Annotated in this window: 93 protein-coding genes, 9 tRNA genes, 6 rRNA genes, 1 pseudogene and 1 riboswitch (2 of these 110 only partly in view); of the genes and pseudogenes, 61 read left to right on the top strand and 48 right to left on the bottom strand. The window is 42.0% G+C overall.

What is annotated here, in order from left to right; translation table 11 throughout:
- The 6 genes from FD716_RS14620 to rrf (FD716_RS14595) form a co-directional block, all read left to right on the top strand.
- On the top strand, window positions 1-867 hold the 3' portion of the coding sequence (locus tag FD716_RS14620) for a DUF6670 family protein (RefSeq protein WP_139853005.1). 204 nt of this gene lie to the left of the window's left edge; the window shows 867 of its 1,071 coding nt (coding positions 205-1,071); the start codon falls outside the window, past its left edge; the stop codon is at window positions 865-867.
- A 500-nt stretch (window positions 868-1,367) separates the two neighbouring features.
- Window positions 1,368-2,907 (top strand): 16S ribosomal RNA (locus FD716_RS14615).
- Window positions 2,908-3,003: 96 nt separating this feature from the next.
- A tRNA-Ile gene (locus FD716_RS14610) sits at window positions 3,004-3,080 on the top strand.
- 80 nt (window positions 3,081-3,160) lie between these two features.
- A tRNA-Ala gene (locus tag FD716_RS14605) sits at window positions 3,161-3,236 on the top strand.
- 365 nt (window positions 3,237-3,601) lie between these two features.
- A 23S ribosomal RNA gene (locus FD716_RS14600) occupies window positions 3,602-6,493 on the top strand.
- A gap of 182 nt (window positions 6,494-6,675) precedes the next feature.
- A 5S ribosomal RNA gene (gene rrf, locus FD716_RS14595) occupies window positions 6,676-6,790 on the top strand.
- Together the 16S, 23S and 5S rRNA genes with 2 tRNA genes alongside form the textbook arrangement of a ribosomal RNA operon.
- Before the next feature lie 120 nt (window positions 6,791-6,910).
- Here the strand turns inward: rrf (FD716_RS14595) and FD716_RS14590 are convergent.
- From FD716_RS14590 to FD716_RS14570, 5 genes are all read right to left on the bottom strand, one after another.
- Entirely contained in the window at window positions 6,911-8,341 is a 1,431-nt protein-coding gene (locus FD716_RS14590; RefSeq protein ID WP_139853004.1) for an aldehyde dehydrogenase family protein, read from the bottom strand.
- A gap of 60 nt (window positions 8,342-8,401) precedes the next feature.
- Window positions 8,402-9,991: a GMC family oxidoreductase gene (locus tag FD716_RS14585; RefSeq protein WP_139853003.1), complete on the bottom strand. Its 1,590-nt coding sequence runs from the start codon at window positions 9,989-9,991 to the stop codon at window positions 8,402-8,404.
- A 380-nt stretch (window positions 9,992-10,371) separates the two neighbouring features.
- On the bottom strand, window positions 10,372-11,028 hold the full coding sequence (locus FD716_RS14580) for a hypothetical protein (RefSeq protein ID WP_139853002.1): 657 nt from the start codon (window positions 11,026-11,028) through the stop codon (window positions 10,372-10,374).
- Between the two features lie 17 nt (window positions 11,029-11,045).
- On the bottom strand, window positions 11,046-11,480 hold the full coding sequence (locus tag FD716_RS14575) for a ClpXP protease specificity-enhancing factor (RefSeq protein WP_139853001.1): 435 nt from the start codon (window positions 11,478-11,480) through the stop codon (window positions 11,046-11,048).
- An 11-nt stretch (window positions 11,481-11,491) separates the two neighbouring features.
- Window positions 11,492-12,145 carry a glutathione S-transferase N-terminal domain-containing protein gene (locus FD716_RS14570; RefSeq protein ID WP_139853000.1) on the bottom strand — a complete coding sequence of 218 codons (654 nt, stop codon included), beginning with the start codon at window positions 12,143-12,145 and terminating at the stop codon, window positions 11,492-11,494.
- 313 nt (window positions 12,146-12,458) lie between these two features.
- Here FD716_RS14570 and FD716_RS19450 point away from each other — a divergent pair.
- A pseudogene (locus FD716_RS19450) lies at window positions 12,459-12,605 on the top strand (hypothetical protein); the annotation flags it as partial.
- A gap of 217 nt (window positions 12,606-12,822) precedes the next feature.
- Here the strand turns inward: FD716_RS19450 and rpsI are convergent.
- Complete coding sequence (gene rpsI / locus FD716_RS14560) at window positions 12,823-13,209, bottom strand: 30S ribosomal protein S9 (RefSeq protein ID WP_139852998.1); 387 nt, start codon at window positions 13,207-13,209, stop codon at window positions 12,823-12,825.
- 12 nt (window positions 13,210-13,221) lie between these two features.
- A complete protein-coding gene (gene rplM, locus FD716_RS14555; protein WP_139852997.1) occupies window positions 13,222-13,650 on the bottom strand; it encodes a 50S ribosomal protein L13 in 429 nt (142 codons plus the stop codon).
- Window positions 13,651-13,981: 331 nt separating this feature from the next.
- On the opposite strand from rplM, the gene pdxA reads away from it, so the two are divergent.
- The 3 genes from pdxA (at window position 13,982) to FD716_RS14540 (ending at window position 16,710) form a co-directional block, all read left to right on the top strand.
- Entirely contained in the window at window positions 13,982-14,950 is a 969-nt protein-coding gene (gene pdxA / locus FD716_RS14550) for a 4-hydroxythreonine-4-phosphate dehydrogenase PdxA (RefSeq protein WP_139852996.1), read from the top strand.
- Between the two features lie 107 nt (window positions 14,951-15,057).
- Complete coding sequence (rsmA, locus tag FD716_RS14545) at window positions 15,058-15,870, top strand: 16S rRNA (adenine(1518)-N(6)/adenine(1519)-N(6))-dimethyltransferase RsmA (protein WP_139852995.1); 813 nt, start codon at window positions 15,058-15,060, stop codon at window positions 15,868-15,870.
- The gene (locus tag FD716_RS14540) at window positions 15,871-16,710 is read left to right on the top strand and encodes a symmetrical bis(5'-nucleosyl)-tetraphosphatase (protein ID WP_139852994.1); all 840 of its coding nucleotides are present in this window, start codon (window positions 15,871-15,873) and stop codon (window positions 16,708-16,710) included. It begins immediately after the preceding gene.
- A gap of 125 nt (window positions 16,711-16,835) precedes the next feature.
- On the opposite strand, the gene FD716_RS14535 is transcribed toward FD716_RS14540, so the two are convergent.
- Genes FD716_RS14535 through hflX form a run of 3 tightly spaced genes read right to left on the bottom strand, consistent with a single transcriptional unit; the run spans window position 16,836 to window position 19,260 of the window.
- Window positions 16,836-17,504, bottom strand: coding sequence for an LrgB family protein (locus FD716_RS14535; protein WP_139852993.1), 669 nt, complete (start codon window positions 17,502-17,504; stop codon window positions 16,836-16,838).
- 10 nt (window positions 17,505-17,514) lie between these two features.
- Window positions 17,515-17,886 carry a hypothetical protein gene (locus tag FD716_RS14530; protein WP_139852992.1) on the bottom strand — a complete coding sequence of 124 codons (372 nt, stop codon included), beginning with the start codon at window positions 17,884-17,886 and terminating at the stop codon, window positions 17,515-17,517.
- A gap of 33 nt (window positions 17,887-17,919) precedes the next feature.
- Window positions 17,920-19,260, bottom strand: coding sequence for a ribosome rescue GTPase HflX (gene hflX, locus FD716_RS14525; protein ID WP_139852991.1), 1,341 nt, complete (start codon window positions 19,258-19,260; stop codon window positions 17,920-17,922).
- A gap of 380 nt (window positions 19,261-19,640) precedes the next feature.
- On the opposite strand from hflX, the gene FD716_RS14520 reads away from it, so the two are divergent.
- Window positions 19,641-20,483, top strand: coding sequence for a lysophospholipid acyltransferase family protein (locus FD716_RS14520; protein WP_139852990.1), 843 nt, complete (start codon window positions 19,641-19,643; stop codon window positions 20,481-20,483).
- 65 nt (window positions 20,484-20,548) lie between these two features.
- On the opposite strand, the gene FD716_RS14515 is transcribed toward FD716_RS14520, so the two are convergent.
- Window positions 20,549-22,195: a phospholipase D family protein gene (locus FD716_RS14515; protein WP_139852989.1), complete on the bottom strand. Its 1,647-nt coding sequence runs from the start codon at window positions 22,193-22,195 to the stop codon at window positions 20,549-20,551.
- Between the two features lie 100 nt (window positions 22,196-22,295).
- Between FD716_RS14515 and FD716_RS14510 the strand changes: the two genes are divergently transcribed.
- Window positions 22,296-23,309: a metallophosphoesterase gene (locus tag FD716_RS14510; RefSeq protein WP_139852988.1), complete on the top strand. Its 1,014-nt coding sequence runs from the start codon at window positions 22,296-22,298 to the stop codon at window positions 23,307-23,309.
- An 80-nt stretch (window positions 23,310-23,389) separates the two neighbouring features.
- Here the strand turns inward: FD716_RS14510 and FD716_RS14505 are convergent, their stop codons facing one another.
- The 3 genes from FD716_RS14505 to trhA all read right to left on the bottom strand — a co-directional run bounded on the left by FD716_RS14505 (window position 23,390) and on the right by trhA (window position 26,173).
- Window positions 23,390-23,953 carry a hypothetical protein gene (locus tag FD716_RS14505; RefSeq protein ID WP_139852987.1) on the bottom strand — a complete coding sequence of 188 codons (564 nt, stop codon included), beginning with the start codon at window positions 23,951-23,953 and terminating at the stop codon, window positions 23,390-23,392.
- 128 nt (window positions 23,954-24,081) lie between these two features.
- Window positions 24,082-25,395, bottom strand: a complete 1,314-nt coding sequence (locus FD716_RS14500) for an MFS transporter (RefSeq protein ID WP_139852986.1) — start codon at window positions 25,393-25,395, stop codon at window positions 24,082-24,084.
- A gap of 136 nt (window positions 25,396-25,531) precedes the next feature.
- Complete coding sequence (gene trhA, locus FD716_RS14495) at window positions 25,532-26,173, bottom strand: PAQR family membrane homeostasis protein TrhA (RefSeq protein WP_139852985.1); 642 nt, start codon at window positions 26,171-26,173, stop codon at window positions 25,532-25,534.
- Window positions 26,174-26,284: 111 nt separating this feature from the next.
- Here trhA and FD716_RS14490 point away from each other — a divergent pair, with 111 nt between their 5' ends.
- Window positions 26,285-27,502, top strand: coding sequence for a class I SAM-dependent methyltransferase (locus FD716_RS14490; protein ID WP_139852984.1), 1,218 nt, complete (start codon window positions 26,285-26,287; stop codon window positions 27,500-27,502).
- Window positions 27,503-27,609: 107 nt separating this feature from the next.
- Window positions 27,610-28,032: a GNAT family N-acetyltransferase gene (locus tag FD716_RS14485; RefSeq protein ID WP_139852983.1), complete on the top strand. Its 423-nt coding sequence runs from the start codon at window positions 27,610-27,612 to the stop codon at window positions 28,030-28,032.
- A gap of 401 nt (window positions 28,033-28,433) precedes the next feature.
- Here FD716_RS14485 and FD716_RS14480 read toward each other — a convergent pair whose 3' ends face one another.
- The 4 genes from FD716_RS14480 to FD716_RS14465 all read right to left on the bottom strand — a co-directional run bounded on the left by FD716_RS14480 (window position 28,434) and on the right by FD716_RS14465 (window position 33,737).
- Window positions 28,434-28,733 carry a hypothetical protein gene (locus FD716_RS14480; RefSeq protein WP_139852982.1) on the bottom strand — a complete coding sequence of 100 codons (300 nt, stop codon included), beginning with the start codon at window positions 28,731-28,733 and terminating at the stop codon, window positions 28,434-28,436.
- Between the two features lie 275 nt (window positions 28,734-29,008).
- Window positions 29,009-31,165, bottom strand: coding sequence for a 3-hydroxyacyl-CoA dehydrogenase NAD-binding domain-containing protein (locus tag FD716_RS19445; RefSeq protein ID WP_139852981.1), 2,157 nt, complete (start codon window positions 31,163-31,165; stop codon window positions 29,009-29,011).
- The gene (locus tag FD716_RS14470; protein WP_139852980.1) at window positions 31,162-32,382 is read right to left on the bottom strand and encodes an acetyl-CoA C-acetyltransferase; all 1,221 of its coding nucleotides are present in this window, start codon (window positions 32,380-32,382) and stop codon (window positions 31,162-31,164) included. Before FD716_RS14470 ends, FD716_RS19445 begins: the two co-directional genes overlap by 4 nt.
- A 344-nt stretch (window positions 32,383-32,726) precedes the next feature.
- Window positions 32,727-33,737 carry an AraC family transcriptional regulator gene (locus tag FD716_RS14465; RefSeq protein WP_139852979.1) on the bottom strand — a complete coding sequence of 337 codons (1,011 nt, stop codon included), beginning with the start codon at window positions 33,735-33,737 and terminating at the stop codon, window positions 32,727-32,729.
- 209 nt (window positions 33,738-33,946) lie between these two features.
- Here FD716_RS14465 and FD716_RS14460 point away from each other — a divergent pair, with 209 nt between their 5' ends.
- Entirely contained in the window at window positions 33,947-35,071 is a 1,125-nt protein-coding gene (locus tag FD716_RS14460) for a CaiB/BaiF CoA transferase family protein (RefSeq protein WP_139852978.1), read from the top strand.
- Between the two features lie 298 nt (window positions 35,072-35,369).
- A complete protein-coding gene (locus FD716_RS14455) occupies window positions 35,370-36,368 on the top strand; it encodes a DUF2804 domain-containing protein (protein WP_139852977.1) in 999 nt (332 codons plus the stop codon).
- Between the two features lie 83 nt (window positions 36,369-36,451).
- Here FD716_RS14455 and FD716_RS14450 read toward each other — a convergent pair whose 3' ends face one another.
- Both FD716_RS14450 and FD716_RS14445 read right to left on the bottom strand, forming a co-directional pair.
- A complete protein-coding gene (locus FD716_RS14450) occupies window positions 36,452-37,330 on the bottom strand; it encodes a metal-dependent hydrolase (RefSeq protein ID WP_139852976.1) in 879 nt (292 codons plus the stop codon).
- Window positions 37,331-37,505: 175 nt separating this feature from the next.
- Entirely contained in the window at window positions 37,506-38,843 is a 1,338-nt protein-coding gene (locus FD716_RS14445) for a Na+/H+ antiporter NhaC family protein (protein WP_139852975.1), read from the bottom strand.
- Between the two features lie 356 nt (window positions 38,844-39,199).
- Here FD716_RS14445 and trpA point away from each other — a divergent pair, with 356 nt between their 5' ends.
- The 5 genes from trpA to FD716_RS14420 are packed head-to-tail and all read left to right on the top strand — an operon-like array spanning window position 39,200 to window position 43,641.
- On the top strand, window positions 39,200-40,003 hold the full coding sequence (gene trpA / locus FD716_RS14440; RefSeq protein WP_139852974.1) for a tryptophan synthase subunit alpha: 804 nt from the start codon (window positions 39,200-39,202) through the stop codon (window positions 40,001-40,003).
- Window positions 40,000-40,896: an acetyl-CoA carboxylase, carboxyltransferase subunit beta gene (accD, locus tag FD716_RS14435; RefSeq protein WP_139852973.1), complete on the top strand. Its 897-nt coding sequence runs from the start codon at window positions 40,000-40,002 to the stop codon at window positions 40,894-40,896. The genes trpA and accD overlap by 4 nt, the downstream gene beginning before the upstream one ends.
- Window positions 40,896-42,179: a bifunctional tetrahydrofolate synthase/dihydrofolate synthase gene (gene folC / locus FD716_RS14430; protein ID WP_139852972.1), complete on the top strand. Its 1,284-nt coding sequence runs from the start codon at window positions 40,896-40,898 to the stop codon at window positions 42,177-42,179. The genes accD and folC overlap by 1 nt, the downstream gene beginning before the upstream one ends.
- Entirely contained in the window at window positions 42,170-43,195 is a 1,026-nt protein-coding gene (locus tag FD716_RS14425) for an SPOR domain-containing protein (RefSeq protein ID WP_171477054.1), read from the top strand. Before folC ends, FD716_RS14425 begins: the two co-directional genes overlap by 10 nt.
- Window positions 43,195-43,641, top strand: a complete 447-nt coding sequence (locus FD716_RS14420; protein WP_139852971.1) for a GNAT family N-acetyltransferase — start codon at window positions 43,195-43,197, stop codon at window positions 43,639-43,641. The genes FD716_RS14425 and FD716_RS14420 overlap by 1 nt, the downstream gene beginning before the upstream one ends.
- Before the next feature lie 64 nt (window positions 43,642-43,705).
- Here FD716_RS14420 and FD716_RS14415 read toward each other — a convergent pair whose 3' ends face one another.
- The 3 genes from FD716_RS14415 to FD716_RS14405 all read right to left on the bottom strand — a co-directional run bounded on the left by FD716_RS14415 (window position 43,706) and on the right by FD716_RS14405 (window position 45,892).
- On the bottom strand, window positions 43,706-44,302 hold the full coding sequence (locus tag FD716_RS14415) for a dual specificity protein phosphatase family protein (protein WP_139852970.1): 597 nt from the start codon (window positions 44,300-44,302) through the stop codon (window positions 43,706-43,708).
- Window positions 44,299-45,111 (bottom strand): MBL fold metallo-hydrolase, encoded by an 813-nt coding sequence (locus FD716_RS14410; protein WP_139853706.1) that lies wholly within the window; start codon window positions 45,109-45,111, stop codon window positions 44,299-44,301. Before FD716_RS14410 ends, FD716_RS14415 begins: the two co-directional genes overlap by 4 nt.
- Window positions 45,112-45,250: 139 nt before the next feature.
- A complete protein-coding gene (locus tag FD716_RS14405) occupies window positions 45,251-45,892 on the bottom strand; it encodes a peroxiredoxin (RefSeq protein WP_139852969.1) in 642 nt (213 codons plus the stop codon).
- Between the two features lie 331 nt (window positions 45,893-46,223).
- Between FD716_RS14405 and secA the strand changes: the two genes are divergently transcribed.
- The 8 genes from secA (at window position 46,224) to FD716_RS14365 (ending at window position 52,578) form a co-directional block, all read left to right on the top strand.
- Window positions 46,224-48,929, top strand: coding sequence for a preprotein translocase subunit SecA (secA, locus tag FD716_RS14400; RefSeq protein WP_139852968.1), 2,706 nt, complete (start codon window positions 46,224-46,226; stop codon window positions 48,927-48,929).
- Between the two features lie 123 nt (window positions 48,930-49,052).
- Complete coding sequence (locus tag FD716_RS14395; protein WP_139852967.1) at window positions 49,053-49,409, top strand: hypothetical protein; 357 nt, start codon at window positions 49,053-49,055, stop codon at window positions 49,407-49,409.
- 161 nt (window positions 49,410-49,570) lie between these two features.
- On the top strand, window positions 49,571-50,791 hold the full coding sequence (gene argJ / locus FD716_RS14390) for a bifunctional glutamate N-acetyltransferase/amino-acid acetyltransferase ArgJ (RefSeq protein ID WP_139852966.1): 1,221 nt from the start codon (window positions 49,571-49,573) through the stop codon (window positions 50,789-50,791).
- A 160-nt stretch (window positions 50,792-50,951) separates the two neighbouring features.
- On the top strand, window positions 50,952-52,019 hold the full coding sequence (gene nadA / locus FD716_RS14385; RefSeq protein ID WP_139852965.1) for a quinolinate synthase NadA: 1,068 nt from the start codon (window positions 50,952-50,954) through the stop codon (window positions 52,017-52,019).
- 141 nt (window positions 52,020-52,160) lie between these two features.
- Window positions 52,161-52,237: transfer RNA gene (locus FD716_RS14380), tRNA-Pro, on the top strand.
- Between the two features lie 44 nt (window positions 52,238-52,281).
- Window positions 52,282-52,358, top strand: a tRNA-Arg gene (locus FD716_RS14375).
- 42 nt (window positions 52,359-52,400) lie between these two features.
- Window positions 52,401-52,476 (top strand) — tRNA-His (locus tag FD716_RS14370).
- Between the two features lie 25 nt (window positions 52,477-52,501).
- Window positions 52,502-52,578, top strand: a tRNA-Pro gene (locus FD716_RS14365).
- A gap of 620 nt (window positions 52,579-53,198) precedes the next feature.
- Here the strand turns inward: FD716_RS14365 and FD716_RS14360 are convergent.
- Genes FD716_RS14360 through FD716_RS14350 form a run of 3 tightly spaced genes read right to left on the bottom strand, consistent with a single transcriptional unit; the run spans window position 53,199 to window position 55,391 of the window.
- Window positions 53,199-53,684 carry an OmpA family protein gene (locus FD716_RS14360; protein WP_139852964.1) on the bottom strand — a complete coding sequence of 162 codons (486 nt, stop codon included), beginning with the start codon at window positions 53,682-53,684 and terminating at the stop codon, window positions 53,199-53,201.
- Window positions 53,668-54,912 carry a sensor domain-containing diguanylate cyclase gene (locus FD716_RS19330; protein WP_171477053.1) on the bottom strand — a complete coding sequence of 415 codons (1,245 nt, stop codon included), beginning with the start codon at window positions 54,910-54,912 and terminating at the stop codon, window positions 53,668-53,670. The genes FD716_RS14360 and FD716_RS19330 overlap by 17 nt, the downstream gene beginning before the upstream one ends.
- Entirely contained in the window at window positions 54,912-55,391 is a 480-nt protein-coding gene (locus FD716_RS14350; RefSeq protein ID WP_228714956.1) for a YfiR family protein, read from the bottom strand. The genes FD716_RS19330 and FD716_RS14350 overlap by 1 nt, the downstream gene beginning before the upstream one ends.
- Before the next feature lie 943 nt (window positions 55,392-56,334).
- Between FD716_RS14350 and FD716_RS14345 the strand changes: the two genes are divergently transcribed.
- From FD716_RS14345 to rrf (FD716_RS14325), 5 genes are all read left to right on the top strand, one after another.
- A 16S ribosomal RNA gene (locus tag FD716_RS14345) occupies window positions 56,335-57,874 on the top strand.
- Window positions 57,875-57,970: 96 nt separating this feature from the next.
- A tRNA-Ile gene (locus tag FD716_RS14340) sits at window positions 57,971-58,047 on the top strand.
- An 80-nt stretch (window positions 58,048-58,127) separates the two neighbouring features.
- Window positions 58,128-58,203: transfer RNA gene (locus tag FD716_RS14335), tRNA-Ala, on the top strand.
- A 365-nt stretch (window positions 58,204-58,568) separates the two neighbouring features.
- A 23S ribosomal RNA gene (locus FD716_RS14330) occupies window positions 58,569-61,460 on the top strand.
- Window positions 61,461-61,642: 182 nt separating this feature from the next.
- Window positions 61,643-61,757, top strand: a 5S ribosomal RNA gene (gene rrf / locus FD716_RS14325).
- Window positions 61,758-61,915: 158 nt separating this feature from the next.
- On the opposite strand, the gene FD716_RS14320 is transcribed toward rrf (FD716_RS14325), so the two are convergent.
- The 3 genes from FD716_RS14320 to FD716_RS14315 all read right to left on the bottom strand — a co-directional run bounded on the left by FD716_RS14320 (window position 61,916) and on the right by FD716_RS14315 (window position 64,091).
- Complete coding sequence (locus tag FD716_RS14320) at window positions 61,916-63,292, bottom strand: dihydrolipoyl dehydrogenase (RefSeq protein WP_139852962.1); 1,377 nt, start codon at window positions 63,290-63,292, stop codon at window positions 61,916-61,918.
- Window positions 63,293-63,426: 134 nt separating this feature from the next.
- A complete protein-coding gene (locus FD716_RS19440; RefSeq protein WP_407641901.1) occupies window positions 63,427-63,531 on the bottom strand; it encodes a lipoprotein in 105 nt (34 codons plus the stop codon).
- 224 nt (window positions 63,532-63,755) lie between these two features.
- Complete coding sequence (locus FD716_RS14315) at window positions 63,756-64,091, bottom strand: TIGR01244 family sulfur transferase (protein WP_139852961.1); 336 nt, start codon at window positions 64,089-64,091, stop codon at window positions 63,756-63,758.
- 135 nt (window positions 64,092-64,226) lie between these two features.
- Here FD716_RS14315 and FD716_RS14310 point away from each other — a divergent pair, with 135 nt between their 5' ends.
- Genes FD716_RS14310 through FD716_RS14300 form a run of 3 tightly spaced genes read left to right on the top strand, consistent with a single transcriptional unit; the run spans window position 64,227 to window position 65,994 of the window.
- Window positions 64,227-65,123 (top strand): alpha/beta hydrolase, encoded by an 897-nt coding sequence (locus tag FD716_RS14310; protein WP_139852960.1) that lies wholly within the window; start codon window positions 64,227-64,229, stop codon window positions 65,121-65,123.
- On the top strand, window positions 65,124-65,561 hold the full coding sequence (gene trxC / locus FD716_RS14305) for a thioredoxin TrxC (protein ID WP_139852959.1): 438 nt from the start codon (window positions 65,124-65,126) through the stop codon (window positions 65,559-65,561).
- Between the two features lie 55 nt (window positions 65,562-65,616).
- Window positions 65,617-65,994: an acyl-CoA thioesterase gene (locus FD716_RS14300; protein WP_407641935.1), complete on the top strand. Its 378-nt coding sequence runs from the start codon at window positions 65,617-65,619 to the stop codon at window positions 65,992-65,994.
- Between the two features lie 79 nt (window positions 65,995-66,073).
- Here FD716_RS14300 and FD716_RS14295 read toward each other — a convergent pair whose 3' ends face one another.
- The 3 genes from FD716_RS14295 to FD716_RS14285 form a co-directional block, all read right to left on the bottom strand.
- Window positions 66,074-66,592, bottom strand: a complete 519-nt coding sequence (locus FD716_RS14295; protein ID WP_139852957.1) for a nuclear transport factor 2 family protein — start codon at window positions 66,590-66,592, stop codon at window positions 66,074-66,076.
- A 73-nt stretch (window positions 66,593-66,665) separates the two neighbouring features.
- Window positions 66,666-67,160: a DUF4442 domain-containing protein gene (locus FD716_RS14290; protein ID WP_139852956.1), complete on the bottom strand. Its 495-nt coding sequence runs from the start codon at window positions 67,158-67,160 to the stop codon at window positions 66,666-66,668.
- Window positions 67,161-67,192: 32 nt separating this feature from the next.
- Window positions 67,193-67,681 carry a YajQ family cyclic di-GMP-binding protein gene (locus FD716_RS14285; protein WP_139852955.1) on the bottom strand — a complete coding sequence of 163 codons (489 nt, stop codon included), beginning with the start codon at window positions 67,679-67,681 and terminating at the stop codon, window positions 67,193-67,195.
- Window positions 67,682-67,772: 91 nt separating this feature from the next.
- On the opposite strand from FD716_RS14285, the gene FD716_RS14280 reads away from it, so the two are divergent.
- Window positions 67,773-68,087 (top strand): rhodanese-like domain-containing protein, encoded by a 315-nt coding sequence (locus tag FD716_RS14280; protein WP_139852954.1) that lies wholly within the window; start codon window positions 67,773-67,775, stop codon window positions 68,085-68,087.
- Window positions 68,088-68,352: 265 nt separating this feature from the next.
- On the opposite strand, the gene queA is transcribed toward FD716_RS14280, so the two are convergent.
- Window positions 68,353-69,393: a tRNA preQ1(34) S-adenosylmethionine ribosyltransferase-isomerase QueA gene (queA, locus tag FD716_RS14275; protein WP_139853704.1), complete on the bottom strand. Its 1,041-nt coding sequence runs from the start codon at window positions 69,391-69,393 to the stop codon at window positions 68,353-68,355.
- A 181-nt stretch (window positions 69,394-69,574) separates the two neighbouring features.
- On the opposite strand from queA, the gene FD716_RS14270 reads away from it, so the two are divergent.
- A tRNA-Leu gene (locus tag FD716_RS14270) sits at window positions 69,575-69,661 on the top strand.
- Between the two features lie 174 nt (window positions 69,662-69,835).
- Here the strand turns inward: FD716_RS14270 and FD716_RS14265 are convergent.
- Entirely contained in the window at window positions 69,836-72,073 is a 2,238-nt protein-coding gene (locus tag FD716_RS14265; RefSeq protein WP_139852953.1) for an NADP-dependent isocitrate dehydrogenase, read from the bottom strand.
- Between the two features lie 708 nt (window positions 72,074-72,781).
- Between FD716_RS14265 and FD716_RS14260 the strand changes: the two genes are divergently transcribed.
- The 14 genes from FD716_RS14260 (at window position 72,782) to FD716_RS14195 (ending at window position 89,866) form a co-directional block, all read left to right on the top strand.
- Complete coding sequence (locus tag FD716_RS14260) at window positions 72,782-73,327, top strand: DUF2939 domain-containing protein (protein WP_139852952.1); 546 nt, start codon at window positions 72,782-72,784, stop codon at window positions 73,325-73,327.
- A gap of 1,117 nt (window positions 73,328-74,444) precedes the next feature.
- Complete coding sequence (locus tag FD716_RS14255; RefSeq protein ID WP_139852951.1) at window positions 74,445-75,701, top strand: sensor histidine kinase; 1,257 nt, start codon at window positions 74,445-74,447, stop codon at window positions 75,699-75,701.
- A 126-nt stretch (window positions 75,702-75,827) separates the two neighbouring features.
- Window positions 75,828-78,578 (top strand): bifunctional [glutamate--ammonia ligase]-adenylyl-L-tyrosine phosphorylase/[glutamate--ammonia-ligase] adenylyltransferase, encoded by a 2,751-nt coding sequence (gene glnE / locus FD716_RS14250; protein WP_139852950.1) that lies wholly within the window; start codon window positions 75,828-75,830, stop codon window positions 78,576-78,578.
- A gap of 26 nt (window positions 78,579-78,604) precedes the next feature.
- Window positions 78,605-79,531: a branched-chain amino acid transaminase gene (locus FD716_RS14245; RefSeq protein WP_139852949.1), complete on the top strand. Its 927-nt coding sequence runs from the start codon at window positions 78,605-78,607 to the stop codon at window positions 79,529-79,531.
- Between the two features lie 101 nt (window positions 79,532-79,632).
- Window positions 79,633-80,544: a mitochondrial fission ELM1 family protein gene (locus FD716_RS14240; RefSeq protein WP_139852948.1), complete on the top strand. Its 912-nt coding sequence runs from the start codon at window positions 79,633-79,635 to the stop codon at window positions 80,542-80,544.
- A gap of 34 nt (window positions 80,545-80,578) precedes the next feature.
- Complete coding sequence (locus tag FD716_RS14235; RefSeq protein WP_228714955.1) at window positions 80,579-82,165, top strand: phosphoethanolamine transferase; 1,587 nt, start codon at window positions 80,579-80,581, stop codon at window positions 82,163-82,165.
- Between the two features lie 94 nt (window positions 82,166-82,259).
- On the top strand, window positions 82,260-83,279 hold the full coding sequence (locus tag FD716_RS14230; protein WP_139852947.1) for a glycosyltransferase family protein: 1,020 nt from the start codon (window positions 82,260-82,262) through the stop codon (window positions 83,277-83,279).
- The gene (locus FD716_RS14225; RefSeq protein ID WP_215895482.1) at window positions 83,276-84,031 is read left to right on the top strand and encodes a polysaccharide deacetylase family protein; all 756 of its coding nucleotides are present in this window, start codon (window positions 83,276-83,278) and stop codon (window positions 84,029-84,031) included. The genes FD716_RS14230 and FD716_RS14225 overlap by 4 nt, the downstream gene beginning before the upstream one ends.
- Window positions 84,025-84,780, top strand: a complete 756-nt coding sequence (locus tag FD716_RS14220) for a glycosyltransferase family 2 protein (protein WP_139852946.1) — start codon at window positions 84,025-84,027, stop codon at window positions 84,778-84,780. The genes FD716_RS14225 and FD716_RS14220 overlap by 7 nt, the downstream gene beginning before the upstream one ends.
- Window positions 84,781-84,794: 14 nt before the next feature.
- Window positions 84,795-85,889 (top strand): glycosyltransferase family 4 protein, encoded by a 1,095-nt coding sequence (locus FD716_RS14215; RefSeq protein ID WP_139852945.1) that lies wholly within the window; start codon window positions 84,795-84,797, stop codon window positions 85,887-85,889.
- A gap of 7 nt (window positions 85,890-85,896) precedes the next feature.
- Window positions 85,897-87,036, top strand: a complete 1,140-nt coding sequence (gene wecB, locus FD716_RS14210; RefSeq protein ID WP_215895467.1) for a non-hydrolyzing UDP-N-acetylglucosamine 2-epimerase — start codon at window positions 85,897-85,899, stop codon at window positions 87,034-87,036.
- The gene (locus FD716_RS14205; RefSeq protein WP_323808192.1) at window positions 87,037-87,789 is read left to right on the top strand and encodes a glycosyltransferase family 25 protein; all 753 of its coding nucleotides are present in this window, start codon (window positions 87,037-87,039) and stop codon (window positions 87,787-87,789) included.
- A gap of 66 nt (window positions 87,790-87,855) precedes the next feature.
- Window positions 87,856-88,641 (top strand): glycosyltransferase family 32 protein, encoded by a 786-nt coding sequence (locus FD716_RS14200; RefSeq protein WP_139852944.1) that lies wholly within the window; start codon window positions 87,856-87,858, stop codon window positions 88,639-88,641.
- A gap of 73 nt (window positions 88,642-88,714) precedes the next feature.
- Window positions 88,715-89,866, top strand: a complete 1,152-nt coding sequence (locus tag FD716_RS14195) for a glycosyltransferase family 4 protein (RefSeq protein ID WP_139852943.1) — start codon at window positions 88,715-88,717, stop codon at window positions 89,864-89,866.
- A gap of 32 nt (window positions 89,867-89,898) precedes the next feature.
- Here FD716_RS14195 and FD716_RS14190 read toward each other — a convergent pair whose 3' ends face one another.
- The 3 genes from FD716_RS14190 to FD716_RS14180 all read right to left on the bottom strand — a co-directional run bounded on the left by FD716_RS14190 (window position 89,899) and on the right by FD716_RS14180 (window position 92,956).
- Window positions 89,899-90,120 carry a hypothetical protein gene (locus FD716_RS14190; protein WP_139852942.1) on the bottom strand — a complete coding sequence of 74 codons (222 nt, stop codon included), beginning with the start codon at window positions 90,118-90,120 and terminating at the stop codon, window positions 89,899-89,901.
- Between the two features lie 101 nt (window positions 90,121-90,221).
- On the bottom strand, window positions 90,222-92,003 hold the full coding sequence (gene aspS, locus FD716_RS14185; RefSeq protein ID WP_139852941.1) for an aspartate--tRNA ligase: 1,782 nt from the start codon (window positions 92,001-92,003) through the stop codon (window positions 90,222-90,224).
- A gap of 182 nt (window positions 92,004-92,185) precedes the next feature.
- Window positions 92,186-92,956 (bottom strand): DUF4184 family protein, encoded by a 771-nt coding sequence (locus FD716_RS14180; protein ID WP_139852940.1) that lies wholly within the window; start codon window positions 92,954-92,956, stop codon window positions 92,186-92,188.
- 127 nt (window positions 92,957-93,083) lie between these two features.
- Here FD716_RS14180 and znuD point away from each other — a divergent pair, with 127 nt between their 5' ends.
- Together znuD and FD716_RS14170 are read left to right on the top strand one after the other, a co-directional pair.
- On the top strand, window positions 93,084-95,159 hold the full coding sequence (znuD, locus tag FD716_RS14175) for a zinc piracy TonB-dependent receptor ZnuD (protein ID WP_139852939.1): 2,076 nt from the start codon (window positions 93,084-93,086) through the stop codon (window positions 95,157-95,159).
- Between the two features lie 80 nt (window positions 95,160-95,239).
- Window positions 95,240-96,703 (top strand): phospholipase D-like domain-containing protein, encoded by a 1,464-nt coding sequence (locus tag FD716_RS14170; RefSeq protein ID WP_139852938.1) that lies wholly within the window; start codon window positions 95,240-95,242, stop codon window positions 96,701-96,703.
- Between the two features lie 102 nt (window positions 96,704-96,805).
- On the opposite strand, the gene FD716_RS14165 is transcribed toward FD716_RS14170, so the two are convergent.
- Window positions 96,806-97,252: a hypothetical protein gene (locus FD716_RS14165; protein WP_139852937.1), complete on the bottom strand. Its 447-nt coding sequence runs from the start codon at window positions 97,250-97,252 to the stop codon at window positions 96,806-96,808.
- Window positions 97,253-97,429: 177 nt separating this feature from the next.
- Between FD716_RS14165 and FD716_RS14160 the strand changes: the two genes are divergently transcribed.
- Together FD716_RS14160 and FD716_RS14155 are read left to right on the top strand one after the other, a co-directional pair.
- Entirely contained in the window at window positions 97,430-97,819 is a 390-nt protein-coding gene (locus tag FD716_RS14160; RefSeq protein ID WP_139852936.1) for an RcnB family protein, read from the top strand.
- A 232-nt stretch (window positions 97,820-98,051) separates the two neighbouring features.
- The gene (locus FD716_RS14155; RefSeq protein ID WP_139852935.1) at window positions 98,052-98,411 is read left to right on the top strand and encodes an RcnB family protein; all 360 of its coding nucleotides are present in this window, start codon (window positions 98,052-98,054) and stop codon (window positions 98,409-98,411) included.
- Window positions 98,412-98,534: 123 nt separating this feature from the next.
- On the opposite strand, the gene FD716_RS14150 is transcribed toward FD716_RS14155, so the two are convergent.
- The 4 genes from FD716_RS14150 to FD716_RS14135 all read right to left on the bottom strand — a co-directional run bounded on the left by FD716_RS14150 (window position 98,535) and on the right by FD716_RS14135 (window position 104,085).
- Entirely contained in the window at window positions 98,535-99,032 is a 498-nt protein-coding gene (locus FD716_RS14150) for a phosphate-starvation-inducible protein PsiE (RefSeq protein WP_139852934.1), read from the bottom strand.
- Between the two features lie 162 nt (window positions 99,033-99,194).
- Window positions 99,195-100,976, bottom strand: a complete 1,782-nt coding sequence (locus FD716_RS14145; protein WP_139852933.1) for an acyl-CoA dehydrogenase C-terminal domain-containing protein — start codon at window positions 100,974-100,976, stop codon at window positions 99,195-99,197.
- Between the two features lie 301 nt (window positions 100,977-101,277).
- Window positions 101,278-103,080 carry an acyl-CoA dehydrogenase C-terminal domain-containing protein gene (locus FD716_RS14140; RefSeq protein ID WP_139852932.1) on the bottom strand — a complete coding sequence of 601 codons (1,803 nt, stop codon included), beginning with the start codon at window positions 103,078-103,080 and terminating at the stop codon, window positions 101,278-101,280.
- A 399-nt stretch (window positions 103,081-103,479) separates the two neighbouring features.
- Complete coding sequence (locus FD716_RS14135) at window positions 103,480-104,085, bottom strand: hypothetical protein (protein ID WP_139852931.1); 606 nt, start codon at window positions 104,083-104,085, stop codon at window positions 103,480-103,482.
- A gap of 134 nt (window positions 104,086-104,219) precedes the next feature.
- Here FD716_RS14135 and baeS point away from each other — a divergent pair, with 134 nt between their 5' ends.
- Together baeS and FD716_RS14125 are read left to right on the top strand one after the other, a co-directional pair.
- A complete protein-coding gene (gene baeS / locus FD716_RS14130; protein ID WP_139852930.1) occupies window positions 104,220-105,887 on the top strand; it encodes a sensor histidine kinase efflux regulator BaeS in 1,668 nt (555 codons plus the stop codon).
- Between the two features lie 15 nt (window positions 105,888-105,902).
- Window positions 105,903-106,592: a response regulator gene (locus tag FD716_RS14125; RefSeq protein WP_139852929.1), complete on the top strand. Its 690-nt coding sequence runs from the start codon at window positions 105,903-105,905 to the stop codon at window positions 106,590-106,592.
- Between the two features lie 74 nt (window positions 106,593-106,666).
- Here the strand turns inward: FD716_RS14125 and FD716_RS14120 are convergent, their stop codons facing one another.
- From FD716_RS14120 to FD716_RS14095, 6 genes are all read right to left on the bottom strand, one after another.
- Window positions 106,667-107,260, bottom strand: coding sequence for a L,D-transpeptidase family protein (locus FD716_RS14120; protein ID WP_139852928.1), 594 nt, complete (start codon window positions 107,258-107,260; stop codon window positions 106,667-106,669).
- A gap of 227 nt (window positions 107,261-107,487) precedes the next feature.
- Window positions 107,488-108,930, bottom strand: a complete 1,443-nt coding sequence (locus tag FD716_RS14115; RefSeq protein ID WP_139852927.1) for a protein adenylyltransferase SelO — start codon at window positions 108,928-108,930, stop codon at window positions 107,488-107,490.
- Window positions 108,931-109,057: 127 nt separating this feature from the next.
- Entirely contained in the window at window positions 109,058-110,224 is a 1,167-nt protein-coding gene (locus FD716_RS14110) for an acyl-CoA desaturase (RefSeq protein ID WP_139852926.1), read from the bottom strand.
- 423 nt (window positions 110,225-110,647) lie between these two features.
- Window positions 110,648-111,361, bottom strand: a complete 714-nt coding sequence (locus FD716_RS14105) for a glycerophosphodiester phosphodiesterase (protein ID WP_139852925.1) — start codon at window positions 111,359-111,361, stop codon at window positions 110,648-110,650.
- Window positions 111,362-111,425: 64 nt separating this feature from the next.
- Window positions 111,426-112,004, bottom strand: a complete 579-nt coding sequence (locus FD716_RS14100) for a cob(I)yrinic acid a,c-diamide adenosyltransferase (RefSeq protein ID WP_139852924.1) — start codon at window positions 112,002-112,004, stop codon at window positions 111,426-111,428.
- Between the two features lie 114 nt (window positions 112,005-112,118).
- Complete coding sequence (locus FD716_RS14095) at window positions 112,119-113,984, bottom strand: TonB-dependent receptor plug domain-containing protein (protein WP_139852923.1); 1,866 nt, start codon at window positions 113,982-113,984, stop codon at window positions 112,119-112,121.
- 36 nt (window positions 113,985-114,020) lie between these two features.
- Window positions 114,021-114,232, bottom strand: a riboswitch (cobalamin riboswitch).
- Window positions 114,233-114,383: 151 nt separating this feature from the next.
- On the opposite strand from FD716_RS14095, the gene FD716_RS14090 reads away from it, so the two are divergent.
- Both FD716_RS14090 and trpB read left to right on the top strand, forming a co-directional pair.
- Window positions 114,384-115,025 (top strand): phosphoribosylanthranilate isomerase, encoded by a 642-nt coding sequence (locus FD716_RS14090; RefSeq protein WP_139852922.1) that lies wholly within the window; start codon window positions 114,384-114,386, stop codon window positions 115,023-115,025.
- Window positions 115,009-115,343 carry the beginning of a tryptophan synthase subunit beta gene (trpB, locus tag FD716_RS14085; RefSeq protein ID WP_139852921.1) on the top strand. 895 nt of this gene lie beyond the right edge of the window, so the window shows 335 of its 1,230 coding nt (coding positions 1-335); it begins with the start codon at window positions 115,009-115,011; the stop codon falls past the right edge of the window. The genes FD716_RS14090 and trpB overlap by 17 nt, the downstream gene beginning before the upstream one ends.

The raw sequence follows: 115,343 nt of genomic DNA, 5'->3' as shown, positions 1-115,343 counted from the left end.
ATCGCGATTAAAACCTCTGCCTTAGACACAGCTACATTGATGTGTAGCGTCAGTCCGCATATGGTTGCTCAATTTACGCATTACTCAATGCGACATGACTGCATTTTAAAAGATGATTATTATCAATTTGGTGAATCTAACCGACTTTCAGGGAAACTGCCTGAATTTCATTTAACTCGTGATGATTCTGAGTTAAGTGTCGATTTAAAAATTAGTACCTTTCCAATATTATCAAGCTTCTTAAAATTAAAACTGGGTTTGTATGAGCACTGGTCTCTACTTTGTCATTGTAAGGGGCAGATCAAATATAAAGGCAAGGTTTTTAATGTTGATCAACAGGGAAGCTTTGAATATACCCGAGCAATTAATGTACCTTATTTACCTTTATGCTTTTACACCTATCAAATAATTGATTTAAAAGACCAGCGTCAATTACAACTCATTCATTTGCGCAATCAATTTAATCAAATTTTGCAGTCTAAAATATTTTTAAAAGATTTCACTCAAAACAAGACAGAATGCTTTGAAACTGGTGTGCATTTTATGGTGCATCGAGTTTATCCAAAAGTATCGACACCAAATCACCAATCCATGTACCTCGCACGAGAATTTGAATGGCAGTGGAGTAATGGGGCACAGCACATTCGGGTTTATGCACAAAGCCGTGGTGATTTTAAATTTGGTATTGGTGTGGGGTATGCCGGTAGTTTTAATTACCAAGTTGAAATAAATGAATACCTCGAAGAGGGGAGTGCTGGCTATTGTGAATATATCGACTGTAGACCATTGAAGTGGCAGGAGCGCAATAGCCATGAAAAATTACTCGAAAAGCTAGAGCACCCTTTTCCAGTGGTATTAAAGAAGTAATGTAGAAATAGGTTGTTTTGAATAAAAAATCAGAAAACTATCATTTTTAGACTAGGAAGACATTAATATTGCCTATTTTGTATATTAATTAGTCATGCAGTTGAAATTAGTTAAAATAATTGGAAATAGGGGTTGCGCACGATTTTTTTTCGCCTATAATGCACATCCATCGGCGGTGATGTTAATAAGAACTTGTTGAATAACAAGCACTTAGCTTTAAGTTAGGGTGTTTGGATTGTAGATAAGGGCTTTAAATTAAATAACATTACTTGTTGACTTTCTAAATAAAGAGAGTAACATGGCCGACCTAGCTTGCTGCTGACGAAGCAGTAAGTAAATCATTAAGAGATTATGAAGAACAACTTGTGTGGATTTTTACTGGTTGATTGATCAAATATTATCATTGATTGATTGGTAGAAATTACTCGAAGTTTATTTGAGAAATATTTGTCAGTTATTTGATGAGCCAAGATTTGTAGCCATAAGCTACTAATGATTTTTAACTGAAGAGTTTGATCATGGCTCAGATTGAACGCTGGCGGCAGGCTTAACACATGCAAGTCGAGCGGGGAAAGGTAGCTTGCTACCTGACCTAGCGGCGGACGGGTGAGTAATACTTAGGAATCTGCCTATTAGTGGGGGACAACGTTTCGAAAGGGACGCTAATACCGCATACGCCCTACGGGGGAAAGCAGGGGATCACTTGTGACCTTGCGCTAATAGATGAGCCTAAGTCGGATTAGCTAGTTGGTGGGGTAAAGGCCTACCAAGGCGACGATCTGTAGCGGGTCTGAGAGGATGATCCGCCACACTGGGACTGAGACACGGCCCAGACTCCTACGGGAGGCAGCAGTGGGGAATATTGGACAATGGGGGGAACCCTGATCCAGCCATGCCGCGTGTGTGAAGAAGGCCTTATGGTTGTAAAGCACTTTAAGCGAGGAGGAGGCTCCTATAGATAATACCTATAGTGAGTGGACGTTACTCGCAGAATAAGCACCGGCTAACTCTGTGCCAGCAGCCGCGGTAATACAGAGGGTGCAAGCGTTAATCGGATTTACTGGGCGTAAAGCGTACGTAGGCGGCTAATTAAGTCGGATGTGAAATCCCCGAGCTCAACTTGGGAATTGCATTCGATACTGGTTAGCTAGAGTATGGGAGAGGATGGTAGAATTCCAGGTGTAGCGGTGAAATGCGTAGAGATCTGGAGGAATACCGATGGCGAAGGCAGCCATCTGGCCTAATACTGACGCTGAGGTACGAAAGCATGGGGAGCAAACAGGATTAGATACCCTGGTAGTCCATGCCGTAAACGATGTCTACTAGCCGTTGGGGCCTTTGAGGCTTTAGTGGCGCAGCTAACGCGATAAGTAGACCGCCTGGGGAGTACGGTCGCAAGACTAAAACTCAAATGAATTGACGGGGGCCCGCACAAGCGGTGGAGCATGTGGTTTAATTCGATGCAACGCGAAGAACCTTACCTGGTCTTGACATAGTAAGAACTTTCCAGAGATGGATTGGTGCCTTCGGGAACTTACATACAGGTGCTGCATGGCTGTCGTCAGCTCGTGTCGTGAGATGTTGGGTTAAGTCCCGCAACGAGCGCAACCCTTTTCCTTATTTGCCAGCGGGTTAAGCCGGGAACTTTAAGGATACTGCCAGTGACAAACTGGAGGAAGGCGGGGACGACGTCAAGTCATCATGGCCCTTACGACCAGGGCTACACACGTGCTACAATGGTCGGTACAAAGGGTTGCTACCTAGCGATAGGATGCTAATCTCAAAAAGCCGATCGTAGTCCGGATTGGAGTCTGCAACTCGACTCCATGAAGTCGGAATCGCTAGTAATCGCGGATCAGAATGCCGCGGTGAATACGTTCCCGGGCCTTGTACACACCGCCCGTCACACCATGGGAGTTTGTTGCACCAGAAGTAGGTAGGGTAACCGTAAGGAGCCCGCTTACCACGGTGTGGCCAACGACTGGGGTGAAGTCGTAACAAGGTAGCCGTAGGGGAACCTGCGGCTGGATCACCTCCTTAACGAAAGATTGACGATCGGTAAGAATCCACAACAAGTTGTTCTTCAACTGTGTCTTGCAAAAGATTTAAAGCGATTCGTTGCTTTAGGTTTTCTCAGGGTCTGTAGCTCAGTTGGTTAGAGCACACGCTTGATAAGCGTGGGGTCACAAGTTCAAGTCTCGTCAGACCCACCATTCACTTTTTAAGTGTGGTGATAAAACGATGTTTTAGAACTTATGAGAAGCAAAGATAGAGTATCTCGAATAGATTATCTGGGGACTTAGCTTAGTTGGTAGAGCGCTTGCCTTGCACGCAGGAGGTCAACGGTTCGACTCCGTTAGTCTCCACCATATAAAGTTAGGTTTCTGGAATCAGAAACAAAGAATTTAACTGCAAAGTTAGATTATAGAATTTAGTAAAAGTTGTTCTTCATATCTTGGTGATCAATTTTATTAAGTTCTGTGATTTATCACAGTTTGCTACGACCTGACGAAGGCGTAGTTAATCATTAACAGATTGGCAAATTTGAGTTGAAATTAATTGTTTTAGCTCATTGTTTCGAAAGGAACGATGAGTACTAGCGAAGAAATTAACTGAATCAAGCGTTTTGGAAAACGAAAATAGATTGAAGCTGTACAGTGTTTAAATACACAGTACTTCAAACTGTAATGTTGCTAACCCTCCTTGTAGGGGTTACGACTGTTTGGGGTTGTATAGTCAAGTAATTAAGTGCATGTGGTGGATGCCTTGGCAGTCAGAGGCGATGAAAGACGTAATAGCCTGCGATAAGCTCCGGGGAGGCGGCAAATATCCTTTGATCCGGAGATTTCTGAATGGGGAAACCCACCTACTATAAGGTAGGTATCGTATGATGAATACATAGTCATACGAGGCGAACGAGGGGAAGTGAAACATCTCAGTACCCTTAGGAAAAGAAATCAATTGAGATTCCGTCAGTAGCGGCGAGCGAACGCGGATCAGCCCATTAAGTTATGTGTGTTTTAGTGGAATGCTCTGGGAAGTGCAACCATAGTGGGTGATAGTCCTGTACACGAAAGGGCACACATAATGATGACGAGTAGGGCGAGGCACGTGAAACCTTGTCTGAATATGGGGGGACCATCCTCCAAGGCTAAATACTCCTGACTGACCGATAGTGAACCAGTACCGTGAGGGAAAGGCGAAAAGAACCCCTGTGAGGGGAGTGAAATAGATCCTGAAACCGCATGCATACAAGCAGTGGGAGCCGACTTGTTCGGTGACTGCGTACCTTTTGTATAATGGGTCAGCGACTTATATTCAGTAGCAAGGTTAACCGTATAGGGGAGCCGTAGAGAAATCGAGTCTTAATAGGGCGTTTAGTTGCTGGGTATAGACCCGAAACCAGGTGATCTATCCATGAGCAGGTTGAAGGTTGGGTAACACTAACTGGAGGACCGAACCCACCGTCGTTGAAAAGCCGGGGGATGACTTGTGGATAGGGGTGAAAGGCTAATCAAACTTGGTGATAGCTGGTTCTCCCCGAAAGCTATTTAGGTAGCGCCTCGGACGAATACCATTGGGGGTAGAGCACTGTTTCGGCTAGGGGGTCATCCCGACTTACCAAACCGATGCAAACTCCGAATACCAATGAGTACTATCCGGGAGACAGACTGCGGGTGCTAACGTCCGTAGTCAAGAGGAAAACAATCCAGACCGCCAGCTAAGGCCCCAAAATTATAGTTAAGTGGGAAACGATGTGGGAAGGCATAGACAGCTAGGAGGTTGGCTTAGAAGCAGCCACCCTTTAAAGAAAGCGTAATAGCTCACTAGTCGAGTCGGCCTGCGCGGAAGATGTAACGGGGCTAAAACTATATGCCGAAGCTGCGGATGCATAATTTATTATGCGTGGTAGGGGAGCGTTCTGTAAGCCGATGAAGGTGTATTGAGAAGTATGCTGGAGGTATCAGAAGTGCGAATGCTGACGTGAGTAACGACAATGCGAGTGAAAAACTCGCACGCTGAAAGACCAAGGGTTCCAGTCCAACGTTAATCGGGGCTGGGTGAGTCGACCCCTAAGGCGAGGCCGAGAGGCGTAGTCGATGGGAAATTGGTTAATATTCCAATACTTCTGTGTAATGCGATGAGAGGACGGAGAAGGTTAAGTCAGCCTGGCGTTGGTTGTCCAGGTGAAAGGTTGTAGGCATGTATCTTAGGCAAATCCGGGGTACTCTATGCTGAGAACTGATACCAAGCTAGTTTACTAGCGAAGTGGCTGATACCCTGCTTCCAGGAAAAGTCTCTAAGCTTCAGTTACACAGGAATCGTACCCGAAACCGACACAGGTGGTCAGGTCGAGTAGACCAAAGCGCTTGAGAGAACTCTGCTGAAGGAACTAGGCAAAATGGTACCGTAACTTCGGGAGAAGGTACGCTGTTGACGGTGATAGGATTTACTCCTTGAGCGGTTGACAGCCTCAGAAACCAGGCCCCTGCAACTGTTTATTAAAAACATAGCACTCTGCAAACACGAAAGTGGACGTATAGGGTGTGATGCCTGCCCGGTGCTGGAAGGTTAATTGATGGGGTTAGCGTAAGCGAAGCTCTTGATCGAAGCCCCAGTAAACGGCGGCCGTAACTATAACGGTCCTAAGGTAGCGAAATTCCTTGTCGGGTAAGTTCCGACCTGCACGAATGGCATAATGATGGGGGCGCTGTCTCCAGCAGAGACTCAGTGAAATCGAAATCGCCGTGAAGATGCGGTGTACCCGCGGCTAGACGGAAAGACCCCGTGAACCTTTACTGCAGCTTGACATTGAACTTTGATCTTACTTGTGTAGGATAGGTGGGAGGCTTTGAAGTAGCGACGCTAGTTGCTATGGAGCCATCCTTGAAATACCACCCTGGTAATATTGAGGTTCTAACTCTGTCCCGTTATCCGGGACGAGGACCATGTCTGGTGGGTAGTTTGACTGGGGCGGTCTCCTCCTAAAGAGTAACGGAGGAGTACGAAGGTGCGCTCAGCGTGGTCGGAAATCACGCGTAGAGTATAAAGGCAAAAGCGCGCTTAACTGCGAGACCAACAAGTCGAGCAGGTACGAAAGTAGGTCTTAGTGATCCGGTGGTTCTGTATGGAAGGGCCATCGCTCAACGGATAAAAGGTACTCTGGGGATAACAGGCTGATACCGCCCAAGAGTTCATATCGACGGCGGTGTTTGGCACCTCGATGTCGGCTCATCTCATCCTGGGGCTGAAGCAGGTCCCAAGGGTATGGCTGTTCGCCATTTAAAGAGGTACGCGAGCTGGGTTTAGAACGTCGTGAGACAGTTCGGTCCCTATCTACCGTGGGCGCTGGAAATTTGAGAGGATCTGCTCCTAGTACGAGAGGACCAGAGTGGACGAACCTCTGGTGTACCGGTTGTGACGCCAGTCGCATCGCCGGGTAGCTATGTTCGGAAGGGATAACCGCTGAAAGCATCTAAGCGGGAAGCCTACCTCAAGATAAGATTTCCCAAGGACTTTATGTCCTCTAAAGAGCCGTTGAAGACTACGACGTTGATAGGTTGGATGTGGAAGCATAGCGATATGTGAAGCTGACCAATACTAATTGCTCGTGAGGCTTGACTATACAACACCCAAGCAGTTGTATGCGCAATCTATTCTTTGACAAATCGCTTGATTTAGTTAATCAAACCGCTAAAATAAACAAAAAATTTCAACTCAATCAGCCCTTCTGTTAATAACTCTTTTGGTTAAGATAGTACGGATGTCGAATACGACGTAAAACCCGAAATCACCATAAACAGTTGTGCTGGCGACAATAGCAAGAGTGAACCACCTGATCCCTTCCCGAACTCAGAAGTGAAACCTCTTTGCGCTGATGGTAGTGTGGGGTTACCCATGTGAGAGTAAGTCATCGCCAGCTCATTATTCCTAAAAACACCCCAGTCAACGACTGGGGTGTTTTTTTATGCGCGGGAAAAATGAAAAGAAAAACGAAAATTGAATACAATAAAAAGCCCCTAAATAAGGGGCGTTCATGAGGCTAAACCATCTTCATAAAAAAGTTAATTAGCTTACGGGTAAAGCTGCGATACGGTGGAAAAAACATTTTCGCCAGCATGATGCTATTACGTACCACGGCTCTAGAGTGAGAAAAAGCCAGAAAGCCATAATAACCGTGTGAATTACCAAGACCCGAATTGTTTACCCCGCCAAAGGGCAGGTTGCCGTGTAAAAATTGCACCACAGAGTGATTAATACAAGCACCACCAGAACTGGTCTGTTGCATGACTTTATCGATATTGGTGGAATTACGTCCCCAGATATACAGTGCCAAAGGTTTGGGCGCAGCATTAATCCGCTGAATCACTTCATTGATTGAGTTAAAACTAATAATCGGTAATAAAGGTCCGAAAATTTCTTCCTGCATAATCGCGGCATCATCTGGGAGATTATCCAATAAGGTCGGTGCAATATAACGCAGCTCAGGTTTAATCTGGCCACCTGTAACAACTGTTGCACCACGCTGAATCGCATCATCCAGCAAAAACTCTAATCGATCTAAATGCCGAGCATTACAAATACGGGCTAGATCAGGACTCTTTATTTGATTTTCTTCAGTACCATAAGTCCGAACTAAAATCTTTTTACACTCTTCTAGAAATGCTGCCTTCACATTTTGATGTACATAAATATGATCTGGTGCAATACAGGTTTGACCATTGTTGGTGAACTTGGCCCATAACGTGGTTTGTGCTGCTAAAGTCAGGTCTGCGCTTTCATCAATAATGGTCGGTGATTTGCCACCAAGTTCTAAGGTCACACTGCTTAAGTGTTTGGCTGCCGCAGCCATCACCACTTTGCCAATATTGGGAGAACCTGTAAAGAAAATATGGTCAAAGGGCAGTGCCAGCAAGGCTTGTGAGATATCAGCTTGACCTTGGAACAGAGCAACCTCATCTTCATGAAAGCATTGCTCAATAATTTTTGCCATTAACGCAGCGGCACAGGGGGTCATTTCTGAAGGCTTGATCATCGCAGTGTTCCCCGCGGCAATTGCAGAGATCAATGGGCCAAAAGTGAGGTTAAATGGATAATTCCAAGGAGAAATAATCAGGCTACGACCTTTGGGTTCAAACTGAATATAGCCACGTGTGCCTAGCATCATGCGTGATGGCCATACCCGTTGTTTTTTCATCCAACCTTTTAAGTGACGAATCGCCTCGTTGGCTTCAGCAATAATTGGCAGAATTTCAGTCAGTTCGACTTCAGTTGCAGGTTTAGAAAAATCATCAAATCCAGCCTGAATAATTTCTGCTTTATGCGCCAAGATAGCTGATTTTATACGTTTAATTTTTTCAATGCGTTGTTTAGCAGTCGATTGACGTAACTGCAGTGCTGTACTGGCCTGCGCCTGAAACAGCTGGTTGATTTGATTGATGACATCATTCGGGTCGGTATCAAGTGGATTCATGATGAAATGCTCTTCAGTATTTTGAATTATTTTTTCTAAATAATAAGGTACTAGGGGTGATTACCATGTTGCTTTGATCATATCTGCTGCTTTCTCAGCAATCATAATGGTTGGGGCATTGGTATTACCAGCAATTAAGTTTGGCATAATCGAGGCATCAATCACGCGAATACCTTGAAGTCCATGTACTTTAAGTTCTGGATCAACCACAGCCATTGAATCAATTCCCATTTTACAGGTGCCAATGGGATGGTAAACCGTATCGACACGCTGTCTGAGTGCTTGGCGGATATCATCATCAGTACGAACCTCTGGTGTAAACATATCTCTGCTGATGAACTGAGATAAAGCAGGGGCTTGCATGAGGCGTTCTGTCATTTTATAGCCTTCGACTAATTCTTCAATATCATCAGGATGATTTAAAAAATTAGGGTCGATTACAGGGGGACTATCTGGATTATTGTTGCGCAATGTCACGGAACCGATACTTTTAGGCCGTAATAAGCAGACATGACAGGAGAAGCCATAACCCGTATGCAAACTGCGGGCATGATTATCAACCAGTGCAATTACGAAGTGCAATTGGATGTTCGGTGTTGCAAGTTGAGGATCTGTTTTTAGAAATGCGCCACCCTCAGCAAAATTTGAGCTAAGCAGGCCATGCCGATTTTTACGGTATTGGGCAATATCTTTAATCAACTTAAGCGTTGCACTTGGAGAAATGCCAAGTAGGGCAGTATGTTTAGATTTATAGCCAAAGATAAAATCGGGATGATCTTGTAGATTTTTTCCGACCCCAGCCAAGTGATGTACGACAGGAATATTATGTTTTTCTAAGTCACTCGCATCGCCAACACCTGATAGCATTAAAATCTGAGGGGATTGTAATGCACCTGCACTGAGGAGGATTTCCCGCGTGGCATTTACGCGATACACTTGATTGCCTTTTTTATATTCGACCCCAATGGCTTTTTTTCCCTCGAAAATAATCCGCTGTACATGGGCTTTACTTTCAATTTTTAAATTGGGCCGGGTTAAATGTGGCTTTAAATAAGCACGGAATGCGCTGCAGCGTTCGCCATTGACTTGAGTGGTCTGATAGATGCCCACACCCTCTTGTTCTGCAGCATTGAAATCTGGGTTAATTGGATAGCCAACTTGTTTTGCTGCATCAATAAAATATTGCTGAAATGGATTGTCACTTTGTAAATTACTCACATGCAATGGACCCTCCTGACCATGCCATTCATTGTTAATATGATGGTTACGTTCTGACTTAATAAAATAGGGCAGCACATCTTGATATGACCAGCCTGTATTTCCAAGCGCAGCCCAATCATTATAATCCTGTTGATGACCACGGGTGTAGATCATGGCATTAATGGCAGAACTCCCACCAAGGGTTTTGCCGCGCGGCTGATAACCCTGACGTCCATTTAATCCGGTTTGTGGAGTGGTTTTAAAGGCCCAGTTATTTAGTTTATTGGGGACCATTAAAACCACTGCTGCTGGAGTGTTAATGACCCAATGATCGCCATTTCCACCAGCTTCGAGCAGTAATACAGAAATGTGGGCGGATTCGGTCAGTCGACTTGCCAGTACACAACCTGCAGATCCACCCCCAATAATAATATAGTCAGCATCATGCATTATTTTTTCCTTTTTATATGAATGATTGGGTGTTCAAGTTTTGGGCATCATTGATGAGGCGATAGGGCCTTTTTCATCACAGTTGCTAGGTAATTAATATTCTTTATTACACCGTTTTTCATGGATTTAAAAGCAGATTGTTGACGATCCAGAAAGAGAGGTTGGCCATTGTGCCATTTAAGCTAAATTTCATCATAGGTGAATTGGATGCCAGATAAAAATTTAGAAGTGACCATCGCGTTCAGTGTGCGAGCGTGTTTATTAATCGGAGTATTGGGAGGGGAGTATGCTGGGTCTTAAGTTAATGCATAAAAAAAATCAGTGCTGTAATGCACTGATTTCAATTTTATCTAAGTCCAGATGGTGTGATCTATCTAAACCTATACAAACACATACTTCATTAAAGCATCAAGCAGTACCCAAAGTACAACCAGTGCAACAACAGGCTCTAATACTTTGGCCCAAGTTGGGTTCTGGACTATCGCGACTTCTTCAGTCTCTGCAACGGCATGGGTATTTTGATTGTGGACCATTTGATTAAACTCCTTCATGGTGTCGTCTAATGATAAGCTTTCTTCTTCAATAGGTTGAGAGCCAATCAGCTCATTTAGGTTGTTTACCGACCAAACCCAATCTTTGGCTTGCCCAGAGAGGTGCTCGATTTGTCCCAAGAGCAATTCACGCATACCGTTTTGGCCATAGTTGCCAGTATTATCAAGCTGTTTGAGCTCTTGAAACTGGAAAGCCAAAACTTCACTGCTACTTTGCTCAAATTCAGTTCGACTAAGTTCAGATTCGTTGTTTAATGAAGTGGTCAAATGTCTTGCAATTTCTTGAATATAAAGCTGATCTTGTGATTGAATTTCACGGTAAATTTGATCAGGTTCTGTACGCCATAGACTAATAATTTTACCGAGTACCAGCACATTAATTTCAAATAAGTGGGCTTGGCGTTTTTCGGTGGCATGCTGTTGCAAGATTTGAGGTTTTTGAATCTCAATCTGCTCAGCAAAATAATGTACAAGATCAAAGGCCATTTTCGAGTTTCCTTGGATTAATCTAAAATTCTTAACGTCGGTTTTTTCTTTACTGTTTCTTGTTCTGAAGTTTCGGTTGTATCTGTTGCTAAAGGCGCTTGAGGGTCTTGTTGGTTGGTATATTCCTCTGGATCAAAGAATAAACCTTGACCATTTTCACGTGCATAGATACCCAGCAGCGCAGCCACTGGAATATAAATATCTCTCGAAACCCCACCGAATCGAGCCGAAAAACTAATCGCATCATTGCCCATGGTAAAGCGATGCACGGCATGTGGTGCGGCATTGAGAACAATCTGACCATCTTGAATAAATTGTGTTGGCACATCGGTATACGGGCGTGTTGCATCGACCAATAAGTAGGGGGTGAGATTGTGGTCGCAAATCCACTCATAAATTGCACGTGCAAGATAAGGACGAGTAGGATTCAAATTTAATTCAGGTTCAGACATTAGAAAGTACTCTATTGATTTACTAAAAATTCACGATATCGATTTTTTTCTTGAGAAGTCAGTGATTTTAAAAAGGTTGGCCGACTAAATACACGTTTGCAATATAAGAAAATCGGGCGGCATTGCTGCACTGGTAACTGAATCCCCATCTGCTTTAAACGTATGAAAATTGGGGCTAACATGCAATCTAAAATTGTAAAGTTCTCAGACATAAAATAAGGATAATGCTGAAATAAAGGTGTTAAAGACACCAACGTATCACGTAATTGTTGCTGAGCTTTTATTTTGGCTTGCGCGTCTAGACTGTCTGGATGGCGCAGCATAATATCAGCAAGATGAAACCAATCTTGTTCAAAGCGCCAGATGTATTGGCGTTGTTCTGCTCGCGCTGCTGGTGCATCAGCATACAGTTTATTTTGACGATAACGATCATCAATATATTCAGAAATAATAGCGCAATTAAATAATTTTAAATCATTTTCAACTAACATAGGCAGTTGATTATACGGATTTAAGCTGGCTAAATCTTCATCCTCGTCATCGACTAAAATAAGATTATATTTAATCTGTTTCTCAGCAAGCATGAAGCGTAGCCAATGTGAGCGAAAATCATCTGCATGACTATAAAGGGTAATACCTTGGAGTGGTGCGGGTTCGACAGACATATTCCAAAACTAAGCAGATGAATTAGACAGGATACTAAATATAGCCGTTAAAATCACGGATACTTTGGATTGTTAAGATCAGATCATGAGAAAACCGACGATTAAGTCAAAAGGATAGGAAATGAATCGTATGAAACTTAAATTGAGTTGCCATTTGTTATTGGTGTTGGCATGTACAACTACTTTGTCTATTGCTCAAGCGAAGTCAATCGCGTCTCAGGATGTGACTGCCTACGCTGCTGCAGATGCAGCAATCAGTACAGCGGCATTGGTGTGTAGCGGTAACTGTGATGCTGATGCAGACTTAGACACCGATACCATGTATGGGGGAATCAAACAAGAATATGTGGTCAAGGGCTGTAAGGTCACGATTTATAACGATGGACCTGTGAAAATGGTTGATGAAAACACTGATGAGCCATGTGACGGTCCGATCCCGGCAGATCATGTTTTTGCTAAAGTGTCACGAAGCTATAAACAAAATGGCTGTACTGTAACTGAATATGAAAGCGGTGATGCAGTTAAGGATTGTGATCAGCCAAAGAAACCTAAGAAATAATTGTTATTAGAAGTAGGTATGACGGTAAGGCGGGAATAACCGATTGAGAACTTAAATTTAAGCATAAAAAAAACCTTGGAAAATCCAAGGTTTTTTTCTGTCCGATTCGGTAAACGAATTAACGTTTAGAGAACTGTGGACGTTTACGTGCTTTACGTAAACCAAGTTTCTTACGTTCAACTTCACGAGCATCACGAGTAACGAAACCAGCTTGACGTAGTGCAGACTTAAGTGTCTCATCAGATGCGATTAGTGCACGAGTAATACCGTGACGAATTGCGCCTGCTTGACCACCAATACCACCACCTTTAACAGTGATGTATAAGTCATATTTAGTCGTAGATTCTAAAAGCTCTAACGGTTGACGAACAACCATTTGTGCAGTTTCACGACCAAAATATTGCTCTAGTGAACGGTTGTTAATAACAAGTTTTCCAGTACCAGCAGATAGGAAAACACGTGCAGTTGCGGTCTTACGGCGACCTGTACCATAATTAGTAGCCATGTGCAGTATCCCTTAGATGTCCAAAACTTGTGGCTGTTGAGCTGTGTGCGGATGCTCAGTACCAGCGTACACTTTCATTTTTTTGATCATTGCATAACCAAGTGGACCTTTTGGCAACATACCTTTAACAGCACGTTGGAAAATTTCTTCTGGCTTATGAGCAACTAACTTTTCGAAGTTAGTTTCACGGATACCGCCAGGAAAACCTGTGTGGCGATAGTACTTTTTGTCGTGTGCTTTTTTACCAGTCACTTGAACTTGCTCAGCATTGATAACAACGATGTAATCACCAGTGTCAACGTGAGGAGTATAAGATGTCTTGTGTTTGCCGCGTAAACGACGAGCGATTTCAGTCGCAAGGCGACCTAAAGTTTTGCCAGAAGCATCAACAACGAACCAGTCGTGTTGAACTTCAGCTGGCTTAGCGCTGAGAGTTTTCATGAACCACTACCTATTATAGTTGGTTTGGACGTTAAAGCCTGTCCAAACAAAATGGAGACGAGATTTTAAACCAAACTAGAAAAAATCACAATGGGGAAGAGTGGGTTAAAATGGATTCTTTCCAAGAAAAGTGACGTAAATCGAGGTTTATTAGAGCGAAATAAGTGGACTGTCTTTTTGTTATACAAGAAATGTATATTTCTCACTGACTGAGATTTGTGGATGCATGGTTGAAGTGAATCCTCTTAATCTGAGATTGATGCTTGAAAGTGCTGTGATTTAAGTGGATAAAACTTATAATCAATCCAATTGTTTGATGGGCAGAGACAGCATGCTTCCTTTATATGTCACCAGTGGCGAACCAGCCGGTATCGGTCCTGATATTTGCTTGAGTTTGGCTGATCGTGTCGATGAACGACCGATTGTGGTTTTGGCCGATCAAGCACTGTTAAAAAAACGTGCTGAACAGCTTGGCGTTAACGTCGAACTGATTGAATATACTGGGCAAAAAGTATCAACAGCGGTTGGGCAATTGTATGTTGAGCATGTGGCATTGGCTGAAGAAGTCGTCCTTGGTCAACTCAATGCAGCCAATGCCAGTTATGTCTTAGAACAATTACGTTGTGCTGCTGACTATGCCATGCGCGATTTAAGCGTTGGTGTGGCAACTGCGCCCGTGCAAAAATCGATTATAAATGATGCCGGTATCGCATTTAGTGGGCACACCGAATATTTTCAAGAATTCGCTGGTGTTGCGCGCGTGGTGATGATGTTGGCCACCAAAACATTGCGTGTTGCATTGGCAACCACGCATTTACCTTTGCGCGAGGTTGCCGATGCGATTACGACCGAACGTTTGCATCAAGTCATTGATATCTTGCTACATGATCTACAAAGCAAATTTAAAATTTCGCAGCCACGCGTGTTGGTCTGTGGTTTAAATCCGCATGCTGGCGAAGATGGTTATTTGGGCCGTGAAGAAATTGATGTGATTAATCCAGTGCTTGAAAGTTACCGCAAGCAAGGGGTCGACATGAGCTTAAGCCTCCCTGCCGATACTTTATTTACACCTGAGCATTTAAAAGATGCAGATGCCGTTTTAGCGATGTATCACGATCAAGGCTTACCTGTGTTAAAATCGCAGGGCTTTGGCGAAGCCATCAATATTACTTTAGGCTTACCTTTTATCCGCACGTCGGTTGATCATGGCACAGCACTTTCACTGGCAGGCACTGGACTGGCAAAGCATTCAAGCTTGCAGGTTGCTGTCGATTTGGCGCTGGATTTAGCCCGTCAGTAACAGTTGTTCGAGCCAATGTTGGATCAACACCCTTGCTCATTGATGTGTTTGCTGAGTTTAATTCTCTAAACCCATGCTTTTAAATTATTTTATGTTGGACATACTTTATGTATCAAATTAATGCCCTAAACCCCAAAGATGAAGGGCATCAAGCTCGTAAACGTTTTGGCCAAAATTTCTTGCATGATCAAGGGGTCATCGCCAAGATTGTGCGTGCTGTTAATCCACGTGATGGCGAAAATATTGTTGAGATTGGACCAGGACTTGCTGCACTGACTTCGCCATTAATTGGTGAATGTGATGCTTTAACCGTAATTGAGCTTGACCGTGATTTGGCAGCGGGTTTGCCGCGTCGGGTACCGCATCCTGAACGCTTGACCATCATTGAAGCGGATGCACTGAAATATGACTTTAATGCATTGTTTAAAGAAGACAAACCACTTCGAGTCGTGGGTAACCTGCCTTATAATATTTCGACCCCATTATTGTTTCATCTTTTGACCTTTGGTGGTCAAATCAAAGACATGCATTTTATGCTGCAAAAAGAAGTGGTTGATCGTATTACGGCTGTGCCTAAAACCAAAGAATATGGTCGCTTGTCGGTGATGATTCAGTATTACTGTAAACCGACGTTTTTATTTGAAGTGGCACCGGGATCGTTTAATCCACCACCGAAAGTCACCAGTGCAATTTTCCGTTTAGAGCCTTATCAAGACAAGCCAATTGTCGCTAAAAATGAAAAGGCTTTGGCGCGTTTAGTCGGACATGTGTTTACTCAGCGTCGTAAGACTTTGCGCAACAGTTTGAAAAATATGCTGAGTGAAGGTGCGTTTGAACGTGCAGGCATTGATCCAATGGCACGTCCTGAAACGTTGGATTTGGCACAGTTTGTTGCATTGTCCGATCAAATGGTGGACTAAATGGCTGGTTATAACTATGTGATTGGTGATGTACAAGGCTGTTTTGAAGCGTTAAAAGCGCTGCTCAAAGAAATTTCCTTTGATTCCAATCAAGATTTTCTTTGGTTTGCAGGCGATTTGGTTGCACGTGGCGAAAACTCATTGGGTGCCTTGCGCTTTATCAAGAAAATGGTTGATCAAGGTTGTGCTGCAACCGTACTGGGCAATCATGACTTGAACCTGTTGGCATGCGCACGCGGTATCAAAACTGCAAAAGCCAAAGATCAAACCCAAGACATCATTGATGCGATTGATAGTGATGTGCTGATTGATTGGTTACGTCGCCAACCGCTGTGTTTAATGCCAAATGCGCAGACCATTTTAACCCATGCGGGTATTCCCTCAATTTGGAATGCAGCACAGACGCTAGCATTGGCCAAAGAAGTCGAAGCAGCTTTGGCGGATGATGACTTTGAGGTAATGGATGCGTTTCTAAAGACCATGTATGGTGCAGAGCCTGCGCTTTGGTCTGAGGACTTAACTGGCAATATTCGTTTACGAGTGATCACCAACTATTTGACTCGTATGCGTTTAAGCGATGCAGATGGCGGTTTAGAGTTTAGTTTTAAAGATGCTTTAGATGAGCCAATGCCAGAAGGCTTTAAACCGTGGTTTGAATATGAATCACAGGCCAGTCAAACCCATCAAATTGTATTCGGTCATTGGGCGGCCTTGGCTGGACGTCGCGTTTCAGCGCAGATTCAAAATGTCGATGGTGGCTGTGTCTGGGGTGAGCAACTGCTTGCTTATCGCTTAGAAGATCAACAGTGTTTTGCTGTTGATAATCCTATGTTTGGCTAAGTGATATAGCAAAAAAAGCTTTGACTGATCATCGATTTGAGCAGTCAAAGCTTTTTTTTGCGTGTAAATCTTCAGATTGAGCAGAAGCCAGTAGGATCACCTGTGGTGAGCAGACTGACTTAGATTTACTTTAAAAATAAAATAAAAGCAGGGAGCCAAACGGCAGTAAACACCGCATTGACCGCCATTCCAAAGGCCGCATAACGACCGGCAACTTCACCGCGTTGCCAAGCTTGTGCTGTACCAATCGCATGTGCCGCGAGACCGAGTGCTAATCCAGAAGCACGTTCATCATGAATGTTTCTTAACACCAGCGGTGAGAGTGCTGCGCCAATCACCCCAGATAAAATCACAATTAAAATTGCCAGACTGACTGGTGCATTGAGTAAGGTCGCAATATTAATCGCAATTGGAGTGGTGACTGCACGTGTTGCAAATGCCATCACGGTTGGTTCAGACATGTGTAACAGATAGGCGAGTCCCATCGGAAGGGCAACCGCACTGATACTGGCAAAGATCAAAATTCCAATCATCGACTTTAAGGGTAAATCATCATAACGCATGGCGGCCAAAGGAATCGCGAGCGCAACAGTGACATAGCCCAATAGATTGCTAAATAGTCCATTGACTTGTTTTGCATATTTTTCATATGGAATATCGAGCAAAGCCAGTAAAGCAATCACGAAGCACATACTAATGACGATCAATGGAATTTGTGGAAATTTTCTATTGACAGATTTCGCCAATATATAGGCCACCAAGGTCAGCAAAAAGCCCGTTAAAACACTGAACATTGCTTCTCTCCTAAAGCCATTTCTTGGCCATTTTGGCGTAAATCCAAAGTGGAATCAGGGTGCTAACAGCCATGATCAGAACCAAGGCGCTCATTTCTTTGCCCATATGTAGCAAGATCATCAGTGAACCTGCACAAGTGGGTAGAAATGCAAAAGAGCTTTCTCGCATCAGGGTGCTGTTGGTGTCGATGAGGCGTGGCGGAATACGTTTAAACCGTCGCCAAATCACAAGGCAAAGCAAGAAGCTGAGTAGACCGACCAAATTGCCAAGCACAGCAAAATCAAGTTGAGTCATGACCCAGACTGAACCCTCACGAAAAATAACAATCAATGAGAGGGTGATGCCCCAAGCCAACCAATCGGTATGTCTTAAAAATTTCATTACGGTTCTGTATCTTGTATGGCTGATCAGGTTTTAACTAATTTCATCTTTAATTTCAAATGCCTCTAAAGGACGTTGAAATTTTTTCGCAGCATCGCCTAAGATTTCATCCATGGGTAAATGTGCTTGGCGAATCAGTTGCTCAAGTTTATGCGGTGCAATGCGAATGCTTAAGTGAAGTTCGCCTTGCTCACCGTAGTGCTCAGATTGGATCACATTCAGCTGATAGAGTTGCGTACGTAACTTACCATAGGCAGGCTGTAACACCAGCTCAAACTGTTGAATATGCCCCATTAAACTCTCTTGCACTGCTTGACGCAAGAGCGCTAAGCCTTGACCTGAGTGGGCAGAAACATAAACGCGGTCAGGTTGATGGGGTGCGGCATAAATAATCTTGGCTTCCTCACCACTTTGATCGATTTTGTTATAGACCTTTAAAATCGGGACGTCCGCACCAATTTCTTTGAGCACGGCTTCAACGGCATCAATTTGTTCCATCAAATCGGGACTACTACTATCAATCACATGCAGCAATAATGTCGCTTCAAGGGTTTCTTCTAAGGTTGCCTTAAATGATTCAACCAAGGCATGCGGTAAATTACGCACAAAGCCCACCGTATCGGCCAGTACCAAAGCACCAATGCCATCCCAGTCTAAGCGTCTAAGGGTTGGATCGAGGGTTGCAAACAGTTGATCGGCTGCATAAACCTCAGAATCGGCCAGCATATTAAATAATGTTGATTTTCCGGCATTGGTATAGCCGACCAAAGATACGGTGGGTATCGCCGCTTTTTGTCGTGCAGCACGACCTTGGATACGGGTTTGTTTTACTTTCTCTAATTTGTCTTTGAGTTGTTCCATGCGGATCCGCAATAAGCGTCGATCCGTTTCAAGCTGTGATTCACCAGGACCACGTAAGCCAATACCACCTTTTTGACGTTCTAGATGTGTCCAACCTCGCACTAGGCGTGTTGATAAATGACCCAGCTGTGCAAGTTCAACTTGTAATTTACCTTCGTGGGTACGTGCGCGCTGCGCAAAAATATCCAGAATCAGGCCTGTCCGGTCGATGACACGGCATTGCACGATTCTTTCAATATTTCGTTCTTGTGCCGGTGAAAGGGCGTGGTCAAAAATAACCAGTTCAGCTTCAAGGGTTTTGACGAGTTCGGCTAATTCTTCTGCTTTACCAGAACCAATGAAGAGTTTCGGGTCGGGTCTGTTACGCTGTGCTGTGACATGCTCTAAAATTTCAGCCCCTGCAGATTGGGCCAGTAATCGAAGCTCTTCAGCGTCTAAGTCTTCTAAAAGTTGTACATTTACGCTGACCAAAATGGCACGTTCACCACCTTGGTGTCGATCAAAGTATTCCACAGATATAGGCACTCAGGCATTGTAATGAACTGTCATTCTAAAGTAATTTTGATCGCTGTGCGTAAATTGAACTAAAGAATTGCGATAAAAATTTTGGACAGAGAAACGAGGCTGCCGCAATACAAAATGATATAGCCTAAGAGCTTGGATACACTGTAACGGTAAGGTTCGCGATGCAGTAATGGCACATCTTTTTGAATGGACATGATTGGCCTTCCTATAGAAATGCAGATTACTTTCGGTTTTACCGTAAATTCGGTGTAGAGAGAAAGCGCAATAGGTTACCAAATTGTTGTATTTTTTAATCTTTGCAACAGAATGTATATGTGTATACTCTTTAATGTAATTTACAGATACATGCTCATATTTAGTGAAATTTTATGACTCAAATAGCCAAAGAACCTGAAAAAAAAAGAAGCCCACTCTCTAAGTTGTTTTTATACAGTAAGAAATTTGCCACAGGTAGCCGAGTGCTTTCTGAGGGCTTCTATTTGGTCTATCGTCATCAGCTTTATAAAGATCCGAATAATCCAGTGAATACCCGTTATGTGCAGTATTTCTGTCGCCGTTTATGCGATGTATTCAATGTTGATGTTCAATTACATGGTGAGATCCCAAGACAGCCTGCCTTATGGGTCAGTAATCATATTTCATGGCTCGACGTGGCAGTGCTTGGTTCAGGGGCACGGGTATTTTTCTTGGCCAAAGCCGAAATTGAAAAATGGCCATTGTTGGGCAATATCGCCAAAGGTGGGGGAACGTTATTTATTCAACGTGGCTCAGGCGATTCTGTGAGAATACGCAATCAAATCACTGACTTTCTCAAACAAAATATTCCTGTTTTATTTTTCCCAGAAGCCACCACCACAGACGGCACACATGTGAAAAAAGTGCATGGGCGGATCTTGGGTGCTGCAATTGAAGCCAAAAAACCGATTCAGATTTGTTTGATTTGTTATGTAAATCAAGCCGGTGAACTTGATACCATTGCGCCGTATATTGGCGAGGATACATTTGCGACGCATGTCCTTTCGGTATTGCAAATGCCAAAAGTGACAGCACATTTAAAAACCCTTCCAGCTGTTGATGTAGAAGGACATACGGTTGAAAGCTTAACGGCAAAAGTGCAGTTGTTAATGCGACAGGGTTTGGCCGAGTTACAGCAAAAAGTCTTGCAAACAGAGATTCAGCCGCAAGCAGAAACCGCTTCTAAGCGGGCTTAAACCGCAATGTGAAAATTGGATGCACCCCCGTGCAATCAGGCGAGCAGTAATCAATGCTCGCTTTTTTACATATAACCTTCGATTGGCAGCCATGAAATGACTTTAATGCCAATACTTTGCCACCATTTCATTTTTGGTTCTTTGGTGTAGGTTTTCATACCAGTCGGGGTTTGACGTTGCCAGTTGATTTTATTGTTGGCATCTAGTACTAGCTTATACGCGTATTTTTCTAAGTTGGCATCCATGGTGACGTTGACTGCTGTCGCAAGTTCTGGGCTATTTAGAATCACCCCAATTTCGCTGTTGAGGTTGGCAGAACGTGGATCAAAATTAAAAGAACCAATGAAAACTTGTTTATCATCCACCGCCATCAATTTCGCATGCAAGCTAGAGCGGCTTAGACCTTTGAGGCTAATTTTGGCTGTTTTGGAAAGTTCTTTGGTATCTAAATTGAGATACTCATCGGGCAGGGCGGGTAAAAACTCATATAGCTCCACGCCTTTTTTAAGCAGGTCGACACGGTATTTGGCATAAAAGGCATGTACCAAGGCCACATCATTGGCTTTAAATGAATTGGTGAGAATACGAAATTTCACCCCCTTTTCAGCCAGTTCGGTTATTTTTTCTTCGCCATCTTGCTGGGGAACAAAATAAGCAGAAATCAGATCAACATGCTTTTCTGGGGTGTCTAAGCTATTGACCATTTGAAAGTTAATATGTTGTTCTTTTTTAGCTTTGTCTTTTATTTTTTCAGGAGAGTCCTTGACCACTTCGGCTTTGACCCATTCCCAACTTGAATTGTGTTCCAACCATTGTTCAAAGTCATTGGAACGGTTACTGAAATCAAGATAGTTCTGTACGGTGGCCAACTCATAATGGTCGGTCAACTGTTGTTTAAGACCTTCATAGCGTAAATAGTACTGTTTGGCATTGACAATCTGTTGGACTGGAAAGGCATAGTTGTCGTTCCAATATTCGTCGAATGAGTGATTAATATCTTCGACTGCTTGACCGACCAACATCACATCAACATCAGAAAACTGATAGTTATCACTGACATTATAGTAATGATTACTCATATTCCGTCCACCAATCAGCGCAATTTGATTGTCGGCGGTAAAAGTTTTGTTGTGCATGCGACGATTAATACGTTTTAAATCAATGATCATCTCGATTGGACGGAGCTGTCTAAACCGATAAGGGTTAAATAGCTTTACCTCAATATTGGCATGTTGATCTAAGGCCAGATAAATCGCTTCCATAGATTTGGCATTGTTGTCATCAATCAGGAGACGGATTTTAACCCCGCGATCGGCAGCTTGAATCATTTTATAGAGCGCAAGAGAACCAATGCGGTCATTGTCCCAAATGTAATACTGTAGATCTAAGGTTTTTTCAGCTTGATCAATTAAGTGAATACGTGCTGCCAGGGCATCGAGTGGTTCATAGAGCACATGGTAACCGGTTAATTCGGGGTGCATGTGTTTAAGTGGGGTGATGACTTGGGCTAAATGGGTCTGGCTGGTATCAATATCGTGCGCATAGACCGGTTTAATCGGATATTGTTTGGGAAGGGTGTTGCATCCTGACAAGATGAGTAGCAGGAGCATACTGAAGATGAAACCGTACTGTTGCTTAAGCCTCACCTTAATTTTTAAGGTGATCGAATTGCTTTTTGCTATTTGAATTGCAGTTTTGATGGTACGAGGCATAATATCTTCAGGGAGTACAGTGCGCAGAGTATAATTCCCCGCGGTTAAAAGATAAACATTTAAACCGAAGGTCAATTTTTCAAAAAAAATGAGTGAGTGTATGTGGACGACGAATTCCGTAATTTTGTGCTTTTATATCAGTTTTGCAGTACTTGCAATATGGGGGATTGCACAAGCGTGGATCAGTCAATCACGAACTGAAACCATACATCCTTTTAAGTCTTTCGTACATCTGTTGGCATTTTATCTCTCTTACTTATTGTTTCCAATGGTCTTATTTAGTGCTTATTCCGGCTGGTATGGCTATTACTCTCTGCATCAAAGTATTTTTATTTGTGTTTTAAGCACTGTTTTGATTTATGCACGCTTTATTGAGCCACATTTTATTAAAATTCATCAGATGAAATACAAATTAAGTGTGACTGATACAGGCTTTAAAAAACCCGTTCGTGTGGCATTAATTGCGGATCTACATGTCGGTTTATTCTCTGGTCATGAGCGTCAACTCAAACATGTGGTGGAGAAGATTAATCAGCAACAACCTGATTTTGTTGTAGTTGCTGGAGATTGGACCTATGAGCCGGAAAACCACCTAGAACAAGAATTGGCAATCCTTAAAAAAATTCAAGCGCCTATTTATTCGGTCAATGGTAATCATGATGAACAATATCCAGGTCCACCGATCCAAGAACTATTACAACGTGCATTAAGCAATAATAATGTGATTGATATTGAAGGGAAAATTGTAGACTTTGATGAGTTTAGATTAATTGGCGTTGGCGATTTATGGGCGGGGAAATCGGATATGCGTGATATGCCAGAACTTCCGCAAGACAAGCCATGGTTAATCTTATCGCATAACCCAGACACGGTGGATATGGTACCAAATCTGCCAACACGACCGTTGATGCTATCGGGGCATACCCATGGTGGGCAGGTTGAATTGCCATGGTTGACCAACTATGTGATGAAAAAGGTATCGATTTTAGGCCATAAGCGTGGGTTATATAGCCATGAAAATGCAGATGTTTTTGTGACACTTGGGATTGGAATGGTTGGTGTGCCTTTACGTTTTCGTGCACCACCAACCATTGATATTATTGAATTGAGTTAATTGGGGATTGCATTACATCCTCTAAAGTGGGTATTGATGCAGTCAGAGCTAAAAAGCTGATTGCACTGTCACGATTTTTCCTAATGGCCAACCATCAGATACATTGTGCAAATCGTGAGAATCGTCACAGTAGATATAGCGATGATTAAATTGTTTTTGCGGTCTTGAATTTGCAGTGCTTGAAGCAGATTTTTGTAATACATCGAAGCATTTCGGATTTGTTGATCTTGATGTTGTTGCTGTATTGAGGCGAGATCCTCGGCATTGCGTTTGAGTCGCATCGCATTGATATAATCTTGTTTAGTCGAAAATTCCCGTGCATTAAAATGCAGCATAACCGCACGCCATTCGGGATGCTGCTCATCAATAAGCAGTATTTCGCCGTTATTGCGGGTTAGAAAAAGCTCGAGGGTATTTTCGTTGTGTTCGAGGTTTTGATAGAGCGCATCGGATGGTTGATCGGATTGTTGCTCCTTAATTTGGGGTTCAAAGTCTGGATTAATCATCAGTTGTTCGACATCATGTTTGGCTTCTGATACGCCATAATTGAATAAATGACGTATATATTTGATGGCTAATATTTTTTGACTTTGTTGAATAAAAGTCAGAACTTGCTCACGTTCAGTACTACTGAGTTGGCGCATTTTGAATTCCTTTTTTTAATTTAAATCTTATTTTTTTCGCGTGTTTATTATTTGTGGTGCGTATTCTAGATTTTTGTCTAATAAAAAAGCCAGTATAAATACTGGCTTTCTGAACAATACGCTTAGCATTAAATCTGATTGTTGACATCATCATGTTTTGTTTCACGAATCGCCAAGAAGGCCAAAAGTGAAAGAATAGATGCCGCACTCAAATAATAACCAACAGCATAAAGACCATATTCAGTGGCCAGCTTAGTCGCAATGAGTGGTGCAAATGAAGCACCAAAAATTCCAGCTAAGTTAAAGGTTAAGGCTGAACCGGTATAACGTACAGAAGTTGGAAAAATCTCTGAAAGTACGGTACCAATTGGTCCATAGGTCATGCCCATAAGCGCAAGGCCACAACACAAAAATAAGAATACAATAAACGTGCTTCCCGATGCCAGCATCGAAGAGAAAAACAGACCAAAGACAGCGGCTGCTAGACATACGGCGATTGACGTGGTTTTACGGCCAAATTTTTCAGCACAAACAGCAGACAAAGGAATGAATGCTGCAAAGCATAAGGTGGCTAAGAGTTGTAATTTTAAGAATTCACCACGGCTATAACCCAGTTGTGTGGTTCCCCAGTTTAATGCAAAAACAGTGGTTAAGTAGAACACTACAAAAGTACAGATCGCAGCGACTGTGCCCAATATCAGCATTGGAAAATGTTTGGTGAAGACTTCTTTAAATGGAACATTCACTTCTTTTTGAGTGTCTAATACTTTTTGGAATGCAGGTGTTTCATGCAATTTCAAGCGGATATACAGACCAATAATCACCAGTACGGCACTTGAAATGAAGGGAATACGCCAGCCCCAAGCCATAAAGGCTTCATCTGACATTAATGCACCAAGCAGTAGAAAAGAACCGGTTGCAAGAATAAAGCCTAATGGTGCACCCAATTGTGGGAACATGCCGTACCATGCACGTTTGCCTTCTGGTGCATTTTCAGTGGCCAATAAGACAGCACCACTCCATTCTCCACCCAGACCTAAACCTTGACCTAAACGACACAAGGCAAGGAGCAGCGGTGCTGCAATACCAATTTGTGCATAGGTAGGTAATAAACCAATAAAAACAGTGGAGATCCCCATGGTGAGCAGGGCTGCGACCAGCGTCGCTTTACGACCGATACGGTCGCCCATATGACCAAAGATTGCCGCACCAATTGGCCGCGCAATAAAGGCCAAGGCGAAAGTGGCCAGCGATTGAATCGTTGCAGTGGTTGGATCGGTACTGGTTGGAAAAAACAGATGTGGAAAAATCAGTACCGCAGCTGTTGCATAGATATAGAAATCAAAGAATTCGATGGTGGTGCCGACCAAGCTTGCAAATAACACGCGGGCTTTGGAGTTGGTGGGTATTTCTGTAGTTATGCTTGGAGTTGATGACGCCATGTTGCACCCTATACGTTGTAAAATTAGAATTCGTTTTAAAGCGTAATTTTTTAAAAAAGGCGTAATTTCTTAAAAAAGCAGCGGTCTAGTCCATTAGTTGCCGTCTCAGGGTCACTGAATATCGAACCCCACAGGATTATAGAATGTAAAGATAAATCGCCAAGAAATGTGATCCCGCCCCTATCAAAACAAAAATATGCCAGATGGCATGAGTGTATCTTACTCTTTTTAATGCATAAAACAATGCACCTACGGTATAAGCAAGACCACCTATAATCAACCAAGTCAGGCAATCACGACTTAAGTAATGGTGCATATCATCCATCACTAAAACCGCTAACCAGCCCATCAATAAATAGGCGATCAGCGAAATTTTTTCGAAGCGGTGGATAAATACCAACTTGAACAATGTGCCAATTGCAGCAATCACCCACAGTGCAATTAACAAATAATGCGCTTTGGTGGTTGGAATGCCGATACTGAGAAAGGGGGTATAGGTACCTGCAATTAAATAATAAATCGCGGTGTGATCGAGTTTTTTATACCAACGGCGCTTTACGGGATCTTGTGACCAATGGTAAATGGTTGAACTTAAAAAGAGTAATACCATACTGGCGGCATAGACAATCAAGCCAAAAAATTGCCAAGGACTCAGATACTGGCCTTTGATGAGCAGTAGAATACCAGCGACCAGCGCTAAAAAAGTACCAATAGCATGACTAATTGCATTTATTTTTTCTTCCCGTGGATCATAGGCAGCTGCTAGAGATACGGTCATTTGGGCTTCTTTATGATTAAAAATACACTTGTATAGTAAAGTAGTTTTGCCTTTTTGGTAAGACCCTCTAAAATAAGCCGTCTATTGCTATTCATTGCCAAGAGTTAACTTATGTGCGCAGCGGCGTCAACTACAGATCAAGAACAACAATTTTTAACTGCTGTTCAGCAAGCCATTGCCACAAATCAGTTTGAGCGCTTGGTTTTGAGCCAATATCAAGGTGAGCGTGTCGATTTAGAAAAAATCAGTATGCGACGGATTGAATTGCAGAATCGTCCTATTATTCAGTGTGTGTTTAAGTATAAAACCCAAGATGTCACACAAAATTTTGAGCCTGATCAGGCGATTATCGAAATTGAGTTACTGTTGAGTCAGTCCAAGCAAGCCAATTTATTCAGCACACTCCACGAAGTGCAGCTTAAGAAAACCAAAAAGAAAGTTCTGCTGACACAGCACAAAATCCAGTCAAGTTCAGTGCAAGCCAGCAAAACCAGTCATGATCGGGAGAAAAATCGTCTGCTCGATCAGAACAGTCCCTATTTACAGCATTTGGGGATTTGTGATGCTCAGGCTCAACTGATTCCAAGCATGGCGCGTAAATGGAAGCAGATTAATAAATTTGTGGAAATTTTCTCGAATGCACTGAGCCAAATTCCAAGCTCGGACCACGCTTTGAAGGTGGTGGATTTTGGCTCGGGCAAAGGCTATTTAACCTTTGCCCTGTATGATTATTTATTGAAACAGCAGCAGACGCCATCGGTGACTGGAGTGGAGCTGAATGATCAGATGGTGCAGTTCTGTCAAAAAGTCGCAGAAAAGAGCGAATTTAGCCAATTGGAATTTTTCCAAGGCGATGTCAGAAGTTATCAACCCGAACATTTAGATGTGATGATTGCATTGCATGCCTGTGATATTGCGACTGATTTTGCCATACATACCGGTATCCGTTTGAATGCTTCTGTGATTATGTGTGCGCCGTGCTGTCATAAAGAGTTACGCCCACAAATGCAAAGCCCAGTATTACTGCAACCGATGCTACAATTTGGGATTCATGCAGGACAGCAAGCCGAAATGCTCACCGATACCATTCGCGCGTTATTGCTCAAAGCTTATGGTTATGAATCTAAAGTATTTGAATTTGTAGCACTTGAACATACCAGTAAAAATAAAATGATTTTGGCGACCAAACGTCGAGAGTTCACTGAACCAGATCCACTTGTTTTAGAACAAATTAAAGCCCTTAAACAGCATTATGGGATTAAAAAGCATTCTTTGGAGTTGCTGTTGAGTGATCAATGGGAACAACATGATTTAGGTAAAAAGTGTTAGGCAGGCAAAGTGTTTTTTAGCAAACTCAACTACACTGACTTGAATCAAGCAAAGCAACTATTTTAGATCAACGCATCATCAAAGCTAGGTTAATTTGGAGAAAGAAAATGTCTGAATTCACTGTCGTTGTCGGGGATTGGCACAGCCTGCAACAGCATGCACAACACATCCGTGAACTGGTATTTATTTTAGAGCAGGATATCGCCCCCGAAGATGAATGGGATGATCAAGATCCGATTTCAACTCATTTTGTGGTCTATGATGCAGATCAGCCAATTGCCACAGCGCGGCTGCTGAGCAATGATCATGTTGGGCGTGTGGCAGTGCTTAAAGAGTATCGCAGTAAGGGGATTGGTAAGCTTGTCATGCAAGAGATTATTGCTTTGGCAAAACAGCAACAGCGCAAAGAACTGATCCTCTCATCACAAGTACATGCGACACAATTTTATAGTGGGCTTGGCTTTGCGGTGCAAGGCGAGTCCTATTTAGACTGTGGGATTCCGCATGTCGATATGGTGATGACATTATAAGAGTTTAACCGTTGTTGTGGTTGCACTCAGCAGGATTCAACCATTGCTGATGTCATTTCCCTCACAGTGGAAAGGGCAATCAACAGCACAAGGAATGTGATTACCTATGAAACCTATGAAATAGTCCAAGCGATCAGCCACGTGCACATTGGAAGGTTATTCAGTCCCAAATTTTTTAGCATAGTGATGCAAGATACAGTAGCAGTCGTAATGATCGACAAGAGAACGGGCCAATCAATCACTACCTCGCGATTCGGGAACTTGGGGATAGCGGATTTGGTGGACGGAGTCGGTATATTGGACTGTGCCAGTCAGCAACATTGAGGTGTAAAATAATCAAGATCCGAAGATCTTGATTATTTTACAGTTTCATTTCAATTGTCTTTTAATCGCGATATCGATTAGTGACCGTGTGCGGATTCAGCAGGCGCAGCGTTATGATTTTCGGCTGCTTTATTTGTTGCAGCAGCTTCACGCGCAAGTTTTTGCTGTTGTGCTTCAGCCATCGCTTCAGCGGACATGCTTGGTGCATTTTTGAATGCATGTTGTTGCGTCGGCTTATTTTGTTGGCTTGGCATGTAGTCCGGCTCATTGCTCATGGCTAAATAAAAAATAGCCAAGAATAATACACTGAGTACCGCAGCAATGATGGCGCCTTTCCAGCCCCAAGCATTTTTTTCAGGTGTAACGATGTCATTCATGCGTTAGATTCCGAAGTGAAATATTCAAAATGGCGCTCATGATAGCACAGCCATTCTGTGAAAAACTGATCCAAATCATCAAAACACGGCGATTGGAATTTAAAGTTTGATGGCACGTTCGCTGAAATGAAAATCATCTGAATCGATGGTCACATCTACACTTGCTGTTATCGGTTGGCGATGTTTGGAGTGGTTTTTGCGAGAAAATCAGTGCAGATGGAATGTACCAGCTGGTCTAAACCCGCTGGTACACAATGTATTGCGTATAAAGTGACTTAGCTGATCGGATCTGCTGATTGGGCATGTTCGATCAATAATGCAGGTGCTTTAAAGCGTGCACCATACTGTATTTCAAGTGCTTGAGATCGGCTCAAGGCACGTACCAGTCCATATTGGTTTATAAATTGAATTGCACCGCCTGTCCACGGGGCAAAGCCAATCCCAAAAATCGAGCCGACATTGCCATCTACTACCGAAGTTAATACTCCTTCTTCAAGGCAGCGTAAAGTGTCTAGCGCTTGTACAAACAAAAAGCGGTCAATCATCTCTTGTTCTGAAATAACGACATCGGCTTGGTACCAATGATCTAAGCCAGACCAGAGTTGTTTTTTTGCATTTTCAGGATAGTCATAAAACCCTGCACCAGCCGCTTTGCCTTTGCGTCCAAATTGGTGAATCATGCATGCAAGTAGCTCATCCGCGCTTGAATAGGCTACGGTTTTTCCTTCAGCTGTTAAGGCGTTGCGTGCCTCTGTGGCAATATGTTCAGACAAGGTGAGGGATACTTCATCTTGAATCGCCAAGGGGCCGACGGGCATACCAGCCTTTAAGGCGGCCATCTCGATTTTGGCGGGATGTACACCTTCGGCTAAGAGGCGTAGACCTTCTTGGACAAAGGTACCAAAGACCCGGCTGGTGAAAAAGCCACGACTGTCATTGACCACAATTGGGGTTTTACCAATCTGTTGTACAAAGTCATAGGCTTTGGCCACGGTCGCGGCAGAGGTATTCTGACCCTTAATAATTTCAACCAATTGCATTTTGTCGACGGGGCTAAAGAAATGTAGTCCAATAAACTGGCTGGCATCTGCACTGGCCTGTGCCAATTGGCTAATCGGAAGGGTTGAGGTGTTGGAGGCCATCACACCATCCGCGGCGAGGAATGGTTCCGCTTCTTGGGTAACGCTAGCTTTCAGTGCTGGATTTTCAAACACCGCTTCAATGATGAGATCACAGCCAGCCAAGTCGGTTGCTGTCACGGTCGGTTGGATGAGGGCGAGGATTTGATCACGCTTTTCCGCAGAGAGGCGGCCTTGGCTAACTCGTTTATCAAGTAATTTCTGGCTATATGCTTTGCCTTTTTCAGCCGCTTCGATACTGACATCTTTAAGCACCACTGCAATGCCTTTACTGGCGGTGGCGTAGGCAATGCCTGCGCCCATCATGCCTGCGCCAAGTATGCCGACTTTGCTGGCTTGCCATTTCGGTTGATCTTTGGGACGACTGGCACCGGATTTGATTGCATTTAGACCATGCCAAAAAGTGCCGATCATATTTTTAGAGACTTGCCCAATTGCCAATTCGGTAAAGGCACGTGATTCAATCCGGAGTGCGGTATCAATATCAACCTGAGCGCCTTCAACTGCGGCCGCCATAATCGCTTCAGGTGCTGGGTAACAGCCCTTGGTTTTGTCACGTAAAATGGCAGGGGCAATCGCGAGCATTTGTGCCACAGCCGGAGTTTTAGGATCACCGCCCGGAATTTTATAGCCTTTGACATCGAAGACTTGTTGCGATTTTGGATTGGCTTTAATCCAGGCAATAGCTTTATCTAGCAGTGCTTGTGTGCTCTCGGCAGTATCGTGAATTAACCCCAAACTTCGCGCTTGGGCAATGCCAAACTGCTTGCCCTCAAGCAACAGTGGCAGTGCAGTTTGCAACCCAAGTAAACGCACCATGCGTACAATGCCACCACCACCGGGCAATAAGCCTAAAGTGACTTCGGGTAAACCAAATGTGCTTTTCGGGTCATTTAAGGCAATTCGATAATGGCAACCCAATGCAATTTCCCAACCACCGCCAAGCGCCGTGCCATTTAAGGCTGCCACCACAGGCAGGCCCAGTGTTTCGATACAACGGAAGGCCGCTTTTAATTGTTCCACCATCTGAAAAAATGCAGTGGCGTCTGCGGGGCGAGTTTGAATCAACTCATCTAAATCGCCCCCTGCGAAAAAGGTTTTTTTGGCAGAACGGAAAATAATGCCGCTGATTGGCGGATTTGAGGGCGTGGCAATTTCAGTTTTAAGCTGCTCAACCGTGCGTTCGAGTGCTGCACGAAAATCGGCATTCATGGTATTGGCAGATTGATTGGGTGAATCTAAAGTTAGAATGACAATGCCATCTGCATTTTTTTCAAATTGAATCGCACTCATTGTTCTGCTCCTGATACCAACTCAATGATGGTCGCAATGCCCATACCACCACCCACACACAAGGTTGCCAATCCACGTTTTTTGCCTTGACGTTCTAGTTCATCAAGTAAGGTGCCTAATATCATTGCACCGGTTGCGCCTAAGGGATGGCCCATGGCAATCGCGCCACCATTGACGTTGACTTTGTCGGCAGGTACATCTAGTTCTTGGATAAAGCGCAGCACCACCGCAGCAAAGGCTTCATTGACTTCAAACAGGTCGATATCAGCAACACTTAAGCCGGCTTTGGCAAGTGCTTTCTGTGCAGCAGGCGCAGGACCGGTCAGCATAATGGTGGGGTCGGTACCCACCAATGCTGTGGCCAGCACTTTGGCACGTGGTTTTAGACCGAGGGTTTTTACCGCATGTTCCGAGGCCAACAGTACCAGAGCAGCACCATCGACAATACCCGATGCATTGCCAGCATGGTGGACATGGTCGATTTGAATGGCTTCAGGATAGTGCTGTAATGCGACTGCATCAAAGCCCATTTGTCCCATCATGGCAAAGCTTGGATTGAGTTTTGCCAAACCGTCAACGCTGGTATTGGCTTTAATAAATTCATCTTTGGCTAAAATACAGACCCCAGCTTTATCTTTTACTGGCACAACGGAGCGATCAAAATACCCCTGTGCTTGGGCAGCAGCTGCTTTTTGTTGGGATTGCACGGCAAAACGATCGACATCAGTTCGACTAAAACCGCCAAGTGTAGCGATTAGATCTGCGCCAATGCCTTGTGGGACAAAGCCAGCAGCCACATTGGTTTCAGGATCAAGTGCCCAAGGTCCGCCATCGGAGCCCATCGTGACCCGTGACATCGATTCAACCCCACCTGCCACAACCAAGTCTTCCCAACCCGAACGGACTTTTTGTGCCGCGAGATTGACTGCTTCAAGACCAGAGGCACAAAAGCGATTGATTTGTACACCGGCAACATCATGATCCCAACCTGCTGCAATTGCGGCAGTTTTGGCAATATTTGCACCTTGATCTGCGATTGGGGTGACACAGCCCACCACAATGTCATCGACCAGGGCACTGTCAAATTGATGCCGTATTTGTAATTCTTTGAGTAAGTTGCTTAGTAAAGTAATCGGTTTGACTTCGTAGAGTGATCCATCTTTTTTCCCTTTTCCGCGTGGTGTGCGGATGGCATCAATGATGTAGGCTTCGCTCATAATGCTTCCTTGTGTGTTGTCATGGTTTTTGAGGGGGCTTTCTCAACTTGTTTTAATCAACTTGTTTTAATCCGACTGCATTTGAGTGTAGCGTATCGATTTTGAAGTGCAAGAACGAGAACGGGCCAGATCAAGAGCTATTTTGCCAATATGGAAAATAGCGCAGGAACTGCCACAGAAGCAGTCCAATTTTTAAGCAGAAAAAAGCCCAAGCACAGCAGCGTGGGCTTGGGCGACATTTGCATTGGATACTTGAACTGACTACAAGCACTTAAAACCAGCATATAAAAACCGCCTGAAAGCCAGTGCTTTAAGGCGGTTTTAGACGATTTAAAAATGGGGGGTTAGTGATAGCCATGCAACTGACGGTAGAGGCCTGGTGTCACACCGGTCCACTTTTTAAAGGCGCGGTGGAAGGTACTGGTTTCACTAAAGCCAACTTGTTGGGCCACATCTTCAAGGGTGAGATGTTGATTAAGCAATAAGTGAATTGCAGCATCACGACGCAGCGCATCTTTCACGCCTTGGTAACTTTTTCCTTCAGCAGCCAGACGACGTCTAAGCGTTTGCGGAGAAAGATACAGCATCGAAGCCACATCGTTAAGGGTTGGCATTTCCTCACCAATTTGGCTTTTCAGGACGTCACGAATACGTGAGGTGAGCGAGTTATTGTTTTTAAACTTCACCAGCAATTGTGCTGGTGCGGCTTTTAAAAATTCTTCAAGTGTATTGGCATCTTGGCGTATCGGCAGATCTAAATAATCGGCTGCAAAGGTAATCTCTGTGCGCAGTGAATCAAATTGCATCACAGGTGCAAAGAATAAGGCATCATATTCGTCAGCGTGACTTGGGCGTTCATAGTTGAAATGTACGCGTTCTAAGGGAATACGACGATCGATCAACCAAGAGGCTAAACCGTGCCAAATCATCAGGATACTTTCAGTAATATAATGATCAGGGTCTGCATTTTTGGGAATGAGTGGTACCAAACGCGCTTCGTGCTTGTCACGTTCGACCGAAACAGACCATTCATCACCAAACAATTTATAGAATTGTGAGGAAAGCTCTAGCGCTTCGCCTAATGTTTTGGCATGAATGATGAGCTGACACATAATCGCAAAGCTACCCAAGCGACGCGGTTGGGTGTCGAAGCCGACGTGTTCATCTTGGGTGACCATCCACAGCATTTTCACAAAACGCGTATATTGCTCAGGTGAAATACGCGCTTTCGGTTGACGCAGTAGCTCTGCTTCAATGCCGACGTGAGATAACAAAGTTTCGACATCCATGCCCAAACGTTTGACGCCGGTTAATGCTGCATTAACGAAATGGATACTAATGGTATCCCGGCTCATATTAAATCCTTCACTTTCTTTGATATTCACGAATATTTGACCTAAATGACGCTAAAAATAGTTAAACTGGCGATTTACAACAGCGCAAATCCATTTTTTACATGTTAAATTGCCGAAATGATCAAGGTAAATGGCTGAATGTGACATTGTCCTGATTATTTTGTGTTTTTAGACTGGATGCAAATCAAGAATAAATTGGAAGGAAAACCATGACAAGTGCTTTACACGGATTGAAAGTTCTCGATTTTTCAACATTACTCCCAGGGCCATTTGCAACGTTATATCTTGCAGATTTGGGCGCAGAAGTGATTCATATTGAATCACCAACACGACCTGATTTAATTCGAGTTTTACCACCCTATGCCCACGGGCAAGCCACGGCACACCGTTATTTGAACCGTAACAAACAGTCAATTGCGCTGGATTTAAAAGATCCTAAAAACATTGAACTGATTCATGAGAAAATAAAATCGTTTGATATTGTGGTTGAGCAGTTTCGCCCCGGTGTTATGCAACGGCTTGGGCTTGACTACGCCACATTGGCCGCGATTCATCCGAAACTCATCTATTGTTCAATTACCGGCTATGGTCAAACAGGCAGTTACAAAGACAAGGCTGGGCATGACATTAACTATCTCGCCTTGTCTGGTATTGCTGGACATAGTGGCCGCCAAGACAGTGGACCACCTCCGATGGGCGTGCAGATGGCTGATGTTGCAGGTGGTTCGATGCATGCGGTGATTGGGATTTTAAGCGCCGTGATTGAGCGGCAGCAAAGTGGTCTGGGGCAGTATATTGATATCTCGATGACTGATTGTGTGGTGAGCTTAAATAATATGGCTGCAGCAGCAAGTTTGGCGGGTCAGCAAAAGCAACACCCAGAGCAACACATCCTCAATGGCGGCAGCTTTTATGATTATTATCAAACACAAGATCAGCGTTATCTTTCTATTGGCAGCCTAGAACCACAGTTTATGCAGGGTGTGGCACAGGCTCTAGCATTGCCTATTCTGCTGGAAAAGGGGGCATCACTTGATCCGATCGATCGTCAAGCCGTAAAACAGGCAGTGCAGGCAAAAATTGCAATGCAACCGTTGGCGTATTGGCAGGCATGTTTTGCTGAATTGGATCTGTGCGTGGAAGCTGTTCTGACTTTGGATGAGGCCTTAAATTCAAATCTCGCCAAAGAGCGGAATTGGGTTACACAGGTACCATTTGCTGAGGGCAGTCGTGAAACAGAGGCGCAGTTGGCATTGCCGATTAAATTTTCTCGTTCTCAAGCGGTCTACCACTATGTGGGTCAAGCATTGGGTGAGGGCGACTGGCCGAGTTAAGGGTGCCTTGATTTTGGAAGACACCGAGTTTAAGAGGGATTTTCAATGCGGTGGAATAACTTGATGAGATGCTTTGAGTTGTTAGATCGAATTGACTTTGGCTTAGGTGGTTGAATTTATTCACATGCTCAGCCGAGACGTGTTGAGCTGTTGAATAAAAATACGCTGCTTTCTATAACTATTTAAAATTATTAAAAATAAAAAAGGTTGAATCACTTTGAATCGATCCTCGAAATCGGTAATAATCAGCGTCTCAGACTAAAGTCTTAGTCCTCCATCACCCGATTGGATTGTTGAAATGGATTTAATTCAAGAAAATGGTCAGCCACGCTATGGACGGTTTAGTGAACTACCTGTATCCATCAATATTGATCAATACATTTATAAAACACCTTTTGGTAAAATCCGAGAAGGTTGGCATAAATCATTAAAATTTAAAAAATTTAAATTTTGCTCAATTCAACATGAACATTACACCATCGGTATGGCGATTGCAGATATTGCCTGGGCGGGGCATGGCTTTATCTATGTTTATGATCATTTGAGCCAAGAAGTGATTGAATGGAATTCGATTCAATTTCTCGCACGAAATACCGTGGTTGATGAACAACCCAATTATAATCAAAGCTATTTTCATAAGGCACCGTTTCAACTGGATATTCAGCATGCCAATGGGGTGCGTTACTTACAGGTCAAAAAACACGATGAAATTGTATTTCAGGCACGGATTTTTTGCGCAGGCACCGACCCTTTAAGTATGTGTAGTCCGACAGGCATCAATGGTTGGACCTATACCCAAAAACAAAGTAGCTTGGCGGTTGAAGGCTTTTTTCTGAATAAAAGCAAACAACGGATTGAATTTGATGCCAAAAGCTTGGCTTCATTGGATGATACCTGTGGCTTTTTACGGCCTGAAACCTCTTGGTTTTGGCTGTCTTGTAATTTTTGGGATGAGCAAGGTAATCGCATTGGGCTAAATTTGGCTTCTGGTGTGAACGAAAGTTTTGGCAATGAAAATGCCTTGTGGGTCAATGGGGTATTACAGCCACTCTCCGATGTATTGTTTGAGCAGTTGGATGAACAACGTTGGTCGATTCGTTCACTGGATCAATGTTTAAATCTTGTGGTCACCACGGGGTGGCGCAGATATGAAAATTTAAACTTACGTTTGGTCGGGAGCCAGTTTAGCCAATGGCAGTCACGGGTTTCGGGTACGATTCATTTAGATGGTTGTGAGCAAGGCACAGTGTTTGATCATGAATATGCCTTACTCGAACAGCACTATGCCAAGTGGTAACGTTCGTTATATCTATTTATTCGTTATTTGCATCAGTGAGTTGGTTTGATTAAGGGCTGAGCTCACGTCAGCATGACCGCCGCTTAGTCACTTGCTGCTTGCCAAAGTGCATCACCTGCGGCAATCGGATCGCCAGTCGCGGCTAAGGTATCAACCCAGACTTGATATTGCTCAAGAACAGCATGTTGATTGGGGTGGAAGTCAGTTTTAAACCAGTCCATATAGGCCGTGCGCATACTCGATAAAATCCCTTTTTTACCGATAAACCACGGTAAGCCATGTGCCGTCATCTTGATGCGTTGTATGAGCGTAAAGCCATCCTGTTTGAGCATGACTTGGGTGCGGTAAAGGGTGAAGTTAAACATCAACAAGCTAATCAGAATTAAACTAAATTTACGTAAATTTTCAGGTACATGCGCTACTTGCTGCATCACATCAAAAGCCACATCACGATGCTCCATTTCCTCAATTGCATGCCAAGCAAATAAGGCGCGTACATAGGGGTGAGCAGTCGCCAAAGTGGCTTTTTTGCTATAAAAAGTTTCGGCCATCAGTGCGGTTAAATGTTCAGCGGCTGCCGTCATGGCAATGTTAAATTGTGGTGAGCGATAGGTCAGATCATGTTTGAAGACTTGGCTTAGGCGCTGAATGAATTGATCGACAGGCATCCCTTGCAGTTTCATTTGTTGATTCATTTGTTCATGCGCAATCCCGTGTTGGGCTTCTTGTTGAATAAAGTCGGTCACGCGTTGTTGTAAGGCGGGATCGTTAATTTTGGCGCGGAACAACCGTACACTTTTTATGAAATAACGTTCGCCTTCGGGGAAGGTCAGGCTGAGTGCATCGAACATGCGGCTACGAAAAGGATCGTTGTTAAACCAAAAACGTGGAATTTGATCGAGTTTAAAGTCGAGATGGCGCCTGACCACAGGCGAAACAGTGTGTTGGAGAGGTGCATTCATTTTATTGATTTTCTATGCAGCTTAAATCGTTCAGAGTATGGCGAGGTGCTTTTAATCTGGCATATCTAAAAGTGTCAACTTTAAGCATGTAGAGGACATTTAGATAGCTTGGACTGAGTCGGGTAGATGCTGTTGCGCCCTGTGCGAGGTAAGTCACAGGGCTATTGAGCCGGCGTTAAGCGTGTTGCTCACGCATTCTCGGAAAACGGAAGGCAATCGCAAGCAGTGCGAACACTGCCAGCACCCAGCAGTAATAAACATTGCCAATTAATTCAACCGGAGAGATTTTCGCAATTGAACAGGCCAACAACAGTTGTGCACCATAGGGAATTAAGCCTTGCACCACACAAGAGAAAATATCCAATAGGGCTGCAGCACGTTTTGGGTTGACGCCATATTCTTGGGCCACTTCACGGGCCATATCCCCAGCTAAAATAATCGCCACGGTATTATTTGCAACAAAGAGGTTGGAAAAAACCACCAAAAAACTAATCCCAATTTCACCAGCACGTTGTCGACCGACTTTAAACATGGCCGTCAGACGGTAGATGCGTTGAATTAACCAGTTTAAGCCACCTTCTTTTTGCATAATGGTCGAGAGGCCACCCAAGAACATCGACAATAATGCCACTTCAAACATGCCGGTAAAACCATCATAAATGGAGCTATTGAGTTTGAGTAGGTTGAACTCTGGTTGGATTAAAATGCCCAATAGACCAGAGAGTAAGATCCCAATCGTCAATACGGCCAAGACATGTAAGCGACTAAAGGCGAGGAAGAACACCGCCAAATAAGGCAAGATCAGCCAAACATTATAGTCTTGATGAGCAATGACCTGTGAGCCATGACTGCTAAAGAGATAGACCAATAAGGTGATGATCGAGGCTGGTAGAGCAATCCAAATATTGACACTGAACTTGGCGCGCAGTTCCACATTTAAGCTGCGTGTGGCTGCAATGGTGGTGTCAGAGATCATTGAAAGATTATCACCAAACATAGCGCCCCCCACCACCGCACCAATGGCATAGGCCACGCCAATGTCGGTGGCATTGGCAAAACCAAAGGCAATCGGTGCACAGGCGGCAATGGTGCCCATTGAGGTGCCCATCGCTGTAGCAATAAATGCGGAGATGATGAACAACATTGGTAAGACAAAAGCCGCTGGGATGATCGACAAGCCAAATTGCACTGTAGCTTCGACACTACCAATGGCGGTTGATACGCTGGCAAAAGCACCAGCGAGCATAAACACCATAAACATTAAAATCAGATTGGCGTGTCGCGCACCGGATAAAAAAGTTTCAATGGCTTCATTCATTGGGCCACGATAAATCAAGATGGCCAAAATAATGGCTGGCAAAGCGGCAACAGGCGCTTTTATTTGGTAAAAAGCAAACTCAGTGCCAATGAGGGAGTGGTAAATTCCACTGCCAAGAAAGATCGCTAAAAATACAAGAAGGGGTAACAGCGCAAGCGCACGGGCCTGTGTTTTAGCCGTGGTGTCTATGGTCATAATGCGGGAGGTTAATGAAATTAATCACGCAAGTATAAAACAGCTTGAGCCATTTCAAGAAAATAATATGCCGATGTATTGAATTTATTGACTCAATCACGGCTTAGACCCCAGAAACTGTCAAATACCAGATTTAGGCATATCATGAAAATAGCGCAATTTAGGTAGCTTTGATCATTGTGCCTGCTGACAAAATATAGATAAATGTACCACTTGAGGTGTGAGTCAAAAATCAGATGGGTTTATGCAATGCGACACCCTGTTCAATTCAGGGAAAATAGCATTACAATGCAATATCTTGTATGTTTACTTTACTCACTCCTCAAGTTTTAACAATCCAAGGGAATTACAAACCTATGTCTCGTATAGCCACTCGATTCGCACAGCTTAAATCTCAACAGCGCAAGGCTCTGGTTTCTTATGTCATGGCGGGTGACCCTCAACCTCAAGTAACCGTACCCCTGTTACATCAGATGGTTGCTGCGGGCGTAGATGTCGTTGAACTTGGAATGCCATTTTCCGATCCGATGGCCGATGGGCCTGTGATTGCTTTGGCTGGTGAACGTGCTTTGCGCGGTGGAACCAATACACTTGATGTGTTGTCCATGGTGCAACAATTTCGTCAACAAGATACAGAAACGCCAATTGTATTAATGGGCTATTTGAATCCTGTTGAAGTAATTGGTTATGAAAGTTTTGTTAAACAAGCGCATGCCAGTGGTGTCGATGGACTGATTTTGGTGGACTTACCGCCAGAAGAAGCCCAAGACTTTGATGCCATCTTAAAGCAATACGATATGGATCAAGTGTTCTTGCTTGCACCAACGTCTACCGAAGAACGTATTCGTTATGTTGCTGAACATGCCCGAGGTTTTATCTATTACGTTTCGCTCAAAGGCGTGACTGGGGCAGCGTCCCTAGACACGGCAGAAGCTGCGGCACGTATTGAAAAAATTAAATCAATGACCGATCTTCCCGTTGGTGTTGGATTTGGTATTCGCGATGCAGCGACAGCCAAAGCCATGGGCAGTGTGGCAGATGCAGTGATTGTCGGAACGGCTTTTGTTAAAAATTTCGAATCTTTAGCCCCAGAACAAGCCGTATCGCTAGCGGTCAATAAAGTCAAGGAGCTTCGAGCTGCGCTCGATGAGTTAGTATGAATCAAGAAGTAAAACCAGGGAAAGTGCTGAGTCCAGTGACACCATGGACCGATCGTTCTGTGCCAGGCATCGATATGCCGACCCAACAACAGATCCTTAAGGCGACGTTTACTGAGCCGACTATTGAGTGTCCTGAGTGCCATGCACTGGTGACACGTACGGCCATGTCTTTTAATGTTTATGTTTGTCCGCAATGTGATGAACATCTACGTATGAAAGCACGTGATCGCCTTAACTGGTTCTTTGATCAAGTGACCGAAGAGTTAGGTCAAGAATTTGCTGCCAAAGACCCGCTGCATTTTAATGACAGCAAGCCTTATCCTGAGCGTGTGAAAGAAGCGCAAAAGAAAACCGGCGAAACCGAAGCATTGTTGGTGATGCAAGGTCAGCTAAAAGGCGTTGAAATGGTGGCTTGTGCCTTTGAATTCGATTTCATGGCGGGTTCAATGGGAACCGTAGTCGGTGATCGCTTTGTACAGGCGGGTGAACGTGCGCTTAAATCAAGACTGCCATTGATTTGCTTTGCTGCTTCTGGTGGCGCACGTATGCAAGAAGGCATGTTGTCATTGATGCAAATGGCACGTACTTCAGCTGTGATCCAAAAACTCAAAGATGCAGGCTTGCCTTATCTCGTGGTTTTAACCCATCCCGTTTATGGTGGTGTGACTGCTTCTTTGGCGATGTTAGGGGATGTGCATATTGCTGAACCGAAATCTATGATTGGCTTTGCAGGGAAACGTGTGATCGAACAGACTGTGCGTGAAAAGCTCGAAGAACCGTTCCAACGTGCTGAGTTCTTGCTTGATCATGGCGTGATCGACCAAATTGTCCATCGTCATGCATTACGTGATACTGTATCCCGCATCGTAGCGAAATTGATGAATTTACCTTAATGCTCACTGCACCGCTTGCAACAGATGATTTACAAACATGGCTCGATTATTGGGGCCATGTTCACGTTACAGGGATTGATTTAGGTTTAGAACGGGTGTTGCCTGTTGCAGAAGCGCTGGGCATTATGCGTCCCAATGCAAAGGTCATCACGGTTGCAGGCACCAATGGGAAGGGCTCTACCACAACCGCGCTTGCCGCCATTCTCAATGCAGCAGGCTATCAAGTCGGTCTGTATCAATCTCCCCATATTTATCGTTTTAATGAGCGGGTCAAGCTTGCTGGTCAAGAGGTTGATGATCAACGCTTAATTGCGGCCTTTGTGCAGGTCGATCAAGCCCGCCGTGACTGCGAACTCAGCTTGTCATTTTTTGAGGCAACCACTTTGGCTGCCTTTTTAATTTTTAAACAGCAACAATGCGATGTCTGGGTACTCGAAGTGGGGCTCGGTGGTCGTCTGGATGTGGTCAATGTGATTGATCCAGATGTGGCTGTGATTACCAATATTGGTTTAGATCATATCGAATGGATCGGTGACACGATCGAAAAAATTGCCTTTGAAAAGGCAGGTATTATTCGTCCAAATATTCCTGTTGTTTTTGCAGGTAGCCAAAGCTTACCCGTTGCCATTCAAACCAAAGTCGACACATGTCAGGCCAGCCTCGCAGCCTACAATCGCGACTATTTTACCGAGATGGCAGCAGATGGTTCGCATTGGTATTTTGCTGCGCCTGGCACGACCTTAAAACTACCAATTGGCCATTTGGCAATAGAAAATCTTGCTGCGGCGATTGCGGCCATTCTAGTCAGTGGCTTAGCGGTTTCTGAGCAGGCCATGGCACAGGGTATTCAAGCCGCTGTATTGCCTGGTCGTTTTGATGTACGCCGCATTGCCCAGCAGACGGTTATTTTTGATGCAGGGCATAATCCACATGGTGTGGAATTTTTGTTGAATCAATTAGAAAAATTCTTACAATACAACGAACAGTACACGGAAATTGTGGCTGTTTTCTCAATGTTAGCCGATAAAGACATCGATGCTGTGGTGAATTTACTAAAACACAGGATCTTAACTTGGAAAATTGCAGCGCTTGCTGTGCCTCGCGCAGCAGAAATATCGCAATTACAATCCGCGTTAACAGATGAAACTGTCGCACAATATGAGAATATACAAGTCGCATTTCAATCAGCACTTGCAGAAACCAAAAATAATCAGCTGATTTTGGTATGTGGTTCATTCCATACCTTAGAGGCGGTCTGGGAGTATTTAGAAGCATGTCAATGAATAACAATCAGCGTTGGATGGGCGGTGTTGTTCTGTTGGGAGGAGGTGCGCTATTAGCGGCTTTGCTTCTAAAAGGGAAAGACGAGATCCAGCAGCAAGAACATGCGCAAGTTCCGCATCCAGTTGAGCAAGTGCGTCTGAAAAATGATCAGGCTCAAGCTTCGAGTGAAGCTGTTCATTTAGAAGCGCTTACCGTTGATGTCAACACGGAAAAACGCTTGCTTGAAGAGCAACGACGCGCACGAGAAAAAGCGATTGCTGAGCAAGATGCAAAATCGGCTGAGTTTTTGCGTATGCAGCAACAGGCTGAAGCTGCCGCGGCACAAAAGGCAGCGGAAGAATATGCTGCCATGAACGCGCGCCGTGAGTCTCGTCAACAAAGTTCTGACAATATTCCACCCGAATTGGTGAATGATGCCAAGGCGAAGGCTGGTGCAACGACAACGCAAATGACGGCAGAGCAAAAAGCAGCAGAGCAAAAAAAGTTACAGCAGCAAAAGCAGCAAACTGAAGCGGCACAAAAAAAACAGATTGAAGAACAAAAGCGTAAAGTAGCTGAAGCACAACGCAAAGCAGAGGCTGAGAAGCAACGCAAAGCGGAAGATGAAAAACAACGCAAAGCGGAAGATGAAAAACGACGTAGAGCCGCCGATGCCGAGAAACAACGCAAGGCGCAGGAACGTGCAGAGGCAGATAAACAGCGAAAACTGCAAGAAGACAAGAAAAAAGCGGATGCAGAAAAAGCCCGTAATATTCTGGAAAATGGCGACAAGCAGTGGATGGTACAAGTGGCTTTGGCCGCAAATCAGGCCAATGCAGATTCATTGGCGTCTAAATTACGCGCCAAAGGCTATAAAGTCACACAGAGCCAAACCTCAAAAGGGGTGCGGATTATGGTGGGACCTTCCAAAGATCGTAATACCGCAGACGTTTTGCGTAAAAAGATCAATGGTGATGCCAGTTTGAATATGAAGTCCGCTTGGGTCATCGATTGGGTACCACTGGATCAACGTTAATGTTATGTGATGTTGCACAAATACAGTTTCGCAAAGCAACATTGCAAGATGTCGCTGAATTGCTTCAGATTGACAGTGTGGTTGCACACGATTTAGCGCGTGCACAGCAGATTGAACAATGGGTTAAGCAGCAATACTGCGAGGTCTTGCTGCTTAACGCTAAAATTTCAGCTTATGCGGTGTTGCACCATCATTTTTTTGATCAGGCTTTTATTGAGATGTTAATGGTGAAACAGAGCTTAAGGGGCCAAGGCCTGGGGCTGAAGTTCATTGAACATTTCAAGGTCATATATCATGATGTAAAATTATTCACATCGAGTAATGCCTCAAATCTTGCGATGCAAAGTTTACTTAGCTCCGCAGGTTTTCAAGCCAGCGGTCAGATTGAAAACTTAGACCTTGATGATCCTGAATTGATTTTTTACCATCCAGTATTAGGTGCTTAACTTGTAGTCATGCAAAGTAACTGTCTTTGATATAGCCTGTTATGCCGTGATTGAGTACGCTGTTTTAATTTGCAGATGTAATTTGACTGCGTTTTAAGTTCTCACGTATCCACTGAATATTCTCAGGGCTAAACTGTTTTTCAATGTTGCGCCAAATCGGGTGGAAGCCATAGCCACCATGCTTCATTTCATTTAGTGCATCTTCGGTTGACCAATTTTCAAAAATAATACGATACATTGCAATGCTTGCACCGGTGCGATCAGAACCGTGATAGCAATGGATCAATACTTTTTCTTGGTGTTGTTCCGCCTGTTGAATGGCTTGCATGATTTGAAGAAGATCATCGCGATTGATTGCCCAAGTATTTATTGGAATGTGCACCAAATTAAAAGGTCGCTGCTTAAAAACATCTTTGTCTGGGTTGCGACTTCTGAGGTTAATCACTGTTGTAATTTGATGTTGATTGAGCGCTGGGATCAGGCTTGCATCAGGTTGTTCGCTACGGAATACATGCTGACTTATTTGGTGGAAATTATGTGCTTGAGAAAGCGATTTCCCCCAATGCTGTGGGCGGTCTTCGGCTTTTAGACTTGGAGTGCTGACACAAGCGGTGAATAAGGTTGTGCTCAGAAGCAGGCTGAGGATAAGAGGTTTATTCATATTTGATAATGTTTTAGCTCAATAGGGTCATGTGCACAAATTATTTCAATTTCGCTGTGCATCTTGGATAGGTCTTGAAGTTTCTTTAAGCTTTCTAAACGTAAAATATTATTGTCCGCCAAGAACTGTTCAGTACGATTTAAAATAGATAGTTTTTTATTTGGATTCAAGGCTAAACGGCAATAATAAGCGTCACCGCAGTATAACAACCAGCCTGTGGCCTGTCGAATGGCGATGCCACAATGCCCAGCACTATGACCGGGCAGGGCAATCATGAGAATTTCATCTTGGAACAATTGAAAACTGTGGATGCGGGTGAGATTAAACCATGCATCACCCGGTTGTGGGTCTAGAAAATTCCAATAACGATGAGTTTGGAATTGATGTGGTCGATAACGCATTTTGCTTTTATAGTCTGAATTAAAAGTCGCATTAAACTCTGTTGACAGTACATGCACCGTTGCATCGGGAAAGTCAGAAATACCGCCCGCATGGTCAAAGTCCAAATGACTGAGCAAAATATGTTTTACATCGTTGGATTTAAACCCCAGTTTCTGAATTTGAGCAATCGCGGTAAAGGCTAAATTGTGTTGAATGCCACTGAGTTTGGGGATTAAACGGCCGAGTCGCTGCTGTGGATGTAAATAGTCCTGAACCCCTAAACCGGTATCGACCAGCACCAAGCCCTGATCTGTTTCAATCAATAAACAATGACAGACGATCTCAGCTTTCGCACCTTTTTGGCCAAAAAGTGGCGCATAGAGAGGGCGCATGCTGCCGCAGTGCAGATGGTGGACCTGATAAATCATCACTTCAACGTTCTACAGAAGAAGGGTTTTTATACCTTAGATTGCTCGATTTAGCGAATATATTCGTGAAGATACCCGAGGATTTAGAATCTGCATCATATCGATGTGAAGGTGAGGATGCAGATCTAAGTGCATTGAATTAGTTCAGATTAGGCTGTGCAGTAAGGCGTAAATAGGGCGTGACCGCGGTATAACCTGTGGGAAAGCGCTGTTGGATTTCGGCTTCATCTTGGAGCGAGGGCACAATCACCACATCATCACCCTGTTGCCAATTGGCTGGGGTTGCAACTTTATATTGATCAGTCAATTGTAATGAGTCGAGTACGCGGAGAATTTCATGGAAGTTTCGGCCCGTCGACGCAGGATAGGTGATGATTAAGCGGACTTTTTTGAGTGGATCAATAATGACCAAAGAACGCACAGTTAGCGTTTCACTGGCATTGGGGTGAATGAAATCATAAAGCGTGGATACTTTGCGGTCTTTGTCTGCCAAGATTGGAAAGTTGACGGTAGTTTTTTGACTGTGATTGATGTCTTCAATCCAACCCTGATGTGATGCAACATCATCGACAGAAAGAGCCAATACTTTCACGTTACGTTTAGAAAATTCATCTTTGAGTTTGGCGGTATAGCCAAGTTCAGTGGTGCAGACGGGGGTATAGTCCGCAGGATGTGAAAATAAAATGCCCCAACGATCTCCAAGAAATGTATGAAAGTCGATTTTTCCTTCGCTTGAGTCTTGTTCAAAATTGGGTGCAAGATCACCGAGATGTAATGCCATGCGAGAACCTCTATTGTGGGATATTGTTGATGTTATGAATGACGAATATCCCTGAGTTTCTTCAGAAGATGAAATAGTGTTTTTGCATTTCGTTATGAATAAAGTCGCTATAAAAAGCAACAGCAATAAAAAATATCATGGATTCATGTCGATATTCGGTGTATTGGATGATCAAATTTGCTACATTAGAGCGCCTTAGATTGAAAATATTAGCGTTCTGAAATGATTTTATGTAGGGAATGAGCTAAAACCCTTGTACTTCAAATTTCTAGCACCATAATAACGTCTGAGAAAAAACTATTTTGACAAGCAAGATTTAGAGAGTCTATTCATGTTGGCAAGTCTGATCGGAGGAATCTTCGGTACCAAAAATGAGCGTGAACTCAAGCGAATGAGAAAAATCGTTGATAAAGTCAACGCGCTCGAGCCGACGATATCTGCCCTAAGCGATGCAGACTTATCTGCAAAAACAGAACAATTTAAGCAGCGACATAACAAAGGCGAAAGCCTGGACCAATTGTTGCCTGAGGCTTTTGCGGTTTGCCGTGAAGCTGGTAAACGTATCATGGGCATGCGCCATTATGATGTGCAAATTATTGGTGGTATTACCTTGCACGAAGGTAAAATTGCAGAAATGCGTACAGGTGAAGGTAAAACCCTCATGGGTACTTTGGCTGTTTACCTCAATGCAATTAGCGCTACTGGTGTGCATGTCATCACGGTAAACGATTATTTGGCACAACGTGATGCCGAATTAAACCGTCCGTTATATGAGTTCTTGGGTTTAAGCGTTGGCGTGATTTATTCCATGCAATCGCAGTACGAAAAGGCAGAAGCTTATCGTGCGGATATTACCTACGGCACAAATAACGAATTTGGTTTTGATTATCTTCGTGACAACATGGTCTTTTCCATGGCGGAGAAAAAGCAGCGTGGTTTGGTCTATGCCATTATCGATGAAGTGGATTCCATTCTGATCGATGAAGCACGGACCCCGTTGATTATTTCTGGGCAAAGTGAAGATTCTTCTCAGCTGTATATTGCGATTAACGATATTCCATTTAAGTTGACGCCGCAAAAAGAAGAAAAAGTTGCAGATGGTGGTCACTTCTGGATTGACGAAAAACAGCGCACTGTTGAAATGACTGAAATCGGTTATGAAACAGTGGAGTCTGAATTAATTCAAATGGGTTTGTTGGCTGAAGGTGAAAGTCTTTATTCAGCATCCAATCTCAACCTCGTACACCATGTCACTGCTGCAATTCGTGCACATTTCCTATATCAACGTAATGTGCAATATATTGTAGACAATGGCGAAGTGGTGATCGTTGATGAAAATACTGGGCGTACCATGCCTGGTCGTCGTTGGTCTGAAGGTCTACATCAAGCAGTCGAAGCCAAAGAAGGTCTGGAAGTACAACCTGAAAACCAAACCTTGGCGACAACCACATTCCAGAACTATTTCCGTCTGTATAAAAAACTGTCTGGTATGACCGGAACAGCAGATACAGAAGCTTCGGAAATGAAAGAAATTTATGGACTTGATGTGGTGATTATTCCAACCCATCGTCCAATGGTTCGTGTTGATCAAAACGATTTAATCTATTTAAATCGTAATGGTAAATACAACGCGATCATTCACGAAATTAAAAAGATTCATGAGGCCGGTGTTGCACCAATTCTGATTGGTACCGCAACTATCGAAGCCAGTGAAATTTTATCGGACAAGCTTAAAGAAGCAGGGATCAGCCATGAAGTGCTGAATGCCAAGCAGCATGAGCGCGAGGCCGATATTATTGCCCAAGCAGGTTCACCACTTGCCGTTACGATTGCCACCAATATGGCAGGTCGTGGTACGGATATTTTACTTGGTGGTAACTGGAAAGCAAAACTGGCTAAAATTGAAAACCATACAGCAGAAGATGAAGCACGTCTAAAAGCTGAATGGGAACACAATAACGCTGCGGTGCTCAGTTCAGGTGGTTTACACATTATTGGTTCTGAGCGTCATGAATCACGTCGTATTGATAACCAGTTGCGTGGTCGTTCTGGTCGCCAAGGTGATCCAGGTGTTTCACGCTTCTTCTTGTCACTCGAAGATGATTTGATGCGTATTTTTGCAGGCGATCGTGTTGTTGGAATGATGCGTGCGATGGGCTTGCAAGAAGATGAGGCGATCGAACACAAAATGGTGTCGCGTTCCATTGAAAATGCACAGCGTAAAGTTGAAGCACGTAACTTTGATATTCGTAAGAATCTATTGAAATACGATGACGTCAACAACGAACAGCGTAAAATCATTTACTCGCAGCGTGATGAAGTTCTGGTTGAGCCAAGCTTACAAGACTATCTAGAAGAAATGCATCGTGAAGTGGTTAAAGGTTTGATCGAAACTTATATTCCGCCTGAATCAATTCATGATCAGTGGGATATTCCTGGTTTGGAACAGGCTTTAAGTGCGGAATTTTCTCTTGATTTGCCAATTACACAATGGCTAGACCAAGATCGTCGTCTGGATGAAGAAGGTTTGGTTGAGCGTATTCGTGATGCTTTGGTTGAGCGCTATCGTAACCGTCGTGAACAGATGGGTGAAGAGTCTGCACCAACACTCGAACGTCATTACATGCTTGGTTCGCTTGATCGTCACTGGAAAGAGCACTTGGGTGCGATGGATTATCTACGTCAAGGGATTCACTTGCGTGGCTATGCCCAAAAGAACCCAGAGCAGGAATACAAAAAAGAAGCATTTAACTTATTTGTAAACATGCTTGCTGCGATTAAGTCCGATGTGGTTACCGATTTGTCGATGGTTCGTGTGCCGACTGCAGAAGAACTTGCAGAAATGGCTGCACAGCAACAAGCACAAGCCGATGCAATGCAGTTGTCATTTGCCCATGGTGAAGTTGATGGCTTAACGGGTGAAGTGATTGTCGATGAGCAAGAACAGCCTCAGGTGATTCAAGCACCGGAAAGCCGCAATGCACCTTGCCCTTGTGGTTCGGGTTTAAAATACAAACAGTGTCACGGCAAGATCTAGAGCACGAAAAGCAGAACGAATGTTCTGCTTTTTTATAATCTATTGCACAAAAGTTAATTTCATTGCAGGATAGCGCATTAAATGATATTTACTTGCACATTCAGATTGAGAACTGGGAAGACAATGAAAAAAGTATTAAAAACTTTATTATTTGCAGCGGTCGCTGTTCCAATGTTCGCTGTTGCAGCACCACAAACCACAACAGTGGAAAAGGTACAAGCAGCAACAGGCGCTGTAACTCCACAAGTTGAAGTCAAGCGTGAAGCGACAAGCGTCATTAGTCCACGTACAGGGATTCGTTATACCTTGGGTGAAACGGGCAACCGACCAATTCTATTAAAAACAGCAAGCATTGCAGCTGCTACACCTGCAACCGCAAATCGTGTGGTTGCAGCCAATCCCGCACTTTCTCCAGCAAGCCAAGAAAAAGCCAAACAAGCGCTGTTGAATAGCCCAAGTACATTGGCTTCAGCACCATAAGCGTTATACATCCTCGCAATATCCTCATGCATGAAATCAAGCCTTTTTGAGTTTCATGCATGAAACTCAAAAAACTTCACACTTTCAAATTGCTTAGACTCGATTTTTGTCTAATTTTCTACTAAGCTGTCTTTTTTTAATAACAAACTGGACATTTAAAAATGGCTGTTGGTGACGTAACGATGCCACATATGCATGTGGTTCAAGGTGTAAAAATAGGTTCAGCAGAAGCATATATCCGTTATCCTAATCGACGCGATTTAGTCATTTTTGAATTTGCTGAAGGAACGCAGGTTGCAGGTGTTTTTACCCAAAATGCATTTTGTGCTGCACCGGTTAAAGTGTCTAAAGTACATTTACAACAAGCCAATGCACGTTATCTAGTGATTAATACAGGTAATGCCAATGCAGGAACAGGCCCGACGGGTCTCTCTAATGCACAGCAAACCTGTGTCAAGCTTGCAGAATTGGCCGGTGTACAAGAATATGAAATTCTACCTTTTTCAACTGGTGTGATTGGTGAACAGCTACCGATTCAGCGTTTGGTTGATGGGTTACCAATGGCATTGGAAAGCTTGAACGCAGATGCATGGCTAGATGCTGCAACGGGTATTATGACCACGGACACCACGCCTAAAGGCGCTTCTGAGCAATTTGAGCTTGATGGTGTTGTGTATACCATGACGGGTATTTCTAAAGGCGCTGGTATGATTCGCCCCAATATGGCGACCATGCTGGGTTTTGTGGCGACCGATTTAGCCATTGAACGTGGTCTATTAGAACAGTTGCTCAGTGAAGCGGTGAATGTTTCTTTTAATCGTATTACGGTTGATGGTGATACGTCGACCAACGATTCTTGTATTGTGGCAGCAACAGGCAAAGCGGGTGGGCAAATCTTGTCTTCAAGCCAAGACCCACGTTATGCCGAGGTACTCAGTGTACTCAGTAGAATTATGCAGCGTCTTGCACAACTGATCATCCGTGATGGTGAAGGTGCGACCAAGTTTATTACGATTGCAGTGGAAGGTGGTGAAAATACCCAAGAGTGTTGTGATATCGCATATAGCATTGCACACTCACCTTTGGTAAAAACTGCAATTTTTGCTTCAGATCCAAACTGGGGACGCATCTTGTGTGCCATTGGCTACGCAGGCGTCACTGATTTAGATGTAGAAAAAATTCAAGTTTGGCTAGACGATGTGCAAATCTGTAAAGATGGCGGCGCTGCTGCTGATTATACTGAGGCAGAAGGCTCACGCGTGATGTCACAAACAGAAATGACCATTCGGGTAGACTTGGGTCGAGGGGAAGCAAAAGACACGGTATATACCTGCGATTTGTCGTATGATTACGTCAAGATTAATGCAGATTACCGTTCATAGTGATTTAGAAAAAACCTCCTCAGTGAGGTTTTTTCGTATTCAGGGTGCTTTTTCTTTTTTGAAATGACGTGCCCTATATTTTTAATGAAATTGATAAATGAATTATTTATCAGGTGTAAAGCAAGCCACAGCGCAAGCATAAGGATAGAGAAGGCCTTTTATGAAAGATGCGAATCAGTTAATTGCCAACGATGCCAAGTCGATTGTGCAGACGCATTTAGATCGGTTAGGTGAAACTAAGGACAGTCGTTTAGACCCCGTGCTTAAACGAGAGAAGTTTCAGCAGATTCAAGCAGCACTTGAAAAGCGTAATGCCGTTTTAGTCGCGCATTACTATTGTGATCCAGATGTACAAGAGTTGGCTGAAGCAACCGGTGGTTGTGTTTCAGACTCTTTGGAAATGGCGCGTTTTGGCCGAGATCATGCTGCAACAACATTGTTGGTCGCGGGTGTTAAATTTATGGGGGAGACGGCTAAAATTCTTTCTCCAGAAAAAACCATTCTTATGCCAACCTTAGAAGCCACCTGTTCTTTAGACTTAGGCTGCCCAGCCGATGCGTTTGGTGCATTTTGTGATGCCAATCCGGACTATACGGTGGTGGTTTATGCCAACACCTCTGCTGCAGTTAAAGCACGTGCAGATTGGGTGGTGACTTCAAGTTGCGCAGTTGAAATTATTGAACATCTAGATAGCTTGGGTGAGAAAATCATTTGGGCGCCGGATCAGCATTTAGGGCGCTATATTCAAAAACAAACCAAAGCAGAAATGTTGATTTGGGATGGTGCTTGTATTGTGCATGAGGAGTTCCGTGCACGTGGTATTGAGCGGATGAGAGCGATCTACCCGAATGCAGCAGTTTTGGTGCATCCAGAGTCTCCTGAGTCGGTCGTTGCGGTTGCTGATGCTGTTGGTAGTACCTCGCAATTAATTAAGGCGGCGCAGACCTTACCGCACGATACGCTGATCGTTGCGACAGATCGCGGCATTTTTTATAAAATGCAACAGGCCGTGCCGCATAAAACCTTGCTTGAAGCACCTACTGCTGGGGAAGGGGCGACCTGTCGATCTTGTGCGCATTGCCCGTGGATGGCGATGAACGAACTCGATGGCATCTTGCATGTGCTTGAGCATGGTGATCAAGAAATCTTTGTGGATGAGCAGCTTGCAGCACGTGCAAAACTGCCTTTAGATCGCATGTTGCAGTTCAGTGCAGCACTAAAATCGTAAAAATCAGTCAAAATGTTTGATTAATATACACTTGACACGGTTTTCGCATTTTTTTTAAGGATAGGTGTTGACGTAATCCAACGTCACGCCTAGAATGCACACCGTACCGCACGATGTGTAGTACGACAAGCTGAGATGAATCGGAGCATGGCGCAGCCTGGTAGCGCATCTGGTTTGGGACCAGAGGGTCGTAGGTTCGAATCCTACTGCTCCGACCAATTCTTCAAGGCAAAGGTTTCATGATGTTTATTGTCATTGTTACGCGCCTGTAGCTCAGTAGGATAGAGCATCCGCCTTCTAAGCGGATGGTCACAGGTTCGAATCCTGTCAGGCGCACCATTTATGGTGACTTGATAAATTAGAACCAAAAGATTTATGATGGTGGATGTAGCTCAGTTGGTAGAGCCCCGGATTGTGATTCCGGTTGTCGCGGGTTCGAATCCCGTCATTCACCCCACTTCATAAATAGCAGGCAACACGATCGGAGCATGGCGCAGCCTGGTAGCGCATCTGGTTTGGGACCAGAGGGTCGTAGGTTCGAATCCTACTGCTCCGACCACTTTAAGTTCAGTAAGATTAAAGTGAAAACAAAATCCGCATTAGCGGTTTTTTTTTGCCTAAAATTTAATAAAACTAAAATAATACAATGCTCCTTGCACAATCACCTTAAAAGCTACAGCAATCCAATCTCCGCAGCATACAGACTCATGCCTTGTAAGCAAAGGGCATAGGTATCCATACCAATACTTAAGAAATATATAGTCAAAATAAGTAAGCTATTTGAGCTTATTACAAGGTATTTAAGTCCTGTTTAGATTTGGAATTTAGGGGTAAGTACAAATTCCATTGAATTCCAAAAATCCCCAATCTTCCCGCTTACGCCCTATATGACTCATCTTTTTCAAAGAGGGGAGCTTTTTTTGGGGGATTCAATGAGCAGCATTGCTACGCAAGGATGGGTTACTTTGGGTCGTAAACAGCATCTCAAAAGATGTGTGGGTACCTATGAGGTAACGGGAGTATGGTGATATCTAAGTATAGAGTATTGCTTGATGTATATATTTTGATTGGGGTGATTAGGGACGGATAAGGGCATAAAAATGGACGCCTTACTGCAGCGAGTAAAAGGAATCCATTGTTAAGTTTGATGGGTTGAGCTGAAGAGCTTGACGTGGTGAACTATGGAATAATCGTAATATTTACACGTCTATTTTTTGCTCTGTTTTCATCTGTGTCATTACTGAAAAGCGGTTGGCTAGAGCCACGACCTATTGTTTTGATATTTTGATTTTCAAAACCATTTTCAATGAAGATGTAAGCAACGCTTTGTGCGCGTTTTTCTGATAATTGCTGGTTGTATTCTAACTGGCCGATGTTATCTGTATGCCCAATGACTTTGAGTTTTCCGAGGTGATATTTTTTGAGTTGATCCGACAAGCGAGTAAGCTCGGTTTGTTGTGTTGTCTTGATTTCATACTCATTGAAATTAAATAATATACGTTCAGGTAAGCGTAGGGTCCAGCCCTCATCAGTTAGGGTGAAGCCTTCCTTTTTTAACATTCGTGCTTGTTTATAGCTTAAATGACCTAAGTTGAGGCATCCAGTTAGGCTAAAAGCCAATAACAATAACGTAAATATTCTTAAGGGCTTACTTGGTAAGTTCATCACAATTTAAATCCTCACGGGTCGCAATATGCCAGTTTTCATCGAGTAGCTTTGCTTTATACATGGCGCTATCTGCAGCTGTGATTAAATCTTCGGGAGATTTAAAGCACTTGAAGAAAGCGATACCAATACTAAAGCTGAAATGTATTTCTGTTTTCTCGTAATAAAGTGGTGCTTTACAGCAGTTTAATAAATGTTTGGCAATAGAGATTGAATGTTCAGGCTTTTGAATATTTTTTAAGAGAATGGCAAATTCATCACCGCCCAAGCGAGCAATAAAATCATCCTGTCTCAAGCTGGTTTTTAAGCGTAGAGACATTTCTTTTAAAACAGCATCACCTGCTAAGTGACCGTATTGGTCATTGATTTCTTTGAAGTGATTGTTGTCAATATACAGTAAAGCTGTATTTTGAAGGTTCGGTTGATAAAATATTTGAAATAAAGTCTGATAGAAAAAATTTCGATTAGGAAGCTGTGTCAATTCATCATGTCGCGCTTGATGAGCTAATTTATCATTTTCTGTTTGTAGTTGCTGATTGGATTGTTGAATTTTTTCTAATAATTCGTTGAAAACAATATTTAAGTCTTGAAACTCATCAATAGGCGAGTCAGGTAGGCGAATTTGGTAGTTCTTTCTCAAACTAATGAGTCGTGCGGTGGATACGATTGGGTGGATCGAATTCATTAAATATTGATAAATAGAGCGTACCAACCAAAATATTGTTGCCAATATAATCAGAAAGCCAAGACTTAAACTGAGCAGGATTTTATGTACAAATGCGACAAGATTGGAGGCATTACCATAGACCTGAACTTCACCATATTTTTTTTGATTATGTGTAATCGTGACTTGAATGGGTTGATTGAAAAATAATCGATCTAAAATATAAGTAGTGGGTGTCCAGTTTTGTTGCGGTTGCTCTATATGTGCAAGTCTTTGGTTATTTTGATCCATGACATTAATGGAGCGTATTGGGTATTCTTCGGCGTATTCTTCTAAAATTTGTTTGATTGTCACTTTGTCATTAAAGACCACAGCGGGTTGAATTCTCTCGCTAAGTGCATCCGCTAAAATAACTAAGCCTTGTTGAGCATAGGTTCGCATAGTATATGCTGAAACCACGAAAAAGATAATCGTACAAATGGTGAAGGTTAGCCCGAAAATAGCCAATTGAGATCGTTTAAATACATTTTGCAAGGATGTCGTTTGGTAGAGGCGTTTGATCATTACTCCTCCAAAGACTTGGTTAATAGTAAAACACGAGGGTCAACATGAACCTTGGATTGACTTAAACTGTCTAAATTGACTTTAAACGAGGTTAGTTGTTTACGCTTATATAGGCAAAATGCACTTCCGACTTCACATTCATTGTTATTTGAGCTAAAGGACAGGGTTGCTGTATTCAGTTGAGTGTTTAAGATATTTTGTTCTTGTCGGGGAGTAAAAGTAGAAAAGAAAACAGCCTGGCATGACGATTTAGAAAGATTGGGTAAGGTTATCGATTGTACCTGGTAATTATATTTAGACTGCTGTGCGACAGTTTTAAATTGATTGGCTAGGTTGGTATTATCGACAACACATAGTACTGGTGTGGAAGAGAGTGCATTCCATTTGGCATAACTTAGGATCGAAAATGTAGTCACGAATATATTGTGTGTTGAAATAGCATGTGTCGGCACAGCGAGAAAATATAGGAGCAGTGCCAAGCTTAATCTTGGACTTGGATTTTTCACTTCTGAGTAATATTCTGATTCTGGGGAGAAAGTGTTGACTATTTTAGCTGAGTCAGCAGTATAAAAAAAGGTTAAAAAATAACAGGGCATTTCTATCCCTATGAATTACATAGCGACTTAGAGGGATAAATCCATAAAAGTGCAGCTGAAGAAGGTGTTTAAATATTATATAGCTTAAGGGAGATAGCATATTTTCTCTAGGCATTCTTAATGTACTGCGAGAAAAGTTGTATTAAACAAAAGTTATTAAAGTACTTAATTGTTTTTAATGCTTGAATAAACGCTCTGCTGTGCACAGAAATAATTTTAAAAAAAAATCGGTGTCTTTTTCCTAAAAGGCACCGATTTTTGCATTTAGCTTGTAGGAATATGGGGGTGTTGATGATTAATTGGTCGATTTGGTTTAATTGAAGCAGATATAAATAATGGTTAAGTGGATTTATATAAATAAAGTCATTGGTTTTGGTTATAAAAGCAACTGACAAAGCATTTAATCGGGTATTTGGATTGAAAAATAGCCACCTGATTGAAATAAGTTGAAATAGGGGTTGCGCACGATTTTTTTTCGCCTATAATGCACATCCATCGGCGGTGATATTAATAAGAACTTGTTGAATAACAAGCACTTAGCTTTAAGTTAAGATGTTTGGATTGCAGATAAGGGCTTTAAATTAAATAACATTACTTGTTGACTTTCTAAATAAAGAGAGTAACATAGCCGACCTAGCTTGCTGCTGACGAAGCAGTAAGTAAATCATTAAGAGATTATGAAGAACAACTTGTGTGGATTTTTACTGGTTGATTGATCAAATATTATCATTGATTGATTGGTAGAAATTACTCGAAGTTTATTTGAGAAATATTTGTCAGTTATTTGATGAGCCAAGATTTGTAGCCATAAGCTACTAATGATTTTTAACTGAAGAGTTTGATCATGGCTCAGATTGAACGCTGGCGGCAGGCTTAACACATGCAAGTCGAGCGGGGAAAGGTAGCTTGCTATCTGACCTAGCGGCGGACGGGTGAGTAATACTTAGGAATCTGCCTATTAGTGGGGGACAACGTTTCGAAAGGGACGCTAATACCGCATACGCCCTACGGGGGAAAGCAGGGGATCACTTGTGACCTTGCGCTAATAGATGAGCCTAAGTCGGATTAGCTAGTTGGTGGGGTAAAGGCCTACCAAGGCGACGATCTGTAGCGGGTCTGAGAGGATGATCCGCCACACTGGGACTGAGACACGGCCCAGACTCCTACGGGAGGCAGCAGTGGGGAATATTGGACAATGGGGGGAACCCTGATCCAGCCATGCCGCGTGTGTGAAGAAGGCCTTATGGTTGTAAAGCACTTTAAGCGAGGAGGAGGCTCCTATAGATAATACCTATAGTGAGTGGACGTTACTCGCAGAATAAGCACCGGCTAACTCTGTGCCAGCAGCCGCGGTAATACAGAGGGTGCAAGCGTTAATCGGATTTACTGGGCGTAAAGCGTACGTAGGCGGCTAATTAAGTCGGATGTGAAATCCCCGAGCTCAACTTGGGAATTGCATTCGATACTGGTTAGCTAGAGTATGGGAGAGGATGGTAGAATTCCAGGTGTAGCGGTGAAATGCGTAGAGATCTGGAGGAATACCGATGGCGAAGGCAGCCATCTGGCCTAATACTGACGCTGAGGTACGAAAGCATGGGGAGCAAACAGGATTAGATACCCTGGTAGTCCATGCCGTAAACGATGTCTACTAGCCGTTGGGGCCTTTGAGGCTTTAGTGGCGCAGCTAACGCGATAAGTAGACCGCCTGGGGAGTACGGTCGCAAGACTAAAACTCAAATGAATTGACGGGGGCCCGCACAAGCGGTGGAGCATGTGGTTTAATTCGATGCAACGCGAAGAACCTTACCTGGTCTTGACATAGTAAGAACTTTCCAGAGATGGATTGGTGCCTTCGGGAACTTACATACAGGTGCTGCATGGCTGTCGTCAGCTCGTGTCGTGAGATGTTGGGTTAAGTCCCGCAACGAGCGCAACCCTTTTCCTTATTTGCCAGCGGGTTAAGCCGGGAACTTTAAGGATACTGCCAGTGACAAACTGGAGGAAGGCGGGGACGACGTCAAGTCATCATGGCCCTTACGACCAGGGCTACACACGTGCTACAATGGTCGGTACAAAGGGTTGCTACCTAGCGATAGGATGCTAATCTCAAAAAGCCGATCGTAGTCCGGATTGGAGTCTGCAACTCGACTCCATGAAGTCGGAATCGCTAGTAATCGCGGATCAGAATGCCGCGGTGAATACGTTCCCGGGCCTTGTACACACCGCCCGTCACACCATGGGAGTTTGTTGCACCAGAAGTAGGTAGGGTAACCGTAAGGAGCCCGCTTACCACGGTGTGGCCAACGACTGGGGTGAAGTCGTAACAAGGTAGCCGTAGGGGAACCTGCGGCTGGATCACCTCCTTAACGAAAGATTGACGATCGGTAAGAATCCACAACAAGTTGTTCTTCAACTGTGTCTTGCAAAAGATTTAAAGCGATTCGTTGCTTTAGGTTTTCTCAGGGTCTGTAGCTCAGTTGGTTAGAGCACACGCTTGATAAGCGTGGGGTCACAAGTTCAAGTCTCGTCAGACCCACCATTCACTTTTTAAGTGTGGTGATAAAACGATGTTTTAGAACTTATGAGAAGCAAAGATAGAGTATCTCGAATAGATTATCTGGGGACTTAGCTTAGTTGGTAGAGCGCTTGCCTTGCACGCAGGAGGTCAACGGTTCGACTCCGTTAGTCTCCACCATATAAAGTTAGGTTTCTGGAATCAGAAACAAAGAATTTAACTGCAAAGTTAGATTATAGAATTTAGTAAAAGTTGTTCTTCATATCTTGGTGATCAATTTTATTAAGTTCTGTGATTTATCACAGTTTGCTACGACCTGACGAAGGCGTAGTTAATCATTAACAGATTGGCAAATTTGAGTTGAAATTAATTGTTTTAGCTCATTGTTTCGAAAGGAACGATGAGTACTAGCGAAGAAATTAACTGAATCAAGCGTTTTGGAAAACGAAAATAGATTGAAGCTGTACAGTGTTTAAATACACAGTACTTCAAACTGTAATGTTGCTAACCCTCCTTGTAGGGGTTACGACTGTTTGGGGTTGTATAGTCAAGTAATTAAGTGCATGTGGTGGATGCCTTGGCAGTCAGAGGCGATGAAAGACGTAATAGCCTGCGATAAGCTCCGGGGAGGCGGCAAATATCCTTTGATCCGGAGATTTCTGAATGGGGAAACCCACCTACTATAAGGTAGGTATCGTATGATGAATACATAGTCATACGAGGCGAACGAGGGGAAGTGAAACATCTCAGTACCCTTAGGAAAAGAAATCAATTGAGATTCCGTCAGTAGCGGCGAGCGAACGCGGATCAGCCCATTAAGTTATGTGTGTTTTAGTGGAATGCTCTGGGAAGTGCAACCATAGTGGGTGATAGTCCTGTACACGAAAGGGCACACATAATGATGACGAGTAGGGCGAGGCACGTGAAACCTTGTCTGAATATGGGGGGACCATCCTCCAAGGCTAAATACTCCTGACTGACCGATAGTGAACCAGTACCGTGAGGGAAAGGCGAAAAGAACCCCTGTGAGGGGAGTGAAATAGATCCTGAAACCGCATGCATACAAGCAGTGGGAGCCGACTTGTTCGGTGACTGCGTACCTTTTGTATAATGGGTCAGCGACTTATATTCAGTAGCAAGGTTAACCGTATAGGGGAGCCGTAGAGAAATCGAGTCTTAATAGGGCGTTTAGTTGCTGGGTATAGACCCGAAACCAGGTGATCTATCCATGAGCAGGTTGAAGGTTGGGTAACACTAACTGGAGGACCGAACCCACCGTCGTTGAAAAGCCGGGGGATGACTTGTGGATAGGGGTGAAAGGCTAATCAAACTTGGTGATAGCTGGTTCTCCCCGAAAGCTATTTAGGTAGCGCCTCGGACGAATACCATTGGGGGTAGAGCACTGTTTCGGCTAGGGGGTCATCCCGACTTACCAAACCGATGCAAACTCCGAATACCAATGAGTACTATCCGGGAGACAGACTGCGGGTGCTAACGTCCGTAGTCAAGAGGAAAACAATCCAGACCGCCAGCTAAGGCCCCAAAATTATAGTTAAGTGGGAAACGATGTGGGAAGGCATAGACAGCTAGGAGGTTGGCTTAGAAGCAGCCACCCTTTAAAGAAAGCGTAATAGCTCACTAGTCGAGTCGGCCTGCGCGGAAGATGTAACGGGGCTAAAACTATATGCCGAAGCTGCGGATGCATAATTTATTATGCGTGGTAGGGGAGCGTTCTGTAAGCCGATGAAGGTGTATTGAGAAGTATGCTGGAGGTATCAGAAGTGCGAATGCTGACGTGAGTAACGACAATGCGAGTGAAAAACTCGCACGCTGAAAGACCAAGGGTTCCAGTCCAACGTTAATCGGGGCTGGGTGAGTCGACCCCTAAGGCGAGGCCGAGAGGCGTAGTCGATGGGAAATTGGTTAATATTCCAATACTTCTGTGTAATGCGATGAGAGGACGGAGAAGGTTAAGTCAGCCTGGCGTTGGTTGTCCAGGTGAAAGGTTGTAGGCATGTATCTTAGGCAAATCCGGGGTACTCTATGCTGAGAACTGATACCAAGCTAGTTTACTAGCGAAGTGGCTGATACCCTGCTTCCAGGAAAAGTCTCTAAGCTTCAGTTACACAGGAATCGTACCCGAAACCGACACAGGTGGTCAGGTCGAGTAGACCAAAGCGCTTGAGAGAACTCTGCTGAAGGAACTAGGCAAAATGGTACCGTAACTTCGGGAGAAGGTACGCTGTTGACGGTGATAGGATTTACTCCTTGAGCGGTTGACAGCCTCAGAAACCAGGCCCCTGCAACTGTTTATTAAAAACATAGCACTCTGCAAACACGAAAGTGGACGTATAGGGTGTGATGCCTGCCCGGTGCTGGAAGGTTAATTGATGGGGTTAGCGTAAGCGAAGCTCTTGATCGAAGCCCCAGTAAACGGCGGCCGTAACTATAACGGTCCTAAGGTAGCGAAATTCCTTGTCGGGTAAGTTCCGACCTGCACGAATGGCATAATGATGGGGGCGCTGTCTCCAGCAGAGACTCAGTGAAATCGAAATCGCCGTGAAGATGCGGTGTACCCGCGGCTAGACGGAAAGACCCCGTGAACCTTTACTGCAGCTTGACATTGAACTTTGATCTTACTTGTGTAGGATAGGTGGGAGGCTTTGAAGTAGCGACGCTAGTTGCTATGGAGCCATCCTTGAAATACCACCCTGGTAATATTGAGGTTCTAACTCTGTCCCGTTATCCGGGACGAGGACCATGTCTGGTGGGTAGTTTGACTGGGGCGGTCTCCTCCTAAAGAGTAACGGAGGAGTACGAAGGTGCGCTCAGCGTGGTCGGAAATCACGCGTAGAGTATAAAGGCAAAAGCGCGCTTAACTGCGAGACCAACAAGTCGAGCAGGTACGAAAGTAGGTCTTAGTGATCCGGTGGTTCTGTATGGAAGGGCCATCGCTCAACGGATAAAAGGTACTCTGGGGATAACAGGCTGATACCGCCCAAGAGTTCATATCGACGGCGGTGTTTGGCACCTCGATGTCGGCTCATCTCATCCTGGGGCTGAAGCAGGTCCCAAGGGTATGGCTGTTCGCCATTTAAAGAGGTACGCGAGCTGGGTTTAGAACGTCGTGAGACAGTTCGGTCCCTATCTACCGTGGGCGCTGGAAATTTGAGAGGATCTGCTCCTAGTACGAGAGGACCAGAGTGGACGAACCTCTGGTGTACCGGTTGTGACGCCAGTCGCATCGCCGGGTAGCTATGTTCGGAAGGGATAACCGCTGAAAGCATCTAAGCGGGAAGCCTACCTCAAGATAAGATTTCCCAAGGACTTTATGTCCTCTAAAGAGCCGTTGAAGACTACGACGTTGATAGGTTGGATGTGGAAGCATAGCGATATGTGAAGCTGACCAATACTAATTGCTCGTGAGGCTTGACTATACAACACCCAAGCAGTTGTATGCGCAATCTATTCTTTGACAAATCGCTTGATTTAGTTAATCAAACCGCTAAAATAAACAAAAAATTTCAACTCAATCAGCCCTTCTGTTAATAACTCTTTTGGTTAAGATAGTACGGATGTCGAATACGACGTAAAACCCGAAATCACCATAAACAGTTGTGCTGGCGACAATAGCAAGAGTGAACCACCTGATCCCTTCCCGAACTCAGAAGTGAAACCTCTTTGCGCTGATGGTAGTGTGGGGTTACCCATGTGAGAGTAAGTCATCGCCAGCTCATTATTCCTAAAAACACCCCAGTCAACGACTGGGGTGTTTTTTTATGCGCGGGAAAAATGAAAAGAAAAACGAAAATTGAATACAATAAAAAGCCCCTAAATAAGGGGCGCTCATGAGGTTAAACCATCTTCATAAAAAAGTTAATTAGCTCAATATTTAACTCTTTTTAAGCTGTCTACGCGCATGCTTTAATGCACTACGTAATCCTTCTTCTAGGGTTGGGTGATAAAAAGGTTTTTCAAGTATTTGATCGACTGTTAGTTTTTCAGAAATAATCCAGGCTAGTAAGTGCCCCATATGCTCTGCGGACTCAACCAATAGCTCAGCACCGAGAAGTTGTCGTGTATTTACATCGACGTAGACTTCAGCAGCACCACGATTCTTACCGAGCACTAAGGCGCGACCTTGGCGCTCATAGGACACATAACCAGTAATAAACTCAACATTTTCATCTATGAGTTGCTTATGGCTTTGTCCTGCAATTGCCATTTCGGGCGAACTAAAGACGATAGATAAAGGAGTGAGTGTTTTAAGGTCTTTTAATTTAGGAAAGTTTAAACAACTTTCTACGACCAACTTACCCTCAACAGCAGCTTCGTGTTGTACCGGTGTTTGAGTGTATGCATCTCCAATAATGAAAATTGGATATTCACCGAGTTGTTTGCTTCGATTGTTGATTGGTAAGTTGCGAATCTCTTTAAATAGTGGGTTTATTTGAATTAAATCTAAGGAGTTTAAATTGGAGCTTCTTCCCGTTGCACTGAGTACATAGTCAACCTCAAGTGTCTGAGAAACATTGTCAGTAAAAGAAATCAGTACACCGTGTTGAGATTTTTTTATATTTTCTGGCAATACTTTGAACTTGATATTCATCGCTTGGCTGAGCTCTTTGCAAGCAAGTGGCTGTAGTTGTGGGCTGCTGAGGGAACCTACTTTTTGACTACGTGCAAATACAGTCGTCTGAACCCCTAGACGTGTCATCGCTTGAGCAAGTTCAATTGCAATGACCCCACTGCCAATCACGGCAAGTGATTTAGGCAGCTGTTCTAATTCAAAGATATCATCTGAATTAATATAGCGATCACCTAGTTCTGCTTTCCACTCGGCATCCATATTCGGAGTCGAACCCACAGCCAGAATAAAAGATTTAGCTTGATAGTGCTGATTATTAACTTGGATCGTATTGGCATTAATAAATTTTGCTGCACCAGAAATTTTATGTGATTTATCCCAGGAATCGACATCAGCGAGTGTTGCTGCGGTAAAGCGATCTCTGAGCTGACGTACATGTTGCATAACAGCAGAGCGATCAATGTGTGCCTCAACCTGCAATGCAACTTCATCCGCATGTTCAATGTCATACATGCGGTTTGCGGTTGAAATCAAGACCTTGCTTGGCATGCAGCCAACGCGAGCACAGGTCGTATCCCATGGCCCTTGATTGACGATGAGAATATTAGAAGTGTATTTGATGGCTTCTTTATATGCACTGATACCCGCTGTACCTGCACCTACAATAATAATATCGTACATGACTAAACCTCTTCTTATTGATCGTGCGATGACAAGACGAATTCGGATCTAAACGTATTTGGTTTTTGCCCGCAGCACAATACGGTTGCGAACTGGATAATGAAATAAGATTTTAAAATGCTAGGACACTTAGGTTAAATAGAGGTACCCATCGAAACTCCAACTGTTGGTCGTACGTTCATCGAACTACATCCGCTCAGTAGGACAGCGGAGAGAAATAAAATGAAAAACTTATTCATAAATAGGTCCTTAAATTTAAACTGCTTTAGTTTCATGTTAAGTCGATATTCTATTCTGTAAGCTCTCGACTGTATTAGTCCTTTTATGTAAGCCATGCAATGCATGAATTTATTTCATATTTTGCAGTACTTATATTGTGATAGGTACTGCATTTACAGATGAATGAGTCTTTAGAACCAGATTATATATCTGAATAAAAGACTAGATTGGGTGATAAAAGAACTTAATCGTCTAATAGATCCATTTGTTTGGCCAATTGATACAAGTTATTTGATCGATTCCCAGTACGACAGAACATCAGAATAGGCTTAGGTAGTTCGTTGTAATGGTTAGCAAAAGTACGAACATCGATTTCAGTGATTTGACCAGCAATCACGGGTTGATAAACATAGTCTAAGCCTGCTGCACGTGCAGCAACTTCAATTTCGGCTGAAGTAACTTGTTCTGCACCACCTTCAAAATCTGGACGATTATTGACGATAGATTTAAAACCCTTTTCTACAACTTGAGAAATATGTTCTGGGCTTATTTGACCTGCGAAACCGATACTTTCACTCATTTTGTCACTCCACAATGTTGATAAACGTATTATGCTAATATCTTAATAGTAAACTTAGATACGAGTTTGAATGGCCCTATCTTTGATTAAGTTCATTAAGATAATATCAATAAATTATAATGCAATGGAGCAGTTATGTATGCTTTCACTGTAGAGCCACTTTATATAAAAAGTGATGAGAATCTTATTGCAGCTGATTTTTATCGACCGAAAAATATAATTAAGCCTGCTGTTATTATTATGGCCCCCAGTTTTGCTGGGCTTAGACAATTTAAACTCGGTCAATATGCTCAGCGTTTTGCGCAAGCTGGTTATGCGGTGGTCGTTTTTGATTATCGTTTTTGGGGAGCGAGCACCGGCGAGCCACGTGAACTTATTTCTTTAGAATATCAAATAGATGATTGGAAAAAAGTAATTCAGTTTTTGTCTTCCTCTCCTAAAGTTGATGCACGTAAACTTGTATTGTGGGGAGCTGCTTTAAGTGGAGGCTATGTTTTAACGCTCGCAGCGCAATTAAAAAATATTTATGCAGTTATGGTACAAACACCATTTGTAGATGGGGTGGCAAGTGCAAAACTTTATCCTATGCTTCAATTGCTAAAAGTATTAAAATTATCGAGTCAAGATTATATGGGCTCAAAAATAGGTGCAAGTGCAAAGACTTTGCCTGTCGTACATCCTTCTGCTTTATGTTTTATGCCGAGTCAATCCAGCTATCAGGGTTATATGTCCATTATAAATCCCGATTATTATTGGAGTGGTGAGGTTCCTGCACGTGTATTTTTCCATTTGATTCGTTATCGACCTATCCAGGCGGTCGCAGACATTCAAATACCGGTGTTATTTATTGCGGCTCAATATGATCATCTGATTCCGATTGAATCTAGCCGAGAGGCAGCCCGTAAGATGAGCCAAGTTGTTCAATATTGTGAATGGGATATTTCTCATTTTGATCTTTACAGTCCTCAATGGTTAGAAAAATCAATTTCGATCCAATTAGAATTTTTACAGCAACATTTTGGAGTCTCCTAAATGATCATTGTTTGTCCATCATGTCATGCAAAAAATCGTGTTCCTGAAGAGAAAGTAGCGCAGCAGCCGACTTGCGGCCAATGCCATAACTCGCTTATTCCATTACAACCGATTGAGTTGAATGAGCAGAATTTTAGCCAAATTGTTCCAAATAGTGATTTGCCTATTTTGGTTGATTTGTGGGCAGAGTGGTGTGGTCCTTGTAAGAGTATGGCACCGCATTTTACTGCTGCAGCCAAGCAAAACCCCAAGGTTATCTTTGCAAAAATAGATACAGAAGCAAATCCTCGTTTAAATCAAGCATTCAATATTCGGAGTATTCCTACGTTGGTGCTAATGAAGAAAACGGAAGAAGTGGCGCGAGTAAGTGGGGCGATGAGCTCCCAACAATTGCAACAATGGTTAGATCAACAATTAGCGAATACAAGCTGGAGTTAATGTGTCAGATTCTCATTTTAGACCTGAAGGTACCCTATCATTACAAACCATTGCGATGCCAGCAGATACCAACTGGAGCGGTGATGTTTTTGGGGGATGGATTGTTTCACAAATGGACTTGGCTGGTGCGATACATGCAGAGCGTTTTAGTAAAGGGCGTTGTGCGACCATTTCAATTAATCAGATGACATTTTTAGTCCCTGTGAAAGTGGGGGATGTGATTAGTTGTTATACCAAAATTTTAAAAGTAGGTAATACTTCAATTCAAATGCAAATCGAAGTATGGGATAGCCATGATAGTTCACGATCTCCAATACGTGTAACGGAAGGGGTATTTACTTTTGTTGCTGTTAATGTGAAAGGTGGAAAGCGCGATATTCCTGAAGAATCGAAACAACGCTTTCTAGAGCTCAATAAACTCAATAATAAATAGAATAGTATTTAATATTAAAAAATCCCAGTTTGAACTGAACCCCAAATCTTGGATAGCTCAGTTAAATTGGGATTTTTTATTAAAACATTGAGTTTGCATTGGCTGACTGTTCAGGGATAGCTTGAATGACATCCCAATGTTCCACAATTTTACCGTTTTCGACCCTGAATATATCGACAATGGCTTTGCCACGATCTGCCTGTGATTGGATTGAATGTACGTGTAAAGCGACCAAGTCACCTGACGCAATTACACGTTTAATTTGATTTTGTGCTTCAGGATTTTGTTGGAAATAGGCTTTGAAGTAATTGATAAAGGGTGCCTTGCCATCTTGAACATGTGGATTATGTTGAATATATTTTTCTGCAAGATATTGATCAGCATAGCTGCTAACTTGGTGTTTTAGAAACACACCTTGGTAGAAGTCGACGACAACAGCTTTATTATGTTCAGCACGTTGCTGTTGTAAATCCGTTGCTAAAATGGCATTTTCAGCGAGAACTGGTTTTCGTGAGGGTATAAAACTACAGCCGCCTAGAATCAAACTCACTAGAAGGCTTGTGGCAAATATTCGGTTATTTTGTTTGTTATTTTTCATGTTGATGCTCAAATAAAGGATTGTTTGAGCATCTTGAATTTTTGATTGACTGTTAAATAGAGAAAATCAGTGATTATTTTTTACGTTTTGGTAACCATGCCCAGAGCATTTGACAGTGAATCGGCTCATTGCCTGAATCATCAATAACCGTGACAGGAATAAGCATTTCACCTTTCTCATTGGCTAAAATAAACTTTTGTTGATCGGCACTTAAAGTCGCAGTTGCTGTTAACCCACCTTGGGCGACCTTGAGATAGTCTACATGCAGTGATTTAATCAGTATGATGCGCTCATCCGGAATATGTAACCCAACTAGAAAACCCGTTGCCGTTTCAGCTAAAAGTGCCATTGCTGCTGCATGGACACCTTTGATATGGTTTTGCACATTACGTTGATTTTCAAGACGAACTTTAACGTGATCTGCATCAACCTCAAGATAGCGTATGTTGGCTGTTCCAACCATAGGTACGACACGACCAAAGGCCTTGCTCCACAGTGTGCTCCGAATTCCTTTAGGAAATTTCGATGTTGCTCTTACAAGTTTGAATAAACGATTGGTCTGTGTCATAAAATGTACCTAGCATCAGAAAATGGAAAAAACTAGTCTTTAAAATTGTTGAACTGTAACGGCACACCAAATTGTTGGTCTTTCAAAAACGTCATAACTTGTTGCAAGGTATCGCGTTTTTTATCAGTAATACGAATTTTGTCGCCTTGAATAGAAGATTGGACTTTTATCGAACTTTCTTTAATGGCTTTATTAATTTTTTTTGCAGTATCACTGTCAAGTCCATCTTTTAATTTGATGACTTGAATGATGTTTTTGCCAGACGCAGTCATTTTTTGTGGATCTAATGCCTGGATATCAACTTTACGTTTAAAAAAGTGAGCCTCTAACATGCTATACACTTGTTCACATTGAAAATCACTTTCCGCACTAATCTTAACTTCTTTGGCTTTTTCATTTAATTCAATAGAAACATCCTGGCCACGGAAATCAAAGCGGGTTGCAATTTCTTTTTGGGTGTTTTGAACTGCATGATTTACTTCGAAAATTTCTAATTCAGATACAATATCAAAAGATGGCATGGTTTAGGCCTTTACAAATGGAAAGAATATCTGAGATGCTAGGGGGGTTTTCTTCTTTTGCCAAGTGTTGTTTACATCAAAGGAGTGCGCAATGATCCGTAAACAAGAAATTACAGCATTTGAGTTCCCAGAAAATGCAATTATCTGGGATGTTCGTGATGCAAGTTCTTTTTCAGAAGGCCATATTCAGGGTGCGATTAATCAGCCCATAGATAGTTTAAATGCTGAGATGCTTTCTCAGGTGGCTCCGGATCAGACGATATATGTACTATGTGGTGGCGGTAGTAAGGCGCCACGTGCAGCTGAAAAGCTAGAAAGTTTAGATAATACTCGTGACTACGTCGTTCTTATGGGCGGTACACGTGCGGCTCGTGCAGGAGGATTAGCTTTAGTGCAAGACGCCTAAGGCCTGCATATGTTGTAATAGCATTTAACTGAATGTTTTTGTGATATTTAAAAAACAATCTTTTAAGTACATAAAATGAAGCGAACCAGAAGTTCGCTTCATTTTTTTTATCTAAAAAAGTCAATGTTAAACATAAGAATCTACGAAGTTTTATATTTATTTCAAAATCATAGCTTAGATACGCATCATTTCCATCAGTAGCAACGCACTAGCGCGTCGCTACGCATTCAAATCTATTTTTGGCTACCCTAGGGGGGTGAATGGGTTAGAGATCTGCTGTGCGCTCAATCAGCATAGCATCACCATAACTAAAAAAACGATACTGCTGTTCAACTGCATGTTGATAGGCTTGCATCACATGATCACGGCTTGATAACGCAGAAACCAACATCAATAACGTCGATTCTGGCAGATGAAAGTTGGTAATCAGGCGGTCAACCACACAGAATTGATAGCCTGGATAAATAAAAATTTGCGTATCGCCAGACCAAGCACCAATTTTGCCACCGCAGGCTTGTGCTGCACTTTCTAAAGCGCGCGTCGCTGTTGTTCCAATCGCGATGACTTTGTTACCACGTGCGTGCGTTTCTTCAATCAGTTTGACGGTTTCTGCTGGTACTTCACACCATTCACTGTGCATATGGTGATTTTGAATATCTGTGCTACGTACGGGTAAGAACGTTCCTGCGCCAACATGCAAGGTGACAAAGGCTTTGAGAATGCCTTTTTGTTCAAGTTGTTCAAGGATGTTTTCATCAAAATGTAAGCTGGCGGTTGGTGCTGCGACACTGGCCAATTTTGTTGGATCATTAAATACGGTTTGATAACGGACTGAATCGATTTCTTCAGCTTCGCGATTGAAATAGGGCGGAATAGGTAATTGACCATATTGATCGAGCACTTGCAGAATTGGCTGCGAAAACTCAGCAATAAACAGATTGTCTTGGCGACCTGTTACGGTCACTTGGACGGCACCATCACCAATAAACAATACGGCACCGGCTTTGGGACTATTGCTTGCTCGAATATGGCAGTGGGCAACGTTTTGATTAAAAATACGCTCGACTAAAATTTCAATCGCTCCACCTGATGCACGTTTGCCTTTTAAGCGTGCTTTCATGACTTTAGTGTCATTTAGCACCAGTAAGTCGCCTGGATTGAATAAATCTAAAATATCGGTAAAGCAATGGTCTTGAAAACTGCCATCAGCTTGTAGGTGTAAGAGTCGCGAAGCACTGCGAGATTCAAGAGGGTAACGGGCAATAAGCGTGTCGGGAAGGGAAAAATTAAAATCTGAAAGTTGCATGTGTCGATTGAGCAAAGCCTTAAAAGTGGACATTAGTATAAGCTTTTTTATTTTTTTTCGCTGATAATGCTGCTTTATTAATCGAAAAAATCAAAACTGATTTAAAAATATGCAAATGTGAAAACTTAGCGTTGACAAGGTTTTGAAAACCGCTATTATACGTTCCATCAAGACATCCTCTCCCGAGGTGGTGAAATTGGTAGACGCGGCGGACTCAAAATCCGCTGTCAGAGATGACGTGTCGGTTCGAGTCCGACCCTCGGGACCAAATTCAGAAAACCCCTAACTTGCATTAAAGGTTAGGGGTTTTTTCTTGCCTGCAATTTAATATTTAAATTGAAAGTATGTCTCGTAGTAAGGGTTTAGGCGAAAAAAAGCCAACGCATGAGCGTTGGCTTTTACTTGCATTGCCGACAGCTTGGTCAGCGTTGCACTGTGTTAATTAAGCTTCAACAGCTGCAAGTGCAGCATTGAATGTGCTACTTGGACGCATAACTGCATTTACTTTGTCTTGATCAACCGCATAGTAACCACCGATATCTGCTGCGGTTCCTTGTACTTGAGCAAGCTCAGCAATAATTTGCTGTTCATTTTCAGTTAAGGTTTTCGCAAGTGCAGCAAACTTGGTTTTAAGCTCAGCATCTTCATCCTGCGCAGCAAGGGCTTCTGCCCAATACAAAGCGAGATAGAAGTGGCTGCCACGGTTATCAAGCTCACCCGTGCGACGTGATGGTGATTTGTCGTTGTCGAGCAATTTACCAGTGGCTTCGTCAAGTGTTTGAGCCATCAATTTTGCACGCGTATTATTGCCTTTGATGCCAAGTTCTTCGAGAGATACCGCTAACGCCATAAATTCACCCAGTGAATCCCAACGTAGGTGGTTTTCTTCGACCAGTTGCTGAACGTGTTTCGGTGCTGAACCACCTGCACCTGTTTCGTACATACCACCGCCAGCCATCAATGGAACGATAGACAGCATTTTAGCTGAAGTACCGAGTTCCATGATTGGGAACAAGTCGGTTAGGTAGTCACGTAAGATGTTACCTGTCACAGAAATTGTATCAAGACCACGCGCAACACGCTCAAGTGTGTAACGCATTGCACGCACTTGTGACATGATTTGAATATCTAGACCAGCAGTATCGTGATCTTTCAGATATTTCTGTACTTTCTTGATCAGTTCATTTTCATGCGGACGGTAAGCGTCAAGCCAGAAGATTGCCGGCATGCCTGAGTTGCGCGCGCGGGTAACCGCAAGCTTCACCCAATCACGGATCGGTGCATCTTTAACTTGGCACATACGCCAGATATCGCCTTCTTCGACGTGCTGTGTCATCAGCACTTCACCTGTTTCGATGTCAGTGATATTGGCCGTACCAGCTTCAGTGATTTCAAAGGTTTTGTCGTGTGAACCGTATTCTTCAGCTTTTTGCGCCATCAAACCGACGTTCGGCACAGTCCCCATTGTTTGCGGATCGAAGTTGCCATTCCATTTACAGAAGTTAATCATCTCCTGATAAATACGCGCAAACGTTGATTCTGGCATAACAGCTTTACAATCGTACTGTTTACCATCAGCGCCCCACATTTTACCGCCACCACGGATCATCGCAGGCATAGATGCATCGACGATAATATCGTTAGGTGAATGGAAGTTTGTGATTCCTTTGGCTGAATCAACCATGGCCAATGCTGGACGGTGTTCTTGGCAAGCATGCAGGTCACGGATGATTTCGTCACGTTGCGATTCTGGTAGCGTTTCGATCTTTTCGTATAACACAGACATGCCGTTATTGACATTTATGCCTAACTTATCAAATAACTTGCCATGTTTATCAAAGGCTTCTTTGTAGTAAATTCTGACGCAGTGACCAAAGACGATTGGGTGGGAAACCTTCATCATCGTTGCTTTTACATGTAGTGAGAACAAAATACCAGCTTCGCGGCAATCATCGAGTTGCTTCTCGTAGAAGTCGCAGAGCGCTTGTTTGCTCATAAACATTGAGTCAATGATTTCGCCATCTTTGAGCGCGACTTTTGGTTTGAGGATGATGCTTTCACCACTTTCGGTGATCAGTTCCATCTTCACATCACGTGCGCGGTCGAGTGTGATCGACTTTTCACCGTGATAGAAGTCGCCGTGTTCCATATGTGAAACATGGGTTTGTGACCACTGTTTCCACTCGCTCATTGAATGCGGGTGTTTTTTAACATAGTTTTTGACTGCAGCAGGTGCACGGCGGTCAGAGTTACCCTCACGTAATACAGGGTTTACAGCTGAACCGAGACATTTACCATAACGGTTTTTGATCGCTTTTTCGTCTTCGGTCGTCGGGTTTTCAGGATAGTCAGGAATGGCATAGCCCTTAGACTGAAGTTCCTTAATACATGACATCAACTGGCCAACAGAGGCACTGATATTTGGAAGCTTGATGATGTTTGTATCTGGATCTTGTGTAAGGCGACTCAGCTCCGCCAGGCTATCTGGCACCTTTTGTTCGTCACTTAGGTGGTCCGCAAATTCTGCAAGCACGCGTGAGGCTACAGAGATATTACTTTTGACAAATTCCACGCCGGCCGGCTTAGTAAAGGTCTCAATGATCGGCAGCAGCGAATAAGTCGCCAATAATGGCGCTTCGTCGGTCAGTGTGTAAATAATTGTTGACTTTTTACCAGCCATATATATCCCCTTACTTTGGATTGAGTTTTTAGGACCGAGTTTTCGACTCAGCCACTGTTAACAGATTTTCTGAATAAAAACATTGAGAGTATCAGCCTTCCTAGCAGCTCAGTCAACGAAATCTCTTTTCATATTGTTATCTCGCTGATTATTCATACTCATTAATGAGGGGTGTTTTTGAAATTACAATGATCGTAATGATCACGTAATTAGTTGAGCATGATTTTTTAGGCCTCTTTCGAAGCAGCCCTGAGGCAATATTTGCGGGATAACGCAATGTTTTTGTATTTTAAGCAACTTAATTTGCATCGTTAAAGCGTGAATAAAATAGATAGATTACTGGGTATTAAATGACAACCAATGTTACACATGTATTTACTTATGAGAACATAATTTTATCTCATATGCAGAAAATTGCGGATTGAGAAAATTAATAAAGGTTGAGGTTCGAGCTGCGAGTAGGAGCGTAGAGCAGTATGGTTATTTAATATCCAGTTGATTTATCTTAAAATAATAAAAATTTCAGAAAGCCACTTGTCGTAAGGTATATCGTAGTAAATCCAATTAAATCATTGTTTAAGTGAGTATATTTGAGCTTTAATCTAGGTGTTTTTGGGGGGGGGGCTGACTTGTATGCATGCAGATGCTTTCTTAGCTCTTGGTATTTGAAAATTAATAGTTTTTTGGGTTTTGTCGTTTGAGAGAAATATGAATAAGAAGCGTATATGGTTGATTAGCGGTATTGTAATTATGGTTTTGACTTACATCTATGTTTCCCCCTATCTAGTATTGAATAGTATTCAACGTGCCGCGCAAGCGGGTGATAGTGAAAAAGTTTCGAACTATATTGATTATCCAAGCGTGAGGCAAAGTTTTAAAGATCAAATGAATGCCATGGTTATGAAGAAAGTTGGTGAGCAGAAAAAAGAAGATGGATTTGCAGCATTGGGTGCAATGTTGGCTTCAACGATGGTAGACAAAATGGTTGATGCTGTTGTAACCCCAGCTGCAATGACTTTGATGTTACAGGGTAAAGGCCTCCAAGCTGCGGCGACTAATCGGGAGCCTGAAATACAAACTGCAACGAAACCTGTCGAGATAAAGAAAAAAGTAGATTACACGGCAGGTTATATCTCGCTAAATCAGTTCGAGGTTATCGTAAAAGATGCCGATCAAGTTAAAAATGTCAAAATTAAACTGGTCCGTGATGGTTTGAGCTGGAAGGTAAATGAGATTGTCGTGCCAATGGATTAAGTACCCGAAGAAATTATGCGGATGCAGCCAGCTTTTACTGAATGATTGGATGGTATAGGTCGGTTGGTCTCGTCGCTTTTCTTGTATTTATGTTGATGTGACTTCGGTGTTGGAAAAAACATATTGGATAAAGTATAAATGAGTATAAAAGACTCATTATTTGGTTTTAATAAAATCGCAATAAGTAAACATGTAAATTGAGTTTGAAATAAAGTAGATAAATCTTATGCTTGAATTTTAATTTTATATATGATGCTTTGGTTTGTTCTTATTCTAAATATTTTAAATAAGTTACGTTAATCATTATATTTTTGAATTGAGGTTTTAGAGTGGATTGAAAAACATTAATGGTGAATTGATCAGGTGGTTTTAAATATTATTGATCGCTATCGACTCTATAGCTTAAACCTACGCGTTTATATTTCTTAGATCGATTTGCTCCATTGTGCCAAGGGGGAGATTGGATACTAAGTTTAATTTTGGTGTTCAGTATAGTGCGACCTCACTTTATTTTATGTTGATTAATAGATCTGAAGTAGAAATAATGTGCTAAAAAAAGCATAAGAAGACCTTGGCTAAGTACGGTGTACTATGTGTTTTAAGGCTTTCTGGGTGTTAGGTAAAACAAGTGAGTATAAGCGAGTTGAATTGATCAGTTGGTGGTTTATAAGTTAGGTGTATTTTGAGTTTTTATGTGCTTTATTTATGCTTTAGGGCTAACTTGCCATGAATATTACTTGTTTTAATCGTATTAAATATTAAAAAATGTGATTTTGTTCTATCTTTTTGGTGTGTCCTTATCTTTTTAGGTTTGTAATAATAAAAAGTTAAAAATGCGCATTTAATTGAATTAAAACCCTACCTTGATTAAGTAATTTTAAATCTAGTTTTTAATATATCCATTTTAAAAGATATAAATTTATTGAAACAAGTGATTGTTTTTGTGGGAATGAAAAATGCTTTCTAAATGTTTAAAAATGTAATAATGTAGAGTATAACTACGAATAACTTGTTTCATTAAAAATATTATAAATTCATGTCGCTGTATAATTATTTTTACAAATCGCATGAATGAAAAGGATGCATTTATGCTTTTTCTGCAAGGGTGGGCCATGGCATGAAGTTGAGACTTATTGATATTGCGCAAGCAGATCAACTTGCTGCTGGCAATATTTCATTATTGATGGGTGTATTAACGCCACAAAATCTCATTCAAGAATTTCTAAGTATGACGCGTGCAATTTTGAAAAGTAAAACCGCGACATTGATCATGCAAAATGAGCCTTATCTTTGGCATGAATCGGCACAAGGCTTTAAAGCATATCCAATCAACCAAGCATTAGAGTCTGACGCTTACTTCCCTCAAGATCTAGAGGGAAGTAAAATGGATATGCAGCTTATCGATTATCAAGCAATGATCAGAGATCTTCGAGAACAAGGTCTGAGCTATCAACAGCTGACAGCATTTGATCTTAAAACGGTCGATCAATCTTCATATGGTCAATTGATTATTTTTGATGGCGATGAACAGGCATTGCATTGCCCTGAAAAATTGGAATTGATTGGCCGATTAGTGAAAGGTTTTGTGCAAAATATTGAATTACATTTAGAGTTTGATGAATTAAAACAAAAATATGAAAAACAACGCATTTTAAGTGAAAGCAAGACTAAGTTTTTTCAAATTATTGCACATGATTTACGTGCACCATTTCATGGGTTATTGGGGTTTTCAGAGATTTTAGCCAAAGAGCGACATAACTTAGATGATGCTAGTATTCAAGATATGACCGAGTATTTGTATGATACGGCTCAATCGACCTATAACTTGTTGGAAAACTTACTGAACTGGGCAATGGCTGAAGGTGGTCATTTGGTTTTTCAGCCAAAGAACTTTTATTTGAAGCAGTCGAGTACAGTTGTCTATGATGTGCTCAATGCCATTGCTCAGAAAAAAAATATCGAATTAATTGAGAATGTTGCTGAGGGCTTAAAAGTCTATGCCGATCAGAATATGGTGACTTCAGTAATTCAGAATCTGGTTTCTAATGCTCTGAAATTTACCCCGATGGATGGCACAGGAAAAGTTTATATTCATGCAGAAAAAAAAGAAAAGACGGTTGAAATCTTAGTGCAGGATACTGGGGTAGGCATGACAGAAGCACAAATTTTAAGTATTTCTCAGCCTGATATTAAAGTGAGTTTTCGTGGAACATCTGGAGAGAAGGGGACAGGTCTAGGTTTGGTCTTGTGTAAGCGATTTATTGACTTGAATCGCGGACAACTCATTGTTTCTTCGAAACAAGGTGCAGGAACAACCGTCAAGGTTATTTTGCCAATTGCAAGAGCGACACCGCAACGCATCCTAAAATATTAAAATAATGATGATGTAACTGTACCGCGTTGGGTAAAACGATTTATCGCAATTCTTCTAAAACAAAGTTTCAAAAGCACAGGTGTCCCTGTTATAACTATTAAGACCTTTAAAATTGAAGACTTTTTGATGAATGCTGAGCAGTTGAAAAAAACATTAATTGCAAGTCAATATGCAGAACTTGTGTTGGGATTACATCAAAAGGATTTAGATGCAGATTATGCTGTAGATCAATTTCAGTTGTCTTTATCAACGGCACAAATTTATCAACGCGTACAAGATAGTATTGCTGAGATCGAAGATGAAGCTCGCTGGATGCAAGCGATTCGAGTATTACGTACACGCTTAATGTTTCGTTGGATTTGGCAAGATGCCAATCAGCAGACCGATGTGATGAGTTTAACCCGAGAACTGTCAGATTTTGCAGATGCATGTATTTGTGCCGCCAAGGCATTTGCCCTTGGTCCGCTGATTTTGAAATATGGGGAACCGATTAGTTATAGCGGAAAAGTACAGAATTTAATTGTGGTCGCCATGGGGAAATTAGGCGCACAAGAGCTGAACCTTTCCAGTGATATCGATTTGATTTTTGCCTTTGATGAACAAGGTGAAACCAATGGTCGTAAAAGTATTGATGTACAACAATTTTGCATTCTCTGGGGACAAAAACTGATTTATCTGTTGGATCAAATTACAGCAGATGGATTTGTATTTCGCGTCGATATGCGTTTGCGTCCTTGGGGGGATGGTTCAGCTCTGGCCATCAGCCATGTGGCTTTGGAAAAATACTTAAGCCAGCATGGCCGTGAATGGGAACGCTATGCCTGGATTAAAGCACGTATTGTGACCGGTGGCGAAGAGGGCGAGGCGTTGCTGAAAATGACGCGCCCATTTGTGTTCCGAAAATATGTCGATTACACCGCCTTTGAAGCCATGCGTGAAATGAAAACCATGATTGAGCGTGAAGTGGTACGCCGTCATATTACGGATGATATCAAGTTAGGTGCTGGCGGAATTCGAGAAGTTGAATTTATTGTTCAAGTTTTTCAATTGATTTATGGTGGTTCTAAACTAGAACTGCAAGATCGCCAATGTTTGTTGAGTCTAAAGCATTTGGGGGAGGTCGGTCTGCTAGATGAGCAGGCGGTGATTGATTTGGAAGATGCCTATCTTTTTTTACGTCGCGTCGAACATGCGATTCAGGCATTAAATGATCAACAGACTCAATCCTTACCCACTGAGCCAGACTTGCAACAGCGGATGATTCACACCTTAGGCTTTGACAGTTGGGATGCTTTTTTAGCGGTACTGAATCTAAAACGTGAAAAAGTGATTTATCAGTTTGAACATGTAATTAAAGAGAAAGCGTTAGATTCACCAACGACTACGTTTAGTCAGTTGGAAGTGCAATTAGATGAAATTTTAGATGAACCTTCAAAGAATCTCGTCAAAGAATTTTGGTTTGGGCATGCCATTAAAAAGCTTCCTGCAAAAGCGGTACAACGACTGAAAGAGTTTTGGCCGCATTTGATTGGGGCAGTATTACAGTCGGATAAACCGCAAATTGCCCTGATGCGCTTGATGCCTTTGGTTGAGTCGGTAATGCGACGCACTGTGTATCTGGTGATGTTGATTGAGAGTAAAGGCGCATTGCAACGTTTAGTGAAAATGGCAACAGTAAGTCCTTGGATTTGCGAAGAGTTGACGCATTATCCAGTGTTGTTGGATGAGTTTTTGTCGATGGACTTTGAGTTGCCTAAACGCCGTGATCTTGAAGACTCATTACGTCAACAGTTGCTGCGCATTGAAATTGATCAAGTCGAAGATCTGATGCGAGTACTGCGGTTATTTAAAAAATCCAATGTATTGACGGTTGCAGCCAGTGATGTTCTGGCAGAAAGCCCACTCATGAAAGTCTCTGATGCATTGACAGATATCGCAGAAGTTTCGGTGATTGCAACTTTGAACTTGGCTTATCAAACCGTGGTTAAGCGGCATGGTTATCCGGTAACGCCAGAAGGGCAGCGTTGTAGTTTGCAGCAGATGGGCTTTGTGGTGGTGGGGTATGGCAAGGTCGGTGGGATTGAGTTGGGCTATGGCTCCGATCTTGATCTAGTGTTTATGCACAACCTTGATGAACAGGCGGATACAGATGGGCATAAGCAAATTAGTGGTTTCGAATTTGCGATGCGTGTCGCACAAAAGTTTATGTCATTTATGACCACACAAACCCTTGATGGGCGAGTTTATGAGGTTGATACCCGTTTACGACCATCAGGAGAAGCCGGTCTCTTGGTGACCAGTATGCGTGCATTTGAGCAGTATCAGTTGAAAAGTGCCTGGGTCTGGGAGCATCAGGCCTTGGTGCGTGCACGCTCAATTGCTGGAGAAACCAGCCTACGAGAAAAATTCGAACAGTTACGCTGTGATATTTTGACGATGCCCAGAGATGAACAACGGGTGCGTCAAGAAGTCTTGAACATGCGGCAAAAAATGAAAGATCACCTTGGTTCATCTAAGGAGCAAAAAAAACATGGGATTTTTCATTTAAAACAGGATGCAGGTGGTATCGTTGATATTGAATTTATGGCACAGTATGTGGTGTTAGCTTGGAGTGGGACGAATCATGATCTCGCCCATTATTCCGACAATGTACGAATCCTCGAAGATGCAGCTAAAGCCAATTGCTTATCCAGCGAAGATGCTTCTGCACTGATTCAGGCTTATCTTCGCGAACGCGCCGAGAGTCATCTATTAGCACTTGCAAACCAATCCATGCAAGTCAATGCGATGGAATGGCATGATACCCGGGTGATCGTTTGCAAATTGTGGCAAAGATTAATTGATCCTACAGCGGACGTCGTTGTAGGGTGTGAATAATAATGTGAAAATTTGGAGTGTGTGCCATGAATTTGGCTGATCGTGATGGTTTTATTTGGCAAGATGGACAAATGGTTGATTGGCGTGAAGCAAAAACTCACGTCTTAACCCATACCTTACATTATAGTATGGGCGTGTTTGAGGGCGTTCGTGCCTATGAAACACCAAATGGAACTGCGATTTTTCGTCTTCAAGACCATACTAAACGTTTGTTGAATTCAGCAAAGATTTATCAAATGAAAGTCCCGTTTGATCAAGCAACCCTTGAACAAGCCCAAATTGATGTAGTGCGTGAGAACAAACTGTCTTCTTGCTATCTACGCCCAATTATTTTCATTGGTTCTGAGAAACTCGGTATTGCAGCAACAGACAATACGATTCATGCGGTTGTTGCTGCATGGAGCTGGGGTGCTTATTTAGGTGACGAAGCGATGGCCAAAGGCATTCGCGTAAAAACGTCATCTTTCACGCATCACCACCCAAATGTCACCATGTGCAAAGCCAAAGCATCAGGTAACTATACCTTGTCTATTCTTGCGCATCAGGAAGTCGCACATGCGGGCTATGACGAAGCAATGTTGATGGACCCACAAGGTTATGTTTGTCAAGGATCTGGTGAAAACGTCTTCTTAATTCGAGATGGTGTATTACATACGCCAGAAATCTCTGGTGGTGCATTGGATGGGATTACTCGTCAAACCATTATCACCATTGCTAAAGATTTAGGTTATGAGGTTATTGAACGCCGTATTACCCGTGATGAGTTCTATATTGCGGATGAAGCTTTCTTTACCGGTACCGCTGCTGAAGTCACTCCTATTCGTGAATATGATGACCGTGAAATTGGTTGTGGTTCACGTGGTCCGATTACTGAACAGATTCAAAAAGCATTCTTTGATGCAGTAAAAGGCAAAGATCCAAAATATGCACACTGGTTAACTTATATTAAATAAGTGAATCCGTTAATATCAAAGGCGAAACTTAAGTTTCGCCTTTTTTTATGCGTAGATATTTTAAGATGGGTATAGATCAACAATGAGTAAGGGATGAGTAGATGCATATTGTATATGTGAGTGATGGCAAGGCGGGACATCGTTCTCAGGCACTGGGGCTATATCAGGCGATGCAACGACAGCATTCTCAGTCACTCAGCTTCCAAGAAGTATTCATTCAAGATCTCCCATTATTTTTACTGTTCATGGCAGTTATAAAAAAGAATCTTGCCAGTATGCAGCAGCAACCCAATTATATTATTGGGGTAGGCAGTCATACTCAACTTCGCGTTTTGATGCTTGGTAAGGTTTACCCTCTGGCAAAGACCATTATTTTAATGAAACCGAATTATCCATTGACTTGGTTTGATTATGCCGTAATTCCACAACATGATGGTATTGCTGCAAGTGAACAGGTTTTGATTACTCGTGGTGCTTTAAATCCGATTATGAATCAGCAGCGCCATCAAGCCAGTCGTATTTTAATTGCATTAGGTGGGAGCTCAAAACGTCATCAATGGAATTCAACGAAGGTGATGCAGGCACTTGCGGCAATTGTTAAAGAAAATCCAGCATCTAAACTAATATTAACCACATCAAGGCGGACTCCTACAGACTTTCTCAAAAGACTAAGTACAGAGAAATTTGCTACACAATTGGAGGTTTTCCCCGTTGAAGAAACAGCACAAGGTTGGATTTTTGAGCAGATGCAATTGGCTGAAGCGGTCTGGGTCACAGAAGACAGTGTCTCTATGATTTTTGAAGCCTTAACCGCAGGTTGTCGCGTGGGTTTGATTGAAATAGATCGACTGAAACAAGACCGTATTACCCATGCTGTTGATCAATTACTTGAAAGCCAAGTATTGGTTAAGTATTTTAATTTAAATCAATTGGCTACTCCGATCAGCTTAAATGAGGCTGATCGGGTTGCGAGACTTATTTTAGCTCAGTGTTATTCAAATAAGAAATATTAAACATTGAATATCAATGAGATTTTTGTGAGTCTAAATGGAATATTCACGTGTTCTATTTTGTAATAACCTGAAATACGACTACATTATTATAGATACTTTTAAAACATTCATTGATAGAATTCACACTTTATTCTTCGGTGTTACAGTATTGATCAAGTTTTTAAACCTCTATAGCCTACCAGTCTTGATTTCATTAGGTTTATGTATCGGTATTGGACTCTGGGATTTACTGTTAGAACCTAAAGGTATTCCAGCATTTATCGGGACTGTCTTTTTTACAACTTTTTTGATCATCTTTATAAAACAATCATCTTGTGCTTTATTTAGAAAATTTGCTTTAGTCTTATTTTTAATACTTACTTTATATATTGCAACGGGAACAGGATTCCTTCAGGGGCATATGTCTATTGGGATCATCGCCTCAGTATTTCAGACCAATCATAATGAGGCTTTGGAGTTTTTTTCAGTGCTTCAATATAAATATGTACTTTATGCATTGATCTTGTTGATTGCGATTTGTTATTTTTTCTTTTATAAAAAAGAGATTTATCAGGTTAAATTACATAAAACTTTTATTGCTATTGTTCTCGTGATCAACGTTTTTAATCTGTTCTTTATACAGACAGCAAGAGCAGTCATTAATTATAAGAAAGAAGAAAAACTACTTTATGCTGGTAATAAAATCATCCCAGATTGGAAAGTAACTGAGGTCAAAGCTCCATATGATAATCAAGTTTTTATTATTGGTGAAAGCGTACAGCGCAATTACTTATCACTCTATGGGTATCCAAAGAAAACCACGCCATTTTTAGATTCAATGCCACTTACTGTGGTTGATGAATATATTTCAACCTCTGCAAATACGGCACCGAGCTTACCTCGAACGTTGGCATATATAGATCAAGACAATAATATACATATTTCGATGAATGTAATGAGCTTAGCAAAACAGGCAAATTACAATACGATTTGGATTTCGAATCAAGGCTTTGTTGGGAAAAATGATACTGCTATATCTAAAATAGCGATTCATGCAGATCAAAAGCGTTTTCTAAAGAGTGGCAACTATATGTCACAAGATATTGATGATAACGAAATGATTGCAATGCTGGCTGCTGAACTTGATAAGTATAAAGGTCAAAAGAATATTATATTTATTCATATGATGGGATCGCATCCTGATGCGTGTGAGCGTTTATTTGATAGTCCAAAACTCTATGCTGATCAATCTAAGCCAATGAACTGTTACTTATCGAGCATCAATAAGCTTGATAGTTTTATACAGCAGATTTATCAAACTTTAACTCAAGCCAAACGTAGCTTTAATATCACCTACTTTTCGGATCATGGTATGAGAATAGTGGATGGAGCCATATATGTTGATAATGAATACAAAGCCAACTATCAAGTGCCTTTTTTTGTACTCAGTAGTGATGCTAAACAGAAAAACTATATGAAGAAAAGTATAAGTGCTTTTGATTTTATGGATATTTATGCAGGTTTAATCGGTGTGAAAGCACCATATCTGAGTGAGCAGAAGCACTTGGATACAATTACTTCAAACTCAAATCCAATCGTTTTTAACTGGAACACCAATATTCCTTATAATAGCTTGCAATGAAAATGTTAAACTAACGAGTCGGGTATATACTTTCGGTTGTTTCTCGAAGCTGTGGCTTACCTCTTTCAATTAAGAATGAAATAAAGTTGAATTTATGAAAATACTGCATATAGCAAATTTTGGTTTTAATAAACAAGGTGCTCATTTTTATTGCACAGACCGAAAAATATCTGCTGGATTAATTGAAAATGGTCATTTTGTTTATGACTTCAGTTTTCGTGATATGGCACGAATGGGTACGATTTTTAAAACCAAAAAATTGGGTGCAGGCTGGGCCAATAAAGAGATTTTAAAAATTATTGAGAATCTTGAGCCTGATTTGGTTCTAATTGGACATAGTGATCTTATGAGTCCTTTGGTACTCAAAGAGATTAAACAGCGCTATCCGCAAACTAAAATTGCATTTTGGTATGTTGATTGGCTATGTGATAAGAAAAAAAGCCAGTTTATTTTTAACTTTTCACCTTATGTTGACGCGTTGTTTTGCACTACAGGTGGAGAGCTTTTGCAGCAATTTAAGACGATAACTAATAAAGTTGCATATATTCCAAATATGGTTAATAGAACAATAGAAAGTTTAAAACAGTTTAACTGTACTGATTTTAAAAATGATTTTGTTTTTTTTGGTACATTTGATAAAGGTTCATTGAGGGAGAAATTTATATTATCTTTGATTGATAGTATGAGAAATCACATTAGTTGCTATGGTATTCATAATAATTTAGCTGTTTATGGGAGCCAGTATTTACAAGTTTTGGCTCAATCAAAAATGGGGTTAAATTTCTCACGCAGAAATGATATAACGCTATACTCTTCAGATCGTATCGCGCAATTGACTGGCAATGGATTATTAACATTCAGTCCTAAAATTCCTGATTTTGAGTTGCTCTATAATGAGGAAGAAATTGTTTATTTTAATGATTTTAATGACTTAGTCGAAAAATTTTATTTTTATTTAGAGAGTGAGCAGGCTGCCTTCGATATCGCAAAGCGGGGCTGGGAGAAGTCACATAGATCTTTTAACAGTAAACGTATTACCCAGTTTATGCTAGAAGTTACTTTTGATCTGCCGTTATCAGAAGATTATGAATGGGCAACTGAGGTATATCGATAATGTGGATGCTTTATACATTACTGGCTGTTCTTGTATTGGCAGGTATCCTATATTTACTAGGGAACTATACTTTTTGGTTACCTTTTCGCACTGCGAAATTGCCGAGAATTGTAATGTTGCATCAAGTGACACCCGATGCAGAAGCCTCTGGCATGAATATGCCACCGCAGAAATTTGAGCAGTTACTGCAATATTTACAAAATAAAGGCAGCACATTTTGTTTTGTTTCTGAACTTGGGGAATATCAGGGGCAACACAATGTGGTTGCATTAAGTTTTGATGATGGCTTTTTAGATAACTACCAATATGCTTATCCGCTATTAAAAAAATATAATGCCAAGGCCACAATTTATCTTGCAACTCAAATTGCAGGCATTGAAACATTAACGGTTGAGCAGATTCAAGAAATGGCTGCTTCGGGGGTAGTTGAATTTGGAGCACATACGCAGCATCATGTGAATTTACTGAAACTCAGTGATGAGCAGGCGTATCAAGAAATGCAGAGCTCGAAAATGGATGTGGAAGCATTGGTGGGAAAATGCCCAAGTTTTGCTTATCCCTTTGGTCGTTTTAATGCACAGCATGAACAAATGGCCAAAGACATTGGTTTTATTAATGCAGTGTCTACCCGTAAAAAAATAGAAAGCTATAGTGATGCCAATCAATACAATTTACCTCGCGTAAGTACTCACGGTGCAATGAATGCATTGCAAATGCGGATTGCCTTAGCAAAAGGACGTTATAAATTATGAGTATTCCATGTAGTGTCTATATTGTGACTCTGAATTGTGCCGAATGGCTCGATGCAACGCTAAATAGTGTTAAAGATTTTGCTGAGGTTATTATTTTAGATTCGGGCAGTACAGACAGAACCTATGAAATCGCAGAAAGTTTTGCCAACACCCGTATTATGCATCAAGATTGGCAGGGTTATGCTGTTCAGAAAAGCTTGGCATTGGCACAATGTCAGCAACAATGGGTACTCAATTTAGATGGTGATGAAGTTCTTTCAGAAGCCCTAAAAAAAGAAATTGTTCAGGTGATTTCAGAAAATAAAATCGATGGATTAATCACACCGATCAATGACGTATTTTTAGGTGTGGCAAATAGTAAACATACCAAAAAACATGCAAAAACCCGTTTTTTCCGTAAGGCCAAAGGACAGTATGATTTAGCCAATAAAGTCCATGAAAATGTCGTGGTTACTGGTGAAACACTTAAAGCACAAGCAGATATTTTTCATTATGGTGAATCGAGTATTTTTATTAAAGTCGAAAAGAACAACCAGTATTCAAATTTAAAAGCATTAGAGAAATTTGAAAAAGGGAAGCATCCAAGCATTTTAAAATTGATCTTGATTATGCCGATGACCTTTATAAAGTCTTACTTTATTCGCCGTAATTGTTTTAATGGTTGGCGTGGTTTTGTCAGTAGTATGATTAATGCTTTCTATGCTTTTTTAAAAGAAGCGAAACTGTTTGAGAGAAAGAAGCTACAATAGCTTAGAATTTTTTATTGAGTGATTTGAAATTGAAAATATGTTTCCTTTCAACAGACTTTCCGCCAACCTTAGGTGGTGTTGCTTCACATGCTCATGAGCTCGCCAAAGCATTAGTCGATTTGGGGCATGAGGTTCATGTTTTAACCTCATTAGTTGAAGAGAGTGAAACATTTGAATTAATGGATCGTGTCTATGTGCATCGATTTAAAGTTTTATGGCAAAAACCATTTTATAACTGGGGAATGTCAAAGCAATTAAAAGCTTTCTTAAAGAAAAATCCCATGGATTTAATTCATGTTCATGGCATGCGTCCTTTAGAGTCGACTAAAAATCTAAATATTCCAATTGTCTTTACCAACCACACTTCTGGTTTTTTAAAACGCCTAGAGAAGCCTCTAATCTTACAAGGTCGTTTACGTTCACGTATGAAGCATGTTGCTATGGTCTTAGCACCAAGTGTTGAGTTATGTGAAGCAACATTAAAAATTGGGTTTACTGGGCCAGTTCATTTTGTATCAAATGGTGTAGATACTTCGAAGTTTATTGCAAAAGACTTATCTACTATTTCGATGATAAAAACTTTTGTACTTGCTCGACGACTCGTAGAGAAAAATGGTGTTGTAGTATTTGCAAAAGCATTAACTTTAGTTAAAAAAACAAATTTTAAAGTATTAATAGCTGGAGTTGGTACAGAGAAAGAGAAAATGCAGCAGATCTTTATTGACGCTGGAATACAAGATAAAGTGATTTTCTTGGGTGCTGTTAAAAATGCAGAAATGCCGTCAATTTATCAGCAAGCAGATTATTCTGTGTTGCCATCATTTTATGAAGCAACAAGCATTACAGGCCTTGAATCTATGTCATCGGGTTTACCGCTGATTGGGACCAATGTTGGTGGTATTCCTTATTTAATTAAGGAGGAGGAAACTGGCTTTTTAGTCCCACCAAATGATGCCGAGGCAATTGCTGCTAAGATTGATGAAGTATTAGGATTCTCTGATCAAAGGTATATTGAACTCAGCCATGCTAGTGCTTTGAGAGCGCAGAAAAATTTTGATTGGTCGGTAATTGCTAAAATTACTGAAGATTATTATAAGAAAATTCTTTGAGGTTGATGTGGATAAGATAAAAGTATTAATTGCTTTCGGTACAAGGCCTGAAGCAATTAAAATGGCACCATTAGTTAAAGCACTCCAAGATGACCTCAGTTTTGATATACGAGTATTAGTAACTGGGCAGCATCGAGAAATGTTAGACCAGGTCTTAAAAGTTTTTGACATTACGCCTGATTTTGATTTAAATTTGATGGCACCAAATCAAACATTAAGTATTTTAGCGTCTAAAATACTTTATAAAATGGATGATATTTATTCGCAGTTTCGGCCAACGATAGTATTAGTGCACGGTGATACTCTATCTGCTTTTGTGATTGCCCAGTCAGCTTTTTATAATAAAATTAATATTGGTCATGTCGAAGCAGGTCTTCGTACATATAATTTACAATCACCTTGGCCAGAAGAAGGTAATCGACAGTTAATTTCAAAAATTGCAAACTTACATTTTTCACCAACAGAATTGGCAAGTCAATGTTTATTGAATGAGGGCATCTCACGTGAAGCTGTGATTATTACTGGAAACACAGTAATTGATGCTTTATATAGCGTTATCGATCAAGCTAAATTGGCATTACCAAAGAACTTAGATGGATCATATTTTGTTTTCTCGGAAAGTAGAAAGCTTATTTTAATTACAGGGCACCGTAGAGAAAACTTTGGAGACGGATTTAAAAATATTTGTTTGGCGATTAGAGAGTTATCAATAGAATATCCAAATGTAGATTTTGTTTATCCTGTTCATTTAAATCCTAATGTTCAACTTGTTGTTAATGAGTATTTAGGGAATTTAGATAACGTTTTTCTTCTTCCTCCACAATCATATTTAGAGTTTATTAATTTAATGAAGCATAGCTATATTATTTTAACTGACTCAGGCGGGATTCAAGAAGAAGCTCCTAGTTTAGGTGTTCCTGTTTTAGTTATGCGTGACACGACTGAGCGAGAAGAAGCTGTAACTGCTGGAACGGTTAAATTGGTTGGAGCAAGCCAAAAAAGTATTACTGAGAATGTGAAGCTATTGCTCACTGATTCAAAGTTATATCAATCAATGTCAGAAGCGAATAATCCTTATGGAGATGGAACGGCATCCCATCAGATATCTCATGCATTAAAAAACTATTATTTGCTTAAGGCTCCTTGAATGATTAGAACTTTTGTTGTGAGTATCGAAGATCTAGAAAGTCCAAGATTAACTACATTCTTTGGGCAATTTTTTTTCAAAAAGTATAAACCTGATGAAATAACAGTTATTGGTGTAAAAGGGGGAGAGTTAAGTGCAAAAGAATATTTTAACTTGGCTGTTCATGGAAGACAGCAGCCACTTAGTCCAGGTGAATTAGGCTGTAGCCTTTCTCATCTCGAAATTTATAAACAGTTTTTAAGCACAGACCAAAAACTTGCTTTAATATTTGAAGATGATGCAATACTCCCCGAGTCTTTGGTATTTGAAGATCTTTGCAATCAATTGATCGCTCTGGAATTAAAACCTAACTTTTTATTTAGTTTGGGTGGTATTCAATTGAAAGTTTGCCTGAATGTGAGAGGTAAATTTATTGAAAGTAAATTTTTTAGTAAAAACGTATTACAAGTTAATAAGCATTTTTATGAGAGAGTCTGTTATACCTTTGCATATGTTATTGATCGTGAAATGGCAATGACGTTAATAAATTACCATGAAAAGGTACGTAGAGCAGATGATTGGAGCTACTTATATGATTTTGACAAAAATGCAAAAATATTTATGACAAATCTTATAGATCACCCAGTCGAACAAACACAAGATACGAGTTATTTAGAGTTAGAAAGGAAAAAGAAAAAAGATATCCATCGTAGTATTTACGGACGAGGATTATCTAAGGAGTTGGCAAAAATACAGAATACTAAGTATAGCTAGCCGTAAATTGTAGTTGACTTTTTCATTAAGAGATTCAATAAATAATTCATCTAAAGGTCATTATTTATGTCAAAAAAATTAGCGATTATTCATGCATTATGGATTGGGAAAAAACTTGGTTCGATTTCTCGTTGTTGTCTTAATTCTTTTGTAATGCGGGGACATGAAGTCCATTTACATACCTATGGTGATATTGATGATATTCCTCATGGTGTAAAGCAAGTTGATGCTAATGAAGTTATTCCAGAAAGTAAAATTATTAAGCATAATCAGACGGGAAGCTATGCACTTTTTTCAGATATTTTTCGCTATGAATTAATGAGAAAAGTAGATGGGGTGTATGTCGACTGCGATGTTTATTGTCTACAGCCAGTCATCATACCTGAACATGGCTATGTGCTTGGTTTTGAAGATGATGAATGTATTAATGGAGCTATATTAAGAATACCTAAAGAGAGTGACTTACTTAATTGGCTTTTAAAAGCTGCTTACGATCCTTATTTTGTACCACCTTGGTACTCAAGTAGTCGTCAATTTCGATTGAAAACTAAAAAAATACTGGGCATAGGTAGAAGCCTAGCAGATATGCCTTGGGGTGTTATTGGGCCTAAAGCAATAACATACTATGTAAAGCAGTTGGATCTTATTAAACAGGTAGAGCCAATTGATATTTTTTACCCAGTTCATTATTTATGTGTTGACCAGTTTTGTGACCCAGGTTTAAAGGTGAGCGATATTACCTCTTCGCGGACAGTCTGTATTCACTTATATAATGAACGTCTAAAAGGTATTGATTTTGATCAGCTAGATCACCGTAGTGTGATGTATAAGTTGTTGAGAAATGAAATCTAATACTTTGTTAAAAAGAGCTTAATAAGATTTCAGATCGTATTAGACCATCCAATATATTGTTGTTGAGAGCATAATGAGTGAAAAAAATACACCAATCAAGGTTGGGTTAATTGTTGATGAGTATTTTGGTGGAGCAAATACTGCATTTGGCGGATATGGTTTTTTAGCTCGTAATTATATTGCTAAATACTTATCTAAGGAAAATATTCAGATTGATATATTATTAGGTAAGGGAAGCCGAGCACTTGTGGCAGATCAATATGAGGTCGATGGTATTGATCTTTATCGATTACCAAGAAGAAAATGGTTTGCTCGGCAATGGTTAAAAAAACAGAATTATGATATTTATTTAAGTATTGAGCTTACATCTAATTACGTTTTAGAAAATGAAGCAGATAAAAATAAAAAATTAATTTTATGGATTCAAGATCCTAGACCGATGTATGAATGGGATGAAATCAATACAGTAAAATTATTTCCGGAGACGAGTTATTATAATCAGCCGATTTATGATCTAGTAAATAAATGGTATCAAAATAATCGAGTTAAATTTATTTCTCAGGGTTATTTTCTAAATCAAAAAGCGATTGATTTATATCGGTTGGACTCTAAAGTTAATATTGAATATGTACCAAATCCTATTGATATTGATTCTGCATTTGACGTTGAGCATCATACCAAAAAAAATATGATTATATTTTTAGGTCGTTTAGAGTCAGTGAAAAGAGGATGGTTATTTTGTGAAATTGCGAAGCGTATGCCTGATCATGACTTTTATGTCTTAGGGCAGACTTTTCGGGAGGAAAGCAAGAATTCTGAAATTATGGCAGAGTACTATAAAATTGAAAACTTGCATTTTGCTGGGCATGTTGATGGTGATGAAAAGCAGGCTTTTCTAAGAGATGCTAAATTGTTGGTTAATACTTCGATTCATGAGGCATTACCAATATCATTTTTAGAGGCTTTATCTTATGGAACCTTACTCGTAAGTAATCGTAACCCTGAAGATTTAACATCTAAATTTGGTGTTCATGTTGGGGATGTATTGGGCGATGGATTTGATAAAGTTGATTTATTTGTCAATGCGATTAATCTCTTAATACAGGATGAAACTAAAAGACAAGATTTAGCAAAACAGGCAAGACAATATATTGAAAAATATCATAATGTTGAGGATTTTGTTACAAAACTACGATCTATTTTAATTGAGCAAACGAAGCCTTAATTATTTGCTAACTTTATTTTAAAGAGACTTGCTTAACTACTCGTCTCTTTATTACCTTCGAGTACCATATAAATCAAAGATACAAAGATCAGTAGGGCACCAATGAGGCTGCTCATGCAGAAGAATACGATACGCTGATTGGTCGTTAAATTAAAAAGTTGCTCGGCCAATATGTAGCGCATAAAACCCCATTGCACAATTGAAAATACAATGATCACCAGTGAACGACGACGTACTTCAGGGCGCATAGCCATAGCAGATTACCTTTAAAAATTGCAGTGTATTATCACATTTATGAGAATTAATCTCAATTAAAAAAGACGCTGTAAACAGCGTCCTTTTTATAAGCTAAATCTTATTGCTCTTCAGCTTTTGGCTTTTCGCGTAAACGAATGCCCAAATCGCGCAATTGATTTGCTTCAACTGGCGCAGGTGCTTGCGTTAACGGACATTCTGCCGCTTTAGTTTTCGGGAATGCAATCACATCACGGATAGATGAAGCACCCGTCATGAGCATAACAAGACGGTCTAAACCGAAGGCCAAACCACCGTGTGGAGGTGCGCCATATTTTAATGCGTTGAGCAAGAAGCTAAATTTCTCTTCAGCTTCTTCTTCACCAATACCTAATGCTTCAAAAATGGCTTTTTGCATTTCTAAAGTATAGATACGGAGTGAACCACCACCAACTTCAGTACCATTTAACACCATGTCATAGGCAACAGAGAGTGCTTCACCAGGACTACGTTTCAGATCTTCTACGCTGCTTTTTGGAAGCGTGAATGGGTGATGAACAGAAGTCCATTTGCCATCATCAGTTTCTTCAAACATTGGGAAATCAACAACCCACAATGGCGCCCATTCACAGGTCGACATATTTAGATCATGACCAATTTTGACACGAAGTGCACCCATTGCATCGTTTACAACTTTGGCTTTGTCTGCGCCAAAGAAGACGATATCACCATTTTCAGCACCAACACGTTTCAACAAATCAAGCACGATTGGCTCGATAAATTTCACGATAGGAGACTGTAAGCCTTCGATGCCTTTTTCAAGCTCGTTAACTTTAATGTATGCCAAACCGCGAGCACCATAAATGCCAACAAACTTCGTATATTCATCAATTTGACTACGTGGCAATGCGCCAGCGCCAGGTACACGTAAAGCAACAATACGACCTTTAGGATCTTTTGCAGGGCCTGCAAAAACCTTAAATTCAACGTCTTGCATAAGATCAGCAACGTCAACCAATTTTAATGGAATACGTAGATCTGGTTTATCAGATGCATAGTCACGCATTGCTTCGCTATATGGCATGCGTTGGAATTTGTCGAATTCAATATTCAGTAAGTCTTTGAACAACTTAACCGTCATACCTTCCATCAAATCCATGATCTCATCATCGCTTAGGAATGATGTTTCAATGTCGATTTGTGTGAATTCAGGTTGACGATCCGCGCGTAAATCTTCGTCACGGAAACATTTTGCAATTTGGTAATAACGATCAATACCACCAACCATCAACAGTTGTTTAAACAATTGTGGTGATTGTGGTAGGGCATAGAAACTACCGTTTGAAACACGACTTGGCACCAAGTAATCGCGTGCGCCTTCTGGGGTAGCACGGGTCAAAATTGGTGTTTCCACGTCAAGGAAGCCGTTATCATCTAAGTAGTTACGAATTAGATTGGTTACTTTAGAGCGGAAACGTAGGCGGTCTAACATTTCTGGACGACGAATATCGAGGAAACGATATTTCAAACGGACTTCTTCAGAAACATTACTGTTTTCATCATTAAGTGGGAATGGTGGTGTTTCTGATTGTGCAAGGACTTCAATTTCTTTACCAAGCACTTCAATTTGACCACTCACCATGTTGGCATTTTCAGTGCCAGCATAACGACGACGTACACGGCCAGTCACTTTGAGTACAAACTCAGAGCGTGATTTATCCGCTGTTGCGAATGCTTCTGGGGTGTCTGGATCAATAACGACTTGGATAAGACCATCACGGTCACGTAAATCGAGGAAGATTACACCGCCATGATCGCGGCGACGGTGTACCCAACCGCAGAGTGTTACTGTTTGGTCAATTTGGGCTTCTGTTAAAGAGCCGCAGTAATGAGTTCGCATCATGGCGTGCTAAGTCCAACTTCTATTATTTAAAATTTGAGTAAAAAAGTAAGCTATTTATAGCTTACTTTGGGAAACACTCAATTATGCATCTTTGAGGAGATAGTCACAAGAACTAGATAGAAAAACAGCGAAATTTCATCTTTATCTATATTAATTTTAAAGGGAGGGAAATGGAAAAATGGCTAATTGGATTCAAATAAACCACAGTAATCCAAAATTAAAAAAACCAAACAACTCAAACTAAAACTGATTAAAGTGGCCGTGGCAAACTGATTAATCGAACGGCTGAAATATGCATATAAATCTAAATCAGCAAAAGCAATATTTAAACCCTGTGCATAATCCAGATAGGCAAAATAGCCGCTTAATAGACTAATCAGCATGAGGCTGATGGCAAAGTATTTGGTGTTTTTGTTAAGTTTAAGCGGTTGTTTATGTTTGCAATAATAATGAAATACCATCCATATAACGAGTGGCAATGCGACAATTGATGAGCCAATTTGAAGTACACGATGCATGGGATAAGTTTGATTTGAGAAAGTAACGGCTTGCCCCAGAAAATCGCTGAATGCAAAAGTTCTGAAGTCGAGATGAGTGAGTCCATCCCAAATTAAGTGCGTGGCTGTGCCGATCATTATACCGAGGCAAAGCATGAGAATAAAACCACAAGCATGTCTAAAAGAGCGAATACCAAGTGGGTCTGTAATATTTAAAAAGCGGAATAATACTGGTCGATAGAGTAAATACCAAAGACAGCAGAAAAATAAGCCAATGGCCAGATTAATCGTATAAAGCCCTTGCCATTGATGGCTTAAATTGTAGGTTTCAGTGGTAAATAATCGATATAAATCGGGAGCCATTGCACCAATCGCAAAAGCACCCATCGGAATACGCTGGCCAACTAATTTTGCAAGGGGCGGTGCAATGACCATATGTGAAACTGTAAAAGGCATTAAAACGCGCAAATAAAAATGAATGTAGGCAGTGTATAAAATTTTTTTGAACGAGGTTGTTTTTTATTGCAAATAATTTGAAATGTTATAACATAACAAAAAATTAGCAATGAGCTTAGATCACCACATGAAAAAATTTAGTCAAAGTGCATTAGCCCTTGCCGTTTTGTCGATTTTGACCAATAGCAGTTGGGCAGAAGAAGCATCATCAACAGCTATTCAGCTCGCCACCATCACGATTGCAGCGGAAGTATCGGATGACCTCGCAGCTGTTCAACGTGTAGATCAAGTACAACTTGCACAAAGTGCGAGCACGCTGGGGGAAGCATTACAGGGTGAACTGGGAATCGCCGCAAGTAGTTTCGGTGCAGGATCAAGTCGTCCTGTGATTCGGGGGCAAGACGGGGCACGGGTGAAAGTGACGGCAAATGGCAGTGAAACCATGGATGTTTCTAGTCTTTCTCCTGATCATGCAATTACAGTAGATCCGCAATTGGCAGAAAAAATTGAAGTGATTCGTGGTCCTGCGACCTTACTGTACGGTTCAGGTTCTGTAGGGGGCCTAGTCAATGTCACTGATTCTAAAATACCGACCCAAATGCCAGACAAGGGCTATGCAGGGCAAGCAGGTGTGCGTTACAACAGTGGGAATGATGAAAAACTGGCGCATGCTGGTTTAACCGTGGGTTTGAGTGATCACGTTGCAGTACGTATTGAAGGCTTAAGTCGTAAAGCAAACAACTATATTACCCCTGACTATACCGTAATCGAAGAGCATGGCGATCACGTACACAACGTTAAATCACGTCGTGTTGGCGATAGTTTTGCTGAGTCCGACAATGTCAATTTGGGATTATCTTGGATTGGAGAGCGTGGTTTTGCGGGAGTGTCGTATAGCAAACGGAATGACCAATATGGTCTACCAGGGCATAGTCATGAGCATGAAAGCTGTCATTTACATGGTTTGAGTTTATATTGTGGTGGGCATGACGATCACGGTGATGGTGATGATGACCATGACCATGGGCATGGTGAGCATGGTGAGCATGGTGGGGCTTGGATTGATTTGGCTTCTGAACGCTATGATTTTCGTTCTGAATTGAATGATCCTTTTAATGGTTTTGACAAATTACGGGTTCAAGCCAGTTATACCGATTATCATCATGATGAAATTGATGGGGATGTCACCAAAACACGTTTTGAAAGTAAAGCCTATGATGCACGGGTTGAATTAGATCATATTGCTGTTGCGGGTTGGACAGGGACTTGGGGCGTGCAAGGATCTCAGCAAAAACTCGATTTAACTGGGACTGAGGCAATTTTTGCACCGAATAAAACCCAAAAGTACAGCCTATTTGGTTTAGAGCAGAAGCAATGGCGTGATCTGCGCTTTGATCTGGGGACGCGTTTGGATTACCAAAAAATAGATATTGAGTCTAAGCAGAAAAACTTTGATGGTACGGCATTTTCATATGCGGGTGCTGCACATTGGGATTTTGCACCAGATTACACGCTTTCATTGACTGCTTCTCATCAAGAGCGTTTACCTTTGGCGCAAGAGTTGTATTCAAATGGCGTACATGTGGCGACCAATACCTATGAATTAGGTAATGATCAGTTATCTAAAGAGAAATCCAACAACCTCGAACTTGGCTTTAAATATGACGATCAGACACTCAGTTATGGCTTAAATGTCTACCATAACTGGTTTGATGATTATATCTATGCGAAAACCTTAGACCGCGTAGAAGACTTTCGTTTGATTCAATATCAGCAAGATTCAGCGAAGTTTTATGGGGCAGAAGGGACAATTGCTTATCAGTTTAGTCCAATCTATAAAGCGACAGTGTTTGGTGATTATGTACGCGGGAAAATTGACAGTGAAAATGCACCACGTGTTCCTGCCGGTCGCTTAGGTACCAAGCTTGATGCACAGTTTGATGCGCATTGGAAAGGTTCAGCCGAGTATTATCATGTGTTTAAGCAAGATGATATCAGTGCCTATGAACGTTCAACCCAAGGCTATAACATGTTGAATCTCGGGCTGTCTTATACAGGACAGTATAAAGCTGCCGAGGAATATCGTGTGTTCTTCAATGCCAATAACTTGTTAGATGACAAAGTCTACCAACATGCATCGTTCCTTGCGCAAATTCCACAAATGGGCCGTAATTTTATGATGGGTATCGATGTGAAGTTCTAATCGGGTATTTTTCACTAAATGAGTATTGAAAAATAAAGAGATAACACCTAGTCTGACCAGATTGGATTAGGTTGTTTGTTATGCGTATCTTTCGAAAAATTCACACTAAATTAAATTGGTCAGGTCGACGTTACTTTGGGGTAATCGTCGGCTTCTTAGCACTGGGCTATATCGCATCTGCGGTGTTTCAAGTGCTGAAGCCATTACCTTCGGGCTTGAACTATGCTGGGCCATTACGGCATGCTAATGTTCAGTTTTTGGCAGATCAAAGTTATGTGAATAGCAAGGGTGAGCAACAGCAGGATCAGCAGATCTTTGATCAGATATTTACCCTTATTGCCGAAGCGCAAACCACCATTGTGATTGATATGTTCTTATTTAATCAACAGGTGGGAGAGTCTAAGCTGGAATATCGCCCATTGAGCCAAGCATTGACTGAAGCATTGGTTTTTAAGCGCCTTGAAAATCCAAATATCGAAATTAAATTTATTACCGATCCAATCAACTCCGTTTATGGTGGTATTGCACCAGAACAATATCGTGAATTACGCCGTGTCGGTGTAGATGTCATCGAAACCAATTTAGTTCCATTGAGAGCTTCCAATCCTGCATGGTCTGGCTTTTGGTATTTGTGTTGTCAGGGGATAGGCAACAATGCTGAAACAGGTTGGTTAGCCAACCCATTTGGCGCAGAAAAAGTCACGATCAGAAGCTATTTAAATTTATTTAACTTTAAAGCCAATCATCGTAAAACTATTGTGGTTGATACGATGGCCGGTTGGAAAACGCTGGTAACATCAGCCAATCCACATGATGGCAGCGCACGCCATTCTAATGTTGCACTTTTGGTTGAGGGGCCGACCGCAGTTGATATTTTAAATACAGAAAATGTCGTTGCAAAAATGTCAGCAAGTGAGAGTCCCATTGTCGTGGTTGGAAATGTCGGTGCTGCGTTGGATTTACCACAAGTCCAAGTATTGACTGAGGGCGCGATTTATCAGGCGGTACAAAACTTGATTGAGTCTGCAAAACCGAATGACCAGATTGATTTGGCGATGTTCTATCTGTCTGAACGTAAAATTATTCAACAGTTGATTGACGCGCAACAACGTGGTGTAAAACTACGGGTTTTACTTGATCCCAATAAAGATGCTTTTGGTCGTGAGAAAAATGGCATTCCAAATCGACAAGTGGCTTCGGAGCTGCATGATGCCGGGGTTGATGTACGTTGGTGTAATACCCAAGGTGAACAATGTCACGGCAAAATGATTGTGAAATCAAATGCACAGCACAGCGAAATGATTTTAGGCTCTGCCAATTTCACCGCACGTAACTTAAAAAATTATAATTTAGAAACAGATCTACGTGTGATTGGCAGTACACAGCAAGCGGTATTTGTCGATGCAACAGATTATTTTAATGCCGCATGGTCGAATCAAGATGGTCGCCAAGCCAGTGTGGATTATGCAAAATTTGCGGATGATTCAAAGCTAAAATACTGGACCTATCGCTTTATGGAATGGTCAGGTATGTCGACATTTTAATCCGATAACGAGTAATGCTAACAGCGGCACTGCATGTGCTTAATATAAAAAATCCCCCTGTGCTATAGATGGCGAGGGGGATTTTTTATGCCTTAAGGCTAACTATTTATTCGGAGAAAGATATTGATCTAACTCTTTGTCCGTCATCTTTTCAAGCTCTTTTAGGTCAGTCTTGATTTTCCACTGTGCTTCATCTTCGACAGGACTAGGCAGACGAGCTTCCAGCCAGTCACAGACCACATCTGGGCTAAACTCAGGATGGTTACATTGAATCACCCAAGCTAGAAACTGTTGTGCTTCACCATTCATATAAGGTGGTGGAGAAACCGGGAAAAACTGCGTCGGTAAGCGTTCTTTGGTCGAAAGATAATTCAATACATGACCTAACTCTTGTACGGTTTGCCACGCCAAAGTGTGTGTGGTATCAATTTGAAATTTAAACCACCAAGCATGATCACCATCACTTCCATAAGCATCAATCCGTGATTTTTGAATGCTTGGCACTTTAGAAAAGAACTGATGAAGACGATCAAAACTTAAATCTGGCATAACGAATACTCTATAACCCAATATTTAAAGGGAATATAACAGATTCGAGCGTTTAGCAAAATTGCTTCACATCCTGCAAAGTATCGAAATGATCTTTGCTACAAAATCCCAATCTTCATCCATGGTTGTATGCATGCTTACGCATAAATTGGATAAGGATCTTCGGGAGAAATCAAGATGAAACCAATTATCATGAGTGCAATGCTCGCCATCAGTATGCTGAGCAGCAGTTTTGCAGTACAGGCAGAGCCTCGACATGCACATTCAGCAAGACACTATTCAGGCCAACACCATTCAACTCAATACCAGTCTCAGGCACATCGAGGTGCGGAGCGGCATGCCAATCATTATCGAGCAGCACCACGTTATTCCAATCAGCAGCATTTTCGTCAAGGCGGTCAGTTGCCCCCGGCCTATTGGAATCAGCACAGCCACGTCAATAACTGGCATCAGCATTCAAGACTTTATGCACCACCACGCGGTTATGCTTGGTACCATGCCGATGATCGTTATGTTTTGGCTGCAGTCGCAACAGGCCTAATTTCGGCAATTGTATTGAGCCATTAATCACAATAACCACCATCATTTTTTAAACAAGCCTTCGGGCTTGTTTTTTTTGAGGGGGATTTTATTGGTGTTTTAAATCTTATTTTGTTTTTTAATCAATTATATATCGACACAAATACAGCGTATAAAAATAAAATTCTCAGCTGCATATCCAACACGATTACGGTGTTTCTCCATTATTTTACATAGAGCGAGGTCTATTTTAAAACGATCATTCACGAGGAGAAAGACAATGAAAAAAACACTGATGGTCAGTTTGCTTTCAATATTTATGCTGGCAACCCCTATGTTTGCGATGGCGCGAGATGAGGGGCCACAAGGACATAATCTTGGTCGAGCAAATGATGCTGCACATCGTGGTGGAATGAATGCTTCGAAAAACAATTCGATAGGGCACGTAAACCGAAATGCCTATAATGTTGGTCAGCGTTTACCTGCACAGTATCGGACTGATCGCTACTATGTCACCGATTGGCGTAGCCGTCATTTATCTGAACCACCTCGTGGTCATCGTTGGGCGAATGTTGATGGGAGTTTTGTTTTGGTCGCGGTTGCAACAGGGATTATTTCACAGGTTTTATTGAGCCATTAAACCAAGCCTCAATTTATATTGGGGAGAGGTAAATAGACAAGAAGTGGGTTAAACAACCCACTTCTTTTTTTGTATTTGAAAATTGAAGATAAATCGAATTTAGATTTTGAGGGGAGGCTCAGCTTAAGCCAATTCATCATCTTCTGGGCGAGGGGTTTTGCCTTGTGGCAGTGGTTTATCGTTATGCTTTTCTCGAATCACCGAAGGATAATGCCAAGACGCGTAACGCACCACAAAAATAGCCAAGGCTAAAATTAAAATAGATCCTGTGATAATCACCAAATCCATGCTGGCTTTATGTTCATGTTGAATATTTGAAATCAGTAATCGGGTTAATGCCGTAATCGCCACATAAATCAGAAAGCGCACTGGCATGTGATTGGTCTTGAAGTAAATACCAACCATGGCGCCCAATTCTAAATAAATAAACAGCAATAAAATATCATCAATGGTGGCGTATTGTTTTACGGTGAAAATATCAATCACCGTATGGACCGCAGACCAAGCGACCATACAGCCAATAATAAATAAGGCCAAATAATGAAAAGCTTCAACCGCAAGATTGCCATAACGGTCTAACCAAGTTTCAAATTTTAAAAATTTAGGATCTTTATTTGACATGTTTGTTCTCGGAATAGGCAATTGGCGGATATCAACTCAGATGCAATTTTTATGCACATAACGATTTACTTATTATAAAAAAACGCCTGAATGTTCAGACGTTTTTTCTGAGGTATTGGTATTTTATCTGATCCAATACTTTAGCGTGCAGATTTGACAGCGTTAAGACTGATTGGTGAAATAATCTTCACTAAAGTTCATGAGTAAATCACTACCCGCTTTGATTTTAATAATACGTGAACTTAAATCTGGCAAGATGCGTTGAATAAAGTAATGGGTCAATGCCAGTTTGTTTTGATAAAACTCACCTGACTTACCTTGAGCTGCACTAGCGATTTTCGCAAACATATAGGTAAAGCTGAGCAGACCAACGGCATGTAAATAGTCAATTGCTGCCGCATTTGAAAACTCAGGATTTTCTTTGGCGCGATCAAGAATAAAATGAGTAATCATTTCAACTTCAGTGACCACATCTAAGGTCGCATCTTTAATAAAGTTTAAGTTAGGATCGAGTTCATTGGCAAAGTCACGGATTTCTGCCAAGTATTCAGCAAGATATTCACCATCACATTTAATGGTTTTACGGCCGATTAAATCTTGTGCCTGTACACCGTTAGTGCCTTCATAAATTTGCGCAATACGTAAATCACGAATACATTGCTCCATACCCCATTCGCGGATATAGCCATGACCACCAAAACACATTTGAGCATCAAGTGTTGCTTGGAATGCAGTATCGGTTAAATATGCTTTGGCAATTGGCGTAAGCAGTGCAACACGGATATTGGCTTGTGCGACGGCTTCAGGATCTGTCGAGTACTTGGTAATGTCGAGCTGTTGACCGACATAGACTGCGAAGGCACGTGATGCTTCATTATTAGCGCGTGAATTTAGCAGCATACGACGCACATCACCATGCACTAAAATGCTATCCGCAGGTTTGTTCGGTGATTGTGCACCGAGCACACTGCGGCCTTGTAAACGATCAGTCGCATATTGTGCTGCATTTTGATAAGCAAATTCAGAAGCACCAAGCCCTTGAATACCCATTGATAAACGTTCGTAGTTCATCATGACGAACATGGCTGCGAGGCCTTGGTTTTCTTTACCCACCAAAAAGCCTTTAGCCCCATCAAAGTTCATGACACATGTTGCCGAAGCTTTGATTCCCATTTTGTGTTCAATCGAACCTGGGCCCGCTGGGTTGCGCTCGCCCAAAGAACCATCGGCATTAACGATGAATTTTGGCACGATAAACAGTGAAATACCGCGTGAGCCGGCAGGCGCATCTGGAGTCTTCGCCAATACCAAATGAATAATATTCTCTGCTAAATCGTGATCACCACCAGTAATAAAGATTTTAGTACCCGTGATATTGTATGAACCATCACTATTTGGCTCGGCTTTGGTTTTGATAATACCCAAATCTGTACCAGCATGCGGTTCGGTCAAGCACATGGTGCCAGACCATTCACCTGAATAGATTTTAGGTAAATAGGTTTGCTTTTGTTCTTGAGAGGCGTAGCTGTTCAGCGCCATACCAGCACCGACAGACAACAGTGGATAAAGCATAAAAGAGGGGTTGGTGGCAAACAGCATTTCATCTGCAAGCACCGTCAACATTTTAGGCATGCCTTGGCCGCCCCATTCTTCATCTGCGGCTAAACCAATCCAACCACCCTCAGCATATTGTTTAAATGCTTGTTTAAAGCCAGCGGGTGTTGTGACCTGACCATTGCTAAAGGTTGCGCCTTCTTCATCGCCTGTGCGATTGAGGGGAAGGGTAACGTTTTGTGCAAACTTTGCCATTTCTTCAAGAATTGCTTCAGCGGTGGCTGCATCAACATGAGCAAGATTTTCATTGGCTTGCCAGAATTGTTCTGCATTAAAAACCTCATTGAGGATAAAACGCATGTCAGCAAGCGGTGCATTATAAATTGGCATAGTTTGTTCACCTATTTTGTTTAAATCAATCAAGCTTAATCGGATGATATTTTTTCTTAAAAAGGCTGAACTTAACGGGTTAAGCCTTCAAACATCACATCACAAAATGACGATCTGGAAATTTATTGGTTTCAAGCAGCATAAGCTTAAAATCAGTTTTGTTAAAGTGAGAAATTCTGCTGAATTGAATCACTTAAGCAAAATATTTAATTTTAGAAATCCCTTTATATCATCTCGTTTCATAAAAAAAGGACCGTCAATAAGATGACCGTCCTTTTTTAGAAATTATTTTACTGCGGAATTAAAATGCAAAATGTTCAGGGTCAAGTGCCATCAATGGCTCTAGACCACCTGCGATAACCTCAACATGCGAACGTACACGTGGCAAAATTTTCTTGAAGTAGAAACGTGCAGTCAAGATTTTGGCGTTGTAGAAGTCAACTTCAGTACTGCCCGCAGCGATTTGTTGCTGTGCAACCAATGCCATACGTGCCCATAGATAAGCAAGCGTCACATAGCCAGAGAAGTACAAGTAGTCAACCGCAGCAGCACCGACTTCGTCAGGGCTTTGCATTGCACGCATACCAATCTGCATGGTCAAATCGCCCCATTCTTTATTGAGCGCTGCAAGGGGTTCAACAAACTCTTTTAAATCTGCATTTTCTTTGTTACTTTCAACAAATTGATGAATGATTTTGGTGAAATCTTTAAGCATTGCACCTTGGGTTTGTAGGACTTTACGACCCAATAAGTCGAGTGCTTGAATTTCAGTGGTACCTTCATATAAGCAAGCAATACGTGTATCACGTACGATTTGCTCCATACCGTGCTCTGAAATAAAGCCGTGACCACCAAAGACCTGTACGCCGTGTTTTGCAGACTCAGAACCTGTTTCGGTTAAGAATGCTTTAGCGATTGGGGTCAAGAGTGACAAAATATTGTCTGCTGCTTTACGCTCGTCTTCAGTCGCACCTTGTTCAACAATATCTGAATACTGGCAGAGCAAGTAAACCAATGCACGCGCACCTTCAGCAAAGGCTTTTTGGGTGAGCAACATATTACGTACAGCAGGGTGCACAATAATTGGATCTGCTTCTTTTTCTGGGAATTTAGGACCAGACAAAGAACGCATTGCTAAACGGTCTTTGGCATAGGCCAAAGCACCTTGGAACGCGCTTTCTGAAGCAGATAAACCTTGTACCGCAGTCCCAATACGCGCAGTGTTCATAAAGGTGAACATGCAGTATAAGCCGCGGTTTTCAGGTCCAATTAAGTAACCTTTTGCGTTATCAAAGTTAATCACACAGGTCGCGTTACCATGGATTCCCATTTTGTGTTCAATTGAACCACAACGGACGGCATTACGGTCGCTGATGCTGCCGTCTGCGTTGACATTAAATTTAGGAACAATAAACAGCGAAATACCTTTGGTGCCTTTTGGTGCACCCGGTAAACGTGCTAAGACAATGTGGATAATGTTATCCGCCATGTCATGTTCGCCCGCTGAGATAAAGATTTTCTCACCCGTAATCGCATAGCTACCATCTGCATTTGGCTCTGCTTTTGCGCGAATAATACCTAAGTCTGAACCTGCTTGAGATTCAGTTAAGCACATCGTACCAGTCCACTCACCTGTCACAAGTTTTGGTAAGTAAAGTGCTTTTTGCTCATCAGAACCGTGATGCTCAATGGTACGTACTGCACCATGTGAAAGACCTGGATACATTCCCCATGCCCAGTTTGCAGTTCCGACCATTTCAGAAATGGTGGTTGCTAATGAACCTGGGAGGCCTTGACCGCCATGCTCTTCAGGTACGGAAAGTGAAGGGAAGCCGAGTTCAATATATTTTTGATAAGCTTCTTTAAAACCCGTTGGTGTTGTCACAACACCATCATTCCAACGACAACCTTCACGGTCGCCGACTTGGTTTAAAGGCGAAAGTTCATTTTCACAAAAGTCTGCAGCGGCTTCTAAGTATTGATCAACCAATTCACGACTTACGCTGTCCTTGAATGCAGGGAGTTTTGAATAATGTTCTTCAGCATTTAATAATTCGTGCAAAACAAATTGCATGTCACGTAAGGGTGCTTTGTATTGTGGCATAGCTGATTCCTCAATACTGGTTAAACCAGATTTAATTCTTAAGAATGTTGAATGTCGTCATTGACATCTAAATTGTACTGTCACATCGTGCAACAACTCGCGTCTAGGCACAAGTATCTAGCTGTAGTTTCTCTGTGACTGTAAAGTCAATAATAAATTATATAAATAAGTGAAGCGCTTTGAGTGTAAATGCTTTTGGCTAATTTAAAGTGACATGAAATGTCAAAATCGTAAATTTATATGTCGAAAAAAAGACGCCATTGGCGTCTTTTTTAAGGAGGTTTTTTAGCATAAGTTTAACTAGAAATGATCATTTCGTTTGCCTACTTTCACGTGCAAGCGTGGTGGTTGAATCGACCAGATTGGCTGTTTTGGCCGTTGTGTATAGGCATCTAAACACTAAACTTGGGTGTGATTTGATGTTGGGCTATGTCGGGTTCTCATGGCATTTTCATTGGGTTGGAATTTCACTAAACATTGGCCACTGATCAGTTGCTCACCCATTTTAGCTTGTATGGTTTTTCCGGGAGCTTGACCATCACAGGCTTTTTGTAGTGCTTGCCACGTTGCACGATGCTGTGCACGTTGGGTCGAAAATTGTTGCATCACTTGTTCACGTTGTGCCGCGGTCATATTTTCCATATTTTTACGCTCCATATGCATCATTTGGCGATGTGATCCATGTTCTGCTTGATGTTCAGAGCGTGCCTGATGGTCTGGTTTAAAGGTCATTTGGCATTGTCCCGCAATGCTTTTGTCACCGACTTGTAACTGGACACTTTCTCCCAGTTTTTTGCCATCACAGGCTTTTTGCATTTGCGCAAAGGCTTGTTTACGTTCTGTGCGATGGGTTTGATGTTGCTGCTTTTGTTCAGCCGTGAGCTGAGCATGGCGATGTCTTTCGTTGTTGTCTAGGCTTTGGGACTGGGTTGATTGACATGCACTCAAAGCGCCAACACTAAAAATACTTAAGCTGATTAATCCAAGTTTAGTTGTCATTTTCATTATTGAGATCCTCAATCTACGGGATGAATTTTATGTGTTAAAGATTAAGCAATAATGATGAAGAAACAATGTAGAGTTTTTTGAGGCAATGTTGGTTAAAATGCGGAAATAGCAGAAAAAATGTGAGAGTCAATTTGAAAGCTCGCCGCATCCCCATCGCATTGCGTTTATTTTGCACCGTATTATTAACCACTTTAGTGATTATTACGGTCAGCTTGGGCGTATTACATTGGACCATGCAAAGAAATTTTTCCCAATACGTGGCCGATGTTGAAATGCAAAAGTTAGATCTCTTGGTTGAGAATCTGGCTGGCGTTTATCGTGTCTACAATGATTGGGGGAATTCGATTCAAGCGCAAATTTTGCAAATTGAAGGCCAAGCCGCGCCAGATGATTATGATAAATTGTCGCAGTGGTGGTTACGTCGTCAATATGATATTGCCTTGCAGCAACGTTATTTTAATGAACATGCATATATTGATGGCAATGTGGATGCCGATACCGAAAATGATGCAGCGGTTTTAGATCAACAAGATTTAAAAGTTCTGAGAGATAATTTACCTTCAGAATACCGTCCTTTTGAAGGTCTGATTTTTCCTTTAAGCGCTGCGCAAAACTTCTATCGCACTAAAAATAAAGAACGTAATAAAACCGCAGATGCTGAAGCAACGCATACGGCACAGAAGAATATAGGCAAGCGCATTATCGCGATGCCAGATCGTTTGGGCTTAAGTTCGCGTTTGGCGCTCTACGATGCCGATCAGCATTTTGTGGTGGGGGAGCGCGGCGAGCAGCAGATTTCTTATCGGCCGATTATGGTTGATGGCAAAACAGTAGGATATCTTGGTTTAAAACCTGTACTTGATCAGCAAGATGTCCTCAGTATTAACTTTTTTAGTAATCAAAAACGTTATTTATTATTGGTTTATATCCTGACGTTTATCACCAGTTTAATTGCAGCGCTGTGGTTGGCAACCTATTTTAAAAAGCCAATTCAACGGTTACTTCATGCAACTCGCGAGTTGACCAAAGGCAACTATTTGCATCAAGTCAAAATTAATCGTAATGATGAGTTGGGGGATCTTTCCAATGAAATTAATCAGTTGGCAGAGATTCTAGATCAGCACGAGCGCTCAAGACAGCAGTGGGTGGCTGATACGTCACATGAGTTAAAAACGCCACTTGCGGTGTTGCAAGCGCAGATCGAAGCCGTTCAAGATGGGATTCGACAAGCTACTCCAGAGCATTTGACTGCGATGATGCGTCAAGTCATTAGTCTGAAAAAGTTGACCCAAGATTTAGCAGATTTGGCACAGGCTGATGCCCAGCAACTGAGCTGTTATTTGACTGATGTTGATCCGTGGGATGTGGTACAGCAGGAAGTGGATAACTTTAAATCCAAATTTGAGCAGGCCAATCTGCGTATTCAGATACAGGGTAGTGGTGCAATCTTGGCATTAGATCGTGATCGCTTTAGACAAATTGTGGTGAACCTGTTGGGTAATAGTGTTCGATATACTGAAGCAGGTGGTGAAATTCAGATTCATACTGAACAAGATGCTGATGCTTGGACGCTCTATGTCGATGATAGCCCTTATGGTTTGACAGATGAACAGTTGACGCATTTAGGTGAGCGTTTCTATCGAGTCGATGATTCACGTACACGCAGTACTGGTGGAACAGGTTTAGGTTTGGCACTGTCAGTCAAAATTGCACAAGCTTTGGGTGCCAGCTTGCAATTTGAGCACTCGCCTTTAGGTGGCTTGCGTTGCAAGCTGCGTCTTGCTAAAAATATTCAATAAAATAAGGAAGTAGAAATGAAATACATCATGTTGGTTGAAGATGAAGTGGAATTGGCGCAATTGGTTCGCGATTACTTAATTGCTGCGGGTTTTGAGGTTGGTATGTTCCATGATGGACAAGAAGCCTACCAAAGTTTTCAACAACGTAAGCCAAGTTTAATGATTTTAGACTTGATGGTACCACGTATGGATGGGCTAACAATTTGCCGTAAAGTTCGTGAGCAGTCAGATTTACCGATCATTATGGTAACTGCACGTACCGAAGAGATTGATCGGGTCTTGGGGCTGAACATGGGGGCTGATGACTATGTCTGTAAACCATTTAGTCCCAAAGAACTGGTTGCACGTGTACAAGCCGTACTGCGCCGTTTAGAGCGTAAAGCTGAACCGAATGAGCATGATTTATTCCGGATGGACAAAGGCCAGCAACGCATCTGGTTTCAACAAAAGTCTTTAAATCTAACCCCAACTGAATTCCGTTTATTAGAATTGTTTTTAGAGCATGTCGGACAGGTTTATTCACGCGCTCAATTGCTTGATCATATTAATCCCGACAGTTTTGATGTGGCTGACCGCGTGATTGATAGTCACATTAAGAACTTACGCCGTAAAATTGCGGAAGTAGCGGAAACTGGTAATCGACATGAATGGGTACAAGCGGTCTATGGTGTAGGCTATCGTTTTGAATATCCAAATGAATTGTAAGACTTAAAGTTTCACGTGCCGTACTATTGCTCAAAGCGTTAACAGAAGCGATATTGGTCAACTTAAAGCCTCAATTATGGATAAATCATAATTGGGGTTTTGTTTTTAACCAGTTGCCAAATTTCATCAATATCACTATTACGGACTGCGATACAGCCGAAGGTCCAATCCTTTTGCGGTAGATACTGCATGGTTTGGCGGGTCTGTGGAATTTTCCCCGTGGTTGAGCCATGAATCATAATATCGCCACCGGGACTGACACCACGTTGCAAGGCTGCTGCACGATCTTGGGCGTTGGGGTAGGAGATATGGAGGGACTTATAAAATGCACTATTGGGATTGCGCCAATCAATTTCATAACGTCCTTCAGGGGTTTTTCCATCCCCTTCTTGTTGTTTATGGCCCTCAGGGGTAAAGCCAAGCCGCATCGTATAATTTCGAATCACTTGATCATGATGCATCAACTCGGCTTTGCGCTGTGATTTATACACACGAATTTCGGTAATTGGGCTGTTTATTTTAATCTGCTCAATTTGCTGGCGTGTCAGTGGCTGTTGTTGTACAGGCGTCGGTAAGAAGCCTTGATATTTTTGATAAATAAAAGCAGTGGCTATAACAATCAGTAATATTGAAATTAAAAAAATAACAGTTTTCTTATTAAATTTCATTGTCATATGCTTAGTTTTCTAGGTTGAGTCAATACAGCGCAGGGTCTTAAAGGGAGTTTATATTTTTAAACGAGTAGAGAACAGGAAATAAAGGGAAAAGCAAGATTTTGATTTTGAAAAATTTCATTTTGGAAAAGTGTGCCTTGCGGAGCTGAAAAGCATGATTTATTTTATCCTGTGGATAAACACAAGTTTATCCACAGAAAATGTGTATAACTCAAAGCGCATTATGAGGAACAACTGACCATAATTTCAGGTTGGTCACTCGGCAATGGAGCCAGATCAGCAGCGCGTTCTAAATCTGCTTGGCGGGTATAAGGCTGACTTAGCAGTTGGAACAGTCGATCGACTTCACTAAAGTCATCTTGCTCAGCCAGTTCAATCGCGGTCTGTAGCATATGATTTCGCAAAATATAAACAGGATTGACCTGTTGCATCTTGGCATCAAGTGTTGCGGTATCTTGGCCACTACGGATCTGTTGATATTGAATCAGGAATTCATCAAAGGCACGGGTATTCAAACAATCATCTTTAAGTTTTTGATAATGCTGTTGTTGGAGCAAAATAAAGCTTTGACTGTAATCCAGCTGTTCACTTTGTAGGATGTTTAAAAAGGCCATCGCACAGTCGAAGCTGTCTTTATGAAAGTCAGGGAGACCGATTTTTTCACAGAGTCCAAGGCGATAATGTTCTAAGAAAGTCGGTTCAAAATGCGCAAGACATGCGACTAAATCTTTTTTAAAGCTTTCTTTTTCATCAGCAGCAGCCAACGGAATCAGATTGTTGACCCAAACCCATAAATTCCAATGGCCAATGCTCGGCTGCTGTTTATAACTATAGCGGCCAGTGTGGTCAGAATGGTTGTTAATCCAACTTGGGCGGAAACGCTCCATAAATCCATAGGGACCAAAATCGAGGGTAGAGCCCGTGATATTGAGGTTGTCGGTATTCATTACCCCATGTGCGAAACCACAGAGCTGCCATTTGGCAATCATGATTGCGGTACGTTGGATCACCTGTTGGGCAAAAGCCAATACCGGCTGTTCGGCTGTTAAACACGCTGGGTAATGCCAAGTAATGCAATGATCCACAAAGTCTTTCAGTAAATCAGGTGCATATTGGTTAATCCACTCAAAATGTCCCAAACGGATATGGCAATCACTGCTTCTGAGCATCATTGCACCAGGTTCGCGTTGCTCACGTTGGACGGCTTGGGTGGATGAGGTGAATCCAACTGCATTGCTTGAAGGCACGCCCAGTGCAGTCAATGCATGCCCTGCAAGATATTCACGAATAACCGAGCGTAATACTGCACGACCATCACCCATACGAGAGTAGGGGGTTTTACCAGCACCTTTTAAGTGGAGGTCAGTGGTTTGTCCATCCGTTTGGATTACTTGTGCAATCAATACCCCACGGCCATCGCCCAGTTGTCCTGCCCATTGTCCAAATTGGTGACCGGCATAGACCATTGCTAAAGGGGTAAATTCGGGAAAGGTTTGTTGACCACTACAAATCTCGACCCATTGCGCTTGATCGGCAGCAGACCATTGTAATTGTTCAGCAAGGGCTTGATTGAAGTGACCTGCCTTAGCGCCCATGAGTGGACTTGGTTGCTGTTGATGGTACAGGCGGGCATCGAGCGTAGGATACTGAGAAATAATATGCATAAGGCGGCAACGAGTGAAGCAAGCGTTTTACTATAGCAAATTGTACTGCTAAAAAAACATCATCCCAAACGAATCAATCCCCAAAGCAGGGGATTGATGGTTGTTACTGAATTAAAAAATATTGGTTTTATTCAGAAATCGTATTCTTTTTAATGGTGCGCATTAATGTTTCAAGGCGTGAGCGATGGAAACTGAGTTTTTGCTCAACCAATTGGAAATCAACATTTAGTTTGATGTCCATGTTGTGGATCTTTTCTGCCACGGCTGCTTTTTTAGCAAGTAATTCTTGCTCTTTCAGCTTGGCCCAATCGTTTAGGGTATGTGTGAATGCCTCATATTCCAAAGCCACTTTCTGTTTCATGGCATTTATATCAGCATTCATATCATGACCATAAACGGCTAAGTCTTGCTCTGCATATTTGAAGCGCATTGCGAGTTCGGCTTTTTTGATATTAAAGCTTGGAATACGACGTAAATTACTGGCTAAACCAATTTTTGAACAAGACCAAATCAGCCATTTGGTTGGATCATATTGCCACCATTTCACACCATTACGATAATCGTATTGGAAGATGTGATGATAGTTGTGATAACCCTCACCCCAAGTCGCAATGGCTAACCAGAAGTTATCACGTGCGGTATTTTCATCGGTATACGGACGTTTACCCCACATATGACACAGTGAGTTAATAAAGAAAGTCACGTGATGGCTGAGGATTAAACGAACCAAACCACCCAGTAAAACGACACCCCAAACATCACCGACAGCCCAACCAATACCGCCTAGGATGGCGACATGCACTGCAATCACCAGTGGAACATAGTATTTGTGCTGAAACATCACCAACTTATTTTTGAGGAGGTCTGGTGCATTTTTAAAATTCGGTTCTGCTGCAGGATAGTCGCGTAACATCCAACCCATGTGTGCAAACCAGAAACCTTTGTTAATTGAGTAGGGATCTAGGTCGATATCATCAACATGGCGGTGGTGGGTACGGTGGCCAGATGACCAAAATAAAATACTATTTTGTACCGCAAAAGTTCCCGCAATCATCAGTATTATCTGTAACGGTAATGCTGCTTCATAGGCTTTATGCGCCCACAAGCGATGATAACCCGCTGTAATACCTAAACTACTAACAGGTAAAAGGAATAATAAACTGAGCCATGCGGCAAGACTGAAATCATGTTGCAAGGCATAAAGTGGAATGGCAATCACGGCAACGATTGGTAAAAAAATCAATGCAAAAATTGCGATCCAGTTGATTGGGGCTTTGGGCAAGGGAGCATTCATCTCCAACAGCACTCCTAGAAACCTTAGAAGAAGGCAAAAAATCGAGCCATAGCCAATTTCTATAGGCTATGTTTCGACAGATATTAGCATGAGCGAACAGTTGTCCACTAGCATTATTGTACATTTGTATGGGAAATAAAAGTAACAGAATCCATCAATCCATCGATTACTTTTTTCTCAGTGAAAAACAGCAATACAAAAGAGAATAGAACATCATTTTAATTGAGTGCTGAACCGCAATTTCGGCTTAACGCCAGCATTATGGTTAAATTAAGTATTCAATATAACAGTGAAAACCATAAAAAACTGTTATGACAGCAAGCGCTAAGATTCCACTGCAAGATGAACTAAGCGATCCAAGCTGATGCCTAGCTTAATTGAATGGGAGTTAAAAAAAATCCCTGATAATGGTTTTAGTGATGATTAGTTGAGTTGTTGCAGCATGTATTTAGGGAGATCGGTAATCACGCCATCGACCGCTAGGTTTTGCAGATGCTGTAAGCGCGAAAAATCGTTGACGGTCCAAACACTCACTTTTAATCCTGCTGCTTGCGTCGCTGCAATTTTTTCATCCGTTGCGAGTTGATCCATCCAGCCGATTTGGCAGCAACCGAGACTGAGCGCAAGCGCTATAGGTTGTGTTAATGCTGCATCTTCAATCAATAAACCTGTGCTTAAACCCGAATTCTGCTGCTGTACAGCATGCAGAATCTTATGATCAAAACTGGTAATTACCGCATTGTGTTCAAAACCCTTAAGCTGCTGAGTTAGGCTCGTGACCAATCTCTTTGCAGCTGCAAGGCTATTGACGGCTTTGACTTCAACTTCAATATGTTCAAATTGGGTCATCAAGGCCAAAGCTTGATCGAGTCGCGGCGTATCCTGATGTTGCCAATCTAGCCAAATCGCTGCTTGATTAAAGCGCTGCAGTTCATTTGCATCAATCGCATACAGCTCATGTTCAACACCCGTGGTGCGCAGAAAGTTATCATCATGCATCACCACTAAAGTATCGTCGTTAAGTTGCCTGACATCAAACTCAACCGCAGTAATGCCCAAGTCTTTAAGGTAGGAAAATCCGCCTAAAGTATTTTCAGGGGCTTCACCCCGTGCGCCACGATGCCCAATGATTCGCATGTTTTAACTCGATCCTGATAACGGTTGCATCAATATATAGTTAAAATAAAAATGCAATTCAAGCCTAAATGCTGTCATTAATATTTTTTTGCCACAACACTTCATTGCCACCTTCATCACGTTGTAAGGCACGCGATGCTACGAACAACCAATCTGAAAGACGGTTCAACAATTGTAGTGCGGTGGCTTGAATATTTTGATCGCGCGCATGCACGGTCATCAAACTACGTTCGGCACGACGGCAAACAGCACGTGCTTGATGCGCATAACTACAGTTCAAGCTACCCGCAGGCAAAATAAACTCTTTGAGCATTGGTAAGTCTTGATTCATGCGATCAATATCTTGTTCGAGGTATTCAATGCAGACACTTTGTAGCAAATGATAGTTTGGAATACAGACTTCACCGCCCAAATCGAACAACCAATGTTGAATTAAACTGAGCGATTTGTCCCATGATGCTTGATCTACAATTTGACTGTTGCTGATTTGCGCACGCAATACCCCAATAATGGCATTCAATTCATCAACATCGCCCAGTGCATGAATACGCAGGTCATCTTTGGTTACACGTGAGCCATCGCCGAGTCCTGTCGTGCCAGTGTCACCCGTGCGGGTATAGATTTTACTTAAACGGTGTCCCATGGGAATTCCTAAATTTAAAAAGCATGAAGTTGAGCAGAACAATAATGAGAACGTATAAAAAAGGATAATGCCATGATCATGACATTATCCTCAATGATTTCAGTTCAGTATGGCTTAGTATTTAAAGGTTACGCCTGCAGAAGCTAAGCGACCACCATTGATGTAGTAATAACCACCACCATAAGATGCTGTTTTATACTCTACGTCACCGACGTTTGCGATATTGGTAAAGACTTTGACGTTCGGATTAATATTCCAATAGGCATTTAAGTCAACCGTTGCATAACCAGGGGTTGTACCTTCATATTCTTTAGATGTTGACTTTGATACCAATGAAGCACTAATCCCGTAAAGTTCATTTTCTAAGCCTGTTGTTAGAGTTAGACTTTGACGAGGACGTCTTAACAGTTCCTTATTGGTTTCTTCATTCTTGGTTTTGACGTAAGCGTACTCTGTTGTTAAAAATAAGCCGTCTTGCTTCCATTTTAAACCAAGCTCACCACCCGTCATTTTTGCTTTGTCAGTATTAAAATATGAAGCAATAGATGTATTGTTAGCAACATCAAAATGAGATGCATATTCGATCAAATTTTTAACTTTAGTTTGATAAATAGAGGCATAGGCAGTTAAGCCATAATTAAGCTCTTGATCAATTCCCAACTCGTAAGAGATGCTCTCTTCAGGTTTTAGATCTTGATTGCCGATTGTTATATAGGTGGTATCGCCCCATTTTGAAGAATCGGTGTAGTAAAGTTGATTGCCTGTCGGCGCTTTAAATGCAGTCCCGATATTTGCATAGATGCTTGTTAGTGGCGTGATTTGAATACGACTTGCTAATTGGCCTACAACATGGTTTCCGAACTGATCATTATCTTCTAGACGTATACCCGCTTGCGTATGGACGCCATCATCGTTGTATTGATGCTGCAAATAGTAGCCAGTCGAATCTAAACTTTTTTTCCTATTGATAATCGCTAAACTTTCAACATCTGCATTGTTTATACCGACGCCAGCGATTAAATTTTGGTGTTCGCTAAAGTTCCAACGTAGATTTACATCTCCTTCATTGCGCTCAGTATTGAAGAAATATGTGCTGACTTTTCCAGTAATCTCATCTTTAAAGTTTGAGTAACGTGCATTGATAGATAAATCTGAGTTCAGTTCAAAACGACCGTTCACATTAATGAGACGATTGAGAAAATCTTTTGAGCCACCGTAATAAACGTTGGTTCCTTTATTCTCATTCATGTCTACAGAGACGGCATACTGCTCTTGCTCATAGCCAACTTTTGCTTCATAACCTTTCTGATCATAAGACGCCCGCGTACTATCTTTGTCTGTTACTGGCGTACCATTACTTTCTAAGCGTTGGCCACGAATCTGTGCATATAAGCCATCCTTGACGAAGTCAGCCCCAATAATTGATTTATATGTGTCGTATTCTCCAGCTTCCGTTGTCACAAATATTTTTGATTTTGTTGGTGCTGTTGTTCGAACATTAATTACGCCACCAATGGCATCTGTACCATATTGAACAGAGGCAGGGCCTTTTAATACTTCGATCTGAGAAATATTACTTAAGTCAATATATGGAATGCTTGCTCCACCATCAAGTGCCGTATTTAAACTCGCACCATCCTTTAAAAACAGAGTATGAGCAGAGTTTGTTCCACGTATAAATGCAGACGTAACTTGTCCCATTCCGCCACTTTGTACAATATTGAGTGCTGATTCACGACGTAACAATTGGCCTAAATCAGTTATAGGGGATTGTTGAATGGTTTTTTCATCAATTACAGAAATACGCGCTGGAACGTCTTCGATTCTTTCTTCTGAACGAGATGCTGTCACAACAAGGGTTTCAAGCTGTAAAATATCTTGATTCGATGCTGAATTTGTATTGGCAAAAGCAGGACTTGATAGGCCCATCGCAACCGCGATTGCACCGACGAGCGTAGAAGGTTTAAATTGATTTGACATGATTTTCTCCAGACACCCAACCCCACGTGAGTGTTTGATTTTGTGATTCAACAAGCAGGTCTCCAGACTTGAATATACGACTTGGCAGAATGGCTGAGTCGACACATCCACCTTCCCGCATGGCTGCAGTGGTGTAAGCAAAGGCTTATCGAAGATATGTATTTCGTTCTAACTGTTGCGGGGGCAGTGTTGGATTTGAACCAACTTCCCTTAAAGCTTTATATAGCACTTGTTGAAAGTGCGCGCAGTATAAAGTTTGGCTATAAATTTAACAATCCGTACCAAATATAATTCGCTATGAAGCGCACGCAAATCAAATAAATTGCATTACAATAACGCGCCTGAGGAAATTTATAGATCAGCTGTAAATTAAACGGGCCTGTTTAGAGCGCAATGATTATGCGAACACGTGTCAAAATTTGTGGCATTACTCGAATTGAAGATATTCATGCAGCAGTTGAAGCTGGTGCAGATGCCATTGGTTTGGTATTTTATCCGCCAAGCCCACGTTATGTAACGATAGAACAAGCACAATTGCTTGCTCAACATATTCCGCCTTATGTCAGTATTGTTGGTCTGTTTGTGAATGCTAATGCCAATGAAATTGTTGAAGTTTTGCAGCATGTTTCGCTTGATGTGATACAGTTACATGGCGATGAAAGGCCGGCCGAATGCCAACAGATTGCACAGCAAACACAGCGTCGTTGGTATAAAGCAATTCAGGTTAAACCCGAAGTCGATACTTTAGAGATTATTCAGCAATATCAGCAGGTCGGTGCCAGTGCCATGCTACTCGATGCTTGGCATCCTGAGCTGAAAGGCGGGACAGGCTTACAGTTTGATTGGTCGAAATTTCCTCAGTCAAACCTGCCTTTAATTCTGGCAGGGGGACTGAATCCCGACAATGTTGCGCAGGCAATTGAGATGACTCAGGCCTATGCAGTTGATGTTAGCGGAGGGGTTGAATCCGCAAAAGCGATAAAAGATCAAAAACTTATTCAACAATTTATGCAAGGAGTCCAAGGTGGATCAGCAAAGTAATACGATTGATTTTCGCCAATTCCCAGATGCTAAAGGGCATTTTGGGATCCATGGTGGACGTTTTGTTTCAGAAACATTGATGGCTGCATTACAGGATTTAGAGAAGCTCTATTTCCGTATGAAAGATGATGCACAGTTTCTAGCAGAATTTGACCGTGATCTCGCACATTATGTGGGACGTCCGAGTCCGTTGTATTACGCAGAACGTTGGTCAAAAGAACTGGGCGGCGCGCAAATTTATTTAAAACGTGAAGATTTAAATCACACTGGCTCACATAAAATTAACAACACGATTGGTCAGGCCTTATTGGCCAAGCT

It is taken from the genome of Acinetobacter pullicarnis, assembly GCF_006352475.1.
GTDB classification, from domain to species: Bacteria; Pseudomonadota; Gammaproteobacteria; order Pseudomonadales; family Moraxellaceae; genus Acinetobacter; species Acinetobacter pullicarnis.
The sequence above is the reverse complement of the archived record's forward strand: the minus strand, read 5'-3'. Positions and strand labels throughout refer to the sequence as shown.

What these genes read in the sequence shown, in the direction of transcription:
- FD716_RS14590 (WP_139853004.1), bottom strand. Translation starts at nt 8,341, where the DNA reads ATGAATCCACTTGATACCGACCCGAATGATGTCATCAATCAAATCAAC.
- FD716_RS14585 (WP_139853003.1), bottom strand. Translation starts at nt 9,991, where the DNA reads ATGCATGATGCTGACTATATTATTATTGGGGGTGGATCTGCAGGTTGT.
- FD716_RS14580 (WP_139853002.1), bottom strand. Translation starts at nt 11,028, where the DNA reads ATGGCCTTTGATCTTGTACATTATTTTGCTGAGCAGATTGAGATTCAA.
- FD716_RS14575 (WP_139853001.1), bottom strand. Translation starts at nt 11,480, where the DNA reads ATGTCTGAACCTGAATTAAATTTGAATCCTACTCGTCCTTATCTTGCA.
- FD716_RS14570 (WP_139853000.1), bottom strand. Translation starts at nt 12,145, where the DNA reads ATGTCTGTCGAACCCGCACCACTCCAAGGTATTACCCTTTATAGTCAT.
- rpsI (WP_139852998.1), bottom strand. Translation starts at nt 13,209, where the DNA reads ATGGCTACTAATTATGGTACAGGTCGCCGTAAGACCGCAACTGCACGT.
- rplM (WP_139852997.1), bottom strand. Translation starts at nt 13,650, where the DNA reads ATGAAAACTCTCAGCGCTAAGCCAGCTGAAGTTCAACACGACTGGTTC.
- pdxA (WP_139852996.1), top strand. Translation starts at nt 13,982, where the DNA reads ATGCTTCCTTTATATGTCACCAGTGGCGAACCAGCCGGTATCGGTCCT.
- rsmA (WP_139852995.1), top strand. Translation starts at nt 15,058, where the DNA reads ATGTATCAAATTAATGCCCTAAACCCCAAAGATGAAGGGCATCAAGCT.
- FD716_RS14540 (WP_139852994.1), top strand. Translation starts at nt 15,871, where the DNA reads ATGGCTGGTTATAACTATGTGATTGGTGATGTACAAGGCTGTTTTGAA.
- FD716_RS14535 (WP_139852993.1), bottom strand. Translation starts at nt 17,504, where the DNA reads ATGTTCAGTGTTTTAACGGGCTTTTTGCTGACCTTGGTGGCCTATATA.
- FD716_RS14530 (WP_139852992.1), bottom strand. Translation starts at nt 17,886, where the DNA reads ATGAAATTTTTAAGACATACCGATTGGTTGGCTTGGGGCATCACCCTC.
- FD716_RS14520 (WP_139852990.1), top strand. Translation starts at nt 19,641, where the DNA reads ATGACTCAAATAGCCAAAGAACCTGAAAAAAAAAGAAGCCCACTCTCT.
- FD716_RS14515 (WP_139852989.1), bottom strand. Translation starts at nt 22,195, where the DNA reads ATGCCTCGTACCATCAAAACTGCAATTCAAATAGCAAAAAGCAATTCG.
- FD716_RS14510 (WP_139852988.1), top strand. Translation starts at nt 22,296, where the DNA reads ATGTGGACGACGAATTCCGTAATTTTGTGCTTTTATATCAGTTTTGCA.
- FD716_RS14505 (WP_139852987.1), bottom strand. Translation starts at nt 23,953, where the DNA reads ATGCGCCAACTCAGTAGTACTGAACGTGAGCAAGTTCTGACTTTTATT.
- FD716_RS14500 (WP_139852986.1), bottom strand. Translation starts at nt 25,395, where the DNA reads ATGGCGTCATCAACTCCAAGCATAACTACAGAAATACCCACCAACTCC.
- trhA (WP_139852985.1), bottom strand. Translation starts at nt 26,173, where the DNA reads ATGACCGTATCTCTAGCAGCTGCCTATGATCCACGGGAAGAAAAAATA.
- FD716_RS14490 (WP_139852984.1), top strand. Translation starts at nt 26,285, where the DNA reads ATGTGCGCAGCGGCGTCAACTACAGATCAAGAACAACAATTTTTAACT.
- FD716_RS14485 (WP_139852983.1), top strand. Translation starts at nt 27,610, where the DNA reads ATGTCTGAATTCACTGTCGTTGTCGGGGATTGGCACAGCCTGCAACAG.
- FD716_RS14480 (WP_139852982.1), bottom strand. Translation starts at nt 28,733, where the DNA reads ATGAATGACATCGTTACACCTGAAAAAAATGCTTGGGGCTGGAAAGGC.
- FD716_RS19445 (WP_139852981.1), bottom strand. Translation starts at nt 31,165, where the DNA reads ATGAGTGCGATTCAATTTGAAAAAAATGCAGATGGCATTGTCATTCTA.
- FD716_RS14470 (WP_139852980.1), bottom strand. Translation starts at nt 32,382, where the DNA reads ATGAGCGAAGCCTACATCATTGATGCCATCCGCACACCACGCGGAAAA.
- FD716_RS14465 (WP_139852979.1), bottom strand. Translation starts at nt 33,737, where the DNA reads ATGAGCCGGGATACCATTAGTATCCATTTCGTTAATGCAGCATTAACC.
- FD716_RS14460 (WP_139852978.1), top strand. Translation starts at nt 33,947, where the DNA reads ATGACAAGTGCTTTACACGGATTGAAAGTTCTCGATTTTTCAACATTA.
- FD716_RS14455 (WP_139852977.1), top strand. Translation starts at nt 35,370, where the DNA reads ATGGATTTAATTCAAGAAAATGGTCAGCCACGCTATGGACGGTTTAGT.
- FD716_RS14450 (WP_139852976.1), bottom strand. Translation starts at nt 37,330, where the DNA reads ATGAATGCACCTCTCCAACACACTGTTTCGCCTGTGGTCAGGCGCCAT.
- FD716_RS14445 (WP_139852975.1), bottom strand. Translation starts at nt 38,843, where the DNA reads ATGACCATAGACACCACGGCTAAAACACAGGCCCGTGCGCTTGCGCTG.
- trpA (WP_139852974.1), top strand. Translation starts at nt 39,200, where the DNA reads ATGTCTCGTATAGCCACTCGATTCGCACAGCTTAAATCTCAACAGCGC.
- accD (WP_139852973.1), top strand. Translation starts at nt 40,000, where the DNA reads ATGAATCAAGAAGTAAAACCAGGGAAAGTGCTGAGTCCAGTGACACCA.
- folC (WP_139852972.1), top strand. Translation starts at nt 40,896, where the DNA reads ATGCTCACTGCACCGCTTGCAACAGATGATTTACAAACATGGCTCGAT.
- FD716_RS14425 (WP_171477054.1), top strand. Translation starts at nt 42,170, where the DNA reads ATGTCAATGAATAACAATCAGCGTTGGATGGGCGGTGTTGTTCTGTTG.
- FD716_RS14420 (WP_139852971.1), top strand. Translation starts at nt 43,195, where the DNA reads ATGTTATGTGATGTTGCACAAATACAGTTTCGCAAAGCAACATTGCAA.
- FD716_RS14415 (WP_139852970.1), bottom strand. Translation starts at nt 44,302, where the DNA reads ATGAATAAACCTCTTATCCTCAGCCTGCTTCTGAGCACAACCTTATTC.
- FD716_RS14410 (WP_139853706.1), bottom strand. Translation starts at nt 45,111, where the DNA reads ATGATTTATCAGGTCCACCATCTGCACTGCGGCAGCATGCGCCCTCTC.
- FD716_RS14405 (WP_139852969.1), bottom strand. Translation starts at nt 45,892, where the DNA reads ATGGCATTACATCTCGGTGATCTTGCACCCAATTTTGAACAAGACTCA.
- secA (WP_139852968.1), top strand. Translation starts at nt 46,224, where the DNA reads ATGTTGGCAAGTCTGATCGGAGGAATCTTCGGTACCAAAAATGAGCGT.
- FD716_RS14395 (WP_139852967.1), top strand. Translation starts at nt 49,053, where the DNA reads ATGAAAAAAGTATTAAAAACTTTATTATTTGCAGCGGTCGCTGTTCCA.
- argJ (WP_139852966.1), top strand. Translation starts at nt 49,571, where the DNA reads ATGGCTGTTGGTGACGTAACGATGCCACATATGCATGTGGTTCAAGGT.
- nadA (WP_139852965.1), top strand. Translation starts at nt 50,952, where the DNA reads ATGAAAGATGCGAATCAGTTAATTGCCAACGATGCCAAGTCGATTGTG.
- FD716_RS14360 (WP_139852964.1), bottom strand. Translation starts at nt 53,684, where the DNA reads ATGAACTTACCAAGTAAGCCCTTAAGAATATTTACGTTATTGTTATTG.
- FD716_RS19330 (WP_171477053.1), bottom strand. Translation starts at nt 54,912, where the DNA reads ATGATCAAACGCCTCTACCAAACGACATCCTTGCAAAATGTATTTAAA.
- FD716_RS14320 (WP_139852962.1), bottom strand. Translation starts at nt 63,292, where the DNA reads ATGTACGATATTATTATTGTAGGTGCAGGTACAGCGGGTATCAGTGCA.
- FD716_RS19440 (WP_407641901.1), bottom strand. Translation starts at nt 63,531, where the DNA reads ATGAATAAGTTTTTCATTTTATTTCTCTCCGCTGTCCTACTGAGCGGA.
- FD716_RS14315 (WP_139852961.1), bottom strand. Translation starts at nt 64,091, where the DNA reads ATGAGTGAAAGTATCGGTTTCGCAGGTCAAATAAGCCCAGAACATATT.
- FD716_RS14310 (WP_139852960.1), top strand. Translation starts at nt 64,227, where the DNA reads ATGTATGCTTTCACTGTAGAGCCACTTTATATAAAAAGTGATGAGAAT.
- trxC (WP_139852959.1), top strand. Translation starts at nt 65,124, where the DNA reads ATGATCATTGTTTGTCCATCATGTCATGCAAAAAATCGTGTTCCTGAA.
- FD716_RS14300 (WP_407641935.1), top strand. Translation starts at nt 65,617, where the DNA reads ATGCCAGCAGATACCAACTGGAGCGGTGATGTTTTTGGGGGATGGATT.
- FD716_RS14295 (WP_139852957.1), bottom strand. Translation starts at nt 66,592, where the DNA reads ATGAAAAATAACAAACAAAATAACCGAATATTTGCCACAAGCCTTCTA.
- FD716_RS14290 (WP_139852956.1), bottom strand. Translation starts at nt 67,160, where the DNA reads ATGACACAGACCAATCGTTTATTCAAACTTGTAAGAGCAACATCGAAA.
- FD716_RS14285 (WP_139852955.1), bottom strand. Translation starts at nt 67,681, where the DNA reads ATGCCATCTTTTGATATTGTATCTGAATTAGAAATTTTCGAAGTAAAT.
- FD716_RS14280 (WP_139852954.1), top strand. Translation starts at nt 67,773, where the DNA reads ATGATCCGTAAACAAGAAATTACAGCATTTGAGTTCCCAGAAAATGCA.
- queA (WP_139853704.1), bottom strand. Translation starts at nt 69,393, where the DNA reads ATGCAACTTTCAGATTTTAATTTTTCCCTTCCCGACACGCTTATTGCC.
- FD716_RS14265 (WP_139852953.1), bottom strand. Translation starts at nt 72,073, where the DNA reads ATGGCTGGTAAAAAGTCAACAATTATTTACACACTGACCGACGAAGCG.
- FD716_RS14260 (WP_139852952.1), top strand. Translation starts at nt 72,782, where the DNA reads ATGAATAAGAAGCGTATATGGTTGATTAGCGGTATTGTAATTATGGTT.
- FD716_RS14255 (WP_139852951.1), top strand. Translation starts at nt 74,445, where the DNA reads ATGAAGTTGAGACTTATTGATATTGCGCAAGCAGATCAACTTGCTGCT.
- glnE (WP_139852950.1), top strand. Translation starts at nt 75,828, where the DNA reads ATGAATGCTGAGCAGTTGAAAAAAACATTAATTGCAAGTCAATATGCA.
- FD716_RS14245 (WP_139852949.1), top strand. Translation starts at nt 78,605, where the DNA reads ATGAATTTGGCTGATCGTGATGGTTTTATTTGGCAAGATGGACAAATG.
- FD716_RS14240 (WP_139852948.1), top strand. Translation starts at nt 79,633, where the DNA reads ATGCATATTGTATATGTGAGTGATGGCAAGGCGGGACATCGTTCTCAG.
- FD716_RS14235 (WP_228714955.1), top strand. Translation starts at nt 80,579, where the DNA reads ATGGAATATTCACGTGTTCTATTTTGTAATAACCTGAAATACGACTAC.
- FD716_RS14230 (WP_139852947.1), top strand. Translation starts at nt 82,260, where the DNA reads ATGAAAATACTGCATATAGCAAATTTTGGTTTTAATAAACAAGGTGCT.
- FD716_RS14205 (WP_323808192.1), top strand. Translation starts at nt 87,037, where the DNA reads ATGATTAGAACTTTTGTTGTGAGTATCGAAGATCTAGAAAGTCCAAGA.
- FD716_RS14200 (WP_139852944.1), top strand. Translation starts at nt 87,856, where the DNA reads ATGTCAAAAAAATTAGCGATTATTCATGCATTATGGATTGGGAAAAAA.
- FD716_RS14195 (WP_139852943.1), top strand. Translation starts at nt 88,715, where the DNA reads ATGAGTGAAAAAAATACACCAATCAAGGTTGGGTTAATTGTTGATGAG.
- FD716_RS14190 (WP_139852942.1), bottom strand. Translation starts at nt 90,120, where the DNA reads ATGGCTATGCGCCCTGAAGTACGTCGTCGTTCACTGGTGATCATTGTA.
- aspS (WP_139852941.1), bottom strand. Translation starts at nt 92,003, where the DNA reads ATGATGCGAACTCATTACTGCGGCTCTTTAACAGAAGCCCAAATTGAC.
- FD716_RS14180 (WP_139852940.1), bottom strand. Translation starts at nt 92,956, where the DNA reads ATGCCTTTTACAGTTTCACATATGGTCATTGCACCGCCCCTTGCAAAA.
- znuD (WP_139852939.1), top strand. Translation starts at nt 93,084, where the DNA reads ATGAAAAAATTTAGTCAAAGTGCATTAGCCCTTGCCGTTTTGTCGATT.
- FD716_RS14170 (WP_139852938.1), top strand. Translation starts at nt 95,240, where the DNA reads ATGCGTATCTTTCGAAAAATTCACACTAAATTAAATTGGTCAGGTCGA.
- FD716_RS14165 (WP_139852937.1), bottom strand. Translation starts at nt 97,252, where the DNA reads ATGCCAGATTTAAGTTTTGATCGTCTTCATCAGTTCTTTTCTAAAGTG.
- FD716_RS14160 (WP_139852936.1), top strand. Translation starts at nt 97,430, where the DNA reads ATGAAACCAATTATCATGAGTGCAATGCTCGCCATCAGTATGCTGAGC.
- FD716_RS14155 (WP_139852935.1), top strand. Translation starts at nt 98,052, where the DNA reads ATGAAAAAAACACTGATGGTCAGTTTGCTTTCAATATTTATGCTGGCA.
- FD716_RS14150 (WP_139852934.1), bottom strand. Translation starts at nt 99,032, where the DNA reads ATGTCAAATAAAGATCCTAAATTTTTAAAATTTGAAACTTGGTTAGAC.
- FD716_RS14145 (WP_139852933.1), bottom strand. Translation starts at nt 100,976, where the DNA reads ATGCCAATTTATAATGCACCGCTTGCTGACATGCGTTTTATCCTCAAT.
- FD716_RS14140 (WP_139852932.1), bottom strand. Translation starts at nt 103,080, where the DNA reads ATGCCACAATACAAAGCACCCTTACGTGACATGCAATTTGTTTTGCAC.
- FD716_RS14135 (WP_139852931.1), bottom strand. Translation starts at nt 104,085, where the DNA reads ATGAAAATGACAACTAAACTTGGATTAATCAGCTTAAGTATTTTTAGT.
- FD716_RS14125 (WP_139852929.1), top strand. Translation starts at nt 105,903, where the DNA reads ATGAAATACATCATGTTGGTTGAAGATGAAGTGGAATTGGCGCAATTG.
- FD716_RS14120 (WP_139852928.1), bottom strand. Translation starts at nt 107,260, where the DNA reads ATGAAATTTAATAAGAAAACTGTTATTTTTTTAATTTCAATATTACTG.
- FD716_RS14115 (WP_139852927.1), bottom strand. Translation starts at nt 108,930, where the DNA reads ATGCATATTATTTCTCAGTATCCTACGCTCGATGCCCGCCTGTACCAT.
- FD716_RS14110 (WP_139852926.1), bottom strand. Translation starts at nt 110,224, where the DNA reads ATGAATGCTCCCTTGCCCAAAGCCCCAATCAACTGGATCGCAATTTTT.
- FD716_RS14105 (WP_139852925.1), bottom strand. Translation starts at nt 111,361, where the DNA reads ATGCGAATCATTGGGCATCGTGGCGCACGGGGTGAAGCCCCTGAAAAT.
- FD716_RS14100 (WP_139852924.1), bottom strand. Translation starts at nt 112,004, where the DNA reads ATGGGACACCGTTTAAGTAAAATCTATACCCGCACGGGTGACACTGGC.
- FD716_RS14095 (WP_139852923.1), bottom strand. Translation starts at nt 113,984, where the DNA reads ATGTCAAATCAATTTAAACCTTCTACGCTCGTCGGTGCAATCGCGGTT.
- FD716_RS14090 (WP_139852922.1), top strand. Translation starts at nt 114,384, where the DNA reads ATGCGAACACGTGTCAAAATTTGTGGCATTACTCGAATTGAAGATATT.